This is a genomic window from Brevibacillus choshinensis (assembly GCF_016811915.1).
In the GTDB taxonomy this organism is placed as follows: domain Bacteria; phylum Bacillota; class Bacilli; order Brevibacillales; family Brevibacillaceae; genus Brevibacillus; species Brevibacillus choshinensis_A.
Map to the genome: position 1 here is coordinate 5,431,393 of NZ_CP069127.1, position 83,608 is coordinate 5,515,000.

74 protein-coding genes, 1 rRNA gene and 2 pseudogenes (2 of these 77 running past the window's edge) are annotated in these 83,608 nt (G+C 52.4%); 25 read left to right on the forward strand and 52 right to left on the reverse strand.

Annotated features, from left to right (window positions below):
• The 7 genes in view from JNE38_RS27205 to JNE38_RS27235 are tightly spaced (at most 34 nt apart) and all read right to left on the reverse strand, a layout consistent with a single transcriptional unit that may run on beyond the window.
• Nucleotides 1-781, reverse strand: the start of a protein-coding gene (locus JNE38_RS27205; protein WP_203354173.1) for a vWA domain-containing protein. Its footprint begins 1,079 nt before the window's first position; 781 of the gene's 1,860 nt are visible here — the first part of the coding sequence; the start codon lies at nucleotides 779-781; its stop codon lies off the left edge, out of view.
• A gap of 17 nt (nucleotides 782-798) precedes the next feature.
• Entirely contained in the window at nucleotides 799-1,680 is an 882-nt protein-coding gene (locus JNE38_RS27210) for a DUF58 domain-containing protein (RefSeq protein WP_203354174.1), read from the reverse strand.
• A complete protein-coding gene (locus JNE38_RS27215; protein ID WP_203354175.1) occupies nucleotides 1,677-2,660 on the reverse strand; it encodes an AAA family ATPase in 984 nt (327 codons plus the stop codon). The genes JNE38_RS27210 and JNE38_RS27215 overlap by 4 nt, the downstream gene beginning before the upstream one ends.
• A 34-nt stretch (nucleotides 2,661-2,694) precedes the next feature.
• The gene (locus JNE38_RS27220; protein ID WP_203354176.1) at nucleotides 2,695-4,413 is read right to left on the reverse strand and encodes a hypothetical protein; all 1,719 of its coding nucleotides are present in this window, start codon (nucleotides 4,411-4,413) and stop codon (nucleotides 2,695-2,697) included.
• A 3-nt stretch (nucleotides 4,414-4,416) separates the two neighbouring features.
• Nucleotides 4,417-5,307 carry an ABC transporter permease gene (locus tag JNE38_RS27225; RefSeq protein WP_203354177.1) on the reverse strand — a complete coding sequence of 297 codons (891 nt, stop codon included), beginning with the start codon at nucleotides 5,305-5,307 and terminating at the stop codon, nucleotides 4,417-4,419.
• Complete coding sequence (locus JNE38_RS27230; RefSeq protein ID WP_203354178.1) at nucleotides 5,304-6,230, reverse strand: ABC transporter ATP-binding protein; 927 nt, start codon at nucleotides 6,228-6,230, stop codon at nucleotides 5,304-5,306. Before JNE38_RS27230 ends, JNE38_RS27225 begins: the two co-directional genes overlap by 4 nt.
• Complete coding sequence (locus tag JNE38_RS27235; protein WP_203354179.1) at nucleotides 6,227-8,608, reverse strand: DUF7408 domain-containing protein; 2,382 nt, start codon at nucleotides 8,606-8,608, stop codon at nucleotides 6,227-6,229. The genes JNE38_RS27230 and JNE38_RS27235 overlap by 4 nt, the downstream gene beginning before the upstream one ends.
• 234 nt (nucleotides 8,609-8,842) lie before the next feature.
• Between JNE38_RS27235 and JNE38_RS27240 the strand changes: the two genes are divergently transcribed.
• Together JNE38_RS27240 and JNE38_RS27245 are read left to right on the forward strand one after the other, a co-directional pair.
• Nucleotides 8,843-9,121, forward strand: a complete 279-nt coding sequence (locus JNE38_RS27240) for an ArsR/SmtB family transcription factor (protein ID WP_428993741.1) — start codon at nucleotides 8,843-8,845, stop codon at nucleotides 9,119-9,121.
• A 140-nt stretch (nucleotides 9,122-9,261) separates the two neighbouring features.
• On the forward strand, nucleotides 9,262-10,443 hold the full coding sequence (locus JNE38_RS27245; RefSeq protein ID WP_203354181.1) for an MFS transporter: 1,182 nt from the start codon (nucleotides 9,262-9,264) through the stop codon (nucleotides 10,441-10,443).
• 94 nt (nucleotides 10,444-10,537) lie between these two features.
• Here JNE38_RS27245 and JNE38_RS27250 read toward each other — a convergent pair whose 3' ends face one another.
• Nucleotides 10,538-11,494, reverse strand: a complete 957-nt coding sequence (locus JNE38_RS27250) for a proline dehydrogenase family protein (RefSeq protein ID WP_203354182.1) — start codon at nucleotides 11,492-11,494, stop codon at nucleotides 10,538-10,540.
• A gap of 124 nt (nucleotides 11,495-11,618) precedes the next feature.
• Between JNE38_RS27250 and JNE38_RS27255 the strand changes: the two genes are divergently transcribed.
• Nucleotides 11,619-13,049 (forward strand): MocR-like pyridoxine biosynthesis transcription factor PdxR, encoded by a 1,431-nt coding sequence (locus tag JNE38_RS27255; RefSeq protein WP_203354183.1) that lies wholly within the window; start codon nucleotides 11,619-11,621, stop codon nucleotides 13,047-13,049.
• Nucleotides 13,050-13,150: 101 nt separating this feature from the next.
• Here the strand turns inward: JNE38_RS27255 and JNE38_RS27260 are convergent, their stop codons facing one another.
• From JNE38_RS27260 to JNE38_RS27275, 4 genes are all read right to left on the reverse strand, one after another.
• The gene (locus tag JNE38_RS27260) at nucleotides 13,151-14,710 is read right to left on the reverse strand and encodes a malate:quinone oxidoreductase (protein ID WP_275296732.1); all 1,560 of its coding nucleotides are present in this window, start codon (nucleotides 14,708-14,710) and stop codon (nucleotides 13,151-13,153) included.
• A 385-nt stretch (nucleotides 14,711-15,095) separates the two neighbouring features.
• Nucleotides 15,096-16,253, reverse strand: a complete 1,158-nt coding sequence (locus JNE38_RS27265; protein ID WP_203354185.1) for an MFS transporter — start codon at nucleotides 16,251-16,253, stop codon at nucleotides 15,096-15,098.
• Between the two features lie 57 nt (nucleotides 16,254-16,310).
• Complete coding sequence (locus JNE38_RS27270; protein ID WP_203354186.1) at nucleotides 16,311-16,862, reverse strand: PadR family transcriptional regulator; 552 nt, start codon at nucleotides 16,860-16,862, stop codon at nucleotides 16,311-16,313.
• A gap of 524 nt (nucleotides 16,863-17,386) precedes the next feature.
• Complete coding sequence (locus tag JNE38_RS27275; RefSeq protein WP_203354187.1) at nucleotides 17,387-17,713, reverse strand: DMT family transporter; 327 nt, start codon at nucleotides 17,711-17,713, stop codon at nucleotides 17,387-17,389.
• A gap of 128 nt (nucleotides 17,714-17,841) precedes the next feature.
• Here JNE38_RS27275 and JNE38_RS27280 point away from each other — a divergent pair, with 128 nt between their 5' ends.
• The gene (locus tag JNE38_RS27280) at nucleotides 17,842-18,417 is read left to right on the forward strand and encodes a GNAT family N-acetyltransferase (protein WP_203354188.1); all 576 of its coding nucleotides are present in this window, start codon (nucleotides 17,842-17,844) and stop codon (nucleotides 18,415-18,417) included.
• A 16-nt stretch (nucleotides 18,418-18,433) separates the two neighbouring features.
• Nucleotides 18,434-19,756, forward strand: a complete 1,323-nt coding sequence (locus JNE38_RS27285; protein WP_203354189.1) for a serine hydrolase domain-containing protein — start codon at nucleotides 18,434-18,436, stop codon at nucleotides 19,754-19,756.
• Between the two features lie 18 nt (nucleotides 19,757-19,774).
• On the opposite strand, the gene JNE38_RS27290 is transcribed toward JNE38_RS27285, so the two are convergent.
• Complete coding sequence (locus tag JNE38_RS27290) at nucleotides 19,775-21,133, reverse strand: ribonuclease H-like domain-containing protein (RefSeq protein WP_203354190.1); 1,359 nt, start codon at nucleotides 21,131-21,133, stop codon at nucleotides 19,775-19,777.
• The gene (locus JNE38_RS27295) at nucleotides 21,123-23,405 is read right to left on the reverse strand and encodes a DEAD/DEAH box helicase (protein WP_203354191.1); all 2,283 of its coding nucleotides are present in this window, start codon (nucleotides 23,403-23,405) and stop codon (nucleotides 21,123-21,125) included. The genes JNE38_RS27290 and JNE38_RS27295 overlap by 11 nt, the downstream gene beginning before the upstream one ends.
• A 166-nt stretch (nucleotides 23,406-23,571) precedes the next feature.
• On the opposite strand from JNE38_RS27295, the gene JNE38_RS27300 reads away from it, so the two are divergent.
• On the forward strand, nucleotides 23,572-25,026 hold the full coding sequence (locus JNE38_RS27300; RefSeq protein WP_203354192.1) for a SulP family inorganic anion transporter: 1,455 nt from the start codon (nucleotides 23,572-23,574) through the stop codon (nucleotides 25,024-25,026).
• 131 nt (nucleotides 25,027-25,157) lie between these two features.
• On the forward strand, nucleotides 25,158-25,595 hold the full coding sequence (locus JNE38_RS27305; protein ID WP_203354193.1) for a MarR family winged helix-turn-helix transcriptional regulator: 438 nt from the start codon (nucleotides 25,158-25,160) through the stop codon (nucleotides 25,593-25,595).
• Nucleotides 25,596-25,694: 99 nt separating this feature from the next.
• On the opposite strand, the gene JNE38_RS27310 is transcribed toward JNE38_RS27305, so the two are convergent.
• Nucleotides 25,695-26,855, reverse strand: a complete 1,161-nt coding sequence (locus JNE38_RS27310; RefSeq protein ID WP_203354194.1) for an iron-containing alcohol dehydrogenase — start codon at nucleotides 26,853-26,855, stop codon at nucleotides 25,695-25,697.
• 148 nt (nucleotides 26,856-27,003) lie between these two features.
• Between JNE38_RS27310 and JNE38_RS27315 the strand changes: the two genes are divergently transcribed.
• Together JNE38_RS27315 and JNE38_RS27320 are read left to right on the forward strand one after the other, a co-directional pair.
• Nucleotides 27,004-28,566, forward strand: coding sequence for a vWA domain-containing protein (locus tag JNE38_RS27315; protein ID WP_203354195.1), 1,563 nt, complete (start codon nucleotides 27,004-27,006; stop codon nucleotides 28,564-28,566).
• Nucleotides 28,567-28,692: 126 nt separating this feature from the next.
• Nucleotides 28,693-29,837, forward strand: a protein-coding gene (locus tag JNE38_RS27320) for an IS3 family transposase (RefSeq protein ID WP_203353188.1) whose coding sequence is annotated in 2 segments (ribosomal slippage) — nucleotides 28,693-28,966 and nucleotides 28,966-29,837 — 1,146 coding nt in all. Because the reading frame shifts where the segments join, the coding sequence is not laid out codon by codon here.
• A gap of 88 nt (nucleotides 29,838-29,925) precedes the next feature.
• Here the strand turns inward: JNE38_RS27320 and JNE38_RS27325 are convergent.
• From JNE38_RS27325 to JNE38_RS27350, 6 genes are all read right to left on the reverse strand, one after another.
• Nucleotides 29,926-31,062, reverse strand: a complete 1,137-nt coding sequence (locus tag JNE38_RS27325; RefSeq protein WP_238933477.1) for an HlyD family secretion protein — start codon at nucleotides 31,060-31,062, stop codon at nucleotides 29,926-29,928.
• Between the two features lie 30 nt (nucleotides 31,063-31,092).
• Nucleotides 31,093-32,655, reverse strand: coding sequence for a DHA2 family efflux MFS transporter permease subunit (locus JNE38_RS27330; RefSeq protein WP_203354197.1), 1,563 nt, complete (start codon nucleotides 32,653-32,655; stop codon nucleotides 31,093-31,095).
• Nucleotides 32,656-32,667: 12 nt separating this feature from the next.
• Nucleotides 32,668-33,324 (reverse strand): HlyD family secretion protein, encoded by a 657-nt coding sequence (locus tag JNE38_RS27335; RefSeq protein ID WP_203354198.1) that lies wholly within the window; start codon nucleotides 33,322-33,324, stop codon nucleotides 32,668-32,670.
• A 102-nt stretch (nucleotides 33,325-33,426) separates the two neighbouring features.
• Nucleotides 33,427-33,987, reverse strand: coding sequence for an amine oxidase (locus JNE38_RS27340; protein ID WP_203354199.1), 561 nt, complete (start codon nucleotides 33,985-33,987; stop codon nucleotides 33,427-33,429).
• Between the two features lie 87 nt (nucleotides 33,988-34,074).
• Nucleotides 34,075-34,743, reverse strand: coding sequence for a phosphatase PAP2 family protein (locus JNE38_RS27345; protein WP_203354200.1), 669 nt, complete (start codon nucleotides 34,741-34,743; stop codon nucleotides 34,075-34,077).
• 18 nt (nucleotides 34,744-34,761) lie between these two features.
• Nucleotides 34,762-35,364, reverse strand: coding sequence for a DedA family protein (locus JNE38_RS27350; protein WP_238933478.1), 603 nt, complete (start codon nucleotides 35,362-35,364; stop codon nucleotides 34,762-34,764).
• Nucleotides 35,365-35,574: 210 nt separating this feature from the next.
• Here JNE38_RS27350 and JNE38_RS27355 point away from each other — a divergent pair, with 210 nt between their 5' ends.
• Nucleotides 35,575-36,117, forward strand: a complete 543-nt coding sequence (locus JNE38_RS27355; RefSeq protein ID WP_203354201.1) for an AEC family transporter — start codon at nucleotides 35,575-35,577, stop codon at nucleotides 36,115-36,117.
• Nucleotides 36,118-36,204: 87 nt separating this feature from the next.
• Nucleotides 36,205-37,590 carry a DUF1254 domain-containing protein gene (locus tag JNE38_RS27360; protein WP_203354202.1) on the forward strand — a complete coding sequence of 462 codons (1,386 nt, stop codon included), beginning with the start codon at nucleotides 36,205-36,207 and terminating at the stop codon, nucleotides 37,588-37,590.
• A gap of 34 nt (nucleotides 37,591-37,624) precedes the next feature.
• Here JNE38_RS27360 and JNE38_RS27365 read toward each other — a convergent pair whose 3' ends face one another.
• The 5 genes from JNE38_RS27365 to proV form a co-directional block, all read right to left on the reverse strand.
• Nucleotides 37,625-38,509: an RNA polymerase sigma-70 factor gene (locus JNE38_RS27365; RefSeq protein ID WP_203357769.1), complete on the reverse strand. Its 885-nt coding sequence runs from the start codon at nucleotides 38,507-38,509 to the stop codon at nucleotides 37,625-37,627.
• A 47-nt stretch (nucleotides 38,510-38,556) separates the two neighbouring features.
• Nucleotides 38,557-39,729 (reverse strand): NAD(P)/FAD-dependent oxidoreductase, encoded by a 1,173-nt coding sequence (locus JNE38_RS27370; protein WP_203354203.1) that lies wholly within the window; start codon nucleotides 39,727-39,729, stop codon nucleotides 38,557-38,559.
• A gap of 150 nt (nucleotides 39,730-39,879) precedes the next feature.
• A complete protein-coding gene (locus tag JNE38_RS27375; protein ID WP_203354204.1) occupies nucleotides 39,880-40,806 on the reverse strand; it encodes a glycine betaine ABC transporter substrate-binding protein in 927 nt (308 codons plus the stop codon).
• Between the two features lie 11 nt (nucleotides 40,807-40,817).
• A complete protein-coding gene (locus JNE38_RS27380) occupies nucleotides 40,818-41,657 on the reverse strand; it encodes an ABC transporter permease (RefSeq protein WP_203354205.1) in 840 nt (279 codons plus the stop codon).
• Nucleotides 41,657-42,880 (reverse strand): glycine betaine/L-proline ABC transporter ATP-binding protein ProV, encoded by a 1,224-nt coding sequence (gene proV / locus JNE38_RS27385; protein ID WP_203354206.1) that lies wholly within the window; start codon nucleotides 42,878-42,880, stop codon nucleotides 41,657-41,659. The genes JNE38_RS27380 and proV overlap by 1 nt, the downstream gene beginning before the upstream one ends.
• Before the next feature lie 261 nt (nucleotides 42,881-43,141).
• Between proV and JNE38_RS27390 the strand changes: the two are divergent.
• The 4 genes and pseudogenes from JNE38_RS27390 (at nucleotide 43,142) to JNE38_RS27405 (ending at nucleotide 46,164) form a co-directional block, all read left to right on the forward strand.
• A pseudogene (locus tag JNE38_RS27390) lies at nucleotides 43,142-43,686 on the forward strand (GbsR/MarR family transcriptional regulator).
• 252 nt (nucleotides 43,687-43,938) lie between these two features.
• The gene (locus JNE38_RS27395) at nucleotides 43,939-44,502 is read left to right on the forward strand and encodes a cysteine hydrolase family protein (protein WP_203354207.1); all 564 of its coding nucleotides are present in this window, start codon (nucleotides 43,939-43,941) and stop codon (nucleotides 44,500-44,502) included.
• A 109-nt stretch (nucleotides 44,503-44,611) separates the two neighbouring features.
• A complete protein-coding gene (locus tag JNE38_RS27400) occupies nucleotides 44,612-45,289 on the forward strand; it encodes a helix-turn-helix domain-containing protein (RefSeq protein WP_203353744.1) in 678 nt (225 codons plus the stop codon).
• 14 nt (nucleotides 45,290-45,303) lie between these two features.
• Nucleotides 45,304-46,164, forward strand: coding sequence for an IS3 family transposase (locus tag JNE38_RS27405; RefSeq protein WP_238933452.1), 861 nt, complete (start codon nucleotides 45,304-45,306; stop codon nucleotides 46,162-46,164).
• A gap of 95 nt (nucleotides 46,165-46,259) precedes the next feature.
• On the opposite strand, the gene JNE38_RS27410 is transcribed toward JNE38_RS27405, so the two are convergent.
• Nucleotides 46,260-46,463, reverse strand: a complete 204-nt coding sequence (locus JNE38_RS27410; protein WP_203354208.1) for a YwbE family protein — start codon at nucleotides 46,461-46,463, stop codon at nucleotides 46,260-46,262.
• Nucleotides 46,464-46,562: 99 nt separating this feature from the next.
• On the opposite strand from JNE38_RS27410, the gene JNE38_RS27415 reads away from it, so the two are divergent.
• The 7 genes from JNE38_RS27415 (at nucleotide 46,563) to JNE38_RS27445 (ending at nucleotide 54,166) form a co-directional block, all read left to right on the forward strand.
• Nucleotides 46,563-47,039, forward strand: a complete 477-nt coding sequence (locus tag JNE38_RS27415) for a hypothetical protein (RefSeq protein WP_203354209.1) — start codon at nucleotides 46,563-46,565, stop codon at nucleotides 47,037-47,039.
• 181 nt (nucleotides 47,040-47,220) lie between these two features.
• A complete protein-coding gene (locus tag JNE38_RS27420; protein ID WP_203354210.1) occupies nucleotides 47,221-48,843 on the forward strand; it encodes a response regulator in 1,623 nt (540 codons plus the stop codon).
• A 22-nt stretch (nucleotides 48,844-48,865) separates the two neighbouring features.
• Nucleotides 48,866-49,228, forward strand: a complete 363-nt coding sequence (locus JNE38_RS27425; protein ID WP_203354211.1) for a response regulator transcription factor — start codon at nucleotides 48,866-48,868, stop codon at nucleotides 49,226-49,228.
• Entirely contained in the window at nucleotides 49,225-52,098 is a 2,874-nt protein-coding gene (locus JNE38_RS27430) for an ATP-binding protein (protein WP_203354212.1), read from the forward strand. Before JNE38_RS27425 ends, JNE38_RS27430 begins: the two co-directional genes overlap by 4 nt.
• A gap of 222 nt (nucleotides 52,099-52,320) precedes the next feature.
• A complete protein-coding gene (locus JNE38_RS27435; protein WP_203354213.1) occupies nucleotides 52,321-52,524 on the forward strand; it encodes a cold-shock protein in 204 nt (67 codons plus the stop codon).
• A gap of 73 nt (nucleotides 52,525-52,597) precedes the next feature.
• Complete coding sequence (locus tag JNE38_RS27440; RefSeq protein WP_203354214.1) at nucleotides 52,598-52,906, forward strand: hypothetical protein; 309 nt, start codon at nucleotides 52,598-52,600, stop codon at nucleotides 52,904-52,906.
• A gap of 222 nt (nucleotides 52,907-53,128) precedes the next feature.
• Nucleotides 53,129-54,166 (forward strand): acyltransferase family protein, encoded by a 1,038-nt coding sequence (locus JNE38_RS27445; RefSeq protein WP_203354215.1) that lies wholly within the window; start codon nucleotides 53,129-53,131, stop codon nucleotides 54,164-54,166.
• Nucleotides 54,167-54,275: 109 nt separating this feature from the next.
• Here JNE38_RS27445 and JNE38_RS27450 read toward each other — a convergent pair whose 3' ends face one another.
• From JNE38_RS27450 to JNE38_RS30865, 3 genes are all read right to left on the reverse strand, one after another.
• Nucleotides 54,276-55,403, reverse strand: a complete 1,128-nt coding sequence (locus JNE38_RS27450; protein WP_238933479.1) for a histidine kinase N-terminal domain-containing protein — start codon at nucleotides 55,401-55,403, stop codon at nucleotides 54,276-54,278.
• A 145-nt stretch (nucleotides 55,404-55,548) separates the two neighbouring features.
• Complete coding sequence (locus JNE38_RS27455; protein ID WP_203354216.1) at nucleotides 55,549-56,130, reverse strand: hypothetical protein; 582 nt, start codon at nucleotides 56,128-56,130, stop codon at nucleotides 55,549-55,551.
• Between the two features lie 256 nt (nucleotides 56,131-56,386).
• Nucleotides 56,387-56,854: an alpha-helical endospore appendage domain-containing protein gene (locus JNE38_RS30865; RefSeq protein WP_238933480.1), complete on the reverse strand. Its 468-nt coding sequence runs from the start codon at nucleotides 56,852-56,854 to the stop codon at nucleotides 56,387-56,389.
• A gap of 309 nt (nucleotides 56,855-57,163) precedes the next feature.
• On the opposite strand from JNE38_RS30865, the gene JNE38_RS27465 reads away from it, so the two are divergent.
• Entirely contained in the window at nucleotides 57,164-58,567 is a 1,404-nt protein-coding gene (locus JNE38_RS27465) for a methyl-accepting chemotaxis protein (protein ID WP_203354217.1), read from the forward strand.
• Nucleotides 58,568-58,962: 395 nt separating this feature from the next.
• Here the strand turns inward: JNE38_RS27465 and JNE38_RS27470 are convergent, their stop codons facing one another.
• A complete protein-coding gene (locus JNE38_RS27470; RefSeq protein WP_203354218.1) occupies nucleotides 58,963-59,424 on the reverse strand; it encodes a phage holin family protein in 462 nt (153 codons plus the stop codon).
• Nucleotides 59,425-59,639: 215 nt separating this feature from the next.
• On the reverse strand, nucleotides 59,640-60,419 hold the full coding sequence (locus JNE38_RS27475) for an arylamine N-acetyltransferase family protein (RefSeq protein WP_203357771.1): 780 nt from the start codon (nucleotides 60,417-60,419) through the stop codon (nucleotides 59,640-59,642).
• A 260-nt stretch (nucleotides 60,420-60,679) separates the two neighbouring features.
• Between JNE38_RS27475 and JNE38_RS27480 the strand changes: the two genes are divergently transcribed.
• Nucleotides 60,680-61,063: a VOC family protein gene (locus tag JNE38_RS27480; RefSeq protein WP_203354219.1), complete on the forward strand. Its 384-nt coding sequence runs from the start codon at nucleotides 60,680-60,682 to the stop codon at nucleotides 61,061-61,063.
• Here the strand turns inward: JNE38_RS27480 and JNE38_RS27485 are convergent.
• The 17 genes and pseudogenes from JNE38_RS27485 to JNE38_RS27565 all read right to left on the reverse strand — a co-directional run bounded on the left by JNE38_RS27485 (nucleotide 61,060) and on the right by JNE38_RS27565 (nucleotide 79,976).
• The gene (locus tag JNE38_RS27485) at nucleotides 61,060-61,656 is read right to left on the reverse strand and encodes a ribulose-phosphate 3-epimerase (protein WP_203354220.1); all 597 of its coding nucleotides are present in this window, start codon (nucleotides 61,654-61,656) and stop codon (nucleotides 61,060-61,062) included. The two genes, JNE38_RS27480 and JNE38_RS27485, sit on opposite strands and share 4 nt — an antisense overlap.
• A gap of 35 nt (nucleotides 61,657-61,691) precedes the next feature.
• Entirely contained in the window at nucleotides 61,692-63,023 is a 1,332-nt protein-coding gene (locus JNE38_RS27490; RefSeq protein ID WP_203354221.1) for a PTS galactitol transporter subunit IIC, read from the reverse strand.
• 27 nt (nucleotides 63,024-63,050) lie between these two features.
• Nucleotides 63,051-63,326 carry a PTS sugar transporter subunit IIB gene (locus JNE38_RS27495; protein WP_238933763.1) on the reverse strand — a complete coding sequence of 92 codons (276 nt, stop codon included), beginning with the start codon at nucleotides 63,324-63,326 and terminating at the stop codon, nucleotides 63,051-63,053.
• A 50-nt stretch (nucleotides 63,327-63,376) separates the two neighbouring features.
• Nucleotides 63,377-64,234 (reverse strand): DeoR/GlpR family DNA-binding transcription regulator, encoded by an 858-nt coding sequence (locus tag JNE38_RS27500; RefSeq protein ID WP_343071724.1) that lies wholly within the window; start codon nucleotides 64,232-64,234, stop codon nucleotides 63,377-63,379.
• Between the two features lie 137 nt (nucleotides 64,235-64,371).
• On the reverse strand, nucleotides 64,372-65,022 hold the full coding sequence (locus JNE38_RS27505; protein WP_238933481.1) for an ArpU family phage packaging/lysis transcriptional regulator: 651 nt from the start codon (nucleotides 65,020-65,022) through the stop codon (nucleotides 64,372-64,374).
• Between the two features lie 333 nt (nucleotides 65,023-65,355).
• Nucleotides 65,356-66,330 (reverse strand): 3-hydroxyacyl-CoA dehydrogenase family protein, encoded by a 975-nt coding sequence (locus JNE38_RS27510; RefSeq protein ID WP_343071406.1) that lies wholly within the window; start codon nucleotides 66,328-66,330, stop codon nucleotides 65,356-65,358.
• Nucleotides 66,315-67,076, reverse strand: coding sequence for an SDR family NAD(P)-dependent oxidoreductase (locus tag JNE38_RS27515; protein WP_203354225.1), 762 nt, complete (start codon nucleotides 67,074-67,076; stop codon nucleotides 66,315-66,317). Before JNE38_RS27515 ends, JNE38_RS27510 begins: the two co-directional genes overlap by 16 nt.
• 64 nt (nucleotides 67,077-67,140) lie before the next feature.
• On the reverse strand, nucleotides 67,141-68,454 hold the full coding sequence (locus tag JNE38_RS27520) for a GntP family permease (protein ID WP_203354226.1): 1,314 nt from the start codon (nucleotides 68,452-68,454) through the stop codon (nucleotides 67,141-67,143).
• A gap of 116 nt (nucleotides 68,455-68,570) precedes the next feature.
• Entirely contained in the window at nucleotides 68,571-69,848 is a 1,278-nt protein-coding gene (gene hisD / locus JNE38_RS27525; protein ID WP_203354227.1) for a histidinol dehydrogenase, read from the reverse strand.
• Nucleotides 69,849-70,003: 155 nt separating this feature from the next.
• Complete coding sequence (locus tag JNE38_RS27530; protein ID WP_203354228.1) at nucleotides 70,004-71,005, reverse strand: LacI family DNA-binding transcriptional regulator; 1,002 nt, start codon at nucleotides 71,003-71,005, stop codon at nucleotides 70,004-70,006.
• A gap of 167 nt (nucleotides 71,006-71,172) precedes the next feature.
• Nucleotides 71,173-72,456 carry an L-rhamnose isomerase gene (gene rhaA / locus JNE38_RS27535; RefSeq protein ID WP_203357773.1) on the reverse strand — a complete coding sequence of 428 codons (1,284 nt, stop codon included), beginning with the start codon at nucleotides 72,454-72,456 and terminating at the stop codon, nucleotides 71,173-71,175.
• A 111-nt stretch (nucleotides 72,457-72,567) separates the two neighbouring features.
• Nucleotides 72,568-73,938, reverse strand: a pseudogene (gene rhaB / locus JNE38_RS27540) (rhamnulokinase); the annotation flags it as partial.
• A gap of 16 nt (nucleotides 73,939-73,954) precedes the next feature.
• The gene (gene rhaM / locus JNE38_RS27545; RefSeq protein ID WP_203354229.1) at nucleotides 73,955-74,269 is read right to left on the reverse strand and encodes an L-rhamnose mutarotase; all 315 of its coding nucleotides are present in this window, start codon (nucleotides 74,267-74,269) and stop codon (nucleotides 73,955-73,957) included.
• Nucleotides 74,270-74,288: 19 nt separating this feature from the next.
• On the reverse strand, nucleotides 74,289-76,358 hold the full coding sequence (locus JNE38_RS27550) for a bifunctional aldolase/short-chain dehydrogenase (RefSeq protein ID WP_203354230.1): 2,070 nt from the start codon (nucleotides 76,356-76,358) through the stop codon (nucleotides 74,289-74,291).
• Between the two features lie 47 nt (nucleotides 76,359-76,405).
• Nucleotides 76,406-77,395: an ABC transporter permease gene (locus JNE38_RS27555; RefSeq protein WP_203354231.1), complete on the reverse strand. Its 990-nt coding sequence runs from the start codon at nucleotides 77,393-77,395 to the stop codon at nucleotides 76,406-76,408.
• 2 nt (nucleotides 77,396-77,397) lie between these two features.
• Nucleotides 77,398-78,405, reverse strand: coding sequence for an ABC transporter permease (locus JNE38_RS27560; RefSeq protein ID WP_238933482.1), 1,008 nt, complete (start codon nucleotides 78,403-78,405; stop codon nucleotides 77,398-77,400).
• Nucleotides 78,406-78,431: 26 nt separating this feature from the next.
• Nucleotides 78,432-79,976 carry a sugar ABC transporter ATP-binding protein gene (locus tag JNE38_RS27565; protein WP_203354233.1) on the reverse strand — a complete coding sequence of 515 codons (1,545 nt, stop codon included), beginning with the start codon at nucleotides 79,974-79,976 and terminating at the stop codon, nucleotides 78,432-78,434.
• Nucleotides 79,977-80,267: 291 nt separating this feature from the next.
• On the opposite strand from JNE38_RS27565, the gene JNE38_RS27570 reads away from it, so the two are divergent.
• Nucleotides 80,268-80,741 (forward strand): GNAT family N-acetyltransferase, encoded by a 474-nt coding sequence (locus JNE38_RS27570; protein ID WP_203354234.1) that lies wholly within the window; start codon nucleotides 80,268-80,270, stop codon nucleotides 80,739-80,741.
• 83 nt (nucleotides 80,742-80,824) lie between these two features.
• Here the strand turns inward: JNE38_RS27570 and JNE38_RS27575 are convergent, their stop codons facing one another.
• From JNE38_RS27575 to JNE38_RS27585, 3 genes are all read right to left on the reverse strand, one after another.
• Entirely contained in the window at nucleotides 80,825-81,382 is a 558-nt protein-coding gene (locus JNE38_RS27575; RefSeq protein WP_203354235.1) for a DNA-3-methyladenine glycosylase I, read from the reverse strand.
• A gap of 205 nt (nucleotides 81,383-81,587) precedes the next feature.
• Nucleotides 81,588-82,208 carry a flavin reductase family protein gene (locus JNE38_RS27580; RefSeq protein ID WP_203354236.1) on the reverse strand — a complete coding sequence of 207 codons (621 nt, stop codon included), beginning with the start codon at nucleotides 82,206-82,208 and terminating at the stop codon, nucleotides 81,588-81,590.
• Between the two features lie 317 nt (nucleotides 82,209-82,525).
• Nucleotides 82,526-83,608 (reverse strand): 23S ribosomal RNA (locus JNE38_RS27585); it runs 1,844 nt beyond the window's last position.

The following is an 83,608-nucleotide window of genomic DNA, read 5'->3' on the forward strand; positions in this document are numbered from 1 at the left end:
CGTTCTGGTCGTAGATCGTTACGGTTCCCGTGGACTGGCTGCTGCCGTGATTGTCGATACGGACGAGCCCTTCCACATCCTTTTTCCCTGTCTGAGTGACGAATGCGCCAATCGCCGAGTTTTCCCGGGTCCGTCCCATTTGCATGAAGCGAAAGCTGGCGGGATAAGCAGCTGCACCGAGCGAGGCGGAACGATCCTCCTCCCCATCCCCCATCCAGATCACGCCGCTTCCCGGTTCATTCGCAGCGATGGCACCTGCCAAGGAAAGGGCTGCCCCGATATCCGCACTGCCAAACGAAGGGGTGAGCTGCCCGAGCGCCGCGAGCAGCTGCTCCTGGTCTGCGCTTTTGGATACCCATACCTTCGGCTCCCTTCCCGCTTCCATCAAGGTCACGGTTTGCCCCCTCCCCAGCTTTTCGACCCATCCCGAAGCAGCCGCTACCGCTTGCTGCAGCCTCGTCTGCTCTCCTTCCCGGGTCTGCATGCTGCCTGCATTTTCGATGACCAGCACGGTATGATCGGTCGCGGGGCCATCGGTGGGTATGGCTGGCCGAAGCAGCGCCAGAATGAGCAGTACCGCTGCCAGCAGCTGCAAAAACAGCAGCAGATTGCGCCTCAGCTTCTCCCACGGTCGCACCGCTTCCCAGTTTTGCAGAGTGCGCTGCCATAACAGTGTGCTCGGCACGATCCGATCCTCGACCTTTCGCTTGAGCAGATAGAGGACGACGATCGCCGGGATGATGAGTGCGAACCACATGTTGCCTAGTGCCATCCACTGCATGGTGTTTCCTCTCCTCTCTAACGAATGATTCCGGCCTTGCGGAAGACTTGAAAGACGATCGATTCCACCGATTGCTCCGCCGCAACTTCCAGAAAGGATATTCCCCGTCCGTAGGCAAAGGCTGACAGCTCCTGCTGATATTCCCGCACACTCTTGCGGTACTCTTCCAGCAGAACGCTGGTCAAAGAAACCTCTTTGGCTTGCTGCGTCTCCGAGTCAATCAGGCGAAGCTCCCCCTGATAGGCAGGCTCAAGCTCATCTCCCGACAGCACCTGCACCATGATGACGTCTTGTCTGGCTGCTTGCAGGAAGGCGATGCCTTTCTCGTAACCGGTCTCAAACAAAAAGTCGGACAGCACGATGGAAATGCCCGCCTTGCCGCTGACGGCACCCAAAGATCGCAGAGCCTGATTCAGATCGCCTGCCCCGCCGGGAGTTAGGCCAGCCAAAAACGTCAAGAGACGAGGAGCCTGGCTTTTCCCTTGCAGTCCTCGCACCGACGATACCAGCTGTTTGTCAAAGGCGAACACCGAAACGTGATCCAAATGACAGAGAGAAAGGTAGCCGAACGCTGCCGCCAATTGGACAGCGCGCTCCATTTTCCCTGACTGCCCGTGGCTCATCGACAGGCTGCAGTCAATGTACAGATTCACATGCAGCTGCGTCTCGTCCAGATACTTTTTCAGAAAGAGCTTGCCCGAGCGTGCGTACGCGTTCCAATCCAACTGGCGCAGATCGTCTCCCGGCACGTATGACTGATAATCGGCAAACTCCATGGAGCTGCCCAGCTGCTTGGCCCGGCGAAGCCCCGCCTGGCTCCCAGCTGCTGCCCGCTTGCTCGCCAGCTGAAGCCGCTCCAGCCTCGCGAGCCACTCCGGATCCAGCAAGTGGCCGCTCATACCCGGTGCTTCTCCATTCCGTCCAAAATGTCGCGTACGATCTGATCGGGACGGATCCCATTGGCCTCGCCCTCGAAATTGAGGAAGATCCGATGGCGGAGCGCTGGCAGAGCCACTGCCGCTACATCCTCATACGCCAGATTGTAGCGGCCCGAAAGCAGCGCCCGTACTTTTGCCAAAGACACCATGGCTTGAACCCCCCGAGGACCTGCCCCGTTGCGCACATACTGATTGACGGACGCTACCGATCGCTCTCCTGGATGGGTCGCGAGCAGCAGCTTTACCGCGTAATCCAGTACAGGGTCAGCCACCAAAACTTCCCGAGCCGCCTGCTGGATTTCTGCAATCTGATCGGCTGATGCCACCTTCTCGACCTGGACAGCATGTCCGGTCGTCGTCTGACGCACTATCTCCTTCAGCTCTTCCTCAGTCGGGTACGGAACATCGATTTTCAGCAAAAAGCGATCCATTTGCGCCTCTGGCAATGGATAGGTTCCTTCCTGCTCCAGAGGATTTTGTGTCGCCAGAACGAAAAACGGGTCTGGCAGGGAACGGGTCACGCCCCCGGCTGAAACGGTCCGCTCCTGCATCGCCTCCAGCAAGGCACTCTGTGTCTTTGGCGTCGCCCGGTTGATCTCGTCAGCCAAGACCACGTGGGCAAAAATCGGCCCCGCTTGAAAGCTGAACGCCTGCTGTCCACTCTCGTCCGCGCGCAGGATATTCGTCCCGGTAATATCCGTCGGCATCAAGTCCGGTGTAAATTGGATGCGTTGAAAAGAAAGCTCAAAGGCTTGAGACAGCGTACGAACCAAAAGCGTTTTCCCCAAACCGGGCACGCCTTCCAAAAGCGCATGTCCTCCAGCAAAGACCGCCCAGAGCAGCTGCTCGACGACGTCTTTTTGTCCCACTAGTACTTTTCCGATTTCCTGTCTGACGAGTTCTACCCGTTGCAGACATTCCTCCAACGTTTGCTGCGCCATCGCTCGCTCCCCCTTTTCTTTTGAATCTGTCTCGTTACGGTTCGATATTGCTGAAATACTGCTTGACGACCTCTTGATAGTCGTCGGGAATGTTCCCCTTTTCCATGCTCTCACGGGCGAATTGTTCGTATTGCCCGTAGACTTCCTCGTAAGGCAGCGTACCTCCTGTAGACACCTGCGCGCTTCCGCTCTGGCGCGTCTCCGAAGAACCTGCTCCAAGCGGCCCTCCTACCGTATCTGATGGACCGTTGTCCCCGCCCATTCTCGCAGACGGTATGGTGACGAGCTCGTGTGATCCAGTCCCCAGACCTGCGCCGCTCCCTTTTCCACTTCCAGAACCCGAGCCTGAGCCAGTACCGGAACCGTTTCCTGAACCGGAACCGTTTCCTGAACCGGAACCGTTTCCTGATCCTGAGCCGTTTCCCTGCCCTGAAGCCCCATTGCCGTTTCCCGGCTGATTCGCAGTCCCTGAACCGGAATTTCCGTTCGAGGCTGTTCCCGATGACGGTGTGGTGGCTCCATTTCCGGCTGTCGTTCCAGAAGCCGGCACCGTCTGACCCGTTCCTGCTGTCCCTGCCCCTGATGCCCCCGCGCTGGCCAATGTCATCTGGGACTGCTGCAAGGAAGCGGCTGCAGCCGTGGCTGCCAGAGCGGCTTGACCTGCCTGCTGGGCACCTGCCAGCCCCTGCATGAGCCCCGCGTCCAGAGCCGTCATCGCTTGCGCCACTTGACCTTGAGTCAGCTGCTGTGCGGCTTGCGACAATTGTCCGGCGATTTGCTCCAGTTCTTTGGACGAAGCGCTCTGGGCATCCTTTTGCAGCTGTTCAGCCGCTTTTTCCAGCTCCTTGGCGATAGCATCACGCTCGCTCTGGGAAAGCTTTTCGAACTGCTTGGCGGCCTCTCGCAGCGCTGCCTCCAGCTCCTTCACCTGCCCGGATTTCATCGCGTCTGCCAGTGCACGTGTACCTTGCTGATTCGCCAAATGCTGCTGCAGCTTCGATATAGCTGCTTGTTTTTTCTGCTCGGTTTCCTTCCATTTCTCCAGCTGCTTTTCTGCGGCGCGCAGCGCATTCAGACGTTCTGCCGGGTCTTTCGCACTCGCCATCGCCTTTTTTGCCTGCTCCAGCAATTCCTCCAGCTGCTTTTTCTGAGCATCGTTCATCGCAGGATTTTTTTTCGCTTCCTCTTTCGCCGCATCGATCTCTTTCTTTGCTTCTGCGATCGCCTTTTTCTCCTCTGCCATTTGCGCCAGCCGTGCATCCTGAGGATTCGGCCAGAGCAAGAGGACGGCGCTCACTGCCAGCAATCCTGCGCACAGGTACAGCTTCTTTTGCACACCCTTCCATACATAGACGCTCTCTACAGCTTGCGGCATGATGCGTCGCAGATTACGCAGGGCATCCTCGCGCTGCATTGCGGCGATCTTCGAGACGTTGCCCCGATTTTCCCACGCTGTCACCACACGCTGCGCCAAGCCGTTTGCATCCGCGATCCTCGCGCTGTCCAACAGAGTAGGCTTTTTGCGAAAAGCGCTCAGCGAACCGGCGAGGACGGCAGCTGCGATCATCGCCACGGCGATCCACAGGTAATGCGGAATCGGCCAAAGACGGGCAACGAGGAGAAGCAAAGCGCTTCCCCCCGCTCCCCACAAGCTGTATGCGGCCAGCTCCCGCACCCAGCTTTGCCTGTCCAGTCTCCTGCGGATCGGCTCCAACAGCCCTTGCAGCTCGTCGTTTGATCTCGCTGTAAACATGTCTTATTGCTCCTGTGCTGCCTTGCGCATGCGCGGCCGCACCGGCTGAATCCAGTAGATCGCGAGGAGCAGGCAGGCCACGGTGACCAAAGCAAAGAACAGGCAGTAGTACCAGAACGGATCTATGTTCACCAGCACGCTGGCAGGATTGCCTCTACGGTGCAAATCCTGTACGGGGCCTTCATCGAAAATGTTCAGCATCGCAAAGAGCGGATTGATGCTATGCAAGAGATCCGGCCATACGGGCATCGGACCGGGCTGATAGTTCAGTTTCCTGCGCTGGTAACGGATCAATTCCTTGATGATCTCCGCCGCAACACTGGAGCCGATCGAGTACCCAAAGACGACTGCATAGCTGATGACTGTCGCGATCCCCGTCCGTTTGATCAGGGTGGAAAGCAGGACGCCGATGCTCCCGATTCCAAACATCGTCATCAAGTAAAAACCGAATACCTGAATCAGCTGTACAGGTGATATACCTCCGTACAGAAAGACGATTGCGTACAAAGGCACCGTCGCAAATACGAGAAAGGTCATGAAGCTGAGCGAAGCCAGCCACTTGCCTACAATCAAGCGTGTGGCGCTGATGTTGGTCGTGAGCAAAATACTGAGCGTCTGCCGCTCCCGCTCACCTGAAATGACTCCTGCCGTAAGTCCCGGGACGACAAAGCAGATCATGCCGAGCTGCAGGATGGACAGCATCATGAATAGCTCACGCGTCTGGTTTGGATTGTAGTAGCTCCCGCCGTTCGTCTGCAAAAAGATATAGAGAAGCGTAATTCCGCCCAGCACCAGCAAGTAGAGGAAGATAATCCACGGCGAACGCTGCGTCCGCATGCGCATCTTCCATTCGTTGAACAAGACCGGGTTGCGCAATCGTCTCAAGACGTTCATGAGCCCACCCCCTTGGTAATTTCCAAAAAGATTTCTTCCAGATTGCCTTCCGCCTCATTGAAAGCAGCCACTGGAAAGCCCGCTGTCGTGAGGTCTTGCAGGAGCTGCACCTGCTGCGCGTCATCCCCTGCGAAGCCTGCCACGATCCAGTTTCCTTCACGAGTCACACCCGAGACGACGGGCATTTCACGCAAACGGGTCATCGCTTCCTCGATCCGCCCTGTCAAGCGAATCCGCAGCACGCGCTTTTCCTGCATTTTCGCGTAGATCTCATCGACGCGACCGAACGCAACAAGATTGCCCTCTTCTATGATTCCGATGACGTCGCACATTTCCGCCAGCTCCGGCAGGATGTGCGAGCTGATAATAATCGTCTTGCCCATATCGCGCAGCTCTTTTAAAATCTCCCGTAGCTCGATGCGCGCACGCGGGTCCAAGCCCGATGCCGGTTCATCCAGGATCAAGACTTCCGGATTGTGCACCAGGGAACGAGCGAGGCCCAGCCGTTGCTTCATTCCTCGTGAAAGAGAATCTACATAGGCATCGCGCTTGTGGCTCAGATTCACCAGCTCCAGCAGCTGCGGAATGATTTGCTTGCGCTCGGACAACGGAATATCGTAATTGGCCCCGTAAAAATCGAGGTATTCCTCCGCTGTCAGATTGTCGTAGACACCGAAGAAGTCCGGCATGTAGCCGATCAGCTTTCGCACTTCCTTGGGATGCTTCGTCACTTCGTAGCCACCCACGTACGCCTTCCCGCTCGTCGGCTCGAGCAAGGTCGCCAGGATCGACATGGTCGTGGATTTTCCTGCGCCATTGGGGCCGACGAAGCCAAATACCGTCCCTTTTTCAATCTCTAGGCTGAGCCCTTTCAATGCCTGCATTTTCCCGTATTGTTTTCGCAAGTTTTGAATCTGGATCACGGTTTGGTCACCTTCCCTTCCACGCTGACGCTCGGTATGCCGATGTGGCGATGATCCGAAAACTGGTGAGAAAATTTCAGCCTCAATACGTGATCTCCGGAAACGTACGCAGCCGCCTTGTCCCCCGTCATGATGTTGTTGGCAAAAACCTTGTCAAAAGGATCGAAAGCTTTTGTCTTCCAGTTGTAGACCAGCTTGTCAAACGGCGTATTGTCATCCGACCAGGTGTACAGATACAGATTGCTTATTTGCAGCTGTTGTCCATCCCGGTTCAGGTTGACGTCAAAGCTGATGTCGCCAGCAGGCATCATGAATCCATCTCCCATGTCATCCACCGGAACTGAGCTTCCCGCCATCGTCACGTCAAACGTCCCTGCCGGGTAATACACGCGGCCGTCTTTGGCTGGCTTGATCTGCAGAGGAGACGTCACCAGTGCGATGCTGTCAGGATGAATGGCTTCCCCTTTCAGGGAGGCATCCAAGATAGGCTCGCTCGTCCAACCTGCGATGGTTACTTGACTTGTTTGGAAGGTTCCCGCCCGTTTGAATTCCACGATTTGCGCCATGGCTTGCTCGCGTGAATTCACATTCGGATTGGCCTTTGCGTGATTCGGCACGATCAGGCCGGACAGACGCTGGTTTTGCCCTCTCCTGGACTGCATTTGTGCATCAGGCTTGAAAAGTAGCTTCACTTGGACAGTTTGGCCTGGGGCCATTTCCGGGAATTCTTGCACCTGCATGCCGGTGATGACCTTTACATCCCTGAGCGCATATTTGGTTTTGTTCGTGACGGTCCCAGTCAAGGCACCATCCCCGTACGACAAATCAGAGGCAAACTCTCCGGCATCGGAAACCGTCTGTTCCGTTGCCACCTTGCGCATGGACCAAAATTCTACATCACGAAACTGAATATCCGTATGATCCGGCTGCAGAGATGTCCAGATTCTCGGTACCTCATCGAATCGACGACTCTCCATGATTGGCTGGGACATGCCCTGACCTGTGATGGTCACCTTGTAATCCCCGCTTGTCGGAACAAAGAACGCGGTCACTCCGGTTGCCTTGGCCAAACCGTCCCCTTTCAATTCGACATATCCTGTCTGATGAACCAGGACACCTGTTCCGCGCTGCAACGCCCCAAAGGAAAAGATACCGATGCCAGTCACTACGGATAAAACGGGAACAATCGCCCACATATAGCTTTGCTTGCGCTTGTACCGCAGCAGATAAAAAAGGATGGGCCCTGCAATCAGGGCATAGATGCCAAAGAAGAATGCAAACCAGCCCACCTCGGGGATTTTGAGGGCCGGAATACGCTCCGCAGCTTCGCTGAGCGGCCAGATGCTATCCGTCAACGCTTCCCGGTTGCGATCCAGGGAGGATCCGAAAGCCTTAATCAGGGTATCGGCCCAAAGCTTGCTGTTCCCCGTCCAGCTGGCTACAGGCTCGGCAGCCAGATCGTAAGCCACGTAGAGGACTTTCCCGTCTCCGACTGCCCGCGATGCGAACAAGGGCTGTTGGCTTTCCGTGTACCAGGCTTTACCGGATTTCACGGCACCTGCGCTAATCGTAAAAGGCGTGTTCAGTTCGACCGGTTTGCTTTTGTCGGCCGTCAAGCTCGCCAACGAGTTCACTTGCGTCACACCGCTGACTTCGACAGGTGAGAGATCGGCCAGAGCTCCCGCCGTTTTTTTATACTGGGCGCCACCTGCCAGAATCAGCATCCCGCCGGATTTCGTCCAGTCCCGAATCGCCTGGATTTGCTGGTCGTTTAAGGTATCCAGCGCAAAGTTGTTCAGTAGCAGCAAATCCACCATGCGAAGCTGGTCACCCGATGCTGGCACTTGATCCGGCTTCATCGGGAGCACTTTCATCTCATTTGAGAAGGACGCCTTTGGCAGCGCTCCCAAGAAATTGGCCGTATCCGGATCCTCTGCCAGTACCCCGACCAGCAGCGTGTCACCATTGTAGCGTCTGCCGCCAACCGGTGCCTTGACCAGGACCTTGTCCTTTTTCATCAATGCCACATACGAATCAGGGCGTACCTCAGTGCCGGGTACGGTAATCGTAATCTGCTTGGTTGCACCTTTCGCGATGGAGACGGGCTGATAATACGCCACAGAAAACGTGTTGTTTCCCCGATCTCCCGTCATGACTGCGAGGTCCCCTTCCAAATCAGGACCGTTGTTTGTCATGGTGACTTGCACAGGGACGATCCCTGTTTCCTTGTACTCGCCGCCGACTCCCGCGGTGGCCCGGAGCTGTACGGCTTCCTCTGCCCGCGCTATGGTCACCGATCCTCCCGGCATGCCCGCCGCCAGCAGCAAGCAGGCACAGATGGCGATCAGCCACCGCTTGTACTCCTTTGCCGTGTTCATTCGTTCCCTACCTCCATCGATTGTTCTCCTCGCTGTATCTCTGCCAATTTCATACATGTATAGACGATGCTCGATGTGAAAAGGCTACAAATATTTTCTAATCGAGCGAACAACTGCGGCTCCACTTCTTCGCGAGCAGAAGTTGGTGTATTTACTTTTTTGTTTCCGCATGCTATTGTTATTTCGAAAATATTAGAAATACAAAAGGAACGACGACGAAGGGGGCTCACGGTGTTGGATAACAGCAGCGAAACCAATCAAGCAATCAAAGTGCATAGAGCCCTGGGAGAACAAACCCGCTACCGGATTATCCAAATCCTCACAAAGGAAAGCAATCTGTGTCCGGCTGATTTGGAGAGCCGACTGGAATCCGTAGCTCTTTCCACACTGTCCCATCACTTGAAGCAGCTGGCCGAGTGTGGTTTGCTCCTCTCTCAAAAAAAGGGGACCTATATTTACTACAGCTTAAACCCAGATACGCTGAAAAAATTTGCTCCCTATTTGCTGGATTAATTTTTCATTTATATTTCCATGTATCTAGAAATATAAAAACAAAGTCCAACTCCTCCATCGTTCACTTTCGGCGTCGTCATCGCTATTATTTCTATATTTCTAGAATCATAAAATAATTAGAAAGAAAGAGGTTGGTACACATGTCGAAAGGTTGGAAGATTTACATTCTCGCCCTGATCAGCTTTTTGGTTGGAACATCGGAATACATCATCGCGGGCATTCTTGACAAGATTTCTGCCAGCTTGTCTATTTCGGTCGTCGCCGCTGGTCAGCTGATTACGGTTTTCTCCCTCGTCTACGGTCTGGGCACTCCTGTCTTGATTGCCTTGACGGCGCATTGGGAACGGCGCAAGCTGCTTCTTTACGCACTTGGTCTCTTTGTCCTGGCTAATGGCCTTGCCTTTGCTCTTCCCGGTTACGGCTTGTTTATTGGCGCTCGCATCCTGATGGCTCTCGGTGCCGGTGTTGTCGTTGTCACTGCTTTGACGGTTGCCGCAAAAATTGCCCCGCAAGGCAAACAGGCGAGCGCCATCGCTACGGTCGTGATGGGCTTTACTGCTTCTCTGATCGTCGGCGTGCCTGTCGGGAGAATGGTCGCCGCTGCCTACGACTGGAAAGTGATCTTTGGCGGGATTGGCGCTCTCGGATTGCTGGCCATGCTGATCATTTCCCTCACAATCCCCAAAACTCAAGGCGATGCCCCGATTCCTTTGCGTGAACAAATGGCTCTGCTCAAACATCCCAGGATCTTTCTGTCACTGTGCGTCAGCTTTTTTTGGCTGGGAGGATATTCGCTTGCCTATACGTATATCGCCCCGTATTTGCTGACCGTCACGGGGATGAACGAGGGCACGCTAAATACAGCGTTGCTTGCATTCGGCATCGCGAGCTTGATCGGTTCAAAATTGGGCGGATACAGTGCCGATCATTGGGGCGTCTATCGCACTCTGCTATCTGGCATGGTCTTGCATATCGTCACACTGCTCTCCCTCAGCATCGCGACTCATTCTCCCGTCTTCGTCTTTGCTTTGCTGATCCTGTGGTCATTCGCAGCTTGGTCTTCCGGACCTACGCAGCAGTACCACTTGGTCACCCTGGCGCCTGCATCCTCCGGCATCATGCTGAGCCTCAACAGTTCCGTGATGCAGCTCTCCATGGCGGCTGGAGCAGGGATTGGAGGCATTGTCGTCGACAGAATTTCCCTGCAATCGGTTACGTGGATCGGGGGCCTTGTGGTTGCCATCGCACTCGCCATCATCTATGCTGTGTACCGTCCCTCGAGGGCAGAGAGCGTAAGATCCGACAGCATGCACCAGGCGTAATTGCCGAAAGGGCAGCCTGCTGCGGAAAGACAGGAAAAAGCCTTTGTTCGGTCCGCTGCGCCGAGCGAAGGCTTTTTGACTTTTTTGATCGTTTTCAATACCCCATGTCGGCTGTTCGAGATGGATCAAACATATCCGCGATCGCCTTGTGGATATTCGGCGGGTACTCCGCGATCCGATGGCACAGATACAGGTACCACTCTTTCCCGTAGGTGAGATACAAGCGAACTGGAAATCCCTTTTGCTGCAAGCCCTGCGCCAGCTCGGGGCGAACGCCGTAGAGCAGCTCCAGCTCTGCTTGTGAATGGCTCAAGTAATCTCGCTGCAGCAGCTCGTCAACCATGCCCTGATCATGAGTGGCGAACGCACAGGCATGCCCCTCCTCCATGCACATCTCGGCAAGCTGAAGATAGCGTTCGTTCAGCTCAGTGGAGCGCGCCAATGCTATGTCCCGCGACTCCATGAACGCACCCTTGACCAGGCGAATTTTTCCTGGCAATGCCAATACGCGTTTGAGGTCCTCCACCGAACGATGCAGATGGGCCTGAATCGTGATGCCGACATTTTCGTGACGATGTGCCAGGCGTTCATACAGCGCAAGGATGGCCTCTGTCTTCGATGACTCCTCCATGCTGATCATCAGGTAATGACCTTTGTACGCCGCCGCTGCTGCCATTTCCTCCACATGAGCAAAAGCCAGCTGTGGATTCACCAGAAGACCTACATGCGACAGATCAAAAGAGATGCCAGCAGGTTGTCTCAGCGCTGCGCAATCGTCGATGACAGCCATCAGCTCCTCTTTCGCCTGCTCGCACGCTTTTGCATCGGTTGTGTTTTCTCCCATGTACTCGACGGAAAGACGGTAACCCCTCGCTTCCAGATGCTCTGCCCGTGACAATGCTTCCTGGCGGGTCTCTCCTGTCACATAGCGCTTGGCTGCCGAGAGCAGCAGCGGGTACAGCGTGCTGGAACCCAAAACCTTCTCTTTCAATCCTTCGTCGCGGGCGATCGTTCGCAGGACCTCCGCCGTCATTTGCTCATCACTGAACATGTCTCTATCTCCCTTCGTGCCACGCAGGCTTCTCTCTATCCACCCTACCATGGTAAGCTGAAGACGATTAGATCCAGTTTGCCGTCATTTAGACAGATCCAGTTTGCGAGGAGGTCCCTTTTGCTTGGCATGGGTAATGATTGATCGAGAAAAGCCGGTTCCTTTGATCCGACAGCTATATACAGAATTGTGCGCCATCATCTTGCGCGGAGATTGGGAGGCTGGCCAAAAGCTGCCGTCGACACGCAAGCTGGCTGAAGAGCTGCAGATTTCCCGCAACGTCGCGGTAGAGGCGTACGAGCAACTGTACGCGGAAGGCTACATCGAGAGCAGGCAAGGGTCGGGCTACTACGTCTCAGCCGGAATCTATCTGGAGCAGCATGCCCGGCATATAGAAGTTCTTTCGACAAGAGAAATTCCAGTCGATTCTGCCTCCCAGACGATCGATTTTCGCTCAGGGGTGCCTGCCTTGGAGCATTTTCCCCGGACGACATGGGGCAAGATCGTCCAGCGCGTCTGTCAGGAAGCTCCCCTCTCCGCTTTTGGATACGGTCGTCCCGAGGGTCGCTTCGAGCTGCGCCAGGTGATCAGCCGTTACCTGTACCGCACGCGTGGCGTCCAGTGCAAGCCCGAGCAGATCGTCATTACATCCGGAGCTACCCAAGCGCTCACACTGATTGCAAAGGTGCTTTTGACAAGCGGCAGCCGCGTCGTGATCGAAGACCCCATTACGCAGGACATCCAAACCATCTTCAAGACAGCGGGCGCTGTGCTGCTGCCTGTCCCTGCCGATGAGTTCGGGCTCGTCACGGATCAGCTGCCAGATCCCCATGCTTCATCGCCCAGCTTTGTCTTCGTCACGCCTTCGCATCAATTTCCTTTGGGCGGCACACTGCCGATCAAGCGTCGTCTGCAGCTGATCCGTTACGCCCGCGAGTCAGGCAGTTACATCGTCGAGGACGATTACGACAGCGAGTTTCGCTACGACAGTCCACCGATCAGCTCCCTCCAAGGCTTGGCTGAGGAGCGAGTCATCTACATCGGTTCGTTCAGCAAGATTCTTTCCCCTGGGCTGAGGCTCGGCTATCTCGTCCTGCCCCTCGACCTGGTCGAACGCTACCAAAGCGCCAAGTGGTTTTCCGATCTGCACACCCCTACCATCGAACAGCTTGCACTCGCCGTTTTCATTGAGGAAGGTCATCTGGAAAAGTACATCAATCGGGTGAAAAAAGTGTACCGAAAACGCAGACAAACGCTTTGCGAGGCACTGGAACGGGCGTTTTCCGAGACGGGGAACATTCGCATACTGGGGGCATCCGCTGGCCTTCACATTGTGGTCTCCTTTGCCGGCATCCGCTTTTCTCCCGTGCTGCTGAATCAGCTGGAGAACACTGGCGTACGCGTCTATCCTGTTGAGGAACATGCGTTATCCCCCGGCAGACATACCGACAAGCTGATCATCGGGTATGGAAACGTGTCAGAGCAACAGATCGAGGAAGGTGTCCGAAGGCTCTACTCCGTTCTTTCCTCGGTCGAAAATGCAGCCGGCGTTTGAAATGGCTGAGCTCCTCTGGCCAGACATAGCAAAACGGCCCAAGTCCAGTAGTTTCAATGGACGAAGGCCGCTTCCCTTTGTTTCATTATTGATCATGCTGACTAGACGAGTGCCAGTTCATTGGTTAGACCAAGCGCCCGCCCTGTAGACGTATGAATTTCCTCGATCAGTTCTGGGTGTTGCAATAGTGACAAGCCATAAGAAGGAATCATTTCTTTGATTTTCGGTTCCCACGCTGCCAACTCTTGCGGGAAGCATCTTTTGATGACCTCAAGCATGACGGAAACCGCGGTGGAAGCACCCGGAGAAGCCCCGAGCAATGCGGCTACCGAACCATCGGCTGCGCTAATTACTTCCGTACCAAATTGCAGCGTTCCTTTGCCAGCTGCGGTATCTTTGATTACTTGCACACGTTGACCTGCTACCACGGTATCCCAATCCTCGCTTTTCGCGTTCGGGATGAACTCGCGAAGCTCTTCCATACGCTGTTCTTTCGATAGCATGACTTGCTGGATCAGGTATTTGGTCAATGGAACGTTTTTGGCGCCAGCTGCCAGCATCGTGAAGACATTGTCCGGTTTTACGGAACCTAGCAAGTCAAATAGGGAACCGGTTTTCAAGAACTTTGGCGAAAAGCCGGCAAACGGTCCAAAGAGCAGCGATTTTTGGTTCTCGATGAATCTTGTGTCAAGATGCGGAACAGACATTGGAGGCGCACCGACCTTGGCTTTCCCATACACTTTTGCGTGATGCTGGGCTACAACCTCCGGATTCTTACATACCATGAACAGTCCGCTAACCGGGAAGCCTCCAATATGTTTTCCTTCAGGGATACCTGTTTTTTGCAGCAGTGGCAGGCTTCCCCCACCGCCACCGATAAAGACGAATTTTGCCTGATGATGCTCAACCAGACCGCTCTCGACATTGATCACTTTCAAATCCCACAAGCCGTCGTTCGTACGGCTGATATCTTCTACACTGTGTTTGTATCTGACATCGACGTTTTTGCTTTGCAAGTGGTCAAACAACATGCGTGTCAAAGAGCCAAAGTTGACATCCGTACCAGATTCGATTCTCGTTGCCGCGATCGGCTCGTTCGAATCCCGGCCATCCATAATCAGCGGGATCCATTCCTTCAGTTTTTGAGGGTTATCGGAGAATTCCATCCCTTGAAACAAAGGATTGTTAGACAGTGCTTCAAAACGTTTTTTCAAAAACGATACGTTTTGTTCCCCTTGAACCAAACTCAAATGAGGCAATGGCATGATGAATTCATGCGGGTTACGGATCAGATTGCTGTTTACAAGATAAGACCAAAACTGTTTGGAAACCTGATACTCTTCATTGATTTTCAAAGCTTTGCTCACATCAATGGATCCATCCGGTTTTTCGACGGTGTAATTGAGCTCACACAGTGCTGCGTGCCCCGTACCGGCATTGTTCCATTCGTTAGAGCTTTCCTCTCCTGCGCTTGCGAGCTTTTCAAACACTGTGATTTTCCAGTCCGGTACTAATTCTTTCAGCAGCGTTCCCAAAGTCGCACTCATGATTCCGGCACCAATTAAGATAACGTCTGTTTTAGATTGTCTGTTACTCATTTTTACCGTCCTAACTCGCTGATATTTGAAGAAAAGATACCAGGTGCTCCTGCAAGGGCACAACGCCAAGCAAGGGTGCAACCTAGTCACACACCTTTTCTGGATCAATGATAACCTGTTAATAGTGTAACACTATTGCTTATAGAATAAAATATTTGCTATTAAATGCTAGTAAAAAGCTATACAAAAGTCTCAAAATTTTAGTAATGACATACTCTTGCAGATAAGCTGCGAGACCCTCTCCACTCCCCTGCAAACACAATAAAACCAAGGCCTTTGCCCGACTGCACGAGGGGGCGTGGCTTTGGTTCCTTCGTCCCGAAGTTAGTTTATTTTGGATATTCCTTTTTCCATTCGTCGAAGGGGAAGCGCTGCCAGTTGTTGCTGCATATGGAATATTGCTTTGTCCCACACCTTTTTTTGGCTTCTCTCTCCTTTATCGTCTCCCCTACCCTGCATGGACTTGATCCTTGCCTTCCGACAGCTTCCTGCGCGCGAATATCACGAACACCAAAGCTGAAATCGCGACGGACCCTGCGCAAACCATAAACAAGACCCCGTAGCCTGCATACTGGGATACCCAGCCTAGAGCGATCGAGCCCAGCCCGATTCCGAGATCAAACGCCGTCATAAACGATGCAGTCGCGACCCCTCTCTTTTCTGGATGTGCCAGACGCAGATTGGCTGCCTGAAGCGCTGGCTGTGCGGAACCGAAGCCCAGCCCGTACAGCAGAGCTGCGACAATGACCCCGCCGAGCCCGCTCGATACGCTCAGCACAATCAGAGAAGCCACCGTGACCACCAAGGACGGAACGATCACGTTCACTTCCCCGAGCCGGTCGGAGAGCTTGCCTGCAAACGGCCTAGCCAACGTCAGCGCCAGCGCGTACACGAGGAAAAACGTGCCTGAGTTGATCTTGATCGATTCTGCGAATAGCGGCAGGAAGGTCGTAATCCCTCCGTACGCCACTGCGAGGAAGAAAAGAGCCGACGTAACGGGCAGTACCGATTTCTCGAAAATCTGTATTCGTTTTGTCCCTGCTTTTGGCTGGAACGGAATAGCAGTTGTGAGCACCAGCAAAAATGCTGCGACAGAAAGACCTGTCGCTAGCAGAAACAGACTGTGGAAAGATCCCTGCTGGATGATCCAGATCCCGAGCATCGGTCCAATCGCCATCGCTACCGTCGTCGCCATCCCGAACCATCCCATACCTTCTCCGCGCCGCGAAACCGGGATGATATCTGTGACAGAGGTGCTGACCGCTGTTGTAGAGAAAGCCCAGCTGGCTCCATGGAGGATGCGGAGTGCCAGCAGAATCGCAATGCCGCCAATCCGGTCGTACAAATACATCGACAACGTAAAGAAAACGAGCCCCCAGAGCATGAAGGGACGCCTGCCGTATCGATCGAGCAGCCCCCCGACGAAAGGTCGAAATACGACCGCAGTCAATGTGAATACCCCAGCCGCCAGTCCGACTTGCGCCTCACTGCCGCCCATTTGTTTGATAAATAGCGGCAGCGTGGGAAGCAGCAAATAAAAGCCTGTAAATAATATCAACATCCCCAGCATCATCTGGATGAATGACTTCGTCCATAAACGTTCCATTCGTTTTCCCTCCTCAATCGCACGCAGCTCAATGCACCATCGCCCAGCGGTTCCCCCTTACTCCTCCTGAATCTGAACGCGCTCGATCTCTTCTCTTACCCACTGCATGTCGACCTCACCCAGCCGCTTTCGATGATCGAACACCCGCAAGAGCTGAACGCGCTGCTTTTCCGGCTCCGGCATATTCGCTAAGAGATAGGCTTCAAATTGGGACACGTATCGATAATTTTTCTCCACGATTTGCAAATACTGCTCCAGGCAATCTAGACGGACTTCTTTTGTAACGTATTGAAAATACACCATTTTGAAGCGGAAAGTGAGCTCTGTCTCTGCTCCCGCGTCGGCATCCAACGGCGAGGCCATCATCTCGTAGAACTTCTCTCTCCCCGCTTCCGTGATCCCGTATATTTTCCTCGTACGCCCTCCCTTCGTTTCCTCTTCGACCTGCAGATGGATCCAGCCCGCTTCCGTCATCCGGGATAGCAGCGGATACAACGTTCCTGAGCTGATTTTCCGTACGAGTCCGACGGCATTTTTCAGAACATCCTGCAGCATGTAGCCGTGCTTGTCACCCGTCATCAGCTCTCCCAATACAAACAATTCGTACAACCCTGTTTCCTCCGCTCTACACTTATATGTCGATTCGATATATATAATATATATAATATATATCGTCACGACTTATTTATCTACCCCATTTTTCCATTTGTGCTGAAGAGTACAAAAAGCCATTCACCCATGAGTCGCTTACCCCCATGGGTGAATGGCTTTCCGAGAATGATCTCATTGAATTCCAGCCCGCACTAGAACCTCCGACAGCACCAAGGTGGACAAAATCTGCAAAATTCAGGACAACGACGCCTACGATCTCGCCCCTGTCCGAAGCCCGATTCAGGCGGCGGATACCCTGGCCTTTGAGACGGAGAAGAATACGAGGATGGGTAGTAGGCAGATTGGTTGTAAGACGAAGATTGGGATGACGACCAATATGGACTTGGATTATACATGCTGTCGCCCTCTTTCCTTGTAAAATTTGGATGACTATATGTGTATATGCAGGGGAACATTCACCCGCATAGACGAGTAACATCCCAGAGGGCCAAAATAAGGTATCAACCTACGCCCTTTCCTCCTCAGCCATGAGCGCCTCCTCCCAGGTTCAGCAGGACACACCCTCCGATAATCAGCGCAATGGCAATGACTTTTTTCACCGTAAGTGCGTCGTGAAACACGATAACGCCAATCACCGCGACTATCGCCGTTCCCAGCCCCGACCAGATCGCATAAGCCGTTCCGACTTCCATTTCCTTTAGCGCGAGACTCAGCGATGAGAAGCAAAGAATATATAACACAAACATCATCACCGTGGGAATCGGCTTGCTCAGCCCTTCAGACAGCTTCATAGATGTAGTGCCGGCCACCTCAAACACAATCGCCAGCAGCAAATAAACCCAATGCATGTTCTCCCCACTCCCCATTTTCTTCCATGTTTACATATATGGTGTTTTCCATTATGTCAAAACTCCACCTATCCAACCATACACGAATTCGGTATGATGTTAAAAAAAAATGGTAGGTGGATTTCCCCATGTCAATTCCAGAATCAGCACAAAAACCCGTGCGTTTTTTAGAAGGAGAACGCGTCTATTTGCGTCCGATCGGATTGGACGATACAGACTGGTACTTCCGTTCCCTTTACAATCGCGAGAGTCGCCGTCTCACAGGCACCCAAAAGCATTATTCACGCGAGCAAATCCAGCAGTATATCGAGAGCAAGGCGCAGGATTCCTCCAGTGTGCTGCTGCTCATTGCACAGCGTGACAACGACCGGGTAATCGGAGATATTCAGATCGGCGCGATCGATACCTTCAACCGAAACGCCTATCTCCGCATTGCCATCGACCAGCAGGAGAACCAAGGAAAGGGCTTTGGCAGCGAAGCCATTCGCCTCATGCTGGATTACGGATTTGGCATTCTGAACCTCCATCGGATCGAGCTCAATGTCTTTGCCTACAACGAACGGGCCGTCCATACGTATGAAAAACTCGGTTTTCAGCGGGAAGGTGTGCAGCGTCAAGCGCTCTATTACGATCACGCCTATCACGACTCGATTCTCATGTCGATGCTGGCAGAGGAGTATCGGGCAAAATACCTCCGTTCATAGAAAGAGGCGACACACCATGAATACACTCTCCGCCTTGGAAGATTACCTGAAAGGGTACGCTGAGCGCGGTTCCTTTAACGGTGCCCTGCTTCTCGCCAAGGACAATGAAGTCCTCCTGCAAAAAGCGATGGGCTATGCAAGCCATGAATACGGCGTGAAAAACACCACCAAAACCAAGTTCCGAATCGGCTCCATCACCAAGGGCTTCACCGCGATGGCGCTCTTGATTCTTTGCGAAAAAGGCCTGGTTCGTCTAGAAGATCCGATCCAACTCTACTTGGAAGACTTCGTCTACGAGGAGCCCGTGACCATTCATCACCTGCTCACCCACACTTCAGGAATTCCGAACTTCACGAGCCATCCGAGCTACTGGGCCACTACCATGAGATTGCCCACCACGCTCCAGCAAACGGTTCAGTCCATTGCCCGTATGCCACTAGAATTTGCGCCGGGGACTCACTATCAGTACTCCAATTCCGGGTACATCCTGTTGACCGCCATTATTGAAAAAGTGTCCGCAGTCTCCTATTCCAGCTTTTTGCAAGAGCACATCTGGCTCCCTCTAGGGATGCTGGACACGGGCTGTGAGGAAAGCCGCTCCGTGATCAAAGGGCTGGCGACTGGATACACCGTTTGGGAAGAGTACATCCATACCGAATACATCGATATGACCATCCCGAGAGGAGCTTACGGCATGTATTCGACCGTTGAGGACTTGTGGAAATGGGACCAAGCCCTGTATACGGAGCAGCTTGTTTCGGCAGAGTGGATCGACAAAATGTTTACACCGTACGCAGATCACTACGGATATGGCTGGGCCATCCACCATTCTGGCGGGAGAAAGATCACTAGCCACTTCGGAGATATTAACGGTTTTCAAAGCGATCTGTACCGCAGTGTGGATGACCGCCTCGTCGTCATCGCTCTGAGTAACGTAAACCTGACTCCTGTCACAAAGATCACGAGGGATATGGCTAAAGTCGCATGGGGAGAGCCAGTCGAATTCCTGTCTCGAAAGAATGGATTTCTTCAGGAAACGGCAGACGCAATCACGCAAAGCACCGGGACCTACATCGCCCCCTCCAACGAAGGTATGCGTGTAGAAATCACAGCTGAACCCCATGGAATCTTTGTTACCCATCCCAAAATGTACGGAGTCCCCTACAAATTTCCCTTGCGTCTCGCGGCACACACGGCGGAATACGTGGAGTGGGCGGCTGATATGGTCAACGAAACGTTTCAAGTATTCGTATCCACCGATCAGAAAGGCTGCGACCTGCTGTTTACAGATGAATTCGGAAAGACAGAAAAGCTTTTCGCCGCAGCAAAAAGGAGCTGATCCCATTCAGCTCCTTTTTCACAGCATTCCGCGCATCTCTTCCTTTGCTTCCAGACGCTCGATGCGTTTTTGAAAAGCCTGCGCTTCGGCCTTTGAACGGTTGCGCAGCAGGCTCCCTCGCTTCTTCCATTGCTCATAGGCGAGTCGCGTGTAGTGCAGGGCTTTCTCCCAATCCTTCAGCTGATGCTCATACAGCTTCGCCGCCTCGATGTAGACTTCTTCCGGCACATGCCCAGGTGACTCCATGCACGATTCCCAGATATGCAAGGCACGTTTCCAATCCTTTTGCTTTTTGTACAGATGACCGACGGCGAGCTTGGCCCGGACATTCCAGGGATGGTCGCTGTGGGCAACAGTCAAATACGCCTGCAGCGCTGTTTCCCCATCGCCCAGCGCATCGTACCAGCGCGCGATTTCATAGCGCTCCTCCTGGGACACCTCTTCCCTCTGATGCAGGAGAAGCAAGCGGGAGACGTGGATGTAGAGGGTAATCAGCGACAGAACGTCGATTTCGTTGTGCTTCAGCACACCTTCGATCACGTCCGGGTCTTTGGAGTGGAGGAAGTCAAAATAACGGACAGGAGCCAAATAGCCGGGCAAATCGTCCTCCCGATACACATTCAGCTTTTCCTGCTCGATGATCGCAAGACGGCACGACTCCAGCTCGTCCTTCCACAATCTCCTCGCGCCATGCAGCAAATCCAGATGCCCAAACGTCGGCAGCGCCTGCACCTGATCGCGGATCAACGTATGCCGGGTCCGCACCTGCGGCCAGTCAAACGATTTGCCATTGAAGGTCACCAGGTGAGACGACTGCTTGGCCTGCTCCAAAAACGAATGGTACAGCGTCACTTCCGCGGTAGGAGCCGACAAGAAATGCTGGCGAACGACCACTTCTTCTCCCTCTAAGCGACTGTACCCCAGCAAGAAGACCGTGTTTCCCGCTCCGCCTGACAAACCTGTCGTCTCCGTGTCAAAAAACAGCAGATCCTCCGCCCGTCTTCCAGCCGAAGACAGAGGATGCTGCCTGCCAGACGCCTCCCACGCAGCGATCGTATCATGCAGCTGGGCAAAGGAGTACGCTCCATGCTGCTGACGGAGCGGATAGCGGACTTCACGGATCATGACGTGCTCATCTTCCCACACATAAGGACTCGCCTGCATCCTCTGCCATCGTTCGGCAAACGGAATGACAGGCTGCGCGGCTTGCTCGACTGGCTGTACCGCCTGTTCAGCCGTATCCTTCGCATCCACCGCTTCTGCTGACTCGTTGGACTGTGCCGATCGTTCAGGCCCCTGAGTTCCCAGGTCCTTGCTCTTGTCCGCCTCCAGAGACAGATGCCCCTTCATCCGCTGCAGCTTGGATTTAAGAGACATACGCGCTGCCTCCTTGGGCGACCCGCAAGAGTGTCAACGCCAGCTCCTTGCTGCCGTCATCCGTCGCTCCGACACAAGATGGACAGCCTGTTTCGCATGGGCACGAGACGATCATCCGCTCCGCTTGAGAGAGGATCGTCCTCATCTCTTTGTAGACCTGTTCAGACAACCCGATGCCTCCCGGATAGCGGTCATACAAGAAGATCGTCGGCTCCTGGGAATGCACCGCCTTGCGCTGCGGAATGACATGCAGGTCCATCGGGTCGCACATGACGAACAGCGGAGCCACGTGCTGGAGCACATGAGCCAGGCCCACCAGCCCCCGCTCCACATCCTCTGTCCCGATTTCCGCCAGCAGCGTATCCGAAAAGGCGATCCAAGCGGCATTCGTGTGCAGCTCTTCCTCCGGCAAATGAATCGGACCGGAGCCGATATTTTCATGGGTCTCAAACTTGATTTTCTTGAAGATCGTCGCCATCGCATGGACGGACACCTCCCCGTACGCAAAGGAGCTCTGACCTTCGCGGCGGTATTGGTCCTGCTCCAGCACTTTCAGCTGAACAGCCAAATTGGCATCCGTGTAATAATCGACGGAAACTTCCCGGACGTACGCCTTCTTTTCCTCGTAGTCGAGCTTTTCCACCTGATACTGCGTCCCTTGGTGCAGGTAGATTGCTTCCTCGTGCAGCAGCGTCATCGAGCTGAACCGGTCCATTTCCCCGATGACCCGTTCATTGCCGCGCTCGCTGATGTCGATGATGACTACATTTTCCTGCGAGGCAGACCGCAGACTGATGTTGTGCGCCGGGAACGAGTCGTTCATCCAGAACCATTTGCCTTTGGAATGATGCAGGACCTGCTCCTCCGTCAAAAATTCCAGAATCTCCACGATCTCCGCGCTGCCGAACTGATCGCCCTCACGAAACGGCAGCTCGTACGCGGCGCACTTCAAGTGATCGACGAGGATGATCAGATTGTCCGGGTTGATCCTTGCTGTCTCCGGACTTCGGTCAAAGAAGTACTCCGGGTGAGAAATGACGTACTGATCGAGCGGCGTAGAGCTGCCGACCATGACGACGACAGACTCGCCCTGCCTTCTTCCCGCCCGGCCTGCCTGCTGCCATGTGCTGGCGACCGATCCTGGGTAGCCGGTGATCACACAGGCTTGCAGCTGCCCGATATCGACTCCCAGCTCCAGGGCATTCGTGCTGACGACCCCCATGATGTCGCCATTGCGCAAGCCCCGCTCGATTTCCCTGCGCTGGCTTGGCAGATACCCGCCGCGATAGCCCTGAATCGTCTTGGGGCCGAGCTTTCTCTTGATCAATTCCTGCAGGTACGTGAGCAGGATCTCCACGCGGACGCGGCTGCGGGCAAACAGAATCGTCTGGATGCCATTCACGAGAAACTGCTCGGTAATGTCGCGAGCTTCCAATGTGGCACTGCGCCTGATGTTCAGCTGGCGATTGACTACCGGCGGATTGTAGAACAGAAAATGCTTGATGCCAGCTGGGGCACCGTTGTTGTCCACCAGCTCCATCCGCTCTTCCGTCAGCTGCTCCGCGAGCTCCTTGGGATTCGCGATCGTGGCGGACGTGCAAATAAACTGGGGATGGCTGCCATAAAAGGCACAAATCCGCTTCAGGCGGCGAATGACATTGGCGACGTGACTGCCGAACACGCCGCGGTATGTATGCAGCTCGTCAATGACGACGTATTTCAGATGCTCAAAAAAGGATACCCACTTGGTGTGGTGAGGCAGGATGGCCGAGTGCAGCATATCGGGATTGGTAATGACGATATTCCCTGCCTTGCGCACCATCTGCCGGATGTTGGCTGGCGTGTCTCCATCGTACGTCTCTGATTTGATGGACAGCCCCATCTCGGTGATCAGCTCGTGCAGCTCGCTCTTTTGATCCTGTGCCAGCGCTTTGGTCGGAAACAAATAAAGCGCCCGCGCCTGTGAATCCTCCGACAAGGTCTGGATGATCGGCAAGTGATAGCACATGCTTTTTCCCGATGCGGTCGGGGTCACTGCCACGATGCTTTTGCCTTCGCGCACATGGCGAAAGGAAGTTTCCTGATGCGTATATAAAGAAGAAATGCCCCGCTTTTCAAGGGCTCCTCGGATTCGTACATCCAGCTGGCTAGGAAAAGGCACCGTTTTGGCCTCTCGCGCCGGGATTGTTCTCCAGTGCGCGATATTGGACAGGAATCGCTCATCCTGCCGAAAGCTATCGAGAATCTCGGTCATGCTTTTTTTCATTTTCATCGACATCACCTTCTTTGATTCAATTTTACGAATGGATGTTCGTGATGTAAATGAATTTATTCTGGATAAACCACACTCGTTTATGTATAATCAGACACTGTATGCAACGGCCCCGACTTTTCTGCAAGGGGAAAGTCAATAATCTGCGAAAAAGTGAGGTAACATCTTGAACATTCAACAACTGAAAATGGATTGGTTCTCCAATGTACGCGGTGACGTATTGGCTGGAATGACCGTGGCCCTGGCTCTGATTCCCGAAGCGATTGCCTTCTCGATTATTGCCGGTGTGGATCCCATGGTCGGACTGTACGCTTCCTTCTGCATTGCTGTGACGATTGCCTTCGCTGGCGGAAGACCCGGAATGATTTCGGCGGCGACGGGTGCCATGGCTTTGCTGATGGTCAACCTCGTGAAAGAGCACGGCTTGGAGTACCTGCTTGCAGCCACCTTGCTGACGGGGGTCATTCAGTTCTTTCTGGGAGTTTGCAGGATCGGGAGGTTCATGACCTTTGTTCCCCATTCCGTCGTGATCGGATTTGTCAATGCATTGGCAATCCTTATCTTCATGGCGCAATTGCCGCATTTTGCTGGAGCATCCTGGGTGATGTACGCGATGGTGCTAGGAACACTCGCGATCATTTACGTTCTTCCACGCTTTACAAAAGCAGTTCCTCCTGCATTGGTAGCCATTATCGCGATGACAGCTATCACAATATTTGGCGGTCTGGATTTGCGCACGGTGGGTGACATGGGGCAAATCACGCGCAGCCTGCCGATGTTCCATCTGCCTGTCGTTCCTTTGAATTGGGAAACCCTGTTGATTATTTTGCCGTACTCGTTTCCTCTGGCGCTCGTCGGGATTCTCGAATCACTGATGACCGCTTCGATCCTGGATGAAATGACCGATACCCGAAGCGATAAAAACCGTGAAGTCAAAGGACAGGGCATCGCCAATCTGATCAACGGCTTCTTTGGAGGCATGGCTGGTTGCGCCATGATCGGCCAATCCGTCATCAACGTCAAGTCCGGCGGCCGCGGTCGTTTGTCTACCCTCGTCGCTGGCGTCTTCCTGCTGTTTTTGATCATGGTCTTGGGCGATATCGTGAAGCAGATTCCGATGGCTGCACTCGTCGGCGTCATGGTGATGGTCTCCATCGGCACCTTCGATTGGCAGTCCATCAAAAATTTGCGCAAGGTGCCAGTGAGCGACTCTCTCGTGATGATCATTACCGTAGCCATCGTCGTCGCTACCCATGACTTGGCGAAAGGTGTCATTGCCGGCGTCATTTTGAGCGCTGTCATCTTCGGCTGGAAAATGGCTCGTCTCAATTCCACTGAAAGCCTTAATGCCGACGGGACAAAAGAATACGCCATCTCAGGCCAGCTGTTCTTTGGCACGATGACCCATTTCGTCGATCAATTCGATTATCTGGCAGATCCCGAACACATCCGGATCGATTTGAGCCGCTCGCACGTCTGGGACCATTCTGCAGTGACGGCGATCTCCAAAGTCGTGGTCAAATATCAACAGCTTGGCAAACACGTATCCCTAGTAGGATTGAATGCAGAAAGTCAGAGGTTGGTGGACCGCATTGGCATTTTCTCTCCATCTGGTCACTGACCCTTACCCCGATCGCCTAAAGAAAAAGGATTCCGCCCGCACATCCATGCGGCTGGAATCCTTTTTTATGCCCATCTTTTTTCCCTTCAACACATAAGTAATTTGTTATAATGGGAGAGGGTGATGAAGTCATGAACGAATTGCTTCAGTATGCTTTTCGTATTCGCGCTGCCATGAACAAAATGCAACGGGATATTTCCATAGAGATGCAAAAACAGCACGGTGTCGATTTGACTCGGCCCCAGTGTTACTTGCTCTCCCTCATTTCCACGGAAGAGCCGTGCAAAATAACCAGCCTCGCGAAGAAACTGGGAGTGCGGCCTAGCACCATATCCACGATGATCAATCGACTCGTCGATGACGGCTATGTCTCCCGCGAGTACGGCCATAACGATCGGCGCAATGTGCTGGTATCCATCACCGCTCGCGGCAGTGAAGTGCTCAAGAGAGATGTAGAAAATTACGGCAAAGTCCTGCAGCAATTTATCGGTGCTTTGGAAGCGGATGAATTGGAAACGTTTACGCGGACATTTGAGAAAATTTCTTCCATTCACGAGTTGAGGTCATAGCTTGGTGGGCTACTGCTGCAAGGGATTCAAGCTTATGGAAAACAGCTTTCGGTAGCATCAGGTCACGCGAATGTTCACGTGACCCATTTTTGCTGGCAATCAAGCGCCGTACGCTTCCTCCAGAATGGCGAGGTAGTCCTCTGCCGTAACCGTACGGACATTGCTAGGCGTGGATCCGTTTTTCATGGACAGCTCCACGATCCGCGGGAAATCCTCTACCTTGATCCCGGGCAGATCCCTGAGCTTGGGAATGTTCAGGCTCTCAGTCAAAGCCGCAATTCCCCCAATCAGTTTGTCGATGGCCTGATCGTCTGAATCTGCATCGACGGCAAACCCCATAAACCTTGCAAGCCTCGCGTGCATCGGCTTGTTTTCTGCCGCGTTGAATTTGAGTACATAGGGCAGAAATACCGAGTTGGCAATGCCATGCGGGGTATCGTACAAGCCTCCCAGCGCTTCCGCCAGACAATGAACAGCCGCTACGTCCGCCGATCCAAAGCACAGTCCTGCCATCAGGCTGCCCTCCAGCATCGCATGCCGGGCTTCCTCATCCTGTCCATTTGCATACGCCGCAGGAAGTGCCCGCACAATCGTCTCCATCGCCCTTGCACCGAGCGCTTGCGAGATCGGATTGGTCACTTTGCACGTGTACCCTTCAATTGCGTGCACCAAAGCATCGACCCCCGTAGCCGCCGTAACCGCCTGCGGCACGCTGTACGTCAAAACGGGGTCGAGCACAGCCAGCGTTGGACGCAAATTCGCATGCTTCAATGTCATTTTCCGATGGGTAGTCGATTCTGTAATGACCGCTGAACGTGTCACCTCGGAGCCCGTACCCGCTGTAGTCGGTACGCAGATGATCGGCGCAATATTCGTATAAGAGAGGCGGCCGTCCGCGTAATCGGCAGGCGTCCCGCCATTTGGTCCGCACAGCGCGATGGTTTTCCCCGTATCCATGGCGCTTCCTCCACCGATAGCGACCACGGCATCGGCGGCAGCATCGCGAAACGCAGCGGCGCCTGCCAGACATTCCGTATCGCGAGGGTTCTGACTGAGTCCATCAAACAGCGTCACGCGAAAGCCCGCTTCCTGCAGCGCAGATTGAATGGGGGCCACCAGTCCGGCACGGATCACGCCAGGATCGCTGACCAACAGAACCGAGGACCCGATCTCCATCGCTTTCAACAGGGACGGCAGCTCTTTCGCTTTCCCCTTCCCCATTTCGATGCGTGTCGAGCAAAAATAGCTGTATGCTTTCATTGAATCTCCTCCCCATTACTTTTCTTCCATCATACAAGTGATGGACGAGCCTTGCCAGACCTCAGTCAAAATAGTTTAAATTTTCGACCATCGAACTGTAACATTCCTTTTTTTTCCACGTCCGATAGGCAAAGGGGGTTATAGAGAGATGAGAAACATCGTAAAAGCCAGTACAATCACGTTTTTGGTCGCATCCTTGGTCGGTTGCAGCGCAAGCGAGCAGAGCTCACAGCAGCCTGCCTCGACGGCACAATCAGGAGGAGCGCAAAATCAGCTGGCAGCTCGGCCAGAAAGCGCAGCAAGCAAGGCAGCTCCTCGTAACAGCATGGCAGATACGGCATTCATGAAAAGGCAAGGCATGACGCGGCCATCCGGCGCAGACGACATGTACTTCCAGCATTACGGCACGAACCCATTCATCTCCACCGACGACGACAATCTTTCCACGTTTGCCGCCGATGTCGACACCGGCTCCTACACCCTTACCCGCAGCTACATCCAGGAAGGCTCACTCCCACCGCCCGATGCCGTGCGCGTAGAAGAGTTCATCAACTACTTCCCTGTGAGCTACCCAGCTCCCCAGCAGCAAACGTTTGGCATCCAGGTAGATGGCGGCCCTTCGCCCTTTGGATCGGGCTATCAATTAGTGCGCATCGGCATCAAAGGAAAAGAAATTTCACCTGAAAACAGAAAACCAGCACACCTCGTCTTTGTCATCGACGTCTCCGGCTCCATGAATCGGGAAGACCGACTGGAGCTCGTCAAAAAGAGCCTTCGTGTCCTGGTCGACCAGCTCCAACCGGCCGATACAGTGGGCATCGTCGTCTACGGAACCCAAGGGCGAGTCATCCTCGATCCCACCTCCGCAAAAAACCGTCGGACGATCCTTTCCGCTATCGACGAGCTTTCACCCGAAGGCTCCACCAATGCCGAAGAAGGTTTGCAGCTCGGTTATGAAATGGCGGATCGATCCTTTGAGAGAGGCGCCATCAATCGCGTCATCCTATGCTCGGATGGAGTGGCCAACGTCGGGGAAACGGAAGCAAGCGGAATTTTGCGAGCCATCGAAGACTACGCACGCAAGGAGATTCACCTCAGCACATTCGGCTTCGGCATGGGCAACTACAACGACGTGCTGATGGAACAGCTGGCAGACAAAGGCGAAGGACAGTATGCGTACATCGACTCATTCTCCGAGGCTCGGCGCGTCTTCACCGAGGCCTTGACCGGGACCCTGCAAACCATTGCCCGTGATGTGAAGATTCAGGTGGAGTTTGACCCGAAAGCAGTAGCTCACTATCGCCTGATCGGCTATGAAAATCGGGATGTGCGAGACGAGGACTTCCGCAATGACCGAACCGATGCAGGAGAGATCGGCTCCGGGCACAACGTGACAGCCCTCTACGAAGTGAAGGTTCGGGAGGAATCCGCCGACAAGCTGGGAGACGTCCGCATCCGCTACCATAACGTCTCGACAAAAAAAGTCGAGGAAGTGAGCCGTCCCCTGCAAATTCAATCCAAGCTCTCCTCCGAGCTGCAATTTCTCGCCGCCGTGGCTGAATTTGCCGAGATCTTGCGTCAGAGCGCTTGGGCAAGTGAGGGCACAACCCTGCGCGAGGTGCTAAAGCTGGCTGAAGCATCGGCGACAGGCGAGCAACAGCTGGAATTTGTCCGACTGGTCAAGGATAGTCTCGCCATTCGCGGTAACTGAGCCGTAAAACCAAGAACCTCCCGACACGATCGGGACTGACCCCGTAATGTGAGACAAATCAAAACACCTTCAAGAGAAAACAACTATGTCGTAAGATATGGGGACAACCTTGGAGGTGTTTTTGCGTTGGCAACAAGAGTTAGTTATCCCGTAGAAATTAAAATGAAAGCAATTGAAATGCGTCTTGCAGGCGTCACCAAAAAGCAGATCATGCAAGAACTAAATATAAAAAATAAGACCCAAATTCAACAGTGGATGCGCTGGTATCGTAGTGGAGACGTTCATCGTCTTCAGCAACCTGTAGGAAAGCAATACAGTTTTGGAAGAGGGCCGATGTACGATTCTGAACTGGAACAGGTCAAAGCAGAGAATCGTTTTCTAAAACAACAACTGGACGTTCTAAAAAAGTTAGAGGAGTGGGAAAGGAGGTGTCACCAGAAGTAATCGTTCCTTGGATGGAGTCCATTCGTGGGCAAGTAAGTGTGAGCCAAGCTTGCGCGTGGCTTGGTATCCCTCGTTCTACCTACTACCGTTGGAAAGCTGCATACGGGAAAAGAAACGAGGATCTCGTTGTGGGAAAGATTCGGCAATTATGTATTCAACATAAGTTCCGTTATGGGTATAGAAAGATTACAGCTCTGATGCGAGCTGAGATGTCTATTAATCATAAACGAGTACAACGTATCATGCAGCGTGAACAACTACAATGCCGAGTGAAGGTGAAGAAACGCAAGACAACAGGTCAACCTTCTTATGTAGCAGATCATCTCCTGCTGCGACAATTTCAAGCAAGTGCCCCAATGCAGAAATTAGTGACCGACATTACTTATTTACCTTACGGAAGTAAACTTTTATATTTATCGAGCATCATGGACTTGTACAACGGTGAGATTGTGGCATACAGTATTTCTGACAAGCAAGACACATCGTTAGTCCTCGATACGCTATATCAACTGCCAGACCAACCTGGAATGATGCTTCATAGCGATCAGGGCAGCGTGTATACGTCTCAGGCGTATCAAGCAGCAGTAAAGGGAAAAGGCATTACCATGAGCATGTCCCGTAAGGGTACGCCCGCTGATAATGCCCCCATCGAGTCGTTTCATTCCACACTAAAGTCTGAAACGTTCTATCTCGATAATTTTATCTGTACGACGACGGCCATCGTTGTACAGATTGTCCAAAACTACATTCATTACTATAACTCAATTCGCATTCAAACGAAACTAAACAACCAGTCACCGATTCAATTTCGGCAACTGGCTGCTTAAATGGCTAAGGTGTTTTGATCCCTGTCCTACGGACGGGGGTCAGTCCCATCGCAGGGAGGTTCTTTTTTACTCCGGGACATTCGTCGACTCACAGGCTGACGATCCCCGTCATTCCGGAGCGAAGAGCTCCCTCTTTGTTTTCGATGACGACTTTGACAGTAAACGTGTCCGTGCCCGCATCCGCTTTGGGACTGATTCTCTCCACCTTGCCGCGGACCGTCTTGTGCAGCGCGTCCACGGCCACATCGACTTCTTTTCCAATATAAAAGCGCTCCAGATCTTTCTGTGCTGCACCAATCACCACGTAGACCTTTTCCGTATTGACCACGGTCATCGCAGCGGCATTCGGGCTGATCATCTCGCCTGCATGAATGATTTTGGCGCTCACGTATCCTTTGATCGGGCTTTTGACTGCCGCATTTTTCAGCTGGTATTCCGCATTGTCTACCACCGCTTGCGCCCGCTCCACTCCAGCGGAGTACTGGGCGATCTGCTCCGGCGTCGCACCGTTTTTGGCCTTGTCAGCCATCGCCTTCATCTGCTCCACGTTGGCTTGCAGCGCTTGCAAGGTCGCCTGTGTCGCCCCTTGCTTTGCAAGGGCCAAATCCTCTTCGCTCCGCCGGAATTGTGCCTCCGCCTGGGAGCAGGCGGACTGGGCATCCTCCAAAGCCTGCTTGGATACGGCTCCCTGAACATAAAGCGCTTGTATCCGATCACGTTTGGCAGCATTCAGATCCCGAACCGCTTTCGCCGATTGATAGGCTGCTTCGAGCTGTGCCATTTCTTCCGGACGTTTGCCGTTTTTCACGTCCAGGTATTTCTGATTGGCCTGCTGCCATCCAGCCTCAGCATATTGCACTTCCTCGGTGCGCGTCCCCTTTTTCGCTTCCTCCCATTTCGCCTTCGCCAGCGCCAAATCCGCTTTGGCGATCCGCAGACTCGCAGCCAGCTCTTCCTGTTCCAGGGCAAACAACGGAGCCCCAGCGTCAATTTCATCTCCGGTGTCCTTGAGAACGGCTGCGACTCTTCCCGGGGACTTGGCGAAAATCGCCACTTCCTCGATTCCCTCCACCACTCCGGCAAATGAGCGGGTCTGATCTGCCGCTCGTGCAGTCGACTGGCCCGGATTCACAGCCCCGCTCAATGCGACAGGCTGCACCGTGCCGCAACCGGAAAGCACTGTCATCAGAGCCGCTCCCACCCATACATAACTCCATTTATGCATCCTCATTGTTACCTCCACCTCTTCGATCGATTACTCCAGCATGGCAGGCTGGGATTTTGATTCTGGTGATGCTTGCAGCGCGTCTTTGTTTTCTTTCACGATCAGCATGAGAAGCAGCGCGGCGACCATGATCAGCGCCGCGACGAGCAAGCTGTCCTGCAGTGCCGCAATTCCAGCGTATTTTTTGACGAGCTGGCCCATGAGCTGCAAGGCGGATGCAGCTGCTTCCTGTACGGACAATCCTTTTGCCGCGTACATTTGCTGCCACTGCTCCAAGGTCGACTGCACGACAGGCTGCGTCGCCGTCACCTGTTCGCTGGCATGGACCGCATGCTCTGCGCTGCGCCTCGAAAACAGACTGATCAATCCGGCGATCCCCATAGAGGTAGCGACTTGCCGCGAAACGTTGGTAATGACGGAGGCAGCCGGGACCCTGGCGGGATCGCCGACGGAGAGCAGCGGTATTTGCATCGAGGTCATCAAGCACATGCCGAGTCCAATGCCGCGAATGGCCAAAAGCCAATGAAGCGTAGAGACATCCGTATTCAAATCCACGTGGGAGATCAAAAATCCAGGGACGAGGCAAAAGGTCAACCCCACCACGATCATCGGCTTCAGACCGACTCTCGCTGCCAGCATACCGCTGATCGGAGTGACGATCCCTGATGCGATCGCCTGCGGCAGCATCAGCATGCCTGTATCCATGGCTGTTTTGCCAAGCATGTTCTCGGAGTAAATCGGCAGCAAATAGATGACGCCAAAATTCCCCACCATGATCATGCTGTTCACGAGCAGCCCCAGCGTAAAGTCTCGCTTGGCGAACAGTCGGATATCGACCAGTGGATATCTTGTCGTAAGCTCTCGGGCTACAAACATGGCGCCGCTGATCAGCGCCGTGAGAAACAGCGAGACGATAAAGAAGGAATCCCAGCCCTTTTCCTCTCCTTTGGTGACAGCCAGGAGCAGACTGACCAGAGCCGCAGCCGACCAGAGGAAGCCAGCAGCGTCGAAGGGATGATCCTTTTTCACTTCGCCCTCCCGCAAAAACCGCCAAACCAGCAGCATAGCCAAAATCCCGAATGGAAGATTGACTGTAAAGATCAACCTCCAATCCATATGCTGAACGAAATAACCGCTCAGCGTCGGCCCTACCGCCGGAGCGACAAACACAGATATTCCGAATATGCCCATGGCCGGCCCCATCTTTTCCCGAGGCACCACCAGTTGGATCATCGACTGGCCGATCGTCATCATCAGCCCGCCGCCTGCCGCCTGAATCACACGCGCGGCGATCATGCTTCCGTTGCTCCATGCCAGGCCGCACAGGAGCGAGCCGAGCGTAAAAAGAAACAGGCTGGCCAGATAGCTTTTCTTGCTTCCAAATCGTACTCCGACGTAGCCCGCGAGCGGTATGACGGCGGCCATCGTCAGCGTGTAGATGGTGATGACCCACTGAATCTCCTCCGTAGATGCACCAAACACGTGCATCATTTCGGGGATGGCGACATTGACGATGCTCGTATCCAGCACGGCCATGAATGTCCCCAGCACGATGGCAAACACTCCGGGCCAAAAGCTTTCCTGCGGATTCATTCCCCCACATCCTTATCTCACGCGAATGGTGACCTTGGCATTCAAGCCCGGCTGAAAATCATAGGGACCTTCTGTAAAAGCGATCTTGATTGGAATCCTTTGTGTCACCTTGGTGAAGTTGCCCCCCGCGTTGGTGGGCGGCAGCAGGGAAAAGGTCGATTGGGTCGCTTCTCCGATTTTGGTGACGGTCCCTTTGAAGGTGCGGCCGGGGTACATATCCAGCTCGATGTCTGCCTCTTGCCCGATCCGAATGTACCCTGCTTCCGTCTCTTCCACGTTTGCCTGCACATACAGCTGGCGTTTATCTACGACCAGTGCGATCGTATTTCCCGCTCCCACGACTTCTCCCGCTTTGGCGGCCCGTTGCAAAATGACCCCGCTGATCGGCGAGCGGATCGTTACATTTTCCAGCTGATTAGGGGTCGAGACATTGACCTGCTCCTGCTCGGCAATGATCTGGCCGCTCTGCACCTCGCTGCCTTCGTCGACCTGTACGCTCCCCAGCTTTCCAGCAACTTTTGGCGCGATCTTGTATATATCACCTGTGACCATCGCGTCTTCTGTCTTCACGTAATAGTAGCCCTGATAGCCGTAATACCCGACGACTCCCGCAATCATCAACACGACTGCAAGGAAAATGAGCTTCCGATTCGGCTTCTTTTTTTCCATTCCTTCTTACCTGCCTCTCCTTGGGAATCAAGATATCACAAACCGACTGGCGGTTTGTATCTGGCCAAAAAATGGGGAGCTTCATCTAGGCTAGCTCCTTCGTTACCCTTGTTTATTCAAGAAAATGCGTTTGGCAATCGGTCGTACCAAAATCGTAGCTGCCAGACCGATCAGATTCCAGACATGCACCAGTGTCACTCCGATATCGCCGGAAACGAGCCTCATCGCATACAGGACGGAACAGATCAAGGACAATGCAAACGCCGCTGCCCAAATCACGGTGAGCCAGAAATTAGAGACCAGGAACAAGCGGTGGGTCGTAAATTCAACAGGAACCACTTTCTTCGCGTACTGAAGAGTGAAGGGCTTTTTGGCGATCAGTGAAAGGACGGAAGCCAGAGTCAAAATTCCGTACATGAACAGCTGGGTAAAATCGAACAGATGAAACGAAGGCAGCAGCAAAGCGATCCAGAAACCGCAGAAGAAGTAAAAAACTTTGATGGTAATGATCGTTGTGACTTCCCCGAACCTCTTTTTTTGAAACAAATAGATCAGGACAGCAAGCACAAAACCGATGGCAAATCCGAGGGCAGGCGGCTCTACCTGAAAGGCAACAAAAAAGGGAATCAAATCGACAAAAATCCAGAACAACGTGAGAATCATGGGTTAAGCACTCCTCTTTATGCGGATCATTCGTTATGCTGTTATTTTACAAACCGACCGACGGTTTGTAAAGAATTATTTTCCACCTTACAGCCTCCTTTTTTCGACCACGATTCTCAGCCCAAGCAAACAGATCGCTACCCATGCTCCTCCTGCGGCATAGCCGGCAACGACATCGCTGGGGTAATGGACTCCCAGATAGATGCGGCTCGTTCCGATGAGGAAAATCAATGCCACCGCCAAGGTCACGATCGTCACCTTTACCGCACGGGAAACCACGAACATGTACAGAAAAATGCAAAGCATCCCGTACAAGATAAAAGAAGCCATGGAATGTCCGCTCGGAAAACTGTATCCTTTTTCCTCCACCAACCTCAGAAATGACGGTCTCTCCCGATGATAGCTCCATTTGAGCAACAGGTTAAACAGGACGCCTCCACCAAGGGCAAACAACAGAAAAAGGGCCTCCCATCTCTTTTTTTGCCACCACATCAGGCATGCGCTGACGACGGCCACCGTCAAAAGCGTCCACGTAGACCCGAGGAACGTCATGAACAGCATGAAAGATGTCAGATTTGGCGAGATCCCCGATTGGACCCAACCGATCACTGCAGAATCAAATACGCGAAGCTCCTGTTCGAGCATCTCGTCCCCCAATTTGGCAAACCCCGTTACAAATGCGACAAGAAACAGGAGGCAGAACCCGACATATCTTTTGGTTGTTCTGGAGAGCATGGCGTGCTTCGACTGATTCATAGATGAGGTTTCTTCCTTTCAGCCTGACCGGATGTTTTGGCGCCATTTCACGAGAAGATAGGCAGCGAGAGCAAGTGCGGCGGCAACCAGCAAAAACGTAATGCCATAGTGCCGGATGTAGACGACTACTTTGAACCATTCCTTCTGGAGTGCTTTGCCCAGCAAGAGAAAGGTCATGCTCCAGATGAGAGCTCCGGCATAGGAAAAGCCGGCAAAACGTCGGTAATCCATCGACGATATTCCAGCCAAATACGCAGATATGTGACGAATGCCCGGCAAAAAATAGCCGACGAGCAGCAAGTACGAACCGTAGCGTGCAAACAGCTTTTGGGTGGCCTCAATCTTCTTCGGTGAAATGTGGATATACGGCCCCACCTTGATCAGCAGCGGAAGCCCCCATTTCAAGCCAATGAAGTAACTGATGGTGATGCCCGCTGACGCTCCCAGAAAAGCGCTGAGAATCGTGTACGGCATGTTCAGCACTCCCCGAGAAACCGCATATCCGGCGTACGTCATCAGCACTTCATCAGGGATCGGAATTCCCAGAACCCCAAGCGCCAACGCAAAAAAAATCCCCACATATCCGTATTTCATCACAAACAAATCCAGATGCTGTTCCACGGCTACCTCCCTCTCCTTGTCCTTTTACATCCTATTCTTCCCCCATTCCCCGACATGCTGTCTTTTTTCTTTTGAGTAAAAAAACAACCTTCCTGCGGTACATGATACCTCTTTCCTTCCCCTGATCCCAGGAGTACAATTCTCCTGATTCTCTATTTCTTTGTTCCAGCTATCGCTTTTGTCAAAATCTATGAAGCCACTCTTTCTCCGATGCTGCTTTTGCAGGTCGTTGGTTTTCTTCTCATTCAGTTCGCCCTGTTACTGCTCCTGACCGAAACGATCGGCAGGCTGTTTCGCTTTTCCAAAGGTTTCTCCGCGAGTTTTTCGAACAGCGTGGTACTCACCAACAATGGTAACATCGGGATTCCTGTAAACGACCTCGCCTTTCGCCACGATCCGCTCGCGATGTCCATCCAGATTGTCGTAGTCGTATTTGAGATACTGGTTACCTTTACGTTTGGGCTCTTGAAAGCAAGTGCGGCGACAAAAGGACTGCGCGGCTCCATCCGCCATTTTTTCCGCCTTCCTGTCCTGCATGCCATCCTTCTCGGCTTGCTCTGCAATCTTATGCAGATACGTGTCCCTGACTTTCTATGGGTACCGGCAAAACAGGCAGCGAGGAACAGCGCTTCTCTGGCATTGGAATACAACAACGAACCTGAATTTGCCGCACAGGCTGTCCTGGTCTCTACCCTGCTGAGTACGATTACACTCACGTTTTGCATATCGCTTGCCTCTGTGTTTTTTCCGTAAACCGAGCCTTTCCTTTGGGTATAAAAGCCCCTCCTCCGTGAAAAATACATGTGCACCATCATTTTTCCCCTTTTTCGGGAGGCCTTTATGAAAAGAGCGCTTCGCTACGCCATGTCAACAATCCTATCCATCTCCCTTAGCTTGTTTCCATCATCTGCGCGACATGCGGAATCTGCTCAAGGACCTACTGTCAATCCGCTGCAGCGGCTCTCCCAATCCCAGGAAGAGCTCGCCTACACTCTGGGAGTGCAAGCGTATATCTACGGCTATCCTCTCGTCGTTACAGCCAAAACGATGGGTGACATGACGCGCAGCCTGGCACCGCTCAACCAGTTTGGCTACATGGAATCACTGGCTTCTCCAGCATTTCGCGCCATCGTCACTCCCAACTCCGATACTCTCTACCTGAACGCGTGGCTAGATTTATCGCAAACGCCTGTCCTGCTCCAGGTGCCGGAGAACCCCGAAAACCGATACTACACCGTGCAAATGCTGGACGCCTACACCAATACGTTTCACAATGAATCCAATCGCCTGACGAAGGGAAAAGCGCGGCAAAGCGTCATCGTCGGGCCCAACTGGAAAGGCTCGCTGCCACCCAACCTGCCTACGATTCACGCGCCTACGAATACCGTTTGGCTCATCGGCCGAGTCGAGGTGAAGGGAGAGCAGGACCTTTCCAAAGCGATCGCCTTTGAAAAACAGATTCAGATCAAGGCTCTTGTGCCCGGCTCGCCTCGCACCTCTCCGGAAGTGCCGAAGAACGCGCTGACTTCCCTGGATTTCTATCGGGTGATGACCGATGTGATTCGTAAAAACCCTCCTCCCGCCTGTGATCATGTTCTGCTCAACCAATTCGCGTTGGCAGGGATTGATGTCCAATCAGGGTTTGATCCAGCAAAACTCACCCCAGCGAAGCTCGCCGGATTGAAGCGTGCGCTGCAAGATGCCCCGAACATCGTCCAAAACGGATTTCCTCCCTATGCGACCTTCCAAAATGGCTGGGGTTCTTTTTCGCCAATCGGCACGTATGGCGACCAGTTTTTGGCCAGGGCTTTTATCGCCTTTACCGGACTCGCTGCCAACGTTCCCGAAGAGGAAGCCTACTACCGCGCCTTTACGGACAGCAAGAACCTGCCGCTATCCGGCGATAAGGCGTACACGCTCCATTTTGAACCGAGCGAGGTACCCAAGACGTCAGCTTTCTGGTCCATCAATGTGTACAACGATCAGCTGTACCTGGCGCAGACCGAAGCCAATCGTTCGTCAGTTCGAAGCAATAACGGCACTTTGCGACTCAATCCCGACGGTTCACTCGACATCGCCATTCAAAAATCCCCTCCAGCCAACCAGCAGGTCAATTGGCTGCCGGTTCCCGCAGGTCGCTTTAATCTCGTCCTGCGAGTCTTTGCACCAGAGCCGGGAACGCTTGGGCCGCAGCACACCTGGCCAGCCATTCGGGAAAACCGCTAGATCTGTGCACAAAAAACCCCCTTCAGCCTTTCGGTTAAAGGGGGTTTATGCTTCCTTCGACATACTTCAGCTTATCCGGGTTACGGACCAGGTAGAGATGACGGATGGCTTCTTGCTCCACATGGAGGAACGTGACACTGTCCAATCTTCCTCCCAGGTACAGGGCGAGCGCCGTCTGCCCACCATTCAGCGCGACGAGCTCTACGCGCAGCTCCTCGCCCTCGACAAACTTGCGCATGATGCCGAACAGGAACTGGGCCACACGTTCTCCTGTGACGATCGGACGAAGCGCGGCAGATACTTTTCCTCCGCCGTCGGAGATCAGTTCCGCATCGTTTGCCAGCAGGGTGAGCAGCGTATCGATCTTGCCGTTCGCAAGGGCAGACAAAAATCGATCGAACCACTCGTGGCTGATTTCCTTGTCGTCCGCAGGAATCGGTTCATCAGGCGCCAGACCCATTTTGCTCTTGGCGCGGCTGATGATCTTGCGGCAATTCGCTTCGCTCTTCCCGACCAGTGCCGCAATGTCATGATAGTCAAAAGCCAGGGCCTCTCGCAGGACAAACACCGCGCGTTCACCCGGGGAGAGCCGCTCCAGCAGGACGAGCATCGCGTACGATAGCAGGTCTTTTTGGAGGACGGATTCATAGCTGTCGGTGTAGGTCGCAGAGACAGGCTCCGGAAGCCACGGACCTGTGTAGAGCTCCCGCTTTTTGCGTGCGGATTTGAGCAGATCGAGGCAGCGGTTGGTCGTCATCTTGCACAAGTAGGCTTTCGGCTCTTCGATTTGCTCCCACTTGACATCGTGGACCTTGAGGAACACGTCCTGGACGATATCTTCTGCATCCGCAGCGGAGCCGGTCATTTGATAAGCAAGCCGAAAAAGCAGCCCTTTATATTTCTGGTACAAAGCCTCCACTTCAGACTCACTTCCCCGTCTCATGAATGGTTGGACCAAAGATTCCCTCATTTTACCATACTCGCAACATTCCAAGTGAATTCTCGAAGCTTCCATCCGAGCTTTCCAGTCAAAATGATATCCAGCCCCCATTGCCGCGTCCAAACAATGCCCCGCTGCGGCCCCAGACCGATGCAGTAGAAATCCATGTAGCTCTTATGAGTGGGAGCGGAATGCCCATCCAAGTCAGCCAATACAATATGGGCAAGCCTAGCCGCCTGTCCGGTACCCTCTTTGCAAGTCATGCGGTCTGCCCGTCCTGTGGCGGAATCCACGATGCGGGCGCAATCCCCGATGCTGTATACGCCCGTTGTCCCGACGACACGGTAAGACGCATCCACTTCTACCTGTCCCTCTGCAGTCAGCGGCAGCCCCATTTGACCTAAATGCGGATTCGGCACAAGACCGAGAGACCATACGCAAAGCCCGACTGGGATGGTGCGCCCGGTAGATAAGGTCAGCAGCCCGGCCTGCTCATGCAGCACCTTTTGTTTGTGCATGACGCTCACGCCGCCTTCCGCGAGCAGTTGTTCCAGCTTTCTTGCCATCTTGAGCGGCCCCTCCGGAAACAGCCGCTCTTGCGAGTTGATGAGCAAAACGCGGACGTCACTCGCGTCGATGCCCAGTCTATTCGCCTCCACACGCATCGCATATGCAAATTCAGCTGACATCTCGATTCCCGTGATGCCCGCTCCGGCCACCGCCAGCGTAAGCAAGCGCTGCCGCTCCCGAGGATCTCGCTCATGCACGGCTTGCTGCATGTTCGCCTTCCACTGCTGGCGAATGGCCTTTGCAGCCTGCACATCCGTCAACGTCACCCCTCCTTGCTCCCTCGCTGCTTGCCTCGCCTGGCTGCCCACGGCCAGGATCAACATGTCGTAGCTCAGCGTCTGCTCCTTCCCGGCTTCGTCTGCGTATCGCAGCTTCCGTTCGGTACCATCTACGTTTTTCACCGTGCCCTGCACGACCTCGACCTCTTCCGGAAACAGCGTTTGAAGTGGAATGACTACATCCGTCTGCTCCACCGCTGGTTTAAAAAGAAGGACTTTGCGCAGGTGATGGGGGTTTTGATCGATGAGAACCAACCGTACGGGACGGTTCTTCAACGTCTTTTGGATCTCGCGCACCGCATGAATGCCTGCGTGTCCTCCACCGACAACGATACATGTGATCTCTTTCATGAGAATCTCTCCTCCGCTTCGATTTGACCATGTAACGAGGAGGAGCTCATTTTTGTGACATAAAAAAAAGCCTTAGCTCGACCCTCATCGAGCTAAGGCTGAATCACTGAATTTACTAGAGGTGTAGAACACAAGGCTATCACTGGCCCCTTACTTCTTCAAATCTTCAATGGAGGTAATGTTCATATAGGTCGGAACCGCCAATCCCAGCTTGGTTCCGTTCAGGTTCGGACCGAGGTCCTCTACGTTGGCGCCTAATTTTTTGAAGTAGTCTTCATGGGTGGTCGGCAGCCAAGCCGCCACCATGCCGTCGACGTCACCGTTGGATACACCGACCCACATCGGGCCTGCTTCCACTTGGCTCAGCTCGACTTGATATTTCAGCTTTTGTTCCAGGACGGTTTTCACGACGTTGGTGCTGGCAATCTCAGAGTCCCACGCGACATAGGCAAGCGTCAGCTTTTTGCCTTCAGCAGGCTGGATTCCTTCTACCCACTTGTTTACCGTCTCTTCATTGTTTTTCACCCAGTCAGCCGCTGCTTCCTCCGGCTTTTTCCCATCCGCGATGTCGAGCATCACTTTTTCCATGTCAGCCGGCTTCCACTCGAACTTGTCGAGGAAGGCATAAGCACTCGGCTGATCCTCTTTCAAGCCTTTGCGCACGATGGTGTGAATTTGCTCGTCCTTGCCGTACGCGCCCTTCGGATCTTCCAGGTACTTCATTTCAAACTTGGAGAACATCCAGTGCGGTGTCCAGCCGGTTACGATGATCGGCTTCTTTTCTTTATAAGCTTGGGTCAGCTCCGCAGTCATCGCTGCACTGGAGCCTTCGACCAGTTCCCAGTCACTGAGTCCGTATTCTTTCATCGCTTTGTCGGTTGCTTTCATCAATCCGGCACCGGGGTCAATCCCGATGATCTTGTGGTCGACCTGTTCTCCTACGCTGCCTTGAGCAGCCTCGGTGTTGCCTGCAGGCTGATTGCCTTCCTGCGGCGCGTTATTGCTCCCGCATCCTGCCATCAGCATGCTCAGTCCCAATACGACAGCTAACCCCTTGATCGTTGTTCCTTTTTTCATGAAAACCCCTCCTACGCGTTTTTTCTCTTTCCTACACCTTGAGTGATGCGATCCAGCAATATCGCCATGATCACAATCGCGAGACCAGCCTCAAAGCCTTGCCCGATATTGATCTGGGTGACGGCACGATAGACGTCCGCCCCAAGCCCTTTCGCCCCAATCATCGAGGCGATCACGACCATGGACAGGGCCAGCATGATACTCTGGTTGATTCCCGCCATCATCGTGGTTTTCGCAATCGGCAGCTGTACTTTGGTCAGCTTTTGCCAGTAGGTCGATCCGAAAGCATCGGAAGCCTCAATCAAATCAGCAGGGACTTGGCGAATCCCCAGATTGGTCAGGCGGATCGTCGGCGGCATCGCGAAGATGACAGAGGCGATCACCCCCGGCACTTTCCCCAGCCCGAAGAAAAAGATGGCTGGAATCAGATACACAAACGCCGGCATGGTCTGCATGAAGTCAAGCAGCGGCGTGACGACCTTCTGCACGGATTCGTTCTTGGCGCACCAGATCCCCACCGGAATCCCGACGACCACAGAAATCAAAGCCGCGGTCAGCACCAACGCAAGGGTCTCCATGGAATGCTCCCAGTACCCCAGATTTTGAATCAGCAATAATCCAATGAAGGTAAAAAGAGCCATCGTCCATCTTCCTGCCCGATAGGCAAGCAGCGTGAACAAGATAATCACTACCCAAAACGGCAACCCAGTCAAAATCGCATTGAACAGATCAACCGTTCCACCAATCACGGTGGAAATGAAATCAAACAGGAATCCCAAATGCTTATCCAGTCCATCTACAATGACCTCTATCCATTCATCCAGAGGCAGCTTTGGAAAAAGTTGATTCATTACGCATTCACCTGCCCTTCCTCTTCAGTCGGCGGCGCACTTTCCTGATTCACTTTTCCTGCCAGACCACCCAGCACGGCACCTTTTACAATCACGCCCAGCAAGCGCTCTTGTTCACCTGTGACCGCAACCGGGATATCGGAAAACGCCACAAGGTCAAACAGCTCATTGAGGAGCGTCTGCGGACCTACCTTTGGCACTTCTGTGCGCAGCACTTCCTCCAGCGATTTGCCAGTCAGCTTGGCGTCATTGACAGCATCCGCCGTCAGCACGCCGAGCAGCGTCTTTTTCCTGTCGACGACGTACAGGCTGGAGACACCGCGATCTCTCATCATTTGGAGAGCGACCCGCGGACCTTTGTCCAGTGTGATCGTCTCCGCCCGCTTCATGACGTGCTCCGCGGACAAGACCTTCGAGCGATCCACGTCTTCCACGAATCTCTCGACGTACTCGTTCGCCGGGTTCGTCATGATTTCTTCCGGTGTGCCGATCTGCACGATCGCACCGTCCTTCATCAAGGCGATCCGATCCCCGATCTTCAGCGCTTCATCCAGATCATGCGTAATAAAGATGATGGTACGCTGCATCGAGCTCTGCAATTCCAGCAGCTCATCCTGCATGTCTTTGCGAATCAGCGGATCGAGCGCACTGAATGCCTCGTCCATCAGCAGCACATCGGGATCGTTGGCCATGGCGCGAGCCAGACCGACACGCTGCTGCATCCCGCCGCTGAGCTGATCGGGATAGCTCTGCTCCCATCCGGACAGACCGACAAGCGCGAGTGCATCCTTGGCTTTCTGTTCCCGTTCAGTCTTCGGTACATTCTGTATTTCCAATCCATAAGCGGCATTATCCAGGACCGTTCGATGCGGAAAGAGCGCGAATTTCTGAAAGACCATTCCCAGCTTCTTGCGTCGCACCTCTTGAAGCTGCTCTGTATTCATGCTGACGATATCTGTACCGTCAATGAGAATCTTGCCCTCCGTCGGCTCGATCAATCGATTCAGCAATCGGACCAGCGTGGACTTCCCGCTACCCGAGAGCCCCATGATTACGAAAATCTCACCAGCGTGCACTTCAAAGCTCGCTTGGTTCACCCCGAGAGTCAGACCGGTTTCTTTCAAAATTTCAGCCTTGGCCTTCCCCTGTTTTACAAAAGGTAATGCTCGCTGAGGCTGGCGTCCAAAGATCTTCGTCAAGTTTTCTACTTTAATTTTGGGCATATGGTCACCTCCAACTTTCTGCCCGATTCCGGACGTTCACTACCCTTACTATTGTATCGGTGCGTCATTTTTCCCTCAAATTGGGTGAGACTCGATAATCGGGCATTTTCAGCGTTCAGAAAAAACTTTACGTACTTTTCTTACCGTATTCGCAGAATACCTCGTATATACTGTACGATATCTTCATTTACTTTTTCCGGTCAGAAACGTACAATTCTAGTCAGGTAATATGAAAGACTTAGAGGAGCTGCTTTTTTCAAAATGGAAACCAAACAGGAAAGAATCCTCGAAAAAGCTCAGGAACGCGTGATCGAGACCCTTGCGAGAAACATGGATTTGTACGGCATCACCATGTCGACGGGCTGTTGTACGGCACCTTGCTGTTTCAGGACAAGTCAATGACGCTCGATGAAATGGGAGAAGCGCTGGGAATGAGCAAGACCAGCATGAGCACCGGTGTTCGCACGTTAATGGACTTAAATATGGTAGAAAAGATATGGAAAAAAGGGACGCGCAAGGATCATTACGAAGTCAATCTGGACTGGTACCAGAACTTCATCGATCTCTTCTCCGTCAAGTGGAGACACGCTTGTGAGCAGAACGTGATGAGCTTGAAAAAGTCGCTGCAGGAGCTGCGCAGCCTCCAAGCAATGGAAGACCTTTCAGATGAAAACAGGGAACGTGTTGAACTTTCCATCGAGCGAATCGAGAATGGGCTGGATTATTATCATTGGCTGTCGCGATTGATCGATTCTTTTGAGTCACACGATATCTTTCAGTTTGTACCGAAAAAAAATGAGCTGTAGGAACTCCGAAACAAAGAGAGGACATCATCCCCAGACAAAGGATGTTGTCCTCTTTTTTCTATATATTTCCGTTTCGCTGTGTTACACTTCCCATACAGGCGTACTGCTTTACTGGCTGCCTGTACTCTTTTGTACGAAAGGAGATGGCGTATATGAGCACATTCAATCTTCGGAATAATCATACAGAACTGCTTGCTACTACCAACAAAAAGGGGGATGCGCAAAGCTAATCCCCATCTGAGGAGGAAGTCCATGAATCGCACTACCGCTCTGCTCGTCATTGATGTTCAGACAGGAATCGTCGAAGGCACTTCGGATCAGCAGCCCGTTTACCAAAAAGAATCGCTGCTCCAAACCATCCAGGCTTTGATTGACCGGGCCCGCAGAAGGTCCATCCCCGTCTTGTACGTACAGGATGTGGACGTTAAAGCAGCAGGAGAAGAGGCTTTCGCGATTCACCCTGCCCTTCAGCCTGCTCCAGATGAACCCGTCATCCTGAAAAAAGCAACGGATTCCTTTCACGGCACCGACTTGCACGATCAGCTGCAGGCTTTGGGGATCGACCATCTCGTGATCGTCGGCTGCAAGACGGAATATTGCGTGGACAGCGCCTGCCGCAAAGCTACCACCCTCGGCTATGACGTCACGCTGGTTCATGACGGTCATTCGACGACAGGCAATGCCGCCCTTCGTGCCGAGCAAATCATCGCTCATCACAACACATGCCTGCACGGACTTAGCAATCTAGATCCATTCATCATCGTACGTCCTGCCAAGGAAGATGTTTTTGTACCCATCCATGATTCGTACAGGTAAGTAACCAATTCGTCAGACAGCAAAAAAACGGGCTGACCGCTATGTGATATGCTCCCCTTTAAGTAGACAGGTGAAATAATGAAACCTGCTAATAAAGGGGAGCATTTTCATGTCTAAAGTACAATTTACTGCGTCAGAAAAACTGGCCATCCTTCTGGAGATCGATAGCGGTCAGATTGGTGTTATGGCTGCTGCTAAAACATACGGTATTAGCAAAACAACCGTAGTGAAATGGCGACGGCGATATGAGGTGTACGGATACAAAGGGTTAGAGATTCAATCTTACAATAGAACTTACTCGGTGGAGCTTAAGCTTCAAGCCGTTCAAGATTATCTAACCGGTCATTACTCCCAATATGAAATCATCGATAAATATAAAATCGCCAGCCGCACCCAACTCAAGAATTGGGTAGACAAGTATAATGGTCATAGCAGCTTAAAATCGTATAACGAAGGAGCAAAAGCTATGACGAAAGGTCGGGCTACAACATGGCAGGAGCGAATTGACATCGTTCACTACTGTCTTGCACATAAACATGACTATCAGGAGACGGCGAGCCAGTATCAAGTGTCTTATCAACAAGTATACCAATGGGTCAAGAAATATGAGGATGGCGGGCTAGATGCCCTACAGGATCGTCGTGGTCGGAAGAAGCCTGTTGAAGAGCTAACTGAAACAGAGCAGGAAAAGATGGCGATGAAGAAGTTGGAGTATGAAAATGAGCGGCTTCGAGCGGAGATTGCTTTCTTAAAAAAGTTACAGGAATTCCAAAGGAGGCGAGTTTAAGGCAGCACCGACAGGTGCATGTTTATTTAGCAATCCAGTCCATTCAGCAGGAAGGAGAGTTTAGTCTACAGCTACTATGCGAAATTGCAGGGGTTCCACGGTCAAGTTATTACAAATGGCGTAACCACAAGCCTAGTTTGCGTGAACTGGAAAACCGACAACTGATTCAGGCTATGCTTTTACTCCATGAGCAGGTTGGGGGAATCTACGGGTATAGACGATTGACACTTCATTTACGCCGACAAACCAAACTGCGAATTAACCACAAGCGGATGAAACGCCTAATGAAGATGGCCGGTGTCCAATCGGTTATTCGTAGGAAGAGAAAGAAATATGCACGATCAACTCCTCAACATATTGCCGAGAATTTGTTAAACCGTGAGTTTCATGCAGCAGCACCAAACGAAAAGTGGGTAACGGATGTTACGGAATTCAAATACGGCAGTGGAAAGAAGGCCTATTTAAGCGCAATTCTGGATTTACATGACAACACGGTTGTCTCGTACGCTTTCGGTCATTCCAACAACAATGCCCTGGTAATTCGAACGGTGAAATCGGCCCTGCAAACGGTACGGGTAAACAAGCCTATGCTCCACAGTGATCGGGGTTTCCAGTATACCTCTTCGAGGTTCAAAAGATTGTTTGGGCACGAAGTGGTCCAGAGCATGTCCCGAGTTGGCAGGTGTATCGATAATGGTCCCATGGAAGCTTTCTGGGGAACACTGAAATGCGAGAAGTATTATTTGAATACATACAGTACCTTTGAGGAACTTGAAAAAGACATTAAGGACTACATTTATTTCTACAATAACGAACGATTACAGGCAAAATTAGACGGCCTCAGTCCCATGGAATTCAGGACCAAGGCCGCTTAACCGGTTTTTATTATTTGTAATGTCTACTTGACGGGGTGCAGTTCAATGGTCGTACGCCCGTTTTTTCATTGGAAGGAACTGACTTTCCGATCTGACTACTCGCCTTTTTTGTAAATCTCCTGCACTCTCCCTACCTGTCCGTCCGTCAAACGCACTTTGATGCCGTGAGGATGTGTGCTGGAATTGGTTAAAATATCTTTGACGATGCCACGAGTCCGCTTCCCGGTGCGCTGATCCTGCTTCAAGACAATGTCGACTTCCAGCCCTGCCGTGATGTCTTTTCGGTTTTTCCCATTCATTTTCATCGATCTCCTTTTATCTACAATCATCGATCTTTTTCGCACTTGGACTTACCTATGATATAATCGACAAACAAATCTATCTCACCGGAGGAATCCATGCTTACTTTTGAAGAGAAACTGGCTATCATTGAAACTTTTCCGCAATTGACGCGCAACGATGTGTCCCTGAAGCGGGTGAATTTTCATTTTGAAGGCAGTTTGCACGAGAAAAAAACAGTCGTTTACCATCTCCATCCAAACGGTAACGGCTTCGTATACGGCGCGTATCTGAAAGGCTATCGCAAGGATGACAAAGGCAATATCAACATCCGCGATTTTTCGGCGGACGAGCTGCGCACCGTCATTGAAGCCTCCATTGAAATGCTTTCCCATAAACGGGAAACCGCACCTCAGACAAATCATTCGAAGGAGCAGGTCGAGGAAACGTGGACGGACAAGAACAACAACACCCTGCAGCTGCAGCAAGAGGACTCACTATGGAACGTCTACCATGGCATGAATCTGGAAGCTTCCTTTGAATCGTATGTCGAAGCCGAGCAGTATTTGAAAGAAGAAGGCTTTTCCCGTAAATAGAGCTATTCACCGATTTGTCCAAAATCACTTCCTGACCCTCCCCAGCCTTGGATAAACTCTCCTGATCGGGACCCTTTCACCCAGCTAGATGTACCATACCAAATCGTAAACCTTGACACAATTGGCCAAGCAGTCTGACCGGACTGCTTGGGCCCAACCGACAAACGGGGGATCGTACGGCATGACGAAGTATCGAGATGCACTTTTGGCCAATATTCACAAGCAGTTAGAGGTGTGGTTCGATCTCGACGGACCACTCTCCCATGAAGAATTATACCGCTTTCTCCATTCCTTGAAAGGAACCTCGGGTACGATTGGACTTACCGACATGTCGCTTCTGTCCCAAACCCTCCTGGATAAGCTGGAAGCGATGCCGCCTAAAGAATGGCAACCGAATGAATGGCGTGAATTTTTGCTTGCATTCATTTCACTTTGCTATGAGCATCGTTCGCAGCAAGAGCTGAACCTGGAGGATCTCGGACAGACCCGGGAAAAAAGCTATGAAAACCAGCCGCTCGTCCTGATCCTGGATGATGATGTCACACTCTTGATGTATGTAAAGGAATATTTGGAGAAGCGCAACTGGTCGGTCATTGCGACCGTCCATCCGCACAAGGCGCTGGATTACTTTCATGACATGAAACCGGACTGTCTCATCCTGGATCTAAATATACCGGAGACAGGCGGCTTCCAGGTGATGCAGACGCTCAGTGAAAAAATCAGGAAGCAATACGTCCCCACGACCGTGATCAGTGTAGACTGCACCCGGGACACTCGCCTTCGTGCCTATCGCTTGGGGGCTGATGACGTCATGTGCAAGCCTCTCGATATGGAAGAGCTCGCTGTGCGACTGGAACGTCAATTATACCGCAAACACTGGATGAACCGAATCCTGTTTCTGGATGAGCTGACAGGCGCGTACAATCGAAACTCCCTGCTGGACACGTATCAACGGCTGCTCGGTGAAGCAAGGAGGTCCGATGCTCCCCTCTCGCTCGCCTTCCTGGATATCGATCATTTCAAGAAAGTCAATGATACATACGGCCATCTGGTCGGTGATGATGTTCTGAGTAGATTCGCCTCTTTTATCCAGAGCAGCGCAGACAAGCACGACATCCTGTTCCGCTACGGCGGAGAAGAGTTTCTTTTGCTGATGCCAAAGGCGAGTGCAAAAGAAGCCAGGCTGCGGATGCAGCAGATGCTGGACGCTTTTTGCAGGCTGACATTCGATTCCGCCAGCGGACCGTTTTCCTTGAGCTTTTCTGCGGGCGTGGTACAGGTCACAGACGGCGAAAAACCATTTCCGTATTGGCTGGAAGTTGCCGATAACTCTCTGTATAGAGCCAAAAACCTGGGCCGGTGCCGGATTGAGGAAGCCGTGCTCTCCGAAAAGGCAGAATCGCCGCAAATCAAGCTCAAGGTGGCCATCATCGATGACGATGCGTTGATCCGAACGGTGCTGGCAGAATCCGTGAAGGATAGCTTTGACGGCTGGATTCACGCGGATATTCAAGAGTTTCGCGATGGAGAATCTTTCTTTCAGAATGACTGGCATCGCGGTCCAGAGCCTTATCTCGTGATTTTGGATGGCATCATGCCCATCATGGACGGTTTGGAGGTGCTGCAGCGAATTCGAGCTCTGCCCAATACCAAGCGCTATACCGTCATCATGCTGACAGGGCGCACCGAGGAGCACGACATCGTAGGTGCCCTGCAGCTGGGGGCGGATGATTATATGACCAAGCCATTCAGTACCAAAGAGTTGGAGGCAAGAATCAGGCGCCTGGTGAAACGAATGGTTTAAAGACAAGGTGGAGTGAAAACGAATGGCACACATTTTACTTGCTGAAGACGAGCCTGTGCTGCGCATGCTGATCAGCGATACATTGGAAGATGAAGGGCATCAGCTCGATATCGCCTGCGATGGGGAAGAAGCCTTGCAAAAAATTAAGCTGCACGAGTATGACCTGATCGTGCTGGATTACATGATGCCCAAGCTGACGGGCTACGAAGTATTGGTTCACATGAAACGGCTCTCGGACAAAAGGAATGGCAAAGTCATGATCCTCTCTGCGAAAAGCCAGCATACCGAGCAGGAAAAGATGCGTGCGGCAGGTGCCGATGCCTTCATTCCCAAGCCGTTTAGCCCCATGGAGCTGGTGCGGGTCGTGGAGGACATGCTTGCATGAGTGAACTCAGACAGATCCTCCGAAAAAGCATCACCCGGCGTTTTACCGCCATGATGTTTATGTTTCTGTCGATGTTGATCGCCGGCGCTGCCATTGTGCTGTACATGAACTACACGGCCTTTTCCCAGTACCAAGCGACGCTGAAAGCATCCAAGGAGAAGCAGGTGCTGGTCGAGCAAATCGCCGCCCACACCAATCAGATCTTTTTTCGCGCTCGCGGCTACTACGCCTTTTTGAGCCCATACGAATATAACGAGCTGTTTCTGGAGAAGCAAAAGCTGGAGCAGTCGATCGCTTCCTTTAAGAAGCTTTCGCTCACCTCGGAGGAGCAGGTCGTCGTCACCTCGATCGAGGCGTTCATCTCCAACTTCTTCGCGAATACATTTCCAACCGCAGCAGGTTACGCCAAAGCAGGACAGTACGAATCGCTCCGCAACTTTTCGTCCAGCGGTGTGAATCAGGAAGTAAACAATCTCATCACGTATGCATCTACCTACCAAAAGAAAAACGATCAGGTATTGCTGCAAGAAAACCACGAACTCTTTGAAGATGTGACGCGTCAGAGCCTGTGGTTCATCTTGTACATTCTGGTGGTGCTGCTCTTTGCCATCTATGTCACGAGGCGGACGACCCGCGATATCGGCGCTCCGCTCGAACGGCTTTCAGCAGAAGCCAACCGCTTTTCGCAGGGCGAGCTCCCCCACTTCCAGGATCTGCATCGCATTGATGAAATCGGCAATCTCACCCGCTCGCTCGATTATCTGATCCGGCAAATTCAGATCAAGGAAGAGACGCTGATGGCGCAAAACGAAGAGCTGCAAGCCCAGCAGGACGAGCTGATGATGCAGCAGGAAGAGCTGCAGGAAGCCCTTTCCAAAATGGAAGACAACGAGCGCTACCTGCAAAAGAGAAACCGGCTCATCCAATCTCTCGCCAATACGCTGGACAAGCAAGAATTGCTGCATAGCATCATCCGCAACATCGTCGAGGTCATGGATGCAGACAAAGGCGTCATCGTCTTGCTGAATGCGGACAAGGACGTTTCGAGCTTTGGCGTATCCGCGCAGGGAATCGCACAGTTTTTGAACGGACTGGAGGATGGCCCTCTCGTCCGGATCCGCGAGACCAAGCAGCCGTATGTATTGAAGCGGGAAAGCACGGAAGCCGAGCGCGGCTATCAGGATGCGTCCTCTGAAACAAGCGAGCTGTATTTGCCAATCTTGCAGGCTGATCTCGAAGTGGTCGCATGTATCGTCCTCTCCCGCATTGGCCGCCCCCTCTCCGATTTGGAAAAACAGATGGCAATCGGGCTTGCCAAGCAAATCTCCTTGTCTTTGGACAAGCTGGCCATGCATGAGGAAACCGAAAAACAGCGCCAAATGACACAGGACATGCTCGATACCATCCAGGAGGGCGTACAGCTGGTCCGTACAGACGGCGTGACTCTGCAGGTGAACCGCACGTTCCGAGAGCTGCTCGGCTTCCCTGCCCATTCCGTTTTGCAAGGAATGCGTCTGGGCGAGTATTTTCATCACATGGAATCCATCACGCAAGGTCACGAGCCGCTCGTGTCTTATGTAAATGCGGTACTCTTTGGCAGCTCCGAACAGAGAACCCATCTGATCGAGCTCACCTATCCGCATGTCCGTTATATCCAGCTGTATACGGAGCCACTGTATCGGGACCAGGAAAAATGGGGCACCTTGCTCGTCTACCGCGATATTACCAAGGAATATGAGATCGACCAGATGAAGTCCGAGTTTGTCAGTACGGTCAGCCATGAGCTGCGGACTCCGCTCGCCAGCGTGCTCGGTTTTGCCGAGCTTTTGCTGAACAAGGAACTAAAGCCGGAACGCCAGCACCGCTACATGACCGCCATTTATCAGGAAGCCAAGAGACTGACTGCTCTGATCAATGATTTTCTCGACCTCCAGCGGATGGAATCCGGACGACAATCCTACGAAGAAGAACAGGTTGCGATGGAGCAGCTCATTCGTGAGGTATTCTCCCTGCAGCGGGTACAATCTCCCCTGCACACGTTCCAGCTGGAGCTTTTGACTGATCGAACGACGATCCGTGGAGACAAGAGCAAGCTGCATCAAATGCTGATGAACTTGATAGGCAATGCCGTAAAATACTCTCCAAATGGCGGGCATGTCCGCGTCATCTGTCGTCAGGAGGGCTCTCGCCTGCTCGTAGACGTTCAGGATGAAGGACTGGGGATTCCGGCCGAGTCCATCCCCAGACTGTTCACCAAATTTTATCGTGTCGACAACTCCGATCGACGGGAGATCGGCGGGACGGGGTTGGGCCTTTCGATCGTTCAGGAAATTGTTCGTGTCCATCAAGGAGAAGTCGCCGTTGCATCCGAAGAAGGGATCGGCAGCACGTTTACCGTTTCGCTCCCGTTCACAGACCAATCGACCCCCATGGATCAGGAGAAGCTGTCCCCTTCTCTCCAGACCGCATCCATGAGAACGAATGGAAAGATTGTCGTCGTGGAAGATGATCTGAACCTGCTGGAGCTGCTGCGGGATGAGCTGATGGGTTCTGGCTTTACCGTCTATCCGTTTTCCAAAGCGACGACCGCACTTGCGGCAATCCAGGAGCTTCGTCCGGATGCCATCGTATTGGATCTGCTGCTGCAGGATGGCGAAGACGGCTGGGCGGTCATAGAGGGGATCCGAAACAACCGGGAGCTGCATGCGATTCCGATCATCATCTCCAGTGCGCTGGAGGAAAAGAAAAAGGCGTTTGAACTGGGTGCCCAAGGCTATCTCATCAAGCCCTATCACCCGGACACCCTCTCCAAGACTATCCTCCTCGCAATATCCAACAACGAATCCGGGCAGATCCTGATTCCGGAATAAACTGTAAAAGGCAGTGGACATCTATCCGCTGCCTTTTTTGCTGCCTTTGCCAAGGCTTCCTCAAATTCACTGAAAACTCCAAGTTATTCCAATCCAAACTATGATTTTTCTGTATCGATTGGAGTTGTAAGAGGTCAGAAAATCTTGGTATATTCGAGAGCATTCCATCACACATTAATAGAGGTTAAAGTCCCGCGCAAGTCCCGCAAAGGAGGAGTTCACGTGTATTTCTCTAAGAAAGCAGTGGTTCCGGTCGAAGAAGAGGAGACAGACGTGTGGATGTGTAGCAATGACGGCTGTACGTGCTGGATGAGAGATAACTTTTCCTTTGACGAAAGCCCAAACTGCCCATTCTGTCGGTCACAAATGGTCAAAGAAACGAAAATGCTGCCCGTTCTGACCAATCACAGCAAACGCAATTCTTGACGAAAGTCTTCTCTTTTTTGCGTTCTGGACCTACAATATCCTCATGACGGACGATTGTTAGAGGAGTTTGCACATGAACCGAAAAGAGATGGAAGAACAAGTCATTCAAGCATACCAGCGCGATGAGGGCATGATGATCCTCGTTTTCGCACAATGGTGTGTCAACCACGGCCTGGATGCACAGGAAATCTACCGACGAGCCTATCCGCAGCAGGCTGCCAACCCTTTGCTAGCACAAATGATGGACAATACGGTTCCAAAAGAGGAAGCGGAAGAAATACCGGATGCCACCTTGCTTGGAGTCTTGTCCCTCTTCGGAAATGACGATCTGGCGTTTGTGGTCAGCGAAGAAATGGAACAACGAAAAAAGAATAGCCGGTAAAGGAGTGAAGTCACACATCAGCGTGTGGCTTTTTTCTTTTGATTTTCTTGCAACTTCCATGTACCGGTAATACGTCTAATGTTTACATACTTCAAGCACAATAAAATCAAATATAATTCTAAGAAACATTTCATATGATGAAGACCACTCGTAGTGACAGCCATTCGTAGTTTATGGTTTGAGACCGATCGCAAGTCGACTAAAACATAAATGGAGAATGCTATGTATACGGATTCAAAAATGTTGAAATCTCTGTTTTACATTCAGCTGTTTTCTAGTTTTTTGGTCGTAGTCGGACATTTTACCGCATCTGTGCTTTACTTTAACGATCCCTTTTGGGTTGTGGCCCTCAATCAGATCAGCCGCTATGGTACCGTACTTTTGACCATTGCGACGGGATACTTGACCGCCTATTCGTTCGATCAAAAGCAGCCTGGTTTTCGCGAGTTCTTCACCGGCAAAATCGTCTACATCGTCATCCCCTATCTGGTGTCCGGGATTCTCTATCATTACTTGCTGAAAAAAGGCTTTCCCCATACTGTCGGGGATTTCGCCAATATCGTTCTGGGCAAAACAGGTGACCATCTTTACTTCGTCTTCATGATTTGCCAGTACTATGTGGTGGCGTACTTTTTACGCAACATCATCACCAAACGCAACATCCTCTGCATCATCTGGATCTTGCTCGCGGTGCAATACGTCTATATCCATTACATTCACCAAGGCTGGCTGGGGCTGACAACACGCCACATGCTGCCGACTTGGATTTTCACCCTGTACATGGGTCATCTGATTTACTGGTATCGCGAATGGATACTTTCTTTTCTGCGAGACAACCGTTCCATTCTCATGCTGGTGACGGGGGTTTCCACGGCGGCTGCGATCTATTTCGTCATCTCAAACAAGATTTTCGTAGCGGTACATTTGACGTTTGTCTTCGCTACATTGCTGTCCTTTCTCGTGCTTATGGTGTTCTTTTTGGAGCTGGTCGACCATCTCCACATCAAGTTTCGCAAAGGGTTGACCTATTTCATTTTTCTATTTCACTCCGCCTTTCTTATTCTGTTCAAGGACGTGCTCTATCAGGTCTTTGGCGAAGTATCCTGGATTTTTCAAAATACCTGGTACTCCCTTCTCTACCTGGCTGCCATCTTTATCTGCAGTGCGACCCTCGCCATCCTGCTCGTCCGTCTGGTCAAGCGATTGGAGCGGTTGTGGGCCAGCATGGGGAACAGAATGAGAAAGGAACGACTGCAATAACCGGTTTGCCGCAAAAAGAATGGATAGAGGTCTCAGAAACAATTCTGAGCTCTATCCATTTTTGTTTGATGGAATGCCCCACCTGAACAGGAGGTCTTCCTATTATGATTTATTTTACCGAGTAGGCAGCTTCTTTTCGTTGTTCCGCGGTGCTAAATTGCATGGTGAAAGTCGTGCTCTCTTCAGACGATTCGCACGAGATCGTACCCGCATGCCGCTCGATGATTTCCTTGCAGACGTACAATCCGATCCCCGTCCCCAGCTCCTTGGTCGTGAAGAAAGGTTCGAAAATGACCTCTAACAAGTCAGGAGGAATGCCTACCCCGTTGTTCGAAATCGACACCCTGGTCATGCCGTTCGTTTGCAGCACCTCGATTTCAATCATTTTGCTGCCTGACTTCCGCTGCAAAGCATCCAGCGCATTGGAGATGATATTAATGAAGACTTGTTTGATCTCATCGCGGTATCCCGTCAGTTCACATAAAGGATCGATGCGACACTGGATATCCGCATTGACATCGACGATATTGGGATAAAGGAAGGCCAGTATCTCTTCGAAAAGCTGCTGGAAATTAAACGCTTCACTCTTTCGCTGAATGACTCCTTTTTTGGAGACCAGCAAAAATTGGGAGACCCGGTAATTCAGCTGGTAAAGCTCGTTGACGATAATATCTACGTAAGGCAGGTCAGGATGATCCTCCTTGAGCAGCTTGGAGAAGCCAATGATGGAAGTCAACGGATTCCGAAACTCATGGACAAAGCTCGATGCCATCTGCCCTAGGATGGTAAGTCGATCTTTGTGGGAGCGTTCAATGAACAGGTTCTTTTCGGCAAGGTCGTTGTTTTTCAAAGTCGTATACTCGGATACTGCTTCTACCAGAAAAACATCAAAGCACTCGTTAACCTTGACGATGGCAGATACGAGAATCGAAGGCGGGAACGAACCTCTCTGGAGCAAATCCAGAATCAATCGCCTTCCCAAGCAAACATTGTACACAAAATCCCCAATGTTAATGTCAGCCTGATTGCGCTCGTTGGCCACTTTGCGAGCTAACTGCCTGATCTCTTCTTGCGTGATCTGCTCGCGAAAATATCCGACCACCATCCTGTACATCGCTTGCCCGTTGAGATGAATAAAGTCCCTAAACTGATCGTGTTCGGAAACAACTATTTGTGCTCTGAACTCTTCAACAACAGCTGCTTCATGCTCATCCAAAAACGTTGTCAGCTCATCCATCTGCATCTGTCCCCACTCTGCATGTTGGCTCATATTCAGCGTAGTCATATTTTATGATTATAGCACACTATTACCTAAATATTTTTACAGCTTCCAGATCAAAGGAAAAATAAATAAGACTACCCCTGAAGGCAGCCCATTCCTTTCATTTTGTCCCTTTCCAAAAATGGCCAAAAATCTTCTCGTTTAGCCATGGCTTCGGCAAAGGTGGATCCGGGTGGAAAATCAGCGGTTCCGAATTTTTCGATCCTTCTAGAGACCCTATCAAACGTTTTACGGATTCCTTTAACAGGGGGATGAATTCGTTTGAAACGAGCGGAGACCCGTCGGTTTGGACGCTGAGTTTTTTTATCGATTGGAGGAGTGAGAAGCCGCTCACTTGAACCGGGCCGTCCACCGTTGAATTCTTCTCATGATGAAACATCACGAGGTGCTCATGCAATCGCACCATGATGCGCATGCTTTCTCCGATGCTTTCTACCATTTGAATCAAGCCACGCTCCAGCTTGTTCAGACGAAGCGCTGTTGTCGGAGTCTGCTTCAGCTCGTATAGGATCTGGGTAATGAGATGAATCTGTGCCTCGGCCAGTGAATTGGAAGCCGATACTGTTTGCAAATGAGCCTCTACGATTGCAGAAGGATGGTTTGCATCCCTTTTTACGTGGCGGTCCATGATCCAGTATGGAAGTAACTTTCCCAATCTGACAAACCACATCCATTGAAACATGACCCAGGCTTCCATCCAACGATTCGTCGCCTCGGTCCAGCTTATGAGCAGCATGATTGGAAAGGGCGAGGGTTTACTCAGGAGCCATTTCAGCCAAAGGTTGGTTTGCAGAGTCTGACATTTGATTAGCTCCGCTTGTGTTTTTTCCCATGCTACCGTCGATTCCACTAATCGGCCAAATCCATCTGCTTCCTCATTTCTCTTCATTCGCATTTCGGGATGGACCATGTTCTCCAGTAGCTGCTCGATCGAGTGATTAATCATCTTCGGCTATATTTTTGTCATCAACGACGGTGCCTTCCTCCGTCTCACTTTCTTCTTCGGTCACATTTCCTTCTTCGATCGGGCTTTCTTCCTCGGTCGCGCTTCCTTCTTCGGCCGCATTTCCTTCTTCCGTCACACTTCCTTCTTCGGTCGCATTCCCTTCATCCTTGTTGATGCTTTTCCCTTCAAGCTCCAAAATTTGATCCAGCTTGAATTGCAACAAGATTTGTTTACTGATGATATTACGAAACATCCGCTCCATACTCTGGTTCAGGCGAAGCATGTCATCTAGACTTATCCCTTCTTTATCCAGCAGCTGCTGAATTTTTTCGCCTTCCGAGTTCATAATGTGGGACATCGTTATTTCTTCCATGGCGACAGAGGTTAAAAGAAGATGAATCACTTCTTCACGTTTCAGGGTTATGCGAGGAGTTACATCCGGCAAAATGGGCAAAGACATGAAAAACCAACCTCCATTTCGTGAAAAGTCCGAAGTCAAGGGAAGACCTATGGTATTGGCTTGTTTACGCGCAGGCGAATAGATTCCCGTACTCTTTTAGAACCATCCTATTTCATAAGTTGTCTTTTTATGTTTCCGAATCCCATTTTATTATCGTTGGGATTACGTATCCAATCATTTTTACGTCACTTTATTTAACATAATCATTCAAAAACAGTGAACTCAGTTAGAACTTGAATAGAATAACAGTATTGATGTAAGATTATATGACATAAATATAACGTTATAAGAAAGAGAGGAGTGAGTCGTGTGGGGTTATTACTGAAAATAGTCAATGCGTATAAAAATCCTTCTGCCAATGAGTCGACAACGGATAACCAGCTCATGACCGATGATATCGTGGTCGCAACGGATCGTTTGGAATCGATCGTGGAACGCATTTACAACGAATCCGGGAGAATTGAGCAGGTATCAGGCAACGTGCTGACAATGAGCGAGAGCATTTTGCGCAATCAGACGGAGGCGCTCGATGGAGTAGAGACTTTGACCCACTTTTTGCAGACTGTCCAGCACCGGGCTGAGGGTACTTCCGCTCAAGCCAAAATCATGCGCGACACGAACTCCGCTCTCGAGGAGGACCTGCACCACGCCACCAAAGCCCTCACTCGTACCAGTGAGACTTTTTCCAGCTTGGAGGCGACTACGCAGCAAGCCTCCCAGTCGATTCACTATTTGCTTCAGCAGATGCAGCATATTACCGACCTTCAGATCATGCTGAAAATGACGGTGGAGCAGACCAGCATGCTGGTCATGAACGCCTCGATTGAATCCCCTAAGGATGGAACGAATGGCATGAATTTTAAGATCGCAGCCGAGAGAGTCAAGGAACTGGCTGACCAAGGCAAGCGCAGCCTCCTCGACATCGACCCGCTCATCCACAACATTCGGAGTGCCTCCCAGGAAGTGCTGGTCGCACTGGACCAAAACCAGAATTGGATTGCGGCCAACAAACAGGAGCTGGAGGACAGCCACCGCATTTTAAGGCAGGTTCAAGGTCATTTTGACGTGCTGGAGAAAATCATCTCGGATAATGAGGAGTCTTGCCTCAAACAAGTGGAAACGGTTCAAACCATGACCGGACAACTCGCCCACCTTTTGAGCAAATCCAAAGAGAGCACGCAGCTGGCCACGGATGTCCAAACGATCTCTGCCAGCCAAGACAACATCGTCAGGCAACTTCTCGAAGCGAGCAAACACCTGACAGACATCTCCGACGAGTTTTCTGTCGTCGTCAAAAAGCATGGAGAACACACGGAGATCCTCGACAATCCTCCGTTCACGATCGATACCTTCGCTCAATGGAAAGGAAAAATGGAGGACTGGGCGAGTCATGAGGAGCTGTTAACCTCCACCCCCGTTCAGCTACAGGAGGTTTTCGAAAACTGGATGGAGGATACGACTGTACTGGAGGCAGTGTGGCTCAACAATGCGGATGGAGATTTCCTGCATTCCCATCCCCCTGCGGGCATTTTAAACGCCAAACGGCGCCAATGGTTTACAGGAGCTCTTCAGGACGGCTTCTACATCTCCGCACCGTACATCTCTGCCATCACCAAGCGCCCGTGCGTGACCCTCTCCATTTATATGGTGGATAAAGACGGGCATTGCGGAGTACTTGGCGCGGATATTCATTGCAGCGCAACAGAAGAGTGACGACCGAGCGCATAAGCCCGGTCGTTTCTTTTCACCGAGCACAAAGCCCCCCCTGCCCTGGTTCCTTCTTACCAAAGGCAAAGCCAAGAGTTGCAGGATGAATCGATGTTATCCACAAAATCCCGAGGAAACCGTGGATAACTCTGTGGTTCTTGTGGATATCCAACTTCAGTTCTGTGTATATGTTCTGAATGCTGAGTATTCAAATTTTAATGAAGCGATTGCCAAAACAACCGTGAGCAACTGTTCGGCTCACTGCTCCACTCCGCCTGCATGCCAAGTACGGTAGCCATCCCCCTCACTTATCCACAGCACCCTGTGATTTCTGTGTATAACCTGTGAGTAAGCTGTGGACATCGCTCTACTATTCTTCCAATGTGGCGCAGTCTTCTTTACTACCCTTCTTTCTGATTCATGGCGCGTTCCGATTTGGCTTTGATCTCCGACTCTACCAAGTTGGCAATCGCTTTGGGAACCGGCCATCCAGCACGACGAGCATTCGCCGTCAGACTGTTCCACGTGTGGTAAATGAGCCCAAAAGTCACCCCGTAAAAAAGAAACCCAGGCGTCGCCATGACACGATCCAGCAGGTTGGCCAGCGCAGGCAGGGCCAAAAAGAACAATGTCCGCGGTATACGGCCAAGTCCGTATTCGGAAGGGCAAGTGAAGTCCTGCTTCTTGGCAGCCTGAATCCCTGTCACCCAATCCAGGCAAATGCAAAAAAGCAGAACGACCAGGATATCTGATCGTCCAAATCCGTAAAGGTAATGGAAAACAGGTGATACAATCGCTTCAGCTGTCGCTGCCCAGCCATTGGTGGGTGCTGCTCCGTGATGAATGGCTTGGAGAAACTTCATGTGCTCATCTCCCTTCGATATCTTTCCTTCTGCCGAATAAGGAGCGATGGGACGCTCGCCTCGCGCTGATTTGGGAATAGAAAGAGCCACCCGAATGGTTCAGGCGGCTCTTTTGACTGCTTTTCTTGTTTCCTTGTTTCGCTTGGCTTCAGTATAAATCAGATTGCATTGGAAATGGGAAAATGAACAGGAATGTACGGTTGTGTAAAGATTTGTCAGGACATACCAAACCACTCTCCCAACAGCTCCCGAAAACGAACCGCATCGATCCCCTCCTTTGTCACGACTCCATTCTCCCACTTCGTAAACGTGGTTTCCGTCAGCGTCACATTCCCGGCCTCTGTCAACCGGGTGACCAATGGCCCCTTGTTAAAGGGAGATTCCGTATGCTCCCGAATAACCGTCTGAATCTCGTTACATTCTGATACATCCGCGATGGGTCTGGCGGAATCAAAGGCATATCCGATTCGCCAGGCAGTGTCCTTGTGCTTCAGCTTCACTTCCAGCACGTGGTCCCCGTGCTCACAGCTTGCCTTCGTCACCCGAAACTCCCCATTTGCAGACGTAACGGTCTCCCCCGTGAGCGGGACTGGCTTCAATGGCAGATTCGCCCCAAAGCCCGTATCGACCAAATACGTTCGCCCTTCGTGAGTCAGGAGTATCGTGACATGCGTCCTTCCGATCGACTGATACTCCTGCGTAGCTTGCTTGTAGACAATCCCGCGGGTCAGCACTGCCTGGAACCCGTTTTCGAGCAAAAAGAAATAGAAAAGCGGATTAAGCTCGTAGCAAAGGCCGCCCTCGTTTTTGCCAAGAATTTTGTCCAGCAGGCTTTCCCGTGTGATATCCCGTGTTTGTCCTGCAATCACGCATAAATTTTCAAAAGGTATCGCCCTCGCCGTTTTTTCAAGAACGCTTGCCAGTGTTTCAAAGGTAATGGGTTCGTCTTGCGCGATCCCGATTCGCTTGCGAAACAGAGCATTCAACTCACTCACCATTCATTCCTCCCATCCCGTCTGCTTGATCTATCCTATGTATTCGGCACCTGTCTAAAGTATTTGCCAGCCAAGATGATTTACCCTTTCCTATTTCGAACCGCTGGAAGTCTAGCATAAAGCAGCTCTGCTTCACGTAAAATAGTCAGTCTTCCACAAGAGAGCAGGGTCAGTTAAAATAAAAATCAGATCTGTCATTTTTTTACAGGCTGATCCGCTATTTTATGCTATCCATACATCTTCTAAAGGAGGCTTTTCCTATGCGACTCAATCACTTGAATCTATGCGTAAAGGATCTGTCCGAGGCACGCCAGTTTTTTGAAAGCTTTTTCGGAATGCAGACAACGGGAGAAGTAGCGAATGCCGTGGTCATCATGAACGATGGAGAGGGATTTACCCTCGTATTGAGCAAACCCCGAGGAAACGCAGAGGATGCTCTGATCTATCCGGACGGCTTCCACGTGGGTTTCTTCGTCGATACTTGCGAGGAGGTCGACCGGTTGTACCACCGCCTCAAGACAGCTCATGTTCCGTTGAACCAGGAGCCGCGAAAGATGCGAGAGGGATACACTTTTTACTTTCATGCGCTGGATGGAATCCTTTTTGAGGTGACTTGCCTGAATGAGAGCCCCACTCTTTCCTAACCGCGACCAAAAACAGCTCTGCCCATTACGGCATGTGTGACGCCCGCCTGCGTTAGCTCTCCTAGCCGGTTTGGTGTGACGCCACCATCTACCCACAGCTCGACGGAGGGGACGGCATCTCGAACTTGCTGCGCCTTCGTCACCATGTCAGGGAGAAATTCCTGCCCCACCCCATCCGGTTCTGCGGTCATGACCAACACAGCATCCACACGACCAAGCACATAGCCAAAGGGAGCGATCGGCGTGCGCGGGTTAAACGCCAGTCCCACCCTGCCCCCACGACCTCGTACCGCATCAACAAACAGGCTCGGGTATTCGAGCGCTTCCACATGAGCGAATATTACACTCGGCTGGCAGGCGCACATCTCTTCCAGATAATCGAATGGATTGGATACCATCAGGTGAAACGAAAACGGAAGATCCGTCACCTCACGCAGCCTTTTGACCGTCTTCATGCCAAACGTAATATTGGGAATAAAATGACCATCCTCGATGTCGACATGCAAGTCTGAATACAGCTTTGGGTCCAGTCGATTGACTTCTTCCTCCAGACGCAGCGGATCCGCGGATGCAATGGAAGGGGAAATGATCATGTGACCTGCTCCTTTCGCCTTGGCGCCGCTTTTGATCATTTGGGCACTACGAACTTTTTGCTGAAAGCCAGCAGAGCTCCCACCAGAACAACGACTATCGCGACTCCAACCGCTTGCAGTGACATCAGCTTGCTGATGACAAACGCCACCCAGTTGCCTGCCGACAGAGCTGTGATTTGCGACGCGCCTTCCGGAAATGTGAAGCCGGTATTTTTCGCCGTATCCGTAATGATCGGAGCAAAATAGCTGGCGAACAACAGAACGATGGCCATCATGATGGTTCCACTGATCAGCGTGCGGACGAAATCACCGCGATGAATGGGTGTCGCCATCGATATAAAGAAGGCGGTCGCTGCCAAATCACCCAAGGGTAGCGTGGAATTAAGAGGAAGGATCATGGCCAATACCAGGGTGATCGGGATCAGCAAAATGCCAACCGTAATGGTAGTCGGATGTCCGAGGGTGACCGCTGAATCGAGGCCGATGTAAAATTCCGAGCCTTTAAACCGTTTTTCCATAAAAGAACGCGCAGCCTCGGAGATCGGAACCAAGCCTTCCATGATGACCTTGACCATCCGTGGCAAAAGCAGCATGAGAGAGCCCATCGCGATACCCAGCTCCAAAACCTTTTTCAGATCGTACCCGACCACGATTCCGATCAAGATCCCCAAGACCAGACCGATCATCATCGGCTCCCCCATCACGCCGAGCTTGCTTTGGATGGTTGACGTATCTGTCTTGCGGTTTTGCAGTCCCGGAATCTTGTCGTACAGCTTTTCCAGCAGCACGTAGACAGGAACCGAAGAAATGGCATAGCCTTGGGCAACGGAGATTCCCGGAATGCCGATTTCCTTTTGCACGCGCTCGGCGGACAGATCTGCCATTTTCAGTGCGACGATACAATGCGCAGCAGCTGCCAGCAAGCCGTAGACCATACTGCTTGTGACGGTCATGACGACCGCTCCGGTAAATGCAAAATGCCAGTAGTTCCAGATGTCAATGTTGACGGTGCGAGTCTGTTTACTGATCAGCATGAGGAAGTTGACGAGAAGAGTAAAAGGGATGATCACGGCTCCCACTTTGGTGGCGAAAGCGACGCCTGCCGCAGCCGCCCATCCTGCGTCGATAACCGTTAACTGCAGATGAAACTTCTCGACGAAAATAGTGGTGATGGGCCCGATGTACGTCCAAATGATACCGAGCACCAGATTCAAGCCTACGAAGCCGATCCCTACGGTGACACCCGAACGGATCGCCCGCAAAATACTGAGCCGAAAGCAGAGACCGACAATCGCAATGATGATCGGAATCATCACCATGGAGCCGAGATCGCTAAGATAGGTAAACACTTGAAGGATGGCTTCCATTCCTCTTCCCCCTATTCGTCAGCTCGGTTATGTGAGGTACGCCAAAATCTCCTGTTCCGTTTGTTCACGGCCAATCCCTGTCAAAAAGGAAATCGCGGTGACGAGCGGCTTTTCGTATTTATTCTCCAGCTTCATCGAGGTCACGATCAGATCAGCCCTTCCCGCGTGCCCAGCAATATCCGCCACTGTGCACTGAATGATCTGGGCAGCAATCCCATGATTCTCCAATAGCTGTTTCACCCTGTCGCAGATCAGCGTCGATGTAGCAATACCTGCCCCGCAGGCGACGATGATTGTTTTCATCTCCAACTCCCTCGACCTCCCCTAAAAATTTGCCGCGCATCTTCCTGCCTTCAATTACTCTCTTCGCCCTCTGCCTTCCCCCCTTTCTGGGCCGTTCCAGCTATGTGCACCTGGATGCCTTTCTCCTGCAGCACTTTGAGGACTCCCTTTTGATCAATGTTTCTGTCCGTGATGATCGCATCCAGCACGTCGAGATCGGCAATATGGGAAAAAGCCACCTGATTAAACTTGCTGCTGTCCGCAAGCAAAATCACCTCTTTGGCGATAGCGATCATCCCTTTCTTTATGTTGAGTTCATCGATGTTGGAGTTCGTAATTCCTTTTTGAATGTCGACCGCATCAGCTCCCAGGAAGACCTTATCCACATTCAGATTCTGCAGCAGCAGCTCTGTAAAAGGCCCGACAAGGCTGTATACTCCTCTTCGCCGCTGCCCTCCCAGCACGACCAGATCGATGGCTTCGTTTTCACTCAGGCACATCGCGCTCTTGATGTCATTGGTTATGACCGTGATGTTCTTTGCTTTGACCAGCTGCTTTGCCAGCATCAGCGCCGTCGAACCGCTGTCGAGCAGGATCGTCTCTCCCGGGTGGATAAACGTGAATGCCAGCTGCGCGATCATTTCCTTGTTTTCTGCCGCCTGCGCTTCCTTTTCAGAGTGACGGGGCTCGAAGTTCGTTCCTTTGTGCAGGCTGGCTGCTCCCCCATAGGTGCGAATGATCAGGTGCTTTTCTTCCAGCTTCAGGAGATCCCGCAATACGGTCGGCTTGGAAACTGCCAATAGCTCGGTCAATTCGGAAATGGAAGCAAACCCTTTTTGATTCACGTACTGCGTGATTATTTCATGACGTTCCGCTTGTAGGATGGCAAACTCCTCCTCAGAAACCAGCCACGCTTGTAGGTCGATGATTTACTCTGATTCATTTTTATTAACTTTGATTCGATTTGATACGTACATGGGAATAAAAAATACCCTCTTGGGCTGTTTGCCTCGTGAGGGTCAATCAATCCGGATCAAGGGCTCAAGCTGTCCGCGCTCTCTCTCGTTCACCCTGTCGACTGAGCACGCTTGCCATACATCGCCCACGCCATCTTCATCACTGCACGGCGCTTGATTTCATAATACCTCTGCCGGGATACCCCGATTTCTTTGGCAATCTGGGTGTTTTTTTCTCCGTCCAAAAGCGCCTCCAGAATCAGCCTCTCCTGCTCATCAAGGATCGTCTCCACCGCTTCATCGATTCGTAGGATTTTATCCTGCAGGTTTTGCAGCCGCTTCCATTTTCGCTCTCGCCGAGCCGCTTCTGCATGGGTCTTGTCGCTATGCCTCCCCAGAGGCTTGAGCTGCGCAGTTTCCACGCCATACTGCCCAACCATGCCTTCGCCCATTTCCTGCAGGAACCGCTGGATGCGTATCACTTCCAGCTGCATGTAGCTGTAGTCTCGGATTTCTTCCTCTGTTCGCTGCACCAGCTCCCCGGCCGACTCCAGCTCTGCATGCACATTTGATCTCTGCTGCGCCTTCTGTTCTTGCTTCTGCCCCTCCAGAAGCTTGTCCCATTCAGGGCAGGACTCGATCTTCCCTACATGCTTGTCATGTACCTGACAATGCGCCCTTTTCCCCCATTCTGTAGCCGGGCATCCCTCGCAGACCTGTTCGCGCAGATCATCCATACTCATGCATGCTCGCGTCGCCATGGCATTTCCTCCTCACGCTTCTATGTGAATGGTATTCGCTTTATTCTTCGGACAGGAACGTATGTTCTTATTCGTTATGTACAAGTATCTCATACAAACCTAAAATGTTCAAGATTTTCCAACTGTAAAATATAAAAAAATACAATCTCTTCATAAAGACCCTCTCATCAGCTAGATATCCACTTATCCACAACTCGCCAGAAGAAACTGTGCATAAAATGTTTGTAACCTACGCACATCTGTGAATAGGCTGTGGACAATACAAGGTTTTTCAGCTCCTCACATAAAAAAAGGATTACAGCATCCTCTCGAATGAGTAATCCTTATAACCTTCTATTTCTCTTCCTTTCCGTCTTCCACCAAATCCTTCTTCAACCACTCAATCAATTCCCGCTCCCGCGCCTCGTTCATCTTCCGCGACTGCTCCGGCGACCAGTCATAAAAGCCTTTCCCGTTCTTCTGTCCGTAATTCCCTGCATCAACGAAACTTCTCATCGCTGACAAGGAGGCCTGTTGCGTCCCGAGATCCGGAAACAGATAGCTGGAGATGGCATCAAACACATCGAGCCCTCCCATATCCGCGGTCATGAATGGGCCGGTGACAGGCAAGCGCCGACCGATGCTGTAGCGAACGGCTTTGTCGATATCTTCAATCGAGGCGGCGCCTTGCTCATAGATGTACTGGGCTTCGCGGAATAGTGCGTATTGCAGTCGGTTCCCCACCGATCCGAGAATGTCCTTCTTCACGAGAATCGGCTTTTTGCCCATGGCATCCAGCAGGGCCATGGCACGATCTACGGCTGCATCTGACGTCCGTTCCCCACGAATGACCTCCACGAGCGGAATGAGATGCCCCGGGTTCCAGAAATGCGTGACCAGTGTCCGCTCGGGATGCTCGATCAAGCCGGCAATGGCGGTCGGGCTCAGTCCCGATGTGTTGCTTGCCAGAATCGTATCCACAGGGCACAATGCCTCCAGCTGCCGAAACATTTGCTGCTTCATTTCCAGCTGCTCCGGGATTCCTTCGATGATAAAGCTTGCTCCCCGGACGCACTCCTGCAAGGAAGTCGTGAACTGAATCCGTGCCTTGATCGCAGCCTGTTCGTCAGAGCGAATGACCTCGTATTCGCGCAGTACCCCAATCTTTTGGGCGACCCCGTCCTTCCCCCGCTGTATGTCCTGCAGGTTCGTTCCCCAGATGGACACCTCAAATCCTGCCATGGCGGCTGACAGAGCAATCGAGTGGCCCATGGTTCCCGCTCCGATGATCGCCAGACTCTCAGGCAATGTCCTCATATCGCGGTCCACCCTCCGTCCACCTTGATCGTTTCCCCCGTAATGAAGTTCGCCATATCGGAGGCGAGGAACAGGACAGCCCCGGTGATATCCGACACCTGCGCCAGCTTTCCGAGCGGAATGCGCCGCAGCACATCCTGATAAAACTCCTGATCCTCGAACATTTTTTTCGTGAGATCCGTCTCGACAAAGGTCGGAGCCACCGCATTGACTTTTACGCCAAACGAGGCCCACTCTACAGCCAGAGCCTTGGTCAGCTGGACTGCCCCTCCTTTGCTTGAGCAGTAGGCAGACCTTTTGATATACCCGACAAAAGCCATCTGCGACACCATATTGATGATGCGCCCTCCGCCGTTTGCCGCCATATGCTTGCCTGCCCGCTGTGCGCAAAAGAACGTCCCTTTCAGATTGGTGTCCAGTACGCGGTCCCAGTCTTCCTCGGTCACTTCAAAAGCGGGCTTGGCGATGTTGATTCCCGCATTGTTGACGAGAATATCCAGACCTCCGAGCGTGCCGAGCGTGTCGTCTACCATCCGGTAAATACTCTGAACATCCTGCATGTCCGCGGTCAAAAAGAACGTATTCGTATGGAACTGCCGCATCTCCCGCGTCGCCGCTTCCAGATCCGCCGAATTGCGACCGGTAATCATGACGTCTGCCCCAAGCCGGGCAAAAGCCAGGGCTGCGTCCTTGCCCAACCCTTTGCTGCCTCCCGTGATGAGGACCTTTTTCCCTTTCAACTCCTGAAAGTATGCCATTCCTGCCTCTCCCCTTTTGGCTAACGATACAATCTGGCGAATTCACTTACCAAGCAGAGCCCTCTTACATGCCGAGCGAGAACAAGACGACAGCGAGGATGACACCAAAAATCGGCACGATTACCGTCATGGCGCCAAATGCCGGGTACGCATCTTTGTGGGTCTCTCCGGCAATTGCGCGAATCGTCGTCACGACATATCCGCCATGCGGCAGCGAATCCAGAGAACCGGAAGAAATGGCAACCACGCGATGCAGCGCTTCCGGATCTACGCCGAGTCCTGTGTAGTGCGGCGCAAGCAATGGCAGTGCGATGGTCTGTCCGCCAGAAGCAGAACCTGTAAGACCGGCGATGATGCATACCGCAACGGCACTCCCGATCAACGGGCTGCCCGGGATGCTCGTCATGAAGTCAACCGCGCTTGCAAACGATGGTGTAGCTTTGGCGACCCCGCCGAACCCGACGACTGCTGCTGTATTCGCAATGGCAATGAGAGCTCCCATGGTACCTTCCGAAACCGCATGCCAAAAATTTTGAAAATAGCGGCGATGCAGCAGGTACGTCGCGATGACCCCGCCGAGCAAAGCGAGAATCAGCGCAGATTGCGCCAACGAATTGTGGAAGATGAACGAGATGACGAGAACGACCAAGAGCGGAATCATGCTGACGATCGGATTGGGCAAATTCTCCCGCACTTCCATGTTGTCAGTATCCCGAGAGACGAAGTGCTCCCCGTTTTGAACCGCTTTCATAATCATGCGTTTTAACCACCAATAGCCGAAAATCATCATGAATACAGCGACGATCAGGCTGACTTCCCAGCCTGCATACGGTGTGGTGTGCAAGTATTCGATGGGAATCCAGTTCTGAATTTCAGGGGAACCGGCAGATGTCATGGTAAAAGTAGTCGAACCGAAGCCAAGTGCTGCCGGAATGAAACGTCGCGGCAGGTTCGCCTCTTTAAACAAGCTGATCGCCATCGGGTAGACGGAGAAGGCTACGACGAACAGGCTCACGCCCCCGTAGGTCAGGACCGCGCAGGCAATGACGATCGCTAGCGCTGCATTTTTCATCCCGATCTTTTCCACGATCCACTTGGACACGCTGTCCGCAGCACCGCTGTCTTCCATCAGCTTTCCGAAGATGGCGCCAATCAGAAACATCAAGTACCAGGAAGTAATAAATCCCGTGAAACCGCTCATGTAGTTGGAGACGAAGTTCGCCTCGCCCTTTGCTGCCAGCTGCGGAAGGAGCGGCAGCCCGTTGAAAACGGCGACGACCAGAGCTGAAAAAGGAGCCACGATCAACAGGTTCATCCCTCTCATCGTGAGGATAATGAGAAGCGCCAAGCCCCCGATCAAACCAATCATGCTAATCATTTAAATCACTTCCCATCTGTTCTATGTCAGAAACCGATTTCATTTCGTGCCAGGAAAAGTAGGAGCCGGCCCCAAGGAGCGGGCTCCGTTTCTCTTCCATCGTCAGTTACTCTTGCTTACTTCTTTCCGTAGCGACGAACACGGAGCAGCGCTTGCTCGGCATGTCCTGCAAAATTCTCCAGCTGGCACAGGCGAGCGGCGTATTCCCCGATGTAGGCGCTCGCTTCTTCGCTCACTTTTTGATACGTAACGGTCTTCAGGAATTTGCCTACCCACAGTCCCCCGGTATAACGAGCCGCACCTTTCGTAGGCAGCGTATGGTTGGTCCCGATCACTTTATCGCCGTATGCGACGTTGGTTTCTGGGCCGAGGAAGAGGCAGCCGTAGTTGGTCATGTTGTTCAGGAAGAAATCAGGGTCTTTCGTCAAAATCTCTACGTGCTCAAATGCCAGGCGGTTGGCTTCGACCAATGCTTCCTGCTCATCCTCTACCAGAATGATCACGCCGTAGTCGCGCCAGGAAACACGCGCCACATCCGCTGTCGGCAGTACTTCCAACTGGCGTTCGATTTCTTTGATGGTTTCATGAGCCAGCTCCTCGGAGGTCGTGATCAGCGCTCCCGGAGAAGTCGGGCCGTGCTCCCCTTGACCGAGAATATCGGTTGCGATCATTTCCGCATCGGCGGTCTCATCCGCAACTACGAGAGTCTCCGTAGGTCCCGCAAACAGGTCGATGCCGACGCGTCCGTACAGCTGGCGCTTTGCCTCTGCTACAAAAGCGTTTCCTGGTCCGACGAGCATATCTACCGCCTGGATGGTTTCCGTCCCGACCGCCATGGCTGCCATCGCCTGAATGCCGCCGAGAATGTAGATTTCATCCGCACCTGCCATATGCATCGCTGCGACAGTGGCAGCGGGGATTTCTCCGTTGATCGGAGGCGTGCAAGCGATGACGCGTTTGACCCCTGCCACCTTTGCCGTCAAGACACTCATGTGCGCAGAAGCCACCATCGGATAGCGCCCCCCCGGAATGTAGCAGCCCACGCTGTCCACCGGGATGTTTTTGTGACCCAGAATCACGCCCGGCAGCGTTTCCACCTCGATGTCCAGCATGGATTTGCGCTGCTCCTCCGCAAAGCGTTTCACATTGCTCTGTGCGAACTTGATATCCTCAATGGTCTGCTCTGGCACACCGCTGATGATTTCCGCGATCTGCTCCTCCGTCAGGCGAAACTGCTCCGGGCTCCACTTATCAAACTTTGCGGACAGCTGCCGAACGGCTGCATCGCCTTCCTGCTCGATTTGTTGGATAGTTTGGCGGACCGTTTCCGCTACTTGCGCGTCATTTTGCGCGATCTCATCTTTTGCTTTTCCTTGTTTCAAGTATCTTGCCATGTTCATGACCTCCTGCTTTTGCATACGTATGCATTTTTCAGAAATTATTTTCTCACCCCCGTTGCATACGTATGCAAAAAAGAGTGAGAAAAAAATCAGACTGTTTGTAATCTATGTTCAAATAGTAATGAGTAACGCTTACATTTGTCAATCGCTTAAATTTTTTTCTTTGTGGTCCGACGCTCGATCAATTGACCGGAAACCAGCTTTGACGCGGGTTCGACGCTCCCCATTTTCATATCATTCAGCAGCGTATCGATGGTCAATTCAATCATTTCGTCTACGGGCTGTTCCCACGTCGTCAGCTCATGAGATGGCCAAGAAGTCATCTTGATATTATCAAAACCGACGATCGCGATGTCATCGGGGACCGAAAGCCCCTTCGCTTTTACCGCATCGAGCGCTCCCAACGCCGTAATATCATTCGCCCCAAAAATCGCATCCGGCCGCACCTCTCGCGCAAGCATGCGCAAAGTCGCCTCATACGCTTTTTCATACGTGAAGTCGCCCTTTTCAATGATCGGAGCCATCCCTACCCCCTGCAGAAAATCGCAAAAGCCGCGCTGCCGATCCTGACTTGTGGAGGTATTCTCCCGTCCCGTAATAAATGCCATGTTTTGATAGCCTTGCTCGTGCAAATACCGGGCAATCTGTTGGGCAGCCGCGTAGTTGTCACAGCTGACCGAATAGCAAGGGATGTCTTTGCTGTAGCGGTTGAACAGGATGACAGGGATGTTGTTTTCATGCAGCTGAGACACGACCTTTGATGACAAGTAAGCATCCGTCACGATCACGCCCTCCACGCTGTACTCCAGGAATTGGGTGATTTCCTCTTGCTGGATCTCGTCGTTTTCCGTATACACAAACAGGACATGATAGCCCCTGTCACGTAGCCCCTTCGTAAATTTCCCCAACACTTCATGGTAGAACGGATTTTCTATATCCCGCATGGCCAGACCGACGATGTTGGTCTTATTCATGATCAGTCCGCGAGCGAGTGCATTCGGACGATAGCCCAGCTCCCTGGCGACCTCCAGCACCTTTCTCTTGGTTTTTTCGGATACGTTTGACCCTGGGGTAAATACTCGCGAGACGGTAGATTGGGAGACTTTGGCCAATCTCGCAACTTCCATCGCGTTTACCGATTTTTTCTTCACAAAGCTTCCCTCCGCGTACAGCCTGTCCAAAGTAGTGTGTGAGTCTTTATTTTAGCATGATTCCTTGGCTTTTCTGCTAGAAAACTTGGCTGCGCAAAGCTTTTTCCGGGAGCCTTCGTAAAAAAACAGCACGATCTCACTGACCGTGCTGCTTGCTGGAGTCTCTGTTAAGACGGGAGCGCCGCTTTCCACTGCCCGCGCAGGGAGAGGACCGATTGCTCGTACTGCTTCACTTCTGCCAGCCATTCCTCTCGCACCGGTACATTGTGGCGAGCGCAGAACATATCCCATACGGCCCCGAACGGATATGATTTGAATTCTTCCATCAGCGCGAGTCGGGTGGTGTAGTCTCCCTCTAGCTCTACCTGGCGCAGATAGTCTGTCGGCTCCAGCATCGCCCGGAGCAGAGCCTTTTGCGTATTGCGCATGCCGATCACCCATGCCGCGATGCGATTGATGCTGCCGTCGAAAAAGTCCAGACCGATGTGGGTCATCCCTAGCAGGTCGTGACGAACCAGCTCGCGTGCGGTATCCAGCAGCTCGTCGTCCATGATGACCACGTGATCGCTGTCCCAGCGCACCGGACGGCTGACGTGCAAGAGAATGCCTTTGGAAAACAGAGCTAGAGAGGAGAGCTTGCCCGAGATGGTTTCCGTCGGATGGAAATGCCCTGCATCCAGGCAGATGATCTTTCCGTTAGCAACCCCATAGCCCATGTAAAATTCGTGGGAGCCGACGACGTAGCTCTCCGAACCGATCCCAAATACCTTGCTTTCCACCGCATCCAGATTGTGCGCCGGGTTCAGCTCTTCCCGGAATACTTCGTCGAGCGAGTCCTTCAGACGCTGGCGTGGCGCGAGTCGGTCCACCGGAGTGTCCTTGAAGCCGTCCGGAATCCAGACGTTCGTGACGCACGTCTGCCCCAGCTGCTCGCCAAAATAAGCTCCGATCTTGCGGGATGCCTTGCAGTGATCGATCCAAAACCGGCGAATGGCGGGATCCGGGTGACTGAGCGTGAAGCCGTCCTCCGATTTTTCATGAGAGAAGCAGGTCGGATTGAAGTCCAGACCCAGCCCTTGCTCCTTGGCCCAGCTGACCCACCTTTCAAAATGCTTCGGTTCCAGCCGATCGATTTCCACCTTCTCCTCGGTATCCGCATATATGGCGTGCAGATTGACTTTGTGCTTGCCAGGAATGAGCGAAAAAGCCTTCTCCAGATCCTGCCGAAGCTCATCTGGCGTGCGTGCCGCGCCCGGATAATTCCCCGTGACGGCGATCCCCCCTGTCAGCTCCTGATCGCGATTTAGGAACCCTCGGACATCATCCCCTTGCCAGCAATGCATCGACACTTTCATCTTCGCCAGCTTTTCCAGGACGGCCTCAACATCGATCCCATGCTTTGCGTACAGCTTTTTCGCCTCTTGATAGCTCGCATCTACTCCTGCATTCATCGTGGCCACTCCTTTCTTTTTGCCTGTTGTCACACGCCTGAACTCCTCGATCAATTCCGTTCGGTCCCCCAGCTCCAGCGGTTCGTAGGGAACGCTGGCAAACGTCTTCCGGATGAGAGCTCTCGCCTCGTGAATGTCGCTCACCGCACCCTTCGCGATCATTTGCACAGCCAGATTCCCCAGAGCCGTCGATTCGACGGGCCCCGCCGTAACCTTTTTCCCCGAAACGGTAGCCGTCAGCTGGCAGAGAAGCTCGTTGCTGGAGCCGCCGCCTACGATGTGAATCACCTCGATGGCACGTCCCGTGATCGCTTCCAATTCCTCGACGCACAAGGCGTACAGAATCGCCAGATTGTCGTAGATGCAGCGGGCAATTTCCCCTGGAGTCTGCGGTACGAGCTGTCCGGTTTCCCGGCAGTAGCTCTGGATTTCACGCACCATGCTCCGCGGATTCAGAAAGCGAACGTCCGTAAAATCGAGAAAGGTCGTGAAAGCAGGCTCCTCTTTGGCCAGCTCTACAAATTCTGCGTAAGTGATGGCCCCCTCGTAATGGCGATGCACCTCCTGGATGAGCCACATCCCCATGATGTTCTTCAAAAAGCGATAGGTCCCGAAAGCCCCCCACTCGTTGGTGAAATTGCGCGCTCGTGCCTCTTCATGGTAGATCGGAGCATCCAGCTCCACTCCCATCAGAGACCAGGTCCCGCTGCTCAAAAAGGCAAACGACTGATGGGGCTTGGCTGGGACTCCTAGCACAGCAGACGCGGTATCGTGAGTAGCGACGCAAATCACTTCGCAGTCGGGCAAATCATGCACCTCGCGCAATGCCTGACGAATCGGTCCGAGCGACACCCCCGGCTGGACCAGCTCCGCAAATTGGGAGCGATCCAGACCCAGCAGCTTCAGCAAATCGGTATCGTAGTCACGCGTCTGCAAATGGAGCAGCTGCGTCGTCGAGGCGTTCGTCACTTCGTTGAATCGCTTTCCCGTTAGCAGGAAGTGCAGATAATCAGGCACCAGCAGGATTTGCCCCGCTCGCTTCAGCTGCCCGGGATCATGCACGGCAAGCTGGAACAATGTGTTAAAGGGCTGAAACTGGATGCCCGTCTTTTCATAGATCTCGTCGGCGGACAGCTGTCTCGTCACTTTTTCGACCGCATGCTTCGTCCGTTCGTCGCGATAGGCATACACCTCGTGCAGTCTTTGCCCTTCTCCATCGATCAGCGCGTAATCAACTGCCCATGTATCAATGCCCAACGTGCAAGCAGTAATGCCAAGCTCCTTTGCCTTTTGCAAGCCCGCGATCACTTCTCGGAACAAGTAGTCGATGTCCCAGTAGCAGTGTCCGTCCTTTTCGCTGAAGCCATTTTTGAAACGATGGATCTCTTGCAGTTCGATGCGCCCGTCTTGGATCGTACCCCGGACCAACCGGCCGCTCGAAGCCCCAATATCTACGGCAATATGGTTTCCCACGCCATGCACCTCTTTCTCACAGCGTCTATTTCAAATAAAAGACTTCTTTCAGCTCGAGAGACACAGGACTATGATCTTCATTCGTTTCCATGACGTCCTTCATATACGCCCACCACTTCTGGCAGATTTCCGTCTCCGCCGTCTTGCTCCAGCGTTCCTCGTCCTCGATGACCAGGTAGGCAAACAGGCGATTGCTCGTCGGATCCAGAAAAATCGAGTAGTCATGCGCCCCGTACTCTTTCAGCATCTCTACCATTTCCGGCCAGATCTCGTCATGACGCCGCTGGTACTCCTCGTGGCAATCTCCGAATACATGCATGACAAACGCTTTTCGAATCATCCTCGGTCCTCCTTTGGCTTTATCTCGTAAATGCGGCTGGCACTCCGCCATCGATCGTCAGCATGCAGCCCGTCGTTTTCTCCGATTTGGAAGAAGCAAAGAAGAGAATGCCTTCCGCAATATCTCTCGGATAAATGTTGACGAGCAAGGTGGTGCGCTTGCGGTAGTAGTCTTCCAGCTGATCAGGCTCGATCCCGTACGCAGCGGCACGCTCATTGCGCCAGCTCGAATTCCAGATCGCCGACCCTTGGAGGATGGCATCGGGCAGGATGGTGTTCACGCGAATGCCGTACTCGCCCCCCTCTGCGGCGATGCAGCGCGCCAAATGGACCTCCAGCGCTTTTGCCGAGCTGTACGCCGTTACGTTTTTCCCTGCGTAGACGGAGTTTTTCGAACCGACGAATACCATGTTCCCGCCGATCCCCTGTCCTTTCATCTGCTTGAATGCCTCACGCGCGACGAGGAAGTACCCGGTGCCGAGCACCGCGATGTTCAAATTCCATTCCTTCAATGTCGTTTCGTCAAATGGGCTGGAGGTTGCGAGCCCCGCGTTGTTTACGACCGTATCCACCCCGCCGTAGGCAAGCGCAGCTTCCGCCAAGGCAGCCTGAACCTCCTCTTCGCGGGTCACATCCATTTTTACGGCGATCGCTCGTCCTTCTCCGTAACGCTCATTAATTTCCTGCGCGACTTTCTTCGCCCCTTCGAGATTCAAGTCCGCCAGCACCACATGGGCACCTTCTGCGACAAAGCGGCGGCAGGTCTCACTGCCGATTCCTCCTGCTCCACCAGTGACGAATACCACCTTGCGGGAGAACTCCGCTTCTGCAGGAGCCAAAGACAATTTGTAGAGCTCCAGCGGCCAATACTCTACGTTGTACGATTCGTTCTCGCTCAAGGAGACAAAGCGGCCAAGTGCCGTCGCACCGCGCATGACGGCGATCGCCCGATGGTAAAGAGCTCCGCTGACCTGTGCATTCGACCAGCTTTTTCCGGTGTTGACCATCCCTACACCGGGAATCAAAATGACGCGCGGTGCCGCTTCGGACATTTGGTCTCCTTCGTTTTTGTTTCGTTCAAAATAGCGCGTGTATTCTTCCTTGAAGCGAGCGATACCCGCGATCAGACCTTGCTTTAGTGCTTCCACGTCCCGAGTCGCCGGATCCCACTCCACATACAGCGGGACCATCTTCGTATGCACCAGATGATCCGGGCATGCCGCTCCGACCTGTGAAAGCTCGCGAGCGTCCCGGCTGTTTACGAACTGGAGCACTTTTTCCCCATCATCGTAGGTGAGGAGCATTCGCTTGGCGTCACTGACTGCTCCGCGAATGACAGGCATGACCTGCGCCAGAATGTGCCTGCGCACTTCCTCAGGAATGCTTTCGTAGCGCTGCCCGCCAAATACAGCCTCTTCCTGTACCTTGGACTCGATGTAGGCTTCAGCTTCCTGAATGATCGCGATCGTTTTGGCGTAGCAAGCCTCGGACGTCTCTCCCCAGGTGACCAGCCCGTGCTTTTCCATCAGCACCAGCTCTGCCTGCGGATTTTCCTGCACTCCCATGGCGATCATCTTGGACAAAGTAAAGCCAGGGCGCACATACGGCACCCAGACAAAACGGTCTCCAAAGATCTCCCGTGCTATCTCTTTGCCGTTGTCCGCGCAGCAAATGCTGATGATCGCGTCTGGATGGGTATGATCGACATGCGGAAACGGAAGAAACGCATGCAAGAGCGTCTCGATGGATGCGCGCGGATGCTTGCTGTCGATCATGCAGTGTGCCAGGTAAGCGACCATTTCCTCGTCCGACATCTCCTCGCGCTCCAGCAAAGGCAGAATATCCTCGAGCCGCAGCCCTGTAAAATTTCCTGCTTTCATTGTCGCGAGATCAGACCCGCTGCCCTTCACCCACATGACATCGATCTGTCTGCCGCGAAAATCGGTTACTTTTGTTTTCGCAGAGGTATTGCCCCCTCCCCAGTTGCACACCCGGCGATCTTCTCCGATCAGGTTCGAACGATAGACCAGCTCTTCCAGCCCGTTTTGACATTTTTCCGCATGCTCACGATTCCATAAGCTCTGTATCATCTCGTACCTCCACGTTTGTCTGATTGTTGGACTGCCCTACTTCAAAATCAGATTTTGACCCACTTACGCAAATGACTCTTGAGATTGGGGACCATGACGGCCACGATCAGCAACAGTCCGATGATGACGAGCAGCATTTGTGCCGGGACGTTTACGAGCCCCAATCCGTACCGCAAGAAACCAATCAGGAAGATGGCGAGAATCGCCCCAATCATCCTCCCTTTGCCACCTGACGTGCTGATGCCGCCGAGTACAACCATGGCAATAACGTCCAGCTCATAGCCGGTCGCAATATTCGGGCGGGTGCTGCCCATCCGCGAAGTGAGGAATAATGCCGTAATGGCAGACATGAATCCGGCCAGCGTGAAGACGAGAATCTTGATTTTATCGACCTGAATTCCGGAAAATTGACTGGCCGTCAGATTGCTTCCCATCGCATAGACGCGACGTCCAAATGTGGTTTTATGCAGCAAAAGTCCAAAAATTACAGCAAAAACCGCAAAAACAATCAGGATAAACGGAACCGTTCCCACATAACCCCACCCGAGAAACTTGAACCATTCCGGAAATTTACCTGCTGCTTGGTCTTCGAGCAGGATGTACGCGATCCCGCGATAAATGATCATCGTCGCCAAAGTCACGATGACCGCTGACAGCTCCTTGAACCGGGTAATCAAGAGCCCGTTGATGTAGCCGCATAAAGTACCCACCAGCAGGCAGATCACGACTGCGAGCTCCATCGGAACGCCCATCGTATACAGGTCAGCCATGACGACAGAGGACAGCGCTACGATCGAAGCGACAGAAATATCGATGTCGCCGAGGATGATGATGAACACCATCGGCAGGACGATAAACGCCTTGTCGAGGAAGGTCATCGTCGCGTCTCGCAGGCTGTCAGCATTCAGATAGTACGGGGACAGATTGGCGTTGATCACATTGACCAGAATGAAAATGAGGACGAGCATCCATTCCCACTGCAGAAAAAATGTTTTCCACGAAAACTCCTTGCGATAGGTGATCACTCTCTTTTCCATCGCTACATTCTCCTCCTCATCAGATTGTTGTGATCGACGCCTCGCTTTACCAACGCATTGATGACGACAGCGATGAGGATGATGGAGCCTTGGATGCCCATTTGCCAAAACGGAGAAACGTTGATCAGCGGCAGGGCGTTGTTCAAGATCCCCAGCAGGATCGACCCGAGAATAATGCCGGAGATTTTGCCGGAGCCCCCAGCAATGCTGACGCCTCCCAGCACACACGCCGCGATGACGCTGAGCTCATAGCCTGATGCCGTGTCGCCTTGCGCTGATGCGAATTTGGAGACCCACAGGACGCCGGCCAATCCAGACAGGCCGCCCATGATCGTGTAGACTAGCCAGAGGATTTTGTCGTTGTTGATCCCGCTGATTTTCGCTGACTCCGGGTTGCTGCCCACTGCGTAGATCTGCCTGCCCGTCCTGGTGTATGTAATGAAGTAGTAAAAAGCGAGGTAAATGAAGATCGCAATCGCAATCAGGGTGTTGAGTCCAAGTACGGAGCCGGTCGCGATCGCTTTAAACGAATCCGGCATCTGATGGGCACTGACCCACTTCCCGCCGCTGACCATAAATGTCATCCCGCGAAACGCGTTCATCATCCCGAGGGTAGCGATGATGGGGAGAATGCCGGCCTTGGAAATCAGCAGGCCGATGATCATCCCGCTGACGACGCCCACTGCCGTACCGAGCAGGATTGCGAGCAGCGGATGCGTGTCCGGATACGCGCTCACCGTCATTGCAGAGATCATCCCCGACAAAGCTAGAGTCGCACCGATCGAAAGGTCAATCCCCCTCGTCACGATGACCAGCATCATCCCCACCGCCAAAATGCTCAGAATGGCCGTATTCGTGACCATGTCATTGATATTTTCCAGCGTCAAAAAGCTGGGGTTGCGCAGCTGTACGCCCACGCACAGCAGCAATATGAATACGAGCAAGCCCAGCTCGCGAAACTTGGCGATGCTGGCTCCCGCAGAAGTCTTTTGCAGTGAATATTCTGGCACTTCTTTCACCACCTTTTCCTTGTCCATTACGAGCTGAGCGTCTCTGCTGCGCCGCCAAATGCCGGCGTCGCCTCCGGAATGCTGTTCACCATCGCCGCCTCCAGTATGGCCTCTTGTGTCACCGTCGCCCCATCCAGCTGGGCCGTCACCCTGCCCTCTCTCATGACAACCACCCGATCACTCATACCGATCACCTCGGGCATTTCAGACGAAATCATAATGACGCCATACCCCTGCGCGGCGAGATCGCTGATGATCTCATAGATGGCGGATTTCGCCCCGACGTCCACGCCTTTTGTAGGCTCATCCAGAATGATGACATCCAGATCGGCGGTCAAAAGCTTGGCGACGACGACCTTTTGCTGATTCCCGCCGGATAAGGAGCTGGCGAGGTCAAAGATGCTGCGTGCCTTCACTTGGACTTTTTCCGCGAGCGCCAGCGCCAGCTCGGCCTCTTTCTTCTCCTGGATCCAGCCCCTCTTGGACAGCTGGCCGAGCGCGGACAGCGTGATGTTTCGCTCGATCCCCCACTCCAGCACGAGGCCCTGCTTTTGCCTGTCTTCGGGCAGGTACCCGATCCCCAGCTCCATCGCCTGCAACGGATTTTTGACTCTGATGGGACTGCCTTTGAGGAACACCTGGCCCGAATCGTACGAGGTAATTCCGAAAATGGCTTGGCACACCTCTGTCCTTCCCGCTCCGACCAGGCCTGTCAGCCCGATAATCTCACCCCGGCGTACGGAAAAAGAAACGTCTGCAAAAAAACCTGTTTTCCCGAGACCTTCTACGCGCAGCAGCTCTTCACCGACTTTGGCTACCTTTTGCGGGAACAGCTGCGTGATTTCCCTTCCGACCATAGCTACGATCAGGTCCTCGTTTGAGATGTCGGAAATGCCCCAGGAGCCAATGTATTTGGCATCCCGGAAGACCGTCACTTTGCTGGCGAGTCGATACATGTCCTCAAAACGGTGGGAAATAAAGATGATGGATGCTCCATTGTCGCGCAGCTTTTCCGCAATCTTATACAGCTCTTCACTCTCGCGCGCCGTGAGCGCTGCCGTAGGCTCATCCATGATGATGATGCGCGCTTCCATTGAAAGCGCTTTCGCAATTTCGACGATTTGTTGCTGGGCGACGCTGAGCGACCCCATCTTGGTTCTTGGATCAAAGCCTGCTCCCAGCTCCTGCAAGAGCCGCTTGGCCTCCGCATGCATGTCTCCCCACAGGATCCGCTTGGTTCGCTTCGTGATTTTCTCATGCCCCATGAAGATGTTTTCCGTGACACTTAGGTCAGGAAAGCAGGTTACATGCTGATAAATGGCTGCAATCCCCAATTTTTGAGCGTCCTTTGGATTTTTGATTTCCGTTTTCTGCCCGTTTACAAAGATTTCACCCTCGTCAGGAAGATGGACACCCGTAATGATCTTGATAAAGGTGGATTTGCCCGCACCGTTTTCTCCCATGAGGGCATGGATTTCTCCCGGGCGAAGCTGAAAGTGCACCTGATCCAACGCCTTTACGCCTGGAAACGTTTTCGTAATTCCTCTCAATTCAAGAACGTAATCTGCCATGAACGTCCTCCTATTCCAGTTGGAAACGTACCCTCGCTCTTTTTGTTTGCACCTGTTTGTTTTTATATGTTTGATTATACAGCTTTGACTTTTGTTTGCATATGATTAATTCTGTATTTTTTTATTATTCTTTGTTTTATCCGGGTTGGTAGGAGTACTTGCTTTTGATCATCCATCCCAATTGCACTGCTTCCCACAAAAACTGAAGAAAACAATCCTTCTCGCAGGCAATCACATGTATAATTTGGATGACAAACAGCATTTGAACAGCTCTACTTCGGGAGGGATTTCATGCTTCACATACGGAATATCCAAGAGCAGGATTATGCCAGCATCATTTCCGTCATCAATGATTGGTGGGGCGGGCGGCAGATGGCTGATATGCTGCCCAAGCTCTTTTTCGTTCATTTCCAGCCTACCAGCTTTATCGCCGAAGAGAATGGAGAGCGTGTCGCTTTCCTCGTAGGATTCTTGTCCCAGACGTTCCCAGGGGAAGCATACATTCACTTTGTTGGCGTGCATCCGGACAAACGAAAGGATGGAGTTGGGCGCCTGCTGTATCACCACTTCTTTGACGCAGTCAAGCAGCGAGGCTGCCATACCGTGCGCTGCATTACCTCTCCTGTCAATAAAACCTCCATCGCATTCCACACCAAGCTTGGTTTTGCCATTGAACAAGGCGATAAATTAGTCGACGGAGTCTCTGTCGCATCCAACTACGATGGAAGAGGCAACGATCGGGTTGTTTTTATGAAGGCGATTTAGGGCCTATGGCTAGAAAAAAGCCGACTCCCCCGAGTCGGCTTTTCCGCATTCCTCCATATGATGTCCAATGGATTTTTTCGAGACTACTTTTTCCTGTAGCACTCACAAGTCGTGATATGATCATTGACCATTCCAACCGCCTGCATAAAGGCGTAGCAGATGGTAGAGCCCACAAATGTGAATCCTCTCTTCTTCAGATCCTTGCTCAGCTTGTCGCTTATCTCGGTAGTAGCCGGCACTTGTGACATGGAAGTGAAGTCATTCTGAATGGGCTTGCCACCGACAAATGACCAAATATAATCACGGAATGATCCAAATTCCTCGACCACGCGAAAATAGGCTTTGGCATTGGTAACAACAGCTCTGACTTTTAATCGGTTCCGAACGATACCCTCATTGTTCAGCAGTTCCTCGATTTTGCTTTCATCGTAGTGGATGATTTTCTCAGGATCAAAGTTATCAAAGGCTTTCCGATAGTTCTCGCGCTTTTTCAGGATCGTATACCAGCTTAGTCCCGCCTGCGCGCCCTCCAGATTGAGATACTCAAACAGGAGACGGTCGTCATACACCGGCACTCCCCACTCGTGATCGTGGTAGTCGATATATAAAGGATCTTCATTCACCCAACCACATCGATTCATTGAAATCATTCCTCCTCATCAACAGCGAACGTATATTCTTATTGTTAGGATAATCAAAGTTAGCGCCTTCTGCAAGTTTTCATGAGAAAAAGAAAAGAGCCCGCCATGACCGAGTTGCTTTGTCATCACAGGCGCTTGAGTTTTGATTCATGGCTATCTTGGATGGGCCGATTTCGAAGATTCCCAATTTGGCATTCTATTTGGGCTACCGTTTCACGGGCCCAAACACGGGTGCTAATCTCGAATGGGAAAGCTGCTCGCCAAAGCCGAAGTACTCGCAAAAGCTCATCATGAGCGGCTTCCATTTTGCTGGATCGATATAATTGGGATGACCCTCCATCAGAAGATCTGACTGAATGTGCACCTTTTCGATGTGCACCTCCATCGCGACCAAAGTACTCGGCTCCTCCATTGGATGCACAGCTATCAATTTCGCTTCCAGTTGAACGGGGCATTCTTTGACTCTAGGCGCACGGACAAGCAGGGACGGCAGCTGCGTAAGCTCAGCGATACCAAATTTATCGCCCTCGTATCGATATCCCTGTGCTGCTTTCGTCTCAGGCACTGGATTCCTTCCGGTTAACAAAGTGAGTCGCTCGATCGCAGGCATCATATCCACAGATGGGAGATTGAGAACGCATTCTTTTTCCCTTACGATATTTTGAACGGTCTGTGCTCTGCTGCTCATCCCGAGCATGCATGATTGATTGAGCCACCAAGCAGAAGACATTGGTGCCAAATTTGCTGTACCGTCTTCATTCCTCGTACTGATCAACACGAGGCAGCTTCCAAAGTACATAATCTTGGGTTCAATTACCTTATGCATGATCTCCCCACATCTCCTCTGTTATCGAATGTTCCCTTACTGTATCACAGAGTTTTTAAGGGATATACGAATCTGGAATGTAACAGCAAGATCGCAAACATGAGAAGATTGGATCAACCAATCGAAAAAGGATCGAGCCACTTTATGCCCGATCCGTGATATTCTTGCGTTTACATTTGCTGCGTATAGCGAGGCTTTCGCTTCTTTTTTTTTACTCTTCCCCCAATCCGACAAAAGAAAAAGGCCAGATGATCGCCATCACCTGACCTTGCTATCTCGTGCCTTCAAAACTGGATCTGCATGTTTGCTAAGAGTGTGTGGATAAGTCCTCGACCGATTAGTATTCGTCAGCTCCACGTGTTACCACGCTTCCACACCGAACCTATCAACCTCATCGTCTATGAGGGGTCTTACCAGCTTGCGCTGTGGGAAGTCTCATCTTGGAGGGGGCTTCACGCTTAGATGCTTTCAGCGCTTATCCCGTCCGCACATAGCTACCCAGCTGTGCCACTGGCGTGACAACTGGTGCACCAGCGGTGCGTCCATCCCGGTCCTCTCGTACTAAGGACAGCTCTCCTCAAACTTCCTACGCCCGCGACAGATAGGGACCGAACTGTCTCACGACGTTCTGAACCCAGCTCGCGTACCGCTTTAATGGGCGAACAGCCCAACCCTTGGGACCTACTTCAGCCCCAGGATGCGATGAGCCGACATCGAGGTGCCAAACCTCCCCGTCGATGTGGACTCTTGGGGAGATAAGCCTGTTATCCCCAGGGTAGCTTTTATCCGTTGAGCGATGGCCCTTCCATGCGGAACCACCGGATCACTAAGCCCGACTTTCGTCCCTGCTCGACTTGTAGGTCTCGCAGTCAAGCTCCCTTCTGCCTTTACACTCTACGAATGATTTCCGACCATTCTGAGGGAACCTTTGGGCGCCTCCGTTACCTTTTGGGAGGCGACCGCCCCAGTCAAACTGCCCACCTGGCATGGTCCTCTCGCCCGATAAGGGCGACGAGTTAGAAACTCCGTACATCAAGGGTGGTATCCCACCGACAGCTCCACAGAGGCTGGCGCCCCTGCTTCTCAGCTTCCCACCTATCCTGTACATGATGCACAAAGTTCCAATACCAGGCTACAGTAAAGCTCCATGGGGTCTTTCCGTCTTGTCGCGGGTAACCTGCATCTTCACAGGTATTATGATTTCACCGGGTCTCTTGCCGAGACAGCGCCCAAGTCGTTACGCCTTTCGTGCGGGTCGGAACTTACCCGACAAGGAATTTCGCTACCTTAGGACCGTTATAGTTACGGCCGCCGTTTACTGGGGCTTCGGTTCAAAGCTTCGCTTGCGCTAACCCATCCCCTTAACCTTCCAGCACCGGGCAGGCGTCAGCCCCTATACT

Coding starts and splice junctions, on each gene's coding strand:
- JNE38_RS27210 (WP_203354174.1), bottom strand. CDS start 1,680: ATGAGCGGCCACTTGCTGGATCCGGAGTGGCTCGCGAGGCTGGAGCGG.
- JNE38_RS27215 (WP_203354175.1), bottom strand. CDS start 2,660: ATGGCGCAGCAAACGTTGGAGGAATGTCTGCAACGGGTAGAACTCGTC.
- JNE38_RS27220 (WP_203354176.1), bottom strand. CDS start 4,413: ATGTTTACAGCGAGATCAAACGACGAGCTGCAAGGGCTGTTGGAGCCG.
- JNE38_RS27225 (WP_203354177.1), bottom strand. CDS start 5,307: ATGAACGTCTTGAGACGATTGCGCAACCCGGTCTTGTTCAACGAATGG.
- JNE38_RS27235 (WP_203354179.1), bottom strand. CDS start 8,608: ATGAACACGGCAAAGGAGTACAAGCGGTGGCTGATCGCCATCTGTGCC.
- JNE38_RS27245 (WP_203354181.1), top strand. CDS start 9,262: ATGTCGAAAGGTTGGAAGATTTACATTCTCGCCCTGATCAGCTTTTTG.
- JNE38_RS27250 (WP_203354182.1), bottom strand. CDS start 11,494: ATGTTCAGTGATGAGCAAATGACGGCGGAGGTCCTGCGAACGATCGCC.
- JNE38_RS27265 (WP_203354185.1), bottom strand. CDS start 16,253: ATGGAACGTTTATGGACGAAGTCATTCATCCAGATGATGCTGGGGATG.
- JNE38_RS27275 (WP_203354187.1), bottom strand. CDS start 17,713: ATGCATTGGGTTTATTTGCTGCTGGCGATTGTGTTTGAGGTGGCCGGC.
- JNE38_RS27280 (WP_203354188.1), top strand. CDS start 17,842: ATGTCAATTCCAGAATCAGCACAAAAACCCGTGCGTTTTTTAGAAGGA.
- JNE38_RS27285 (WP_203354189.1), top strand. CDS start 18,434: ATGAATACACTCTCCGCCTTGGAAGATTACCTGAAAGGGTACGCTGAG.
- JNE38_RS27290 (WP_203354190.1), bottom strand. CDS start 21,133: ATGTCTCTTAAATCCAAGCTGCAGCGGATGAAGGGGCATCTGTCTCTG.
- JNE38_RS27295 (WP_203354191.1), bottom strand. CDS start 23,405: ATGAAAATGAAAAAAAGCATGACCGAGATTCTCGATAGCTTTCGGCAG.
- JNE38_RS27305 (WP_203354193.1), top strand. CDS start 25,158: ATGAACGAATTGCTTCAGTATGCTTTTCGTATTCGCGCTGCCATGAAC.
- JNE38_RS27310 (WP_203354194.1), bottom strand. CDS start 26,855: ATGAAAGCATACAGCTATTTTTGCTCGACACGCATCGAAATGGGGAAG.
- JNE38_RS27315 (WP_203354195.1), top strand. CDS start 27,004: ATGAGAAACATCGTAAAAGCCAGTACAATCACGTTTTTGGTCGCATCC.
- JNE38_RS27325 (WP_238933477.1), bottom strand. CDS start 31,062: ATGCATAAATGGAGTTATGTATGGGTGGGAGCGGCTCTGATGACAGTG.
- JNE38_RS27330 (WP_203354197.1), bottom strand. CDS start 32,655: ATGAATCCGCAGGAAAGCTTTTGGCCCGGAGTGTTTGCCATCGTGCTG.
- JNE38_RS27335 (WP_203354198.1), bottom strand. CDS start 33,324: ATGGAAAAAAAGAAGCCGAATCGGAAGCTCATTTTCCTTGCAGTCGTG.
- JNE38_RS27340 (WP_203354199.1), bottom strand. CDS start 33,987: ATGATTCTCACGTTGTTCTGGATTTTTGTCGATTTGATTCCCTTTTTT.
- JNE38_RS27345 (WP_203354200.1), bottom strand. CDS start 34,743: ATGAATCAGTCGAAGCACGCCATGCTCTCCAGAACAACCAAAAGATAT.
- JNE38_RS27355 (WP_203354201.1), top strand. CDS start 35,575: ATGCTGCTTTTGCAGGTCGTTGGTTTTCTTCTCATTCAGTTCGCCCTG.
- JNE38_RS27360 (WP_203354202.1), top strand. CDS start 36,205: ATGAAAAGAGCGCTTCGCTACGCCATGTCAACAATCCTATCCATCTCC.
- JNE38_RS27370 (WP_203354203.1), bottom strand. CDS start 39,729: ATGAAAGAGATCACATGTATCGTTGTCGGTGGAGGACACGCAGGCATT.
- JNE38_RS27375 (WP_203354204.1), bottom strand. CDS start 40,806: ATGAAAAAAGGAACAACGATCAAGGGGTTAGCTGTCGTATTGGGACTG.
- JNE38_RS27380 (WP_203354205.1), bottom strand. CDS start 41,657: ATGAATCAACTTTTTCCAAAGCTGCCTCTGGATGAATGGATAGAGGTC.
- proV (WP_203354206.1), bottom strand. CDS start 42,880: ATGCCCAAAATTAAAGTAGAAAACTTGACGAAGATCTTTGGACGCCAG.
- JNE38_RS27395 (WP_203354207.1), top strand. CDS start 43,939: ATGAATCGCACTACCGCTCTGCTCGTCATTGATGTTCAGACAGGAATC.
- JNE38_RS27400 (WP_203353744.1), top strand. CDS start 44,612: ATGTCTAAAGTACAATTTACTGCGTCAGAAAAACTGGCCATCCTTCTG.
- JNE38_RS27410 (WP_203354208.1), bottom strand. CDS start 46,463: ATGAATGGGAAAAACCGAAAAGACATCACGGCAGGGCTGGAAGTCGAC.
- JNE38_RS27415 (WP_203354209.1), top strand. CDS start 46,563: ATGCTTACTTTTGAAGAGAAACTGGCTATCATTGAAACTTTTCCGCAA.
- JNE38_RS27420 (WP_203354210.1), top strand. CDS start 47,221: ATGACGAAGTATCGAGATGCACTTTTGGCCAATATTCACAAGCAGTTA.
- JNE38_RS27425 (WP_203354211.1), top strand. CDS start 48,866: ATGGCACACATTTTACTTGCTGAAGACGAGCCTGTGCTGCGCATGCTG.
- JNE38_RS27430 (WP_203354212.1), top strand. CDS start 49,225: ATGAGTGAACTCAGACAGATCCTCCGAAAAAGCATCACCCGGCGTTTT.
- JNE38_RS27440 (WP_203354214.1), top strand. CDS start 52,598: ATGAACCGAAAAGAGATGGAAGAACAAGTCATTCAAGCATACCAGCGC.
- JNE38_RS27445 (WP_203354215.1), top strand. CDS start 53,129: ATGTATACGGATTCAAAAATGTTGAAATCTCTGTTTTACATTCAGCTG.
- JNE38_RS27450 (WP_238933479.1), bottom strand. CDS start 55,403: ATGGATGAGCTGACAACGTTTTTGGATGAGCATGAAGCAGCTGTTGTT.
- JNE38_RS27455 (WP_203354216.1), bottom strand. CDS start 56,130: ATGTTTCAATGGATGTGGTTTGTCAGATTGGGAAAGTTACTTCCATAC.
- JNE38_RS30865 (WP_238933480.1), bottom strand. CDS start 56,854: ATGTCTTTGCCCATTTTGCCGGATGTAACTCCTCGCATAACCCTGAAA.
- JNE38_RS27470 (WP_203354218.1), bottom strand. CDS start 59,424: ATGAAGTTTCTCCAAGCCATTCATCACGGAGCAGCACCCACCAATGGC.
- JNE38_RS27480 (WP_203354219.1), top strand. CDS start 60,680: ATGCGACTCAATCACTTGAATCTATGCGTAAAGGATCTGTCCGAGGCA.
- JNE38_RS27485 (WP_203354220.1), bottom strand. CDS start 61,656: ATGATCATTTCCCCTTCCATTGCATCCGCGGATCCGCTGCGTCTGGAG.
- JNE38_RS27490 (WP_203354221.1), bottom strand. CDS start 63,023: ATGGAAGCCATCCTTCAAGTGTTTACCTATCTTAGCGATCTCGGCTCC.
- JNE38_RS27495 (WP_238933763.1), bottom strand. CDS start 63,326: ATGAAAACAATCATCGTCGCCTGCGGGGCAGGTATTGCTACATCGACG.
- JNE38_RS27505 (WP_238933481.1), bottom strand. CDS start 65,022: ATGGCGACGCGAGCATGCATGAGTATGGATGATCTGCGCGAACAGGTC.
- JNE38_RS27515 (WP_203354225.1), bottom strand. CDS start 67,076: ATGGCATACTTTCAGGAGTTGAAAGGGAAAAAGGTCCTCATCACGGGA.
- JNE38_RS27520 (WP_203354226.1), bottom strand. CDS start 68,454: ATGATTAGCATGATTGGTTTGATCGGGGGCTTGGCGCTTCTCATTATC.
- hisD (WP_203354227.1), bottom strand. CDS start 69,848: ATGGCAAGATACTTGAAACAAGGAAAAGCAAAAGATGAGATCGCGCAA.
- rhaA (WP_203357773.1), bottom strand. CDS start 72,456: ATGAATGCAGGAGTAGATGCGAGCTATCAAGAGGCGAAAAAGCTGTAC.
- rhaM (WP_203354229.1), bottom strand. CDS start 74,269: ATGATTCGAAAAGCGTTTGTCATGCATGTATTCGGAGATTGCCACGAG.
- JNE38_RS27550 (WP_203354230.1), bottom strand. CDS start 76,358: ATGATACAGAGCTTATGGAATCGTGAGCATGCGGAAAAATGTCAAAAC.
- JNE38_RS27555 (WP_203354231.1), bottom strand. CDS start 77,395: ATGGAAAAGAGAGTGATCACCTATCGCAAGGAGTTTTCGTGGAAAACA.
- JNE38_RS27565 (WP_203354233.1), bottom strand. CDS start 79,976: ATGGCAGATTACGTTCTTGAATTGAGAGGAATTACGAAAACGTTTCCA.
- JNE38_RS27570 (WP_203354234.1), top strand. CDS start 80,268: ATGCTTCACATACGGAATATCCAAGAGCAGGATTATGCCAGCATCATT.
- JNE38_RS27575 (WP_203354235.1), bottom strand. CDS start 81,382: ATGAATCGATGTGGTTGGGTGAATGAAGATCCTTTATATATCGACTAC.
- JNE38_RS27580 (WP_203354236.1), bottom strand. CDS start 82,208: ATGCATAAGGTAATTGAACCCAAGATTATGTACTTTGGAAGCTGCCTC.